The sequence below is a fragment of the Chloracidobacterium sp. genome (assembly GCA_016711345.1).
Lineage (GTDB): Bacteria > Acidobacteriota > Blastocatellia > Pyrinomonadales > Pyrinomonadaceae > OLB17.
Genome location: JADJTD010000001.1, coordinates 2,593,929 through 2,709,271, shown reverse-complemented (window position 1 = coordinate 2,709,271; position 115,343 = coordinate 2,593,929). Strand labels below are relative to the sequence as shown.

Here is a 115,343-nt window from a genome sequence, read left to right as displayed (position 1 = left end):
TTGAAAATATGCAGCAATGAAGATGAAGGAGTTTTTCATTGAAGAAATTGATCGGTGCTCTAGTTTGACTCATCTTTCAGGGTCATTAATGAGCGTCCTTATTGAATGTAAGATCGACTTCGCTAACGACACCGTAGCTCTTTATGTAGAGCGTGCTCTAGTTGAGAAACTACGCGGAAATCGTATTGAAATACGGTTGAACGAACATTCACCTCCCCATTTCCATGTGGTTGGCGCTGATTACGACGCCAGTTTTAAGATTGAAAATTGCGAACATCTCAATGGTAATATTTCGGCGCGCGATCTTCGTTACATTCGTTACTGGTTCTTTGAGATGGGTGCAAAGAAAAAACTCATCGAATTCTGGAATAGCTCGCGACCGTCAAACTGTCCGGTAGGTCCGATTGTTTAAGTTGTTAGAACAAACGATATCTTGGCCGAATTTAGAGTTGATTTATGTATTCGATAAAAGGACGGCGGGGAGCCGTCCTTTTCTTTGTTGGCGATTATGCGTCGTTATCGTCGTCTGGTGTTGGCGTCGGTGGTTTGGCTTTTTGGGGCGCGCGTTCTACGTGGCTGGCGCTGTTCCAGGCGGCGCGTTTGCCGGGGTTGTTGGCGTAGAGGTTTTGCATGACGGCGTCGCAGATGCGGAGGGCGATCATTCCTCGTCGGACGGATTCGCCGATCTCGGCGGTGGCGGCGACGCGATTATCGATTGCCGTAACGGGGGCCGTGAACGATGCTTCGAAGGCATTTGCGGCATCGCTAAGACGGTCAATGAAATCATTGGCTAAACCGTAATTGATGAAGTCGCCTTCGTGCGTGGGAAGGATGAGCAGCCAGGCGCGGGCCGTGTTGAGCATGTCCACATCGGTCTTGTTTTTGGGGAAAGAAAATAGCTCGGTGATGCCGTCAAACTCGTACTCCATCATCCGCGCCGTGCGGGCGATAGGTTCCATCTCTTCGACGAGGTTTTCGCGAGCCGTGCCTTTTGATTCAAACGCCGCTCCGGCAGCGGCGTCGCTGGCCGACTGATCGACACCGATATCGTCCAGCAAAGTCACTTCCGCGATGATCTTGTCCATGTTGATCTTTTGAATGGATAGGTTTGGAAAATCGGCCGCGTTGTCGAGAGAAAACTGCTTGACCCTCTCAAAAGCCTCTAATCGTCGTCTTTCTGAATCTTTCATAATTTTTTCTCCTTAAAATCGTAAAAAGTTAATATTATGCGGTGGAAGTTTCAGATAACTTCAAATTGTAAGGTAAAACTGTCGCGATAGCGTGATAGATGAAGCGTACACGAAATATGCGAAACTTTTTAAAGTTATCAGCTCCGTTCGCCTGTTTTTTGTGTCGGTAACGTTAAATCTGCTCCGGTAGCGTGAAATCTGCTCCGGTAACAAATTATTTACAACTTCCAGCCATTATTTGCAACTTTCACGCTTTATTTGCGGCGTCCGAAAAATATCTGGCAGTTCGAACGTAAAGGCTTTTTAATTTATATTATAGAACGGTAACAACCACTAATTTCTAAAACTGCGGCGGAATGATCGGGGTAAATATTTATGACCGAAACTGTCCAACACGATGACGGACGCGTTGAGTTAAATGCTGACGCGTTAAAAGATATCGAATCTTCGCCTTTGTATAACGAAGACCTCGCTCCGGTGCCTGTCGCCAAGCGCAATTGGACGACGTACAACTACGCGGCGCTTTGGATCTCGATGGCGCATTGCATACCGACTTATATGATGGCGTCGGGGTTGATCTCGGCGGGTATGAACTGGTGGCAGGCTTTGTTCACTATTTTGCTCGGCAACATCATTGTCCTCGCGCCCATCTTGCTCAATTCGCACCCCGGAACAAAGTACGGAATTCCCTTTCCGGTTTTCGCTCGTGCGGCTTATGGAACGATGGGCTCGAACGTGCCTGCGTTGATGAGGGCAATTGTCGCGTGCGGCTGGTTCGGTATTCAAGCCTGGATCGGCGGACAGGCTTTGCAGACTTTTTTCGCGGCGTTCATTCCCGGTTGGGCGACTTTGCTCGGCGGGCCGATCGGAGGACACACGCCGACGGAATGGCTCTCGTTCATGATCTTTTGGGGCATGAACATCGCCATTATTTACAAGGGAATGGACCTGCTGCGGATCGTCGAAAATTGGGCCGCGCCCTATGTTTTGGTGATGACAGGCATTTTGCTCGCGTGGATATTGTATCAAGCGGGCGGCGTAGGTTTCTTGCTCAATGAACCCGGCAAGTTTCAGACGTTTGGCGAATTTTGGCCGATATTTATTCCATCGTTGACGGCGATGATCGGTTTTTGGGCGACGCTTTCGCTCAACATGCCGGACTTTACGCGATTTGGTAAGAGTCAGAAGGAACAGGTCGTCGGGCAGACAGTCGCTTTGCCGACTACTATGGTAGTTTTTGCGGCGATGGGCATTTTAATAACGTCGGCGGCGTTAATAGTCTTTCCAGATATGAACAAGGCAGACGCTTGGGACCCTGTTAAACTTGTCGGACAATTCTCTCAGCCGATAGTCGTCGCTATTTCGATGTTCACGGTTGTTGTTGCAACCTTATCAGTAAATATCGCGGCAAACGTAGTCTCACCCGCAAATGATTTTGCCAACGCGTTCCCAAAACTGATCTCATTTCGCACCGGCGGCCTGATCACAGGGATCATCGGCATTTTGATGATGCCTTGGAAATTACTCGCCGATCCAAGCGGTTACATTTTTGGCTGGCTGGTTGGGTATTCTGGCGGTTTAGGATCGATAGCAGGCGTTTTGATCGCGGATTATTGGCTTGTCCGTAACAAAAACCTGAATCTTGGCGATCTTTACCGCAGCAAAGGAATTTACGGCGGCTGGAATTGGAGTGCGGTAATTGCAACGCTTCTGGGTTGCTTTTTTGCGTGGATAGGGTTGATAATTCCAATACTTCGACCGTTATACGATTATGCGTGGTTTGTTGGATTCGGTGTCGCGTTTGTCGTGCACTGGGCGTTGATGGCGGCGATCCCGCCGACAGAAAAAAATAATGAAATACGAGAGAGTTAAGAATTTTTACAACGGCGAATTTGTGGAAAGTACATCCGCAAATGATTTTGATGTCACGTCGCCGCTGGACGGCAACCTGTTGGCGACGGTTCCGATGTCAACGCCGGATGAATTGGAAAGGGCTGTAAGATCGGCGAAAAAGGCTTTTGAAAGCTGGAGCAAGCTGCCGATAAAGGAACGTGTGCAGGTATTTTTCCGCTACCGCTATTTGCTAGAGAAACACTCGGATGAGCTTGCCGCTTTGGTCTCTGAGGAAAACGGCAAGACCATTGACGAAGCTCGTGCCGAGGTCGATAAGAGCATCGAGCTTACTGAATTTGCCTGTTCGATGCCGCAGCTTATTTCCGGCGAGATCATGGAAGTCAGCCGCGGCGTCGAGTGTCGAACCGAGCATTTCCCTGTCGGCGTGGTTGCTTCGATCGTGCCGTTCAATTTCCCCTTGATGGTGCCAAATTGGACGATGCCGAACGCTCTTGTGCTCGGCAACACAATGATAATGAAGCCATCCGAACTCGTGCCGCTTTCCTGTGAGCGAATGGCCGAGCTATTAAAAGAAGCAGGTTTGCCCGACGGTGTTTTCAACATCGTCAACGGTGGCAAAGAGATCGTCGAAGGCATCTGTTCTCACAAAGATATCGAGGCGGTCAGTTTTGTCGGCTCGACGAAGGTTGCAAAGCTCGTTTATCAGCAGAGCACACATCATCTAAAACGCTGCATCGCTCTCGGTGGTGCAAAAAATCATCTCTTCGTTCTACCGGATGCAAATCCGGCGATGACTGCCTCGAATGTTACGGCTTCGATGTCAGGCTGTGCCGGACAACGCTGCATGGCCGCATCAGCGATGCTCGCTGTCGGCAATGTCGATCCGATCATCGATCAGATCGTCGCCGAAGCACGCAAGATCGTTCCCGGCAAAAATCTCGGCGCCGTGATCTCAAAAGCCGCAAAAACGCGCATCGAAGATTACATTTCCGAAGCCGAACGCAACGGAGCGAAGATCCTCGTTGACGGACGCGGTGCGGTCGTCGAAGGCAAAGAAAACGGAACCTACGTCGGGCCGACTGTCATCGACTTTGTTAAACCTGACATGTCGGTTGCGACCGAAGAGATATTTGGCCCGGTCATTTCGATCATGCGGACAGATACGCTCGACGAAGCGATCAAGATCGAGAACGAAAATCCTTACGGCAACGCTGCAGCGGTCTTCACGCAAAGCGGCGGCCTGGCGAGATACGTCATGGAACACGCCAGTGCCGGAATGGTCGGCGTCAACATCGGTGTACCAGTGCCGCGTGAACCGTTCTCTTTCGGAGGCTGGAATGAATCGCGTTTCGGTGCGAACGATATCACGGGACGCAGCTCGATCGAGTTTTGGACAAAGTTAAAGAAAACAACAACCAAATGGAACCCCGAGGCGGGTGTAAACTGGATGTCTTAAATCTATGTCAAGAATAATCAAATGTGGACTAATACAGGCGCATAACGCGGCACCGACCGATGCTCCGATAGAGGAAATAAGGAAAGCAAATATTGACCATCAAATGACGATGGTTGAGGATGCGGCTAAGCAGGGCGTTCAGATGCTTTGCTTTCAAGAGGTTTTCACGATGCCGTATTTCTGTGCTGAACAGCAGACGCGTTGGTACGAAGCTGTCGAACGCATTCCTGACGGCCCGACGGTTAAGCTGATGCAGGATGTAGCTAAGCAGTTCGGCATGGTGATCATCGTTCCGATCTATGAGGAAGAGCAGACGGGCGTTTATTACAACACCGCTGCAGTGATCGACGCCGACGGCAAATATCTCGGTAAATATCGCAAAACGCATATCCCGCACGTCAATCCCGGCTTTTGGGAAAAGTTCTATTTCAAGCCCGGCAATCTTGGCTACCCGTGTTTTGATACGGCGTTTGCGCGGATCGGCGTCTATATATGTTATGACCGACACTTTCCCGAGGGAGCTCGATGTCTTGGTTTGAATGGAGCTGAGATTATCTTTAACCCATCGGCAACTGTCGCCGGGCTTTCGGAATATCTTTGGAAGCTCGAACAGCCTGCACACGCGGTTGCGAACGGCTATTTTGTCGGAGCGATCAATCGTGTCGGCACAGAGGCACCTTGGAACATTGGCGAATTCTACGGGCAAAGCTATTTTTGTGACCCGCGCGGCCAGATAATCGCCGAGGGCTCCCGCGATCAGGACGAACTCGTCGTCGCCGACCTCGATATGGACAAGATCCGCGAGGTGCGAAATACTTGGCAGTTCTTTAGAGACCGCAGGCCGGATGCTTACGGGCCGATCGTAGCGGATTAATGAAGATTGCACCACAGAGGCACAGAGAACACAGAGATATGCTGTTTTTTGAAAAACTCTGTGCTCTCCGTGACTCTGTGGTGAATAACTCTTATGGCAAATGACTATTGCTCACCGCTCGATATAACACAGATCGAGCAAAATTTTTCGGAGATCAATCCGGCCTTGACGACGGTAGAAGCTTTGCATGAGGCGAATCGCTGTCTGTATTGCTATGACGCTCCGTGCACGCATGCTTGTCCGACGCATATTGACGTACCCTCGTTTATCAAGAAGATCGCGAGCGGCAATTTGCACGGCTCGGCTCGTGTGATCTTTGATGCAAATCCAATAGGTGCTAGTTGCGCTCGCGTCTGCCCAGTCGAGGTCCTTTGCGAAGGTGCCTGTGTCGAAAAGACTTTGCTCGATAAGCCTATTGAAATTGGACGGCTTCAGCGATACGCGACCGATCATGCGATGTCGAGCGGCCGTCAGATATATACGAAGGGTGAGTCGAACGGCAAGTCGGTTGGTATCGTCGGCTCTGGCCCTGCGGGCTTGTCGTGTGCGTCGTATCTTGCACGGTTGGGTTACTACGTGACGGTTTATGAGAAACGAGCACAGGCCGGAGGCCTCGACACCTACGGGATGGCGGAATACAAGATGCCACAGTCCGTTAGCCTAAGCGAGGTCGAACACGTCGAGAAAATGGGCGTGAAGTTTCTTCTCAATACTGAAATAACCGCGATGGATGACTTGCATTCGAAACATGATGCAATTTTTCTCGCGACCGGCCTCGGCGAAACCAATAAACTCAATATTCCCGGCGAAGAACTCGATGGCGTTTACGACGCCCTTCATTTTATTGAAAAAATAAAGAGCCGCGATTGGAAAACCGTTCCCCTCGGCAAAAACGTTTTAGTTATTGGTGCAGGCAACACCGCCATCGATGCCGTGACGCAGGCAAAGCGCCTCGGTGCCGAAAAAGTGACCATGGTCTACCGCCGCACTGAAAAAGACGCTCCGGCATACGATTACGAGATGGAACTAGCTCGCAAAGACGGCATCGAATTTTCGTGGCAGACCAAACCGATCGCGATCACAGGTGTCGGACACATAAACGCCTTGCTGTGTGCAAGACCTGACGGAACTGAGTTTGAGATCAAGTGCGACATGGTCATCAAAGCCATCGGCCAACAGAAAATGGCATCATTCTTCTCAGATGTAGCCGGAGTCGAAGTGGATGAAAAAGGTCGCGTTGTCATTAATGACCAGATGCAGACGTCGAATCCAAAGATATTCTCCGGCGGCGACTGTGCAAACGGCGGAAAGGAAGCGGTTGACGCTTCACAAATGGGAAAACTCGGTGCGATGAGTATTCATGAGTCACTGTCGGGTGAAAAGGTCGAGTTCGCGGGAGCCGTACTTCGCGATCCGCCAAAGGCGCCAGTCGACACTGTCCCACATTAATTTTATGGCTGATCTAAGTATTAATTTTGCAGGAATTAAATCACCCAATCCGTTTTGGCTCGCAAGCGCGCCGCCTACTAATATGGGTTCGATGGTAGAGCGGGCTTTTGACGCTGGTTGGGGCGGGGCGGTTTGGAAAACGCTTGGCGAGCCTATTACCAACGTCTCGTCGCGGCTGGCAGGACTCGATTCGGGCACGAATCGGCTTATCGGCCTTAACAACATCGAGTTGATCACTGACCGTTCGCTCGATGTCAATCTCAAAGAGATCGCCGCCTGTAAAAAGAAATATCCGAACCACGCCGTGATCGCTTCTTTAATGGTCGAGTCAAAAAAAGAAGCGTGGCAGGAGATAACTAAGAAAACTCAAGATACGGGCTGCGATGGTTTTGAGCTTAATTTTGGCTGTCCGCACGGAATGTCGGAGCGTGGAATGGGCGCGGCGATGGGACAGGTTCCCGAGTACACGTGCATGGTCACGGAATGGGTCAAGGAAGTTTCCAACATTCCGGTGATAGTTAAACTCACTCCAAATGTCACACATATCGTGCCGCCGGGACACGCTGCTCAACGCGGCGGAGCGGATGCGGTTTCGCTGATCAACACGATCAATTCGGTCATCGGCGTTGATATCGATACGATGATCCCTTATCCGAATGTCAACGGCATGGCTGCTCACGGTGGTTATTGCGGCACGGCGGTCAAACCGATCGCTCTGAACATGGTTTCCGAGCTTGCACGCGATGAAGAATTCAATATTCCGATCAGCGGCATCGGCGGTATCAATACTTGGCGCGACGCGGTCGAATTTATGCTGCTTGGCGCCGGAAATGTTCAGGTTTGCACTGCAGTGATGCATTACGGCTATCGTATCGTCGAGGATATGATCGACGGGCTGAATAACTATCTCGTCGACAAAGGCTTTGCTTCCGTCAATGACATTGTCGGCAAATCGGTCGGCCGCATGACCGATTGGGGAAATCTCGATCTGAACTACGATGTTAAGGCCCGCGTCAACAAAGAGAAGTGTATTCAATGTAATCTCTGCTACGTCGCTTGCGAAGACGGTGCTCACCAGAGCTTTGTCTTCGAGGAAGTTGACGGCAAAAAATATCCGCTTGTCATCGAAAAAGAATGCGTCGGATGCAATCTATGTTATCTAGTCTGCCCTTCGCCCGGAGCCATCGAAATGGTCCGCGTCGACGCCGGCGGCCCAACCCAAAGCTGGCGTGAGCGAATGGGAGAACATTAATGAAAAGTCCTAGATCAATTCTAAACTTTACGGTGCTTGTAGCGACAACGATACTTGCATTTGGATCGTTCGCATCCTTTGCACAAAAAACAAAATCAACCGGACCTAAATTCGATACAATAGACTTTGCAAAGAAATCGGAACTTGCTCAATGGCTTGTCGAATACGATGAAGTTGCGTGGAAAACTACCGACGTCCTAATGACTGAGGACAAAGCGGAAATTGCGAAGCTAGGAGGCGCATGGTTTTGTTTTCAGGATGGCAAAAAACTTTGGCACGCAGTCTATGGTAAGCTTGCGAACGATAAATATGACCTCGTCTTTCACTACTTATTCGACTCCACCGGGAAGATTACGAAGACTACTGAAAAGACAGAGCAAGATTTTCTGAATACCCATGCAAAAGCTCTGGCGACCGCTGGAGCAGCGCTGACGGCAAAAATAGGACCAAACTCCCCGACCTTCAATCAATATATTCGACTGAATGCCGATAAGACTTTTGATGTTTGGTTATTCCCCGCGTTTCAGACCAACGGTGTTGCTCTCTATGGTATGGAAGGGATTTATCACATCGACCCTACTGGTAGCAAAATTATTGCGGATAAAAGATACCTCCAAAAGGGCTTACGAGGATTCAAGACCACACCTCCACGTGAGATCTGGTTAGATTATCGTGAAATTGAGAAACCGACGTTAGGATCAGTCTTTTTTGTTTGGTATTACAAGACCTATTTCACAGATATCTATATCGATAATTCAAAAAGCACAAGTACCGTCATTAAAGCCGGGGAAAATGGGTACATGTGGGTTAATGTTGAAAAAGACGATAAGAAAGAGGCTAAACCCAAGTAGAACAGTCGAAAACATTCTCTGCCGTTCTTCAATACGCGACGCGAAATTAATGCAAATCCGCAGTGCAAAAGACGATGACGCTCTCGACATAGCGTATATCTACAATTATTACATCGCTACTTCTCATGCGACGTTTGAGATCGAGCCTATTGACGAGGCTGAGATGCTCAGGCGGATCGAAGAGTGTTGGTATTCCGGTTATCCGTTCCTTGTGTGTGAGGAGAACGATGAGATCGTCGGCTACGCTTATGGACGACGTTTTCGTGTCCGGCAGGCCTATTTACATTCCGTCGAAGTTACAGTGTATGTTCGGCCCGGACACACGGAGCGCGGCATAGGCAAGCTACTTTACGAGAAGTTGTTTGATGAAATAAGGAAAGGCGATTTTCATGCGATCATTGGCGGCATTTCCCTTCCGAACGACGCAAGCATAAAGCTCCACGAAAATTTTGGCTTCGAAAAGGTCGCCCATTTTCGCGAGGTCGGTCGCAAGTTCGACCGTTGGATAGATGTAGGCTATTGGCAGCTTATCCTCAACTAAACGTCAGGTTTTCGCTCTCATTTCCCTTCTCAATATGTCATTCTGACCGACCCTTGATTCAGTCCGTGAATGATTTTCTTTCATATTGCGTTAAACATTGCAAAAAAGTGTTGACATAGTTTGTTCATTCCTGTACTTTTGTAACTGTAGCGACCGAAAGGCCCGCGCACCCATCGCCACCAAATGCGGCAAAGTTTTCTAAAAACAATATGTTCCGATGATCACTCTGTGATCTAAACATCCGAAAAGTGCAGGTTTTGAGTACATCTCAGAAATGACCTTCACGCAAGCACATCCTCGTCTTTTCCGGTTTATCTAACGGTGGCAACCGATCCTCAAATCAAAAACCTGTAAATTCGGATGGGAACATATTAAGAAAACTTTTTCGACATAAGAAAAGCGTTCTGCAAAAAGGAGCAAAAAATAATGTTCGGTAAAAAGAAAAGCGTTGCTGGTTTAGACATCGGTTCCAGCTCGATAAAAATGGTCGAGCTTGAAGGCAAGATGAATAACCTGAACTTAGTAAGCCTCGGCTATGAAAATCTACCCGGCGATACGATCATCGACGGCCAGATCATGGAGCTTAATGTCGTTTCGGATGTTATCCGCAGCGTTTGCAGCAATCATGATGTGCACGCAGACAATGTCGTTACCGGCGTCAGCGGCCATTCGGTGATCATAAAGAACATCGTTCTGCCAGCAATGAGCAAAGAGGAATTAGAAGAATCTATCGACTGGCACGCTGAGGAACATATTCCTTATGATCTGGCAGATGTCAGCCTGGATTATCAGGTCACATCGGAAACGTCAGATTCTACTCATGTTTTGATCGCAGCCTGCAAGAGCGAGCGCATAGACAATATAAAGCAGGCGATCCAGCTCGCCGGCAAGACCGCGGTCGTGATCGATGTCGATACATTTGCTCTGCAGAATTGCTACGAAGTTAATTACAATCCGACCGAGAATGATGTCGTAACACTTCTCAACATCGGAGCCTCGACGATGAATGTCAATATTGTAAAGGGCAACCGCTCTTTGTTCACACGCGACATCACAGTTGGAGGCAGCCAGTTTACGGATGTTCTACAGCGAAGCCTTGGCCTTAACTTCCAACAGGCCGAAGCGGTCAAACGCGGTGTCACCGATGCCGTCGAAGGTATCGAGGAAAAATCGATCGAGCCGCTAATGAACAACGTGACAGAGATCGTCGCTATGGAGATCCAGAAGACCTTCGATTTCTATCGTGCAACGACCGAGGACAACGAAACCGTTGTACAAAAGATCCTTATTTCAGGCGGCGGTTCGAAGCTTGTCGGCCTTGCTCAGGAACTCTCAGAAAGGCTTGAGCTAACGGTCGAGGTGCTCGATCCTTTCCGCAACATTAATGTTGACTCAAAGAAGTTTGACCCTGATTACCTTAGCGAGATCGTGCCTGAAATGGCGGTAGCCGTCGGATTGGCAGTAAGGGGAGTGTAAGAAAGATGATTAAGATCAATCTAATAAATTCTGTTACAGAAAGACAAAGCGGCACAGTTGTAGCTGTCGATCGCAAAATATCGAGCGGTAGTTCACGCTTTCTTCTCCTCTCCGTCGTGGTGGGCTTCCTGCTCGCGGCGGTCATCGGATGGGACGTGATCAGCACCCAGATGGCAAAAACCGAAGCCGAACGTCAACTCGACGAGCAAAAGCGCATCCAGGCTGAGCTTGAGGTCGTGATGAACGAACAGCGAGAGTTGGAGCAAAAGATCGCCAACATCGACTCCCGTATTGAGGCCATTAAGAAGCTGCGAGCTTCGCAAGCCGGCCCGAGTGCGGTACTTGAAGCGATGCGTGAACGCATAGCAATGGTTCCGGGACTTTATCTGGAAAGCGTCGAGCAGGCCGGTGAAGGATTGGTTATCAAAGGCAGTTCGCCCGATGAATCACAGGTCACGCAGTTTGGACGCAGTCTTGAATTTTCAAACGGGCTGTTCTCTAACCTGAATATCGAGACCGTTCGAAACGAGATCGTTAACCAAAACGCTCCGGTCAAAGCAAATGCAACCGGTGAACCACCAAAGGTCGGGATCGTTAATTTCACGATCAAATGTGCCTACACGCCCTCTAAGGCTGCCGGCGCCGACAACGGAAATCCGACGACCGCGTCTGCACAGTCACCTGCTGCTCCCGCTCAGCCGGTCCAAGTCGCTAAGAACTGATCCTTACGAAACAGCGAATAAGAAGGAAAAACCACAATGTTTGAGAAAATCAAAAATCTACAATGGCACTATCACCTGTTGATCCTCGTCTGCATGGCAGCGCTTGTTTACGGAAGCGTCTGGTATTTTGTGACGAGCGAGACACGAGCCGAGATCGCAGCTTTGAATGAAGAGATCTCACAGCTTCTGGCAAAGAATGAGTCGGCTCGCATCGCGACTCAACGCATCAACGAATTTCGAGAGATGTACGCCAGCAAGGCTGAGGAATACGAAGAACTCAAAGTTCTACTCCCGGAACAACGTGAGATCACTAACGTTCTTCAGGGCTTGCAGGACACTGCTAACAACAGCCGCATGGTGGTAATGAGGTTTGCTCCGCGTAGTGACGATACGCAGCAGGATTCGATCATGGCCAAGCCGGTCGAGGTCGAGGTGGACAGTAATTTCACCAATCTGCGTGCATTCTATGACCGTATTGCAAAACTTCCCCGTATCGTGTCCGTTACGGATTTTAAGATCAACCAGCTCGAAAAGCAGACTGACGCCAAAACGCTGCACGCTTCATTTCTGCTAACGGCTTACTATGCCGCTCCGACAGACCTGAATGCCAAACCCGCCCAGCCCGGCGCACCAGGAGCTCCGGGAGCACCTGCAGGTGGCCAGCCCGCTGCTCCTCCGGCTCAGACTGCAGCCAAATAGATCGAACCCGATTGAATAGCCTTTCGAAAAGAGAGAAAAAAGCCATGATCAACATATCGACAATAAAACGCTTCGCAAGCCTCACGGCAGCAGCCGCCGCTCTGGTAATCATCAGCGGCAGTTATTCGCTGGTTCACGCACAGCGTGATCCGTTTCAAAAGCCGGGCTTTATGAAGCCAAAGGTACAGGCACCGGTTAAAACTGGTACAGGAGCCGCAGGTACAACCGCTGCAAATTATGGTGCTCCGGGAATTGAGTCGCGGATAGCTTATTTCAAGCAGATCCGCGAGGCCGCCGCTGCCAACGGTGCCCCGCTTCCAAAAGTGACGAGCGTCCTGACGCTTAACGAAATGGCAGTAACCGGCATTTTCAAGACACCGCGTGGTTATGCCGCGATGGTTGAAGCAACGCCTATCAAACTTTCCTACACGATATATCCAGGCGAAAAGTTCTTTGACGGCCAGCTTGTAGCGGTCGAAGAGAACCGGCTTGTATTTCGCAGGGTGACAAAGGTCGGAGCGGGCAAATTTGTCGCGACAGTAGAAAATAAGGCTCTAAAGGAATATTCGACAAAGGCGCAGATCCAAGGTACCGCCCCGACGGAATCAACTTCGAGACCCGTCGAAACGGCGAGCAATATGCCTGTCGAAAACCCGGCGGCCAAAACCGGCAAATCGAACGGCAAGGACGCAAAGCCATCGTCAAACCCTTTCCTCTCGCCGCTTGACGAGATGAACAACCAACCTGCCGCTCCTGAAACGGACAAGGCAAAGAAAAATACCAAGAAACCGGCCAAGGTCGCCAGGAATAAATAAGTTCTCACCCACACAAATTGTAAGATCGCTGTCCCCAGAGATCTATTCGAATCAGATACGGAGGAAACATGAATTCTCTTAGCAAATTAGGCGAAACGGTCAGAAAGATCGTGATCGCATTAGGATTACTTAGCACACTTACCGTTGCGATCGCCGCCCAAAAGGTCGTCGAACCACAATCGCAAGGCAAGATGTACGGCGAGCCGGGATTTCGCGGCGAAGCCATTAATCTAAATGTCGTAAACGCAGATGTTCGCGATATTCTCAGCTACATTACAGATCAATACGGCATCAACTTTGTGATCGACAAGTCGGTCAGAGATGTACCGGTAACAGTTAAGGTCAACGAAGTACCCTGGAATGTTGCCCTTGACTCGGTACTCCGATCACAAGGCTTGGCTGTTCAGGTCAACGGCAGCATCCTTAGAGTTGCTGATTCCGGCACGCTCGCAAGCGAACAAGCAGTTTTGCTCAAGGTCCGTGACGGCCAACTGGATAATTCCCCGCTCTACACCGAGTTCATTCGCTTGAATTACGCACGGGCAGAAGGAAAATTGCAGGACGTAGCCGGTACCGCAAATGAGCTTACTGCAGGAACTAACTCTAGCAGCCCTGTTGCGACTCTTTACGGTGATGTCAATTCAGTATTGAATGGATCGAAGCAGTCGGATGGGAAAGGTTTTACAAGCAGTGCTGATTCGGGCCTTTTAGGCATAATTCAGAAACGTATGTCGCGGCGCGGATCGATCGAGGTCGATCAACGCTCCAATACTCTCATCGTTACCGATGTAAGAGAAAATCTCGATGCTGTAAGGCAGCTCGTTGCATACCTCGATCAGCCTGAACCTCAGGTCGAGATTGAAGCACGCATCGTTGTTGCCTCGCGAAACTTCAGTCGTGATATCGGCGTTCAGATGTTCGCTATGTTAAACGGTGCGAACGGCAGCGGTATTCAGGGTGGAACCCTGCCCCCAAATCAGGGTACAGGTCCGGGAATACCTCCCGTCAAGACCCTCAATGGTTTGCCAGCGGGTTCTGGTCTACCATTGAACCCCGCAAACAATAGTTTGCTCTCGAGCATACCTAATACCGTAATTGGTTTGACGACCGGCATTTTTGGCACAGCCACGCTGAGTTCACTTATCACGCTTGGTGAGCAGAAAGGACAAGCAAAGATTATAGCCTCGCCAAGAATTACGACACTTAATAACCGTGCCGCAGAGATAAAGAGCGGCACAAAGATCCCAGTCACAACAATTCAGCCGGGCAGTACGGTCGGCGGCGCAATTATCGCAACAACAACCTATGTTGATGTTCCGCTGCGTCTCTCGATCACCCCACAGATTACAGATACGGGAATGATTATTCTCAGCGTAGTTGCAGAAAACAGCTCAACATCCAACATTATCGGAGGCGTGGCTCCTGCCATCAACACTCAGAGCATGAAGACCGAAGTCACCGTGCCCGACGGCGGAACGACAGTTGTCGGCGGTGTTTTGTTTGACGATGAACGAGAAAGCCAGGACCGCACACCCGGATTGGGCGGCATTCCTATCCTCGGAAATCTCTTCAAGCGTAAAGGCGTTCAGCGTAATACTAACGAGATACTATTCTTTATTACGCCACGCATTTCCCGACCGGACTATGCGACACCATCGCAGAATACCGTTCGCCCTAGTGGAACGATCATCCAGCCTGTGCCTCTCGGCAATCCGCCTTCAAATTCGAATCCGAATCCACCAGCGGACACCCAGACACAGCCGGTTATCTTCCAGTCACCTGGCCTTTCACGCCCCGAAGCAGTTCAGGCTGCACCGAGCAAGTAAGGTATAGTCAGTAAGAACTCAGTTTCTTCGTATCCAGCCCGTCACGCAATCGCCTGACGGGCTTTTTTACGTTTGCATGACGTTGGCTAAGCCAGATGCAAAAGCCCGCACGTCAGTAAGGGCGATACACTCAATATCGAATGTACCGAATCTTACAAACGTGCGGGCTTTTGCATTTTAGTATCTGAAAGCCGTCATCGTCGGCTTGTCTCCATTGGCCCCGAACTGGAATGCGATAAACGCTCCGTTCGAGCTGTTCTGCCGATACCAGTTACCTTCTGAAGGTCGGAAGACGGAGATGTCAGCCTTACCGTCGCCGTCAAAGTCGCCCGGTGCAGGTATGTCGTTAGCCAGCCCAAACACCTTGTAGTCGTAGACTGAATTCGAGCTATATTTCAAATACCAAATGCCGTCAGTCGGGCGATAGGCCGCGAGGTCGGTCTTGCCATCGCCGTCGTAGTCTGCGGGAGTGATAACGTCTGTTCCAAACCCGAACAACTCTCCGTAGATCGAGCCGTCGCCGCTGTTTATCCGATACCAAGCTCCGGTCGAAGGCCTGAACACGGCAATGTCCGATTTCCCATCACCGTCAAAGTCTCCGACTGTCGGTTTGTCTTCGGAGGCTCCGAACTGAATTCCAGTGTAAGAACCATCCGAACTATTCTGCCGATACCAAGTCCCCGTCGAAGGCCGGAACACAGAAATATCCGCCTTGCCGTCCTCATCGTAATCCGCCGGCGTCGGCAGGTCTTCCTCAAGGCCAAAGACATGATACTCGACCGTTCCACTGCCGCTGTTGAACACATACCAAATCCCCGTCGAAGGCCTGTAAACAGCAATATCAGTCTTCCCATCCCCATCATAATCCGCCGGAACGATCCTATCCGACCCAAACCCAAACAAAGTCCCATAAAGCCCCGCTTGCGTTTGATTCAGATACCACGCTCCCGTCGAAGGCCTGAATACCGAATTATCAGTCTTACCATCAGCGTCGTAATCAAAAGCCGCTCGCCCCAACGGCGTGTTGGTTGTGGTCGGCGTTGGCGTACTCGTCGCTGTTTCCGCCGGCGTATTCGTTGGCGTACTTGTCGGAGTTGCCGTCGCAGTCGGCGTTCCGCCAATCGCACCTGGTTCCGCAAGCGTCCAGTCTGTGATGGGCAAAAAGTCATTCAGACCTGTGAGTCGGTAAGAATTTGCCTGAGTGTCGATTACTCCTGCGGGCGATGTAAAACCATTCCTGTATCTTTGGATTACAAAGTTCGATTCGTTTGCGGTCTTAGGAATATCAGTCGGATCAAGATAGCTAAAAGTAATATTTGCAGAATCAATAAAGGGATGTCCGTAAACTTGCCAATGCCTCGAAAGAGCCTTGGTTGGATCATTCATATTCGGCTGAGCGGTTTCAACTGCCTTAACCGCCATGCCCAAAGGAAAATCATGGCCGGCCGTTACGTCTACCGTTATGGGTGAATAGCCGTTTGCGGTTCCTACGTCGAACGTAAATGCCTCATTCAAATTAACATCTCGCAAAAGGTAGCCGTCAATATAACCATTTACCCTAGTTACGGTACCTGGCACACGGAATTGAAACATCGGCTCTGGATTGACGATGGTAACAATACCGTTGATAAGTTTTAAATTCCAAGCGATCCACCCAGTAGTTACTGTCACTCCAACCGGATTGTCGATAGCAAGTGTATTGCCCGGAATCACAGCAACGACCCCAAAATTAGATAAGGTTTGATGAGCGGGCCCATTCAGGTTTATGGTTACTCCGGGAAAGGGAGCCTGAAACTCCAACCGGGAACCCTGCATCACCGTGATATCTCCCTTGATCGAATGACCGGGTGTTCCGGTTAGACTCGGGGCCAGTTTTCCGGCCTTAATCGTCAGGTTGTCCACCGTCCAGGCACTGGAACCGTACACAAAAATGTAGCCCGGAGAATAATTCATCTCAAAATTTGCATAGGAACGTCCAGAAAATGAAGGAACAATATCTCCCTGAAGACTAAACAGACTGCCTTCCTTAAACGCAACTACTGAGTTAGGCTCCGGAGCTCCAAACGGATCACTTCCTGAGATGCATATATAAGTGGAACCGGAGTCAAAAGTTACAGAATTCAAATTAGTAGTTCCAAATGGATTGCCTGCAAAACCTGCTTCCGCTGTAAAGACGGCCCCCTCGCCAAACGTCACCGAGCCTTCGCTAAGGGCTAATAACCTGTGATTAACCGCACCTGATGACGAAAACGTCATGGAACCACTAATAACCGCTGTAGCTCCGATAGTGAGATTTAAGGTAATCGCACTTGAGCCGTTGAAATTGAGAGCTGAGTTTTGCTCAACAGCCAAATCGAGACCGTTGGCGCCAATCATGGTCAAAACAGTCACCTTCGAAGACTGAAAATTCACAGTAGTATTGCCGGAAACAGTAAGTTGACCTATTGTCTGTGTCGGAATGTTTGTCGCCGTCGTTAATCCACTGGCATTGAACACTAGAATATCGTCGGACGCCGGATTTGTTCGTTCCGGCGTCCAACTTGAGGGTAATTGCCAATCGGCAATTGCTGTTTGATGCCAGGTATAAACTGCCGATGTTCCGCTCGTGAATACAGTCTCATTTAAACCTTCTTTACCGATACAGATACTAGAAGAAAAACAAAACGTTCCAATCCACACAATGATAAAAATCACCTGTCTACATCTTGCAAACATACTACAACAACTCCCTTTTCCGTTTATGACGTTTGCCAATCACTTAGTTTCGCACCCTTCTTCGCATGAACACTGCTCCCCGTGGCTTGGTCATGGCGCACAGCCGGTACTTGACGATGTAATGGTTATGGTGCCGAAATCGTAGTCGTGTAAATAACCACCGGCAGGAACCCATATTATGTCGTAGCTTCCTGGATTCCAGATGAAAGTGCATTTGGTTGAGCCAAACGACATAATGCCTGAAATTTTTAGATCATAGACAGAACCGTAAGGCAGAAATTCGTCTGGATTGTCACTAGAATAATAAATTGAAACGTACCCAATACCATTTGTTTTCTCTTTCCAAAAATATAGTCCGGGGGTATCAAAATTAGCGAGGGACGCAGTTGCATTTGCCAGTGGGGTAGTAGAGCCTCCTCCGCCTGGTATTTTCGCCAGAACAAATCCATGAACCCCATACGGAATGGAAGGGGGACTATTGAAAGGGCGAACCTGAACTCCGTTTGTGTGGTTGCTATTAGGACTATACGTTACAATGTCGCCACTTCCGTAGCAACTCGCTCCGCTGGAATTCAAGTAACCCACTCTGTAACCGCCGCCAGACAGAAAACCGGTTCCGTCGGAATTGTAATAGAAATTAAAGTTACCTGAGCCGTTGAGTGGCAAAGTGTAATTCAACCCGCCCTCAACTTCTGGGTAATCTTGGAGATTTGCATACGCTGGTGTTCCGCATGTCCAAGGCGTACCGGCTGGAGTCGGTGCAGTTCCGTAAATGCCGTAATTGGGAGTACTAGTTGCATTAGGACTAGGACCTATTTGAGCGTTAACGGGGGGGTAAACCATGTTAAACAGGTGATGGCTATTGCAAACAACATTTTTGAAATGTGTGCGTGTGAGTTTTTCATTTTTTTTGACACCCTTTTTGTTTAGGCTCGAGTGTGGACTCGAGGTCTGGGATAACTCGTCCGGGGGAAGAAGCTAAATAACAGCAGGTTCCGTGGGGGCGAAACAACATGTAACTACTAAAAAACACCTTCACTATATACCATCTATTTCTAATTGCAAAACGTAGTGAAAATTGAGAAATTAGCACTGATCATTTGACTAAGCAAAGCCTTCTGGCGACTTAAAGCGCCTGTGCTACACTAATTTGGAGGCAAAAAAGATGTTGCAAACAGTTGAGGCGGAAATAAAACCTGATGGATCGATCACCTTGCTCGAACCGATCGAGGTGAAGACCACGTCGAGGGCTTTGGTAACAGTGTTGGAAAACGGCAACGGGACAAAGTCAGGAAATGTCACGGCGGTGCTGGACTTTCTGCGTAGTAACCGTTTACCCGTCGAGGCGCGTCGAAGCCCAGAAGAAATGGAAGCTCAAATTGAGGAAAATCGCAACTCATGGGATTAGCGGAATCTTCGATCTTTCTGGATTCGTGTTTGGCGATCTATCTGGTTGAGGAAAACATTGCATTTGCTACCAAACTTGAAAGTGCGTTGGCAACAAGAGCGGACTCAAGGATTTGTATATCGCCGTTGACCCAGTTGGAATGTTTGGTAGTTCCCCTACGCGAGCACAATCAAGCCTTGATAGATAAGTTTGAAAATTGGTTTCGCATGGTGGATATTTTGCCGATGACTAGTGAGGTCTTTCGCAAAGCGGCTCAACTACGTGCGGATTTCACTTCTTTAAAAACTCCCGACGCTCTTCACCTGGCAACGGCTCTGCATCTCAACTGCGATGAATTCTGGACAAACGATCTCCGTTTGGACTCAGCCGCTCCGTCGCTCGTCAAAAATGTCTTGACTGGCTAGAATATTGCAGATCGTCAACGGCTGGACTCCTAGACATTTTAATTAGTACTTTAGCTGACAGCTTGTTTCTCTTCTTTGCGTCTTTGCGTCTTTGCGGGAAACTTCTTCCAATAAAGTCGCAAAAAAAATTAATACAGAGATCAACTCAAAATACTGCCGAAATTTCTGACGAAGTCAATGAAACTGATTCGGCAGAAACCTTGAGGTCAGTGGACGAAGACGATTTAGCTGAAGCGGCAAAAACAGTGAGATCCGTTGATGAGATGAGCGTTGGTGGATTCCAAAACGTCAGCGACGCTGGCGTTGCGGCTTGAAACTGGTCATTGCCAAATTGTCGCAAAATGACGCTCTCCATCGATGGCTTTTTGGCGGTCTCCGATGGCTTTTTGGGGTCTAAAGGTGGCTTTTTTGGGGGTCTCCGATGGCTTTTTGGAGCTTATTTCCCGTAAATCATTGAATAAACAGTAGTTATAAGCTTAAGATTGTAAAAAGGCCAAAAATTTCGCCCAAACCTCCCGAACCACCTGTCCCGACGCGAATATTGAGAAACATCTCAGAGACGCCCAAAACACAAGGGTTTCAAACCATACCGCTTGCATCTCCCGCCGGGAACACGCCAGAGATTGACCAAATGAGTGTTTAGGCGTAATATGTAAGTTTGCGGTTTATCGCATATCGCTTATATACGGCGAAGGAAGTGAGATTATGAAACCAGAAATACATCCGAATTATAACGAAATATCAGTCATCTGTGCCTGCGGGAGCACGTTTAAGACGCGTTCCACTATGGGCCAGGACCTGAATATAGAAATTTGCTCTGCATGTCATCCGTTTTTCACCGGCAAGCAGAAATTAGTCGATACGGCCGGACGCGTTGACCGCTTTAACAAGCGTTATGCACGCGGAGCAGCCGTCGTTGAGGCCGCAGAATAAGGTATTTGATCGATTGAGTTTACTTACTGACAGATATTAGCAAATAAAATCCGACGCCGACCCGAAAGCGCCGATCGCTAAAAGTGTGTTAATTCACGCCCGCGAAAGGTAAAATAAGGTTGGCGTCTTTTTTATTTTGGATTTTAGATTTTTGATTTTTGATTACCATCTATTTTGGCCCAAATACTATCTAATAAAGCACTATGAATAGTAGATCGACAGCACGAAAACTTAGATTTCTCCATACAATATTTGCCCTCGAACGCGACCTGATCGTCGGCGGACAGGCCGTTATGGAAGGCGTAATGATGCGCACACCGTCGGCGTACGCGATCGCTTGCCGCAAACAGGACGGCACCATCGTCTCGACCGCCGAAAAGCTGCCGAAATGGAGCGATAAATATAAGTGGCTCAACACGCCCGTACTTCGCGGCGGAGCAACGCTCATCCAATCGATGGCGCTCGGGGTCAAGGCATTGAATTTTTCGGCAAAGATATACGAAGAAGATCTAACTGCAAAAGAAGAGCTTGAAAAAGCAAAGGCCGGAGAGGTTCAGGCTGTGCTTGCCGATGGCACGACGGACGACAATTTTCTTAAAGCACCGGTAAAGGTCATCATGCCGGAAAAGGATAAGCAGCCATCAAAAGCGAAGGCCGCAGGACAATCTGCAACTGCGGTCGGTTCAATAATCTTTGCACTTGGATTTAATATTCTGCTGTTTATCGTGGCTCCGCTGATTCTGACAAATCTCCTGTTCATAAGCCTCGGATGGGCCGGAGCACCGACGTTGGCAGCGGGTGCCGGTTGGTTTGACACTGTAATGGCATATGTCTGGCGGATCAAACTCGACTCGCTGGGCACGTGGGTATTATTCAACCTGATAGACGGCATTATTCGCATGGTGTTTTTCATTATTATGATATTTTCGATGTCGTATTTGAAAGACATCCGCCGCGTGTTCGAATATCACGGTGCCGAGCACAAGACTGTATTTACTTGGGAGAAAGGCCTCGAACTGACTCCCGACAACGCAACTCTTCAAAAACGCCAGCATCCACGGTGCGGCACTTCGTTCCTGATGGTCGTGATGCTTGTCGCTATAGTTCTTTTTTCGGTGATAAATTTCGAGGCGATGTGGATGAACCTTTTGGTCCGTATCGCTCTGATGCCGCTCGTCGCGGGACTTTCGTATGAGGTCATTCGCTACGCCGCTAAAAAAGAATCGAGCGCGATCTTTAAGTTCATGACGATGCCGGGCCTTTGGTTACAAAATATCACAACCCAGGAACCCGACAAAGAGCAGCTCGAAGTCGCGATCAAAGCACTGGACGAATCGCTCAAATTGGAGCCAGTTTCGGCCTAAAGAAATTTAACCACAGAGGGCACAGAGATCACAGAGATAATAAATAGCTTTCTTTTTCCTCTGTGTTCTCTGTGGTGAAACGATTTATATGTTTGAGAAACTTGCACAAATTGAGAAAAGCTACGACGAGCTGACGGCGCAGATATCACAGCCTGAGTTTATGTCGGATATGTCGGTGTATGCGAAGTTGATGAAACAGCATCGCAGCCTTGGCGAGGTAGTCGAAAAATATCGCGAGGTCCGCAAGATGCAGGAGGCTCTAAAAGGTGCAAAAGACCTTCTTGATGCGACTGACGACGACGAAATGCGTGAGATGGCGACGCTTGAGATCATGGAGATCGAAGAAAAACTGCCCGATGCCGAGGAAGAACTGAAAGTTCTGCTTCTGCCAAAAGATCCGAACGACGAGAAGAACGTAATTCTAGAGGTTCGCGCCGGAACAGGCGGCGACGAAGCGACGCTTTTTGCTGCTGAAATCTTGCGTATGTATGCCCGTTACGCTGAGCGCCAAGGCTGGAAAATGGACATTCTCGAAATGTCCGACACCGGCGTTGGCGGCATAAAAGACGCGACCGCCGTGATCGAGGGCGACAACGTTTACTCGAAAATGCGTTTCGAATCGGGCGTTCACCGTGTCCAGCGCGTGCCGCAGACCGAATCGAGCGGGCGAATTCACACGTCGGCGATCACAGTTGCCGTTCTGCCCGAAGCCGAAGAAGTTGATATTCAAATCGATCAAAACGACCTGCGAATCGACACTTTTTGCTCTTCCGGTCCCGGCGGACAATCGGTAAATACAACATATTCTGCCGTTCGCATCACGCACTTGCCGACAAATGTGGTCGTTTCGATGCAGGACGAAAAATCGCAGATAAAGAACCGCGAAAAGGCCATGCGTGTGCTTCGAGCTCGTTTGCAGGAGCTTGAAGAACAAAAGCAGCACGATGAGCTTTCCGCCGAACGCAAATCGATGGTCGGTAGCGGCGACCGCTCGGAAAAGATACGAACCTACAATTTCAAAGAAAATCGCGTCTCGGACCACCGAATCGGCATGACCGTCCACCAACTCGACCTAGTACTCGACGGCCAGCTCGACGAATTTATAGACGCTCTACGAACCCATTTTCAAACCGAAAAACTAAAGGCTGAGGCAATTGCTGCTTAGTTATTGAAAATCGGACCTGACTCTATGCCACAACCCACACGTCTCTATCTCATACGCCACGGCCAATCTGCCGGAAATGCTGAGGGGCGTTTTGGTGGGCATGGGCCGACGCCGCTTTCTGATCTTGGGCGGGAACAAGCTGAAAAGACGGCGAAAGTGCTTGCAAAAGAGGGCATCAGCGTCATCTATTCGAGCGATCTGCTTCGGGCAATGCAGACTGCCGAACCGCTTGGAAAACTGCTCGGTCTGCCGGTCAACCCGTCTGAGGCCTTTCGCGAACGCCACGTCGGCGTGCTCGAAGGTTTAACATTTGACGAATCAAAACAAACCTTTCCAAAAGATTACTACGCACTTGTAAACCGCACAGTGCATCACGTCATCACCGGCGGAGAAAGTTATCGTCAGTTGCTTCGCAGGCTCATGGCAAAGTTTAATGAAATAGTGCGGTCAAATCCGGGCGAGAAAATCGCCATTTTTTCCCACACCGGAGCAATCTGTTTCCTTACTCTCAATCTACTTGGGGCGATAAACCGCGAGACGAAACAAACCCCTTGGATCGTCACTTCCAACTGCGGCATCAACCGCTTTGAGCTCCGTGGGCCGCGAAATATTCGCGTACTTGCGATCAACGACACTCGGCATCTGCATCGGCCCACTGGAAATGACTCCTTCGCCGCTCAATGAATTGATTTCCCTACCTGAAATTGGTATATTCATCTTTCTAGTTTGGAAATTCATAAATTTGGAGACTTGCGATACATTTAGGGCGCCATAGTGCCGCTAAATGCTTTATTTGCAACATCTACGCCGTAGCCAGAGACAGGCACAAAACTTGCCTCTAAAGGGTATAAGTTTGCAGCACCTCTACCCAGCGGCAAAATCCGATAATAATATTGGCAAAAGCCTGTTATTTTTTCGCATTTTTCCATACTGCAAGAAGAAGAAATTTTGTAGAAAGATTTTTAGGAGGATCTAATGAAAAGGGATTTACGTTTTGTATTGACTTCGCTCCTTTTCGTGGCCTTGTTCGCGATTGTTTCGTTCGGACAGGAAACTACGGGAGGTTTAGAAATTACAACCAAGGACCAGGCCGAAGCCGTGGTTCCGGGTGTTGCCATTACGGTCAGCAGCTCGGGCTCGACAACCGGTTTCAGAAGGACGGTTACGACGAACGACGAAGGTTTTGTTCGCATAATCCAGATTCCGCCAGGAACTTATACCATTACCGCTGCGGCTCAACAGGGATTTGGTGAACAAAAACTCACCAATGTAGAAATTGCCCTTGGCCGCACAACGTCAAGGACGCTGACAATGTCGGCAACCCAGAACATTGACGTAATTGTAAATAATGACGCGATAGCGATCGACACTACACGCTCAGATGTCGAATCCTCAATTTCCGCGCGTACCGCGGAACTGCTTCCAAAGGGCACGGGCTTCTCGTCCATCTTGAAGGTCACCGCGTCGACCAGGCCGGAAGCACGATCAGGACAGTTCCAAATAGACGGAGCTAGCGGATCTGAGAACACATTCATTATCGATGGTCAGGAAGTTACAAACCTTAGGACCGGCGTTCTCGATGCCAACAGCAACATCCCTTTTTCACAGGTTCAGGAAGTTAAGGTCAAGTCGAGCGGATTTGAAGCCGAGTATGGCGGAGCTACCGGAGGCGTGATCATTGTCGCAACGAAGGGTGGCGGACCAGAATTTCATGGTGAATTCGGCACTCAGTTCCGAAGCTCAAAATTGGAACCTATCGGAGCACAAATTCTCCGCACCGGCAGCAACGGCGGACCGGAGTGGTACCCAAACCGATATTCCCAATACAACGAAACCAACCCATCGGGCAGCGTTTCAGGGCCTATCTTAAAGAACAATCTCTGGTTTTTGGGGAATTATTCGCCGAGAATTTTCACCCAGAGCCGCACACTTGTATTTTTGGACGGCAACCGCGTTCCGACCGGACGAGTCGAGACTTACAACTTTAAGCAGCGAACAGAAGCAGCTTCGGGACGTCTCGATGCCAGCTTGTTCAACAAACTGGGCTTGATGGGTAAAGTTAGCTGGAATCCTGTAACTCAGACCGGCCTTCTTCCCGGCTACTCGACGGAGCTCAATAATGCTTACCAGAGTGCCGCCGCTAACAGCATCAGAGGCGGTCGTCAAAACTCGATGAGCATCACAGGATCAGGCACCTACACCGCTACCAGCAACCTGATCATTACCGGTAGGCTCGGCCATTATTTCCTTAATGAGAAACTAGGGGCGTACGGTATTGCCAGCATTGGCCCGCCGAGAATCGTCTGTACAAACATTCCGTTCAGCTCTGCTCAGTATCCTGCCGGCTTTGGGTGCGTTCGCGCCAGCCCAAACCAGGATAATGGTGTGATCGCGGTTTCAAACACGGAATTTGACGTCACGACACGCGATCAGTATGACGCTGACGCGACATACAGTTTCCAAGCAGGCGGACGTCATGAACTGAAAGGCGGCTTTGCACGCAGCAATATCGCTAACGACGTTATTCAGGGAACGACCGATCAAATTACTCTGCGTTCGGGCAGTACCGGCCTTGCAACGGTCGGCAACTACTCCGGAAGGTCAATTCCCACCACTCCCGGCGCTATTGGTTCCGCTAGGCTTTCAACCTTCAAAACCCGTGGCAATGTCGCCAGCTCAAACACAGCTATTTATCTTCAAGACGGATGGCAGGTAACCAGCAGGCTCAGATTGAATCTCGGCTTTAGAACTGAAAAGGAAGATGTCCCAAGTTATGCTCCTGGCCTTCCCGGAATGAACTTCAGCTTTAGCGACAAGATAACCCCGAGATTGGGAGCGGCTTATGCTCTTACCAGCGATGGTAAGACGAAAGTTTCGGCGTTCTACGGCCTTTTCTTTGACCGCTTCAAGTTGGAATTACCTCGCGGCTCTTTCGGTGGTGACGAATTCCACGATGTCTTTTTTGAATTATTCCCAGGGGATACTTTGGCCTCGTTAACCGCGGGTGGTAGAGATCTGATCTTTGGTGCTGGTGGCGGCCCGGTTCCGGGAGGCGCATGTCCTTTGAATACGGTAACTCCGGTGATCGGACGTGTTAGATGCGACGTGGACTTCCGCGTTTCCTCAAATAGCGGCGGCCCTCTAACCGAGGTTGGCGGTATTGATCCAAACATCAAACCATTTACTCAGCGTGAAATCACATTTACGTTTCAACGCCAGTTATTCAAACTTTACACTTTTTCTGCCCGATATACTCGAAAGCAGGTTATTCACGCGATCGAGGATGCCGGATTCCCTAATTCGGAGGGTAGCGAATACTACATCATCGGCAACCCAGGCGAAGGTCTGTATAAAGAACAGGCTGACGCATTTGGAACGCTTGCTCCGAAACCACAACGCGATTTCGACGCAGTTGAGTTCAAATTTGACAGAGCGTACTCCAATAACTTCATGTTTGAGGCAAACTACACATGGAGCCGTCTCTACGGAAACTATGGCGGCTTGGCCAGTTCTGATGAAGAAGGCCGTCTCAGCCCGAATGTTAACCGTTATTTTGACCAACCGCACGCAGGTTTCACTGCCGCTGGCGGACCAGACAACGGACTTCTCGCAACGGACCGACCGCATGTGTTCAAGTTCTCAGGCGGTTACAGTTTAGGTTGGGAGAAGCTTGGGCTGTGGAAGTCGAACACGACCGATTTCGGTGTGTTCACGACCTTACAGAGTGGAACTCTGATAACGTCGTTTGTTAATATCAACAACATAGCGCAGATCATTCTGACCAAGCGCGGTGATCTGGGACGAACCCCTACCTTTTCACAGACTGATTTTTCTGTCTCGCACAATATCAAATTTGGCAGAGACGGACGGTATGCTCTAAAATTTGATGCTGACGCGATCAACGTGTTCAATCAGTTCATTGTCACCAACAGGGGCCTCAACCCCAGCGGGCAGGGTGGTAATATCATAAATACCACTAATTTCAATCCGTTGGACGCGAGATTCAATCTTGTGAGTCCTGCCGACACGGCCGCGTGTGCGGGAAGTCAACAGTGTTTGCTGATTGCCGCTTATAAAACCTTTCAGGTGAGTGGTTCGCCGGAATTGGTGGAACTAGCGACAACAGGCCCGGGGAAAAATCCCTTTTACAACATTGATTCGGCTAATATGGCTAAACGGCAGCTCCGCTACGGAATCCGTTTCACATTCTGATCAGGCAACTGATATTAGTAAAGCCATCCGAGAAATCGGATGGCTTTTTTTATTTTGAAACCCATTAGATCAAATTACTCTTCTATTTGTTTACGGAGCTCTTAGCTTTTTCTTCAAAGTCGGCAATTAGTTTCTTGATGTTTTCTGCGTCCTTCGCATCCGGCTGTGCTTTCAAAAATAATTTCAACTCTCTCGCAGCGTCGGCATAACGCTGTAAGTTGTTACCATAAAGTGTTGCCAGCTCCCAATGAACCCGCGGAAGTTTGTCATCTGACAGATCTCTGGCCTTGATAAGTTGTTTTTCCGCATCGGCGTATTTTTGGGTTTTCTTCAGCAAAACTCCATGCAAAAACACTGTGTTGGGATTGCTGGGGCTAAGCTCAACAGCCTTTTGCACTGCGGTCAACCCGTCCGAAAAATTACCGAGCGAATAACGAGCGTATGCCATTCCGTACCAACTTCCATATCCACGCTTATTTACTTCAACAGCTGTCGCGAAAAGGATCTCGGCTGCTTTATATCCTTCGGGAAGTCCCAGATTAATATATTCTGTTCCGAGTTTTTCAAGAGCAAGATAATATTTCGGGAAGACCTCTAATGCCGATCGTAGATTCGAAAGCCCCTCCAAAGTTCGCTTATTTCCAAGATCATCCAGAGCTTTTTCGTAAAGTTTCTTTGCTTCAGGTGGAACATCCTGTGCAAATACTACAGCATTCGTCGGCGTCAAGCCCCGTCGCAACCGCAAATAGATGTCCCGCGATTCATTTGCATGGCCTCTGATCCTCGTGGCTCCGGTACTGTCGGTGGATGTAATATTATCGATCTCGACCGTCTCCTCTTTTTCTTCGTAATCGGTGCCGGCTGTCATGACCCTTAGTACAAACCGACCTTGGGCCATCCCGTCGAATCTGAAAAACCCAGACCCGCTAGTACGTTTTCGGCCAAGGGTCCGACCATAGTCATCCGTCAACTCCACATATAGATCGGCCATCGGTCGGCGATTTAAGCCAAAGACGTACCCGCTGATGCTATTTCCAATCTGGGCATACAAAGGTGTGCATAATATGACTGCCATAGCGGGAACGATAACCAACAATCGCAGCGATGTTCTTAATTTCATATTTTTTTCAGCCTCCAACTTGAAATTTGCAGCAGTAGAGTTTCACTCATTCTATCGTTCGCATACGGAAACAGCCAACTATATCAATTCCGCGAATATCGCTTTTGCCGCAGCCGATCCATTACCGACGGCGACGCTGATAGTCGGAGCAATAGGATTTGCGGCATCTCCAACGGCGTAAACGTGTGGCACGCTCGTCAAGCAATTCGCGTCGACGATTACGTATCCTGCATCGTCAAGGTCGATTTGCTCACGGAATATCTCCGTGTTCGGCTCGACGCCGATACGTATAAGTACGATATTTGTCTTGATCCGCGATCGGCTCTCAGAATTTCGATGCCGGATCTCAACGCTTTCGACGCCATTGTTCCCTCTAATTTCAGAGATCTGCGCATTAAAAATAAAGTCAATATTTCTTGAGCCCTTTGCTTTTTCAACAAATTCCCTACGCGCCGTAAATTCATTCCGACGATGCACAACTACTACTTTCCCCGCAGTTTCACTTAAGAGAAGTGCGTTTTCAAGCGCCGCATCGCCACCGCCAACGATCAAAACATCTCTTCCTTTTACATCATCTCGGGCCTTGAACCCGGACTCCAAAATTCCTTTTCCGAAAAACTCCTCTTCGCCCGGCACGTTCAATTTTCGTCGCCGAACTCCCGTCGCGATTATTATTGCCTGGCCTGAATATTTTGCACCATTCGACAAAGTCACTATCCTTTGACCAAGATCGGCCTCGATTACTTCCGCATCAGTAATCCATTGAAATTTCTGATTTTCCAGCTGACGCAAAAACGCGTCTCTCAGATGGCGTCCATTAACCCCTTCTGCCCCAAGATGGTTTCTGACGATGTTATGAATTCGAAGCAACTGGCCGCCAGTTTCGCTTTCTTTCTCGATTAAAATGGCATCCAGCCCTAAATCCTTACACCAAAGCAGCGCAGAAAGTCCCGCTGGCCCGCCGCCGGCAATTATCACTTCATATTTGGATTTGTTTTGAGTCATAACTCAGCCGCGTTGGTCGCAAAATTTTACTTCTTTTTGTCAATGAATTGTGCCGTTTTTTGTCACTTTCACGTCTTTCTAACGGCGCCCATGGAACTAACTTTTTAACTAAGCGTTTCCGCCTTTATTTTATGGGCATTCGGCCGCTTTCACAAAAGCTGAATCAGTCTCTCTTAATGGCATCAGTATTGCTTTATGAAGTATTTGAAAAGAGCGCTGAACTGTCTTCAACGCATCCACCATTCTCTTTAGGACAATAGACCGTCTTTCTTACCACCGCTTATGAGATTAGAATTTGAATCCGCCGTTGCCACAACACCACCGGTTAACATCGCACCGTTTGAAGAGAACAATTTTTCAAGCTCAACCGAATTTCAGAGATTGCTGCAAAAGGGTATTGTAGCTGCTAAGAATGGTGAACGTGAGGACGCTCGCCAATTGTTAATGGAGGCGACCGAAATAGACTCGTTTAGCGAGGATGCTTGGATGTGGCTTTCATCGATCAGCGATTATCCGGAAGAACGCATCGCATTTCTCAATAATGTACTGACCATCAATCCGGCAAACGACAGAGCTGTAAAGTGGCTAGCCGAAACTGAGTCGCTACTCGCAAACAGTTTTTCTGAGCCTGTCTCCGATCATACGGCACACGACGTACTACAATCTTCTCCTTTTCATATCACAAATGCCCAACCAATTCATGTAAAGGAATCCGATTGGACGTCGTGTCCATTCTGCGATGAAGACAATGATGCTAATGCTATTCAATGTCGATCGTGCCGCGCTGTAGTATCGCTTTCCGACATCGAAACACTTCTCTGTAATCCCGAAATTAGTAGAGCTCCTGTTCAGAATGCTGTTTCCGAAATGGAAACAGAATGGAACCTCGATGATCTCAACGATAAGGAACTTTCCGCGCTTGGCATTGGACATCTTAATCTGCGTAATTTTGATGCAGGACAAAAATATCTTCACCAACTTTTGAGACGCGACCCAAATAACGTCATTCTTGCGGCACAACTAAACACTATCGCAATAAGGCTTGACGAAATAAACAGGCAAAGCGAGATCGCTGAAAGCAAGCCCAAGGGAAAGACAATTCTGGTTGTTGATGACAGTGCGACGGTTCGTAAACTCTTGATGAGCAAACTTGAAAAATCGGGACATAATGTCGTTTGCGCCGTTGACGGTGTCGATGCCCTTTCAAAGATGGCCGAAACCTTGCCGGATATGGTCTTTCTCGATATTACTATGCCGCGTAAAGACGGTTACGAAGTTTGTAAAGAGATCCGTTCCAATCCGGCCGCCAAAAATCTGCCGGTCGTCATGATCTCAGGAAAAGACGGTTTCTTCGATAAGGTGCGAGGCAAAATGGCGGGAGCTAACGGCTACGTTACAAAGCCGTTCGGCCCTGACGCCTTGATGAAGGCTTTGGAAACTCACCTCGTCGCTGACAACACTGTCGCGGAGCTATAGACCGTTGCAACAAATCGATTCCGTACTAAAACTGCCTTCGTCGGTCGATCCCGGCACGTCACGCTCTTTTCGTACAAGTGCCGAGACGGATCTTGCGGCAATTCGAAGCGGACTATTAATATTTCTTCAGGATCGGCGTTCGACAAACGATCTTGACATGCCTGCCGACGGCCTGAGATCTCTCAAAATGAGAGCGGGTGCCGCCGGACTAGATGGCATCGCCGCGCTTTCGGCTGAATGCGAACAAATTTTAACCTCGATTCCAGATGGAGAAATCTCCTTAGCTGAACAAAGTTCTCAACGTGTACTCGACCTCATAGCAAAGATGGAGGCTGAGCTTTTGAGCTATCCGCTGGAAGATGACGATCTCAACTTTAGCATTTCAGGTTTCCTTGACGAATCCTTTGACAAGTTGATGAATAGCAGCGCCGATGAACCGCTGGTGGAACCATTGCAAACAGACGAAAACTTCGAGATCGATGAGGAAACGATGGACATCTTTCGATCTGAAGCATCCGAGCTTCTCGAAAATATCTCAATAAACCTTCAAGTCTTGAACGCTAAGCCCGACGATCTTGACGCTCTTTGGAACATTCGCAGATGTGCACATACATTCAAAGGCGCTGCGGGCGTTATCGGCCTGAAGGAAGCTTCGGAACTTGCTCATCGCGTCGAAGATCTTTTGGACCAATTAGCCGAGCGCCAGCAGTCAGCCACGGTATCCGTTATCGATCTACTTAACGCTTCGACAGGCTATCTTAACGACATGACACTTGGCTGCGGCAGGAAAGAGCATTCAAAGACGCTCGATGCTATATATGATGATTTTGATCGTGTGGTCTCAGAGAATTCGGCCGAGCCTTTAGATAGAGTCGCCGTTGAAACCTATGGTTTACCGCCGCCCGTTAATTCCGCATTTCACGAATCAACAGCCAACACGGTCAAGCCGCCGCCTGCACCGATAGTTCGTGTGGCCCTCGACAAACTTGATGAGCTGTTAAATCTAACTCGTAATCTTGCGGTAAATCGTTCTGCTCTCGCTCATACCCTAGGAGAACTTAGTAAAAATGCCGGCGAAAATTCGTTTGACAGTGCTGCACTATTATTTGAGACACAGCGTCAATTAACGAGTGAGCTTCAAGAAAAACTACTGCAGATAAGAATGGTTCGATTTGGGATGCTGACCACTCGGCTGAATCGTGCCGTGCATGTCACTTGCCAGGAAGAGGATAAAAGAGCTGCGTTGACCATAGAGAATGAAAATAGCGAAGTCGATACCCAGATACTTGATTCCTTGGTCGAACCGTTGCTGCATTTGCTTAGAAACGCAGTTGTACACGGTATCGAACCGCCAGAGCGTCGACGTCTGATCGGTAAACCGGAGAAAGGACAGATACGGATCAGTGTTGAGAGCGAACAAGACAAAGTTGTTATTTCCGTAGAAGACGATGGGCGTGGAATTTCTCTAGCAAAACTGCGTGAAAACGCCGTCTCATCAGGAGTAATTGATGCGGCGGCAGCCAATTCTTTAACCGACCCTGAGGCACTCGATCTCGTATTCTTAAGAGGTCTCACGACCGCTGACAAACTTAGTATGAATGCGGGACGAGGGGTAGGAATGAGCATCGTGCGCGAAAGCATCGGCAGCATTGGCGGATCGATCTCTATCGCAAGTGAGTCTCAGAAAGGAACAACGTTCACTATAAAAATCCCTCTTGTTCCAGAAGCTGCAAATGAAAACGAAGGCCAGTTAGTTCATCAAAGCTCATTGCCGCAACCAACCTCTCAAACAAAGGAACTGAACATACTGGTCGTAGATGACAGCTCAAGTGTGCGGCAGATGATAAAGCGCATGGTCGAAGATGAGGGCTGGAATTGCACAACTGCAATTGACGGCATTAATGCTGCCGAAATACTTGGTGTTCCGGAAAACCGGCCCGACATGATCCTCACCGATCTCGAAATGCCAAATCTTGATGGCTATGAATTGCTTGAGCTGTTAAAAAATGATGTCGAGTTATGCGAAATTCCGGTTGTGATGGTAACGTCTCGATCCGGTCAAGCACATCGTGAAAAAGCTCTTGATCTCGGCGCCGCCGATTTCATCACGAAGCCTTTTCAGGCCAAGACATTGATTAAAATTATCGAGCAGCATTGCGGATGTCCGAAAGTTTGACGCTTACTTTTTCGGCGGCCTGCTCGGACGGATCTCGATCTTGCTCGGCAATGCACGTTCGTTCATAGCGAGCAGGTCCAATACAACTTGTGCAATGTCTTCCGGTTGAAGCTGCCACGCTTTTTCGTCCGTCGGTGTGTCGCCGCCAAAATATGTATTAACGCTGCCGGGGCAAATATAGCTGACCTTAATATTGTCGTGTCGTACTTCCTGCATCAAAGCCTCCGTAAAGCCGTTGAGCCCGAATTTTGAAGCATTATAAGCCGCCATTCTTGGATGTGGATTCTGCCCCGCTAGTGACGAAATATTAAAAATATAACCGCCGCCGCGTTTTCTAATCCTTGGGATGGCATGATGACACGCATAAAAAACGCCGAAAAGATTCGTCTCAAGTGTTTGCCGGAATTCATCAGCAGACAGTTCCTCAACGGTCTTGTCAAAAAAGCCCATTCCGGCGTTATTGACCAAAATATCAACGCCGCCAAATCGCTTTTCACAACTTTCAAGAACGGCTTTAACTTGTTCTTCAGCCCGAACATCGCAGAGCTTGCCCGCAACCTCGCCAAGCTTTGATAATTCTTCAATGGCAAGCTCCAGGTCGGCACGCGTTCGCGAACAAATAAATACTTTTGCACCCTCAAGGGCAAGCCTTTCGGCAATCGCAAAACCGATGCCTTTCGTTCCGCCTGTTATTAGAACTGTTTTTCCCGCGCTACTCATAATTTTTCTTTAAGAATATCGTTCACAATTTTAGGATTTGCTTTTCCGTGCGATGCTTTCATCACCTGGCCGACAAAAAATCCAAACAGTTTATCGTTGCCGCCGCGATAGGCATCGACGTTTGCCTGATTCGCGGCGATCACTTCGTCAACCATCTTTTCGATGGCTCCCGTGTCTGAAACCTGTTCAAAGCCCTTCTCTTTGATGACATCGGGAGCAGTTTTGCCTGTCACAAACATCTCGACCAAGACCTCTTTCGCTTGATTATTATTGATCGAGCCTGATTCAACCGCCTTGATCAGTTCAGCGAGATCCTCTGCGGTCAAAAGACTTTCGCCAGCGGTTTTACCGGAATTGTTCAACTCACGGGTCAATTCGCCAAGTATCCAATTGGCTGAGAGCTTTGGATTTACCGTAATTCGGGCAGTTTTTTCAAAGTACTCGGCCAGATCGATGTCGGCGACGAGTTGCGACGCATCCGCGAAACCAAGACCGTAAGTCTCGATGAACCGGTCGCGCATAGTGTCCGGCAATTCAGGCATCTGAGATTTTACAGTTTCGATAAAATCGGCAGTTACGACAAGCGGCTGCAGATCGGGTTCAGGGAAATAGCGGTAATCGTGAGCGTCTTCTTTCGAGCGCATAAATCGCGTTCGATTATTTTTCTCATCCCACAAACGCGATTCCTGATTAACAGCCTCACCGGCTTCGTGAGCGGTGATCTGACGATCGATCTCAAATTCGATCGCCTTTTGCATAAAGCGGACGGAGTTGAGATTCTTCAACTCGACCTTGTTGTTAAATGTAGTTTCGCCGACTTTTCGGACCGAAACGTTCGCCTCGCAGCGAAGGTTGCCTTTTTCCATATCGGCGTCGCTCGCTCCGACCCATTGCAGCACGCGGCGAACGTGATTGACATAATCATATGCCTGCCACGAAGTACGAAAATCCGGCGAAGTCACGATCTCACCAAGCGGTGTCCCTGCACGATTGAGATCGACGTAGGAATATTTATCAACCTCCGGCAAACCTTCGTGAACATTCTTGCCGGCGTCTTCTTCGAGATGCATGCGCTGAATGTGTATCGTCATCGGTTTCCATTCCATCGCGTGGCCGTGATCGTCGCGCTCGGCTGTGAGGATCGTTAACTGGCCGTTTGCTGAAAACGGTTTATCGTATTGAGAGATCTGATAGCCCTTGGGCAGATCCGGATAAAAGTAATTCTTTCGTGCAAAAATTGACGTTTCTTGTATTTCCAATCCCAAAGCCAACGCCGCACGCGCACCGAGATCGACAACCCGCTTATTCAAAACCGGCAAAGCCCCAGGCAATCCAAGACACGTCGGACAAGTGTTCGAATTTGGCTCGCCGCCCGTCTCAACTGCGCAAGAGCAAAAGATCTTCGTAGCCGTTGCCAGCTGCGCATGTATCTCCATTCCAATAACTGCTTCCCAACCTGCTTTCATAAAAAATAATGTTAGTGACGTGTAGGCGCGAACATAGGACGCGACGGCGTTCTGGAACCGGTCGGCCAAAACTGTCCGCCGGCAAAATAACCCGGCTGCACGTATTGATGTCGGCGAGGCGTCCAATGATTACCTCTGTTTCGCGAATAGTAACTGTAGATCACATTGTCATTAACGCCGAAAATCAAGGGCAAATGAGTTGAAACCTTACGCGATGCAGCAGCACGTTGTAACGCGATGCGTTGGCTCTCAAGCCATTCGCTACGCAGCTTGTTCGAAAGCTCTGCCAACTCCACTGCTGACCGCTCATTGCGTCGTTCAAGTTCCTCCGGCGATGGTAAACCAAGCTGTTCGTAGTTTTCGCGATATTCTTTTTCGTTCTTCAGCCTTTCCTGCTTATAAGCTTCAAGAGAAGTATTTGTTACTGATCTGGCCTGCGCCGCAGCCGACACTGACAACGCAAAAATAAAGCCCAACAAAATGAAGATCTGATTTCTCATATTCCCACCTCGGATAGCTCGATTTTATCACGGCAGCCCTGCATATCAACGCTGGAACAAATACTACTTCTTCCTACCGCGGTAGTAAACCTTACTACTATTTCATACCATGAAACGGTTCGCGGACACGTAAACCATTGTATTCATTTCCTTTATAGCGTTTGTCCTGATCAGTGCCAAAATTTTCGTTTAATACAGCATTTTTCAAACAGAATTAACCCTAACACAATATGCCGTGAATTGCAAAAAATTTTACTTGTGAAACACATAGACTTCCTAATAATTTCATATGTTTCACAACTGTAAGAAATTAAAATCCAAAGCTCAACCCGACTCTGCCCGTTGCTCCGGCTGTGCGGAAACCGTTCTCGTAATACTCCTGATCGAAAATATTCTCGATAGTACCAAACAATCGCAGGGTCATTTTTTCTTTCTTAAATCCAAATGTGTAGCCCGCCGTCAGATCGCCTTTTCGGTTGCCTTCAAAGCGATAAATGTACGTCTGAAATGTAAAGCTGTTCGTGTCAAAGATCGGAGCCAGATAGACGCTGGTGGCAAGAAAATCAAAATTGACCCAGAAACGTTTGAACCGCTGCGTCGCTACCAACGTAAATTGATCATCTGGCACGCCGAGCGTCTTCGGGATGCCGGTTCCAGAGGCTTGCGGTATTCGCTGGACGCTGTCTGTAAAGGTGTATGACGCAAAGATGTCGGTTGAGTTTGTTGCCTTAGCTTTTATACTAAATTCGCCGCCCTTTGAGTTTCCGCCTCGCTGGTTTTCGTAACCGCCAAACGGCCTCGGTGTCGAGCCGATATCCGGCGCAATATCGGCGTAGTTAATAATGTCATTCAGTCGTGTCCAAAAGTATGTTGCCGATAACCGCACTCGATCATTTGCAAGATTCTGCTCGGCGCCTGCATCAAACGCGATGGTTTTTTCAGGTTTTAAAAACGGATCACCGATGGCGATAAAGCTTGGCGTACCGAAAGTTGTATAGAACGATCCAAATCGCTCATACAATGATGGCACACGATAGCCGTTGCCGACGTGTGTTCGCAGCTTTGTTCCTGATCGCTGAATAAAGTACGAAGCCGCTCCGTCAAACGTGTATGCTGTCGGCGGATCTTTCAGCGTCAAATTACTGTAAGGAGCATTCAGTAAACTAAATTCCGGACGGTCAAGGCTGTATCGCTGAACACGAGCACCACCCGCAAATTGTAAATTGCCATCAAGCAAACTTATCAGGTCCTGCACATAAAACGTGTTGCTTTTTTGTCCTGCACGAGTAAAGAAATTGCCCGTTCCGCTCGGAGTTCGTCCGTCATTACCAAATCGCTCGCTTTCGAATTCGTATCCGATGACAATGTTATTGATCCTGTTCGGCGTCCAATTGAGATGAACGTTACCGGTTTGGATCGTGCCGTCATAAATACTGGTCGAAGCGCTCTGAAAACCGATTCCAAGCGGCCCATTGTCGTTTGTTCGTTTTGTTTTTAATCCCTGATAATAACCGCTGATTAATAGCTGGCTATTTACGATCTGATTGACGACAAACTGTCCGCTAAAGAAATTTGAATGTTGAAGTTTGTCAGGATCATTGATATCGGGAACAAAAGAGACATTCGGAATCGCGTTTTTTATGATAGTTGTGTTCGACGCCGGCAGCGTGCCCGCTGTATCAGGATCTGAATTCAACCGCACATCCGCATCCGAAACAAAAATGCGTCCTGAAATACTTGTTTTGGAAAACGGATTGGCATCGACTCGTGTTTGGAAATTAGTGTTGTTCGCATTGTCATCACCGTCAATGCCTTTTGTGTATCCTGTTCGCGAAATGCCTGCGGTGATGCCAAATTTGTCGTTCTTTGTTCCGTGGGAAATGTTCCCTCGAAAACGCCTGAACCCAAGCCCGCCAAACGCTCCGCCGATCTGCCCATGTGTTCCTCTTCTGGCTGACGGCGTTCGAAAATCCACCGTTCCGCCTATCGCATTCGTACCGTAAAGCGAGGAACCAGAGCCGCGCAATACTTCGATCTTATCCACGCTCGTCAATGTGAGGTCGCTTAAGAACGCTGAAGCATCCCCCGTTATCGCAGTTGGATCGCGAAACCGGACACCGTCGATCAGTATCGCTGTATCCTGATTTCTTAAACCTCTCGTCTTGATCGTCGCCACACGTCCGAATCCCCCGAACTGCTGCACACGGAATCCAGGAATTGTTCTCAGGCTTTCCGTTAATGAAAAATCAGCACGATCGCGCATTTGTTGGGCATCGATCACATCGATCGTTTTTGATACTTGCTCGATAGTCTGTGTCGTTCCGGCGGCTATCTGAACTACCTCCGTCAAATTTGCGATCGAGACTTGCCCGCCCGCAACATTTACACTCGCCTGTTTATTATTGTAAACCAGTAAGTACCGACCATCGGCAATGCTGCCGAAGCTGTATCGTCCATACGCGTCTGTTTTGGTTTCAAATAACTCGGTTGTCGACACGAGTTTGATCGTTCGGTTTGCAACCGATTCCCCATCGACCATCAATACACCTGAAACTATTGAAGTCTGTGCACATATCGCGCCAACCAACAACAAAAATAGAACAATTAACCTAAAAACCTTCATCTGTCTCTCCTTTTCTGCCCATCGCAGAATGGTTCTAATCCCAGACAAACAAGCAAAGTTCCCGACTTCGCTCAGAGTTACGCCTTTAGGCGTGATCACGCCTGAATGCGTAACTCTGAACATTCACGGTTGCGTGGGCAGCGTTGGCTTATTCACCAAACTTCCTTTGCATCGCTTGTCAATAATGTAAGAATTACGCGTTCACGCGTGAAAAACTCACGCCTGAAGGCGTAACTCTTAACCTAAAAAACATTCGTCACACGAACGTTACCACTCGCCGGATTTGTATCCAGCAAAACTCTTACTGCAAAAACATTTTCAATATTTTCCGCCGTCAAAACCTGTGCAGGCGTTCCCTTTGCAGCAATGAGTCCATCCTTAAGCATAATGATCTCATCGGCAAATTCCGACGCCAGATTGAGATCGTGTGTTATGACTATCGCCGAATAATTGCTTTGTCGGCATCGCTCACGTACGAGCCTGAACATCATCGCCTGATGTGCAAGATCAAGATTCGCCGTTGGTTCGTCTAACAATAATATTCGTGCATTCGTGGCTATCGCTCTTGCCAAAACGACACGCTGACGCTCGCCGCCTGAGAGATGATTCATCAAACGAGTCTCGTAATCGGCCAGATCGCAATCGACTAGAGCCTTTCGAGCGAGATCAACATCCTCATCGCTTTCCCATCCAAACGCATTGCCGTGAACAAATCTTCCCGACAACACAAACTCCAAAACCGTGACTGGAAACCGTGTCTCATTTTCCTGCGCGACAACTGCAACGTTTGCAGCTATCTCACGCCGCGACATCTCGGCTAGCGTTCGGCTGTCAAGACTGATATCACCCGACGATATCGGCAATGTTCCGTTCAGAGAGCCTATCAGCGTCGTTTTGCCAGCGCCGTTTGAGCCGAGCAAAACGATGATCTTACCATCGCAAAGTTCAAACGAAACGTCACTCAAAACAGCGCGTTCGTCATAGCTCACAGAGATATTTCTGACCTTAAGCATTCTAAAATTCCTCAACCGTCGAAGATAAGGTAGTGGGAGCTTCGACGGCGTGGGTTCTTTAATTTCTCCTCAAAAGATAAATAAACATCGGTGCTCCGATCAGGGCTGTGACAGCTCCGACCGGCAACTCTCTCGGAGCGATCGCCGTCCGCGCAATTGTGTCGGCAAACACGACAAATATTGCGCCGGCAATTGCCGAAAATGGCACGACTAAACGGTTATCGCTGCCGACCGTTAGCCGAACAAGGTGCGGCACGATCAATCCGACATACCCGACCGAACCGCTTGCCGCGACCGCCGCTCCGACAACCAAACTCGACGCTCCAAAAACCATCATGCGCACACGCCCGACTTCGACTCCAAAATCGAAAGCATCGCGTTCGCCGACCATCATCAGGTTCAATGCCCGCGCCTGTGACATTAAAATAATCGTTCCTATAACGACCGCGCCGAGGCTCAGATAAACACCATTCCGCGTCGCCTGAGACAGATCGCCGAGCAACCAAAACGTAAAGCTCCTTAGCTTTGCCGCATCAAGCAGCGTCGTCAACATCACGATCACCGAAGAAAGAAACGTCGTCACGATCACGCCGGATAAAACAAGCCGCTCGACATTCATTCCCGTCCGGTTTTTGACCATTCGGTAAACAGCGATTGTCGCAAGCCCCGCACCGGCAAACGCCAACAAAGGACGTGTGATCTCAAGACTTTGAAAAAAAACAAACGCGACCATCGTCCCAAGAGCTGCACCATTCGACACACCAAGCAAATACGGTTCGGCAAGCGGATTTCGCAGCAATGACTGAAGCCCCGCACCGGCAACCGCAAGACTTGCACCTACACACGCCCCAAGCAAAATGCGCGGCACGCGGATGTCATAGAGTATCGACCACTGCTGTTCCGACAGATCAAGGATCGGCAGCCTCTCCGCACCAAGCATCGCGGCCCCAAGCAGTACAACGACAAGAAGCAAAAGCAGTGCCCCGCCAAGCCAAACGGCCCGGTTTCTCTGCGTCCTCTGCGATCTCTGCGTTAAAGCCACTATTTGAATTTCTCCGGATGCAGATCCTTTGCTATCTGATCCAACGCATCCACCAACCTCGGCCCCGGCCTAGACAAGAGATCGGCGTTAATCTTAAATACGCGTCCTTTTTTTACCGCGGGTGAATTATTAAATACTTCGTTCGGTTCTTTGTTATCATCCGATTCTGAGAGGATGATGACCTCTGGATCTAATGCAGAAGCCGTCTCTTTGCTTATTTTTGGATAGGCAGACTCGACATCTGCCGTCACCGAGATACCACCGGCAGTTTTTACGAGTTCGGTCACGAATGCCCCTCGACCTATAGTAAACAAAGGCTCTTTTGATATCTGAACAAAGACTCGTTGCGGCGCTCTGACCGGTATAAAACACTTGTTACTCCGATCTCGTAATTGCGTCACCAAAATGTCCGCTGCACTTTCAGTTCCGAACAGCCGCCCCAAATTCGTTAGGTTCTCAAATAAACCTTCGAGATCTTTAGGATTCGTCACATATACTGCAATCCCATTTGCCTCAAGCGTTTTAGTAAATGCCTCTATCTGCGAGGCCGTCGAGACAAATACAACATCGGGCTTTAGTGCGACGATCGACTCCATATTTGGATTCATCGTGTCGCCGATCTTTGCTATCGATTTTGCGGCTTCGGGATAATTACAAAACGTCGTTACGCCGACAAGCCGGTCGCCTGCTCCAACGGCAAAAATATTCTCAGTCAAACTCGGAGCCAGACTGACCGCACGCGTGATCTTGACCGGCACAGTTACCGTTCGTCCAAGATCGTCCGTCACCACCCGCATTGGCACCTGCGAAACGGACGAACTTGTCGCGCTGTCGTTCTTGACACCACCGCAAGCCGCAAGCAACGCCAGCAACAAGAAAATAAACCTCTTCTTTCGCCCCACTTTTTCCTTTATCCTTTCGCCTTTATCCTTTAACAAAAAACGCCTTGCTTTTCCGTCGTCGACATTCATCGACCAGAAAAACAAGGCGTTGTTGCAAAAATTACCGTGTTTGCCTGCGATGTTTTGACGCGAAACATCTATCATGGCTGTTGTTCTTGAGGCAGGCGGCCCGACTTCATCGATTTTGGATTGTGAATTTTGGATTTTGGATTTGTTCTTCAATCCAAAATCAAAATTCAAAAATCAAAAATCGCTATTACGGTGACGCGATCGTGCGGGAATCTCACCCGCTTACCCTATTTAGCCGTCTTAACATGACGACAACCTCAAACGCTTTCGTTATCAAATGATCAAACCTCATTGTCCGCCCAACTGTCGAGGAAGTCAAAAGGGATGCTTATCGACTAATGCTTCGGCCGGATGTTACTTCATTAGAATAATTTGACAGCCGATCTGAATTTGACCAATATTGAGCTATGCTGAACACTTGTAAATATAGCCTTCCCGCAAACTTAGAGACCAACTTTCGCAATGAGATCGAAAATTGGCAAACCAATAACAAGATAGAAAAATTCTGGGCAAAAGACGCAACTATTTGGACCAACGACGACGAAGCCAAATGGCTCGGCTGGCTCGATATCGTCGGTGAAGAATTGGCAAATGTCGATAAGTATCGCGATTACTATCAAGATATTTCCACCGCAGGATTTACCGATGTGCTGTTGCTCGGAATGGGCGGATCATCGCTTTGCCCTGAAGTTCTCGCAATGACCTTCGGCAAAGCGAATTTTCACATTCTGGATTCCACAGTTCCCGCTCAGGTTAAAGCGGTCGAGGACAAGATCGATCTCGAAAAAACGCTCTTCATCGTCGCCAGCAAGTCGGGCTCGACGCTTGAGCCAAATTGTTTCAAGCAATACTTCTATGAAAAGGTTGCTGAAAGTGTTGGACGTGAGAAAGCCGGACGACAGTTTGTAGCTATCACCGATCCCGGATCGAAGATGGAAGAAATCGCAAAGGGCGATGAGTTTCGCCATATCTTTTACGGCAAGCCTGAGATCGGCGGACGATTTTCGGCTCTGTCAGCATTTGGCATGACGGCTGCGGCATCGATGGGACTTGATGTAGAGCAATTTCTTCAAACAGCAAATGAAATGGTTGAGGCTTGTAAAAATGCCGACCTAAATGAAAACCCCGGAGCACTGCTCGGAGCGATACTCGGCGTCTGTCACAGCGCTCGCCGCGACAAGTTGACTATCTTCACTTCGCCCGAAATTCACGATCTCGGCGCCTGGCTCGAACAATTGATCGCCGAATCCACCGGCAAAAAAGGTGTAGCGATAATTCCGGTTGACCGCGAACCGCTTCAATCTATCGATACATATTCAAACGACCGCGTTTTTGTATTTCTGAATGTGAAACGCGGTGATAATTTTGATGCTGATTTTAATTCGGTAACGGCTGCCGGACATCCGGCAGTAAAGATCGAGCTTGAGTCGATTGACGACCTCGGACAGGAATTTTTCCGCTGGGAATTTGCAACCGCTGTTGCAGGTTCGATAATGAGAATAAATCCCTTCAACCAACCTGATGTCGAAGCGGCAAAAATCGAAGCACGAAAGATAACCGACGAATATGAAAGGGAGGGTTCGCTCCCTGACGAACATCCGTTCTTCGAGGAAAATGGCATTTCGTTATTTACAAGTGACGAGTACGCAGCAAAGCTATCCGCTTCAACAAACGAAAAATCACTAAAAGCCTATCTCGGCGCCCACATTGCAAGTATTGTCGAAACCGATTATTTCGGGTTACTCGCTTATATCCAAATGAACGACGAGAACGGGAAATTGCTTGATGCGATTCGCGAAAGTGTCCTGAAGCGCACAGATGCGGCGACCTGTCTCGGTTTTGGCCCGCGTTTCCTGCATTCAACCGGACAAGCTTACAAAGGTGGGGCAAACAATGGCGTTTTCCTACAGATCACTTCGGATGATGCTTTTGATCTGGGGGTTCCGAATCAGAAATTTACTTTCGGTGTCGTAAAATCGGCACAGGCACGGGGTGATTTTCAGGTTTTACTGGACCGCAGCCGACGTGCCCTGAGAGTGCATCTATCGTCGGATGTTCTAGGCGATCTGTCTAACCTGGCAAGTCTGATATGACGGCCTCTTCGGCTTTTTTGGATCAGTGATTGAGCCCAGCATTTTCCCGTGAAAGTGTACTGCATCACCCTCAGAATCCCCTCGTACACACTGCGTGGTCGTTAGTTTATCACCCAAAACCGCTCATTATGTTTACCTTTCAAAACTAGATATACTTAAAATGAACCGTCTGTACGGCTTTTCAGTATTGTATGCAACCTGTTATTGCAGATCCAGATTCGTCCGTTATTGAGTCTGAGGCAAAACAAAAAGGTACCTATCGGCCGATCTTTCTTCTGCTTCACATTGCCGCTTTTTTGGCTGGTTTGGCGGTCGTGATTGTATTGGTTTACAGCAATCGAGGTACTATTTCAGAAGCTCTGCTGGATGTAGGTTCAGGATTCTTACTCCTAGTGTCGCTGAATATGATCCGGCACCTTATGCGGGCGGCGAGCATGTACAGAGCGGTTGCCCCGGAGCGTCGCACTTTCAAATACCGCTCTGCTGTCGCCGCCAGATTTGGCGGAGAAGCGGTTACTCTGTTCTCAGCATTTACTGGGCCATTTTTGGGCGACGCCACAAAGGTGATGCTAATGAAAAAGCACCTGCCTGTTACGCACGGAGCTTCGGCGGTCATCCTCGACAACATTCTGTATTACACATCAGTAATCGTCCTTGTTCTTAGCGGCGTCGTGCTCCTCGTATTAAATTATGGCAGCAGCGGGACAACGATGAGCAGGATATTGCTGGCCATCGTGATCGCTATGGTAGTAACATTCACGATCTTTGCTCTAGCGATACTCTTCAAGATCACTCCGCTTACTCACACAATCGACTTTTTGTCCAAACGCAGCCTTGCCCCAAAATTTCTGGTCAAAAAGCGCGAGGGCATCCTCAACGTTGAGAACAACGTGTTTCAGTTTTACCATAACCGTCCCGCAGACTTCTTTCTTGTCTTTGGCATCTCGCTCTGTGTGCAGTTGGTAAGTATCACTGAGGTCTATTTTGCGATGACGTTTCTCGGGTATGAGCCGACTTTTACTAAAGCTTTCATCATCGAATCCCTGACCAAGATCGTCAATTTGACTTACGGATTTATTCCCGCAAACGTTGGCGTTTACGAGGGCGGCAACGAACTTATACTTAAAACCCTCGGATACGGAGCAACTCCGGGCGTCGGCGTTGCGCTTGCTCTCGTTCGCCGTGGAACGAGCCTCTGCGGAAATCTTATCGGTGTTATTATTTTGTTCTGGCGTGGTGCAGCAGGCGGTATGAACCGTCTATCAAAGAAGTCAGATTGATTATTTCCCGGTCACCTCGCGCACGACACGGCCGGGAAACTTTCGAAAGCCGAGCTCTTTAAGCTCAGATTTCGGTCGGTTCTCGTCATCGATCTTTCCCATCAAACGCAGCAGGGTAGGAGCAAAACTCATGCCGTCATATGGTTCTTCAACAGTCAGGCCTCGCGGGATACCTGTTTTTTCACCACCCGCAAACATAAGAGTAGAATTCGTCGAAACGCGGAATAATGACCCATGATTGCCGCCCGGATTGAATCCGCGAACGTCAAAATTCCAATGATTGTTGGCTAGAATAAGCATGTCCGCTTCGGTCAGGCGGCGCTGACGTTGACGAAAACGCGAGATAAGTTTCTCGTCAGCCGACAACGTACTGTCGTCGTTAGAAAGCGGATGGCGGTCAACCTGATCATTCAACCCAATGATCGCATTTGAGTAAGTAGTCTTATGAGTCGTCCGCATCCATTCGATCTCTGAATGCCAATTACTCAGCCAGGCTTTCCGGTCGGAAACCGCAAGATTCTTGTCCTCAAAGAATTTCAATGGAAACCCGTCGGCCCAATCCTTGATCTGAAATGTAACTGTTCCAAAAGCGTCCTGACGCAGACCACCTACTGGAAGATAGCGATAACTTTGTTCGCCGTCCGCATCACCACGCGAAAGGATCAGAGCCTGCTTTTCATTTTCACCAACAAGCCAGATAGGATCTTCATTCACATTCGTTCCATCAGGAAGAGAGGCGGAAACGGCATCTAGCGGCACTCGAATAGCCACAAAATCTATCGGCCGATTAGCGACTTCACGCTGCACATTGTTAATAACCTTTTGGCTGTGGAGAAGTTCGAAATAATTCACCCGAGTAAAACTCTTGTCAAGATCAAGTTGTCGTGAGGAATCAAGTGACAGACCCACAGCTGAAAGTCCTACAACATAGTTTTGTAATTGATAGATGTCGTTCGCATCGCCCATTGCTCCTGGAGCGATCAGATCTTCGATCTTGATATAGTGAGGATTGAATGTTTCGCGTTTCAGGCTTAACAGTTTGCGCAGCGAAATTAGATATTTACGATAGTCTGATTCGGCAGTGATCGCGATGGCTGTCTGGGCGGCAATCCTGCGGTTCTTTTCAGTTAGGCCTCGATCCGGCAGCATTTTGCTGGTCTTCATCACAAGCGTTGGAATGATCTTTTGCTGGGCTTCGATCCATCGGTGCAAGGCATCAAGTTCTTCATCCATCTCGTCTGCGGCTGTTCGCCAGGTCGCAGAATGTTCGCCAATGATCTTAAATATAGCCTCAGTCGCAGCAGCCCTTAATTCGGGAGAAAGCTTGTTCGACTGAAGCTGCTGCAACAGAATGTGGAGCATATTTAAGTCATTGTTACGCAAGTGTATCGACGATCGCTCGTTTCCGTCAAAATCGAGCAACGCGGTCGGATACTGCTGGCTTTGCCCTTTTAGATAATACGATTCGGCGGCAACTGTCCTGATTAGTGGAGTTAGCGGATAAAGACCCTTCACTGAATAATTCAGCATAAGTCGGCGCTTTGTAACTACATGATGGCCGCCGCCCTCAGCACTGGTCAGAAGTTTTACCAGATTGAACCCCTGACTGTTCACTTTTTCCTTCGCATTGAATCCATGGTCTGAGAGCAGGATCAATGCAGTTTCTTCACCACGCGGTGACGACTGAATAGCTAACCAGATCTTCCCTATGACACGATCCATTTCCTTGAGAACTACGAGCCGCGAGGCATCGTCATTGTTATGGTGTGAGATGTGGTCAAATGATGTGTCGTAATAGTCGAAATAGTCGATCTCCGGACGTTTGGCCAATTTTCCCGTTATGTTTCGCAAACCCTGATCGGAAAGAATGCCTCGAAAATTTAATCCCATCGACCATTCATCAATAAAATCACCCGGATCGCCGGGATACAGCTTTAAAAAACCGCCGGCAATCAATGCCCAGTCATTCCCGCGCTGATACAGCTGCGGACTGGTGTATTTCTTTTCAAAAGGAAAAGCGTCTGACAATAACGGTATCTTTAACTGATCCATCACCTCTACAGCTGGCATGTCCACTCTCTTGCTCAAACCGTAATCACGGTAATATGGAAAAAAATTGAGATAATCGTACGGATGCAAAGTGAACCGGTCGTACTCGACATTGCCTTTGATTTGCAAATGCTGTCCTGTATCGAGTTGGCCCCACGAGGGTCCCGAAAGACTCATTCCACGTGTGTAAAAATTTGCGAGACGCGTGCCGTTTTTGTAAAAGACTTCCTCGAACCACGGAAGCATCGACTTGCCAGTTTCCGGATCACGTTGATTCACATAACGATCGACGTAGTAACCGGGTAGTCCATCGACTTTTACCAAAACTACGCGCTTAACGCCCTGCGAAAACACCGATCCGGCTATGCTCGCAACAGATGCCAACACCAGCACGGATCGAAATGCTATAGATCGAAGAGACATTATAATGAGTTTGTTGTTAGTTTGCAGCGATTGCCGCGATCGTTCGTGCGTCGCGTGTCGAAATCTGCTGACCTTCTTCCAAAGCTAATTTCAAATAATGAGCACACAAACTGCGCCAGCCTTCTGTGATGTTAGAATTGCCGTAGATGGCTAGAAGCTGTTTTTTTGCCTCGGAATTATTGATGCGGTAAAGGCCGGTCACACACATGCGACGCATGTCTTCATCTTCGGTGCTCTTGAAGATTTTTGCGAGAGCACGGGTTGTTTTCGCTTTGGCGGCGGCTCCATTATCGGAAATGAATTGTAAGGAACGCTTTAATGTCTCAACATCGCTGTCAATCTCCGGTTTCGCGGAGTTGTGTGCAACCTCGCGCAAGTAACGTTCGTGCCTATCCAACTGCCGTCGCGTGTCCATTCGCGCAATCAATTCAGGAGTCGACTTTTCGCGTTTTGTGTAGAGACCAAATGAAAAGAAATTTGCTGCCGAATAAAGGAACCGTTGCTTGCCACTATGCATAAGCTTCACCATCTCTTCGCGTCGGTCCTTGTCGATCTGTTTAGGCAAACCGTCGGAACGTTTTGCATACGCCAACAGGTTCTCGTACTGGTCCCTAGCTAATTTTGCTTCGACATCTACGTCATTTTCCAACGGATTTAGTGTCGCATTTTCCAATCTGTTCGCGATTTCATCCCTAACGTCCTTACTTAACTCGGAGTCGAGTGTCAGCAGCAGCTTTAACTGCGAATACGATCTCAGGCGAGAAGTCTGATTGACGTCCATTCCGCGTTTGCCAGTAATGTAATCATAACTGAACTTTCCTAAAAAATAGGGCAAATTGCTGAACTGTCCGATTGACAGAACGTTATTGGTAATATCATTCAGAATCCGTTTGGACATCTCACGTCGCTTCACATTGTTATTATTGCGAAAATCAACTAGCAGTGTTGGTATTTTAGGAAAATCCAACCCGTAAAGAGCCAGCGGTATGAGCGTTCTGGGTTTTGCCTGTGGCGTGTCCGGTGAAACTTGCCGGCTGTTCTCATCAAACCAGCGTACTTGCGAGTAGCCTTTCCAGTTCGCAAGGTCGGTATCTTTCCATGGATTTTTAATATTCAGGAAGCGGGAATCAAATTTTTTGTCCTTGTTGCTTTCGATATCCGCCGCTGATGTCCATACCAAAGCATGTCGTACACTTCCGTCGGACATTTCCAATGGATCAAAATATAAACCCTGTTCTTCAGAATATTGACGCAGCAATTCCCAATTTTGATTTCGTATATCGCGGGTTTTGGCAAGCTCTTTGTCAAAGACCCGTGTAAGATTCTCACTCTGCATATGCCATCCAAGTGACTTGCTTGTAAGCCATAATCGAGCCTGAATATCCTTTAATTCATTCTCATCCAACAGCCGTTCACTTGCAGCCGATTGGCTTTGATACAACGACAGAACAGTCAGAGCCCGCTCGATAGCGGTGTTCCGGTAATCAGCTTTATTCTGCTTGTACTGAAGAACCGACGACTTAACGCCGACACCAAATTCATTGAGAATAACCTTCTTAAAGATAAAGCGAAAGGCCTTGCTCCAAGGACCTTTCTCCGAAGATTTCAAATCTATGATGGGCGGCGGCGGATCTGTACCCGAGCTTTTTTTGTTTGTGGTTCTGGAATAGAGAAACGGCACAAAAGCCGCAACTTTCTGATTCCGCGAAGGCCTCGTGTGGGTCAGCATCCAGACGTATCGAAGCTGGTCATTTTCCGGTTTTTGGTCGCCTAGTGAGTCGCGAAGAACACTGACTAGCGGTATTTCAGCATCTTTATTATTTGCAGAGGCTTTCGCATTTCCGGACCGGGCAAAGATGGTCAAGATCTCCGCTCCGCCATCAACCCTCACTTTCTCGACCCAAAAGGTCGAACCTTGGTCAGCAGACTCACCCTCAACTTCCTTAACCTCGTTATCAATCGTTTCGGTTCCGGCCGCGTTTGAGGTTTGAGCACTTACCTGATTCGTAACAAAGAAAAGGCAGCACAAATAAAATGTTGCCTTAGAACATAATTTCTTTTTCCTAAGAGGGTCTCTGAATAGATCCATAGGCACCAGAACGATTAAAACTCAACTATCAGAAACAAAACAGACTATTAACGTCGAAGTTAACCAGAAACAATCAAAATCAACTGTAAGCAAATATGATGCAGAACAAATCCATTGCGTTTTACAGTAATTTAGTGCATTAAGCCGTAATTCGACTGCGATACATTCCTACTGCATCCACAAAAGCTATGCCGATCGCACTTAGCAGAAAAAGATGAATAAATCCGCCTTTACTTAAGAAAACAAGCAAGAGCCAAATTCCCAACAATGTTGCTGTTAACAAACGTAATACCAAACGCCATCCCCTTACGCCTCTTTTCTTGTGGCCGAAGCACAATCATAACATTTTAAGAAAACGATTTGAATTATTTTGACATAGCATTTGGCAATCAGATACTCTTCAAAGTTAGTTCTGGAATACTTCTTAGCCGCGATTTGCTTACATTTAGCCGCTAACAATGACTCTTGGAGAATAATAAGAAATTGCCAGTCCAGATCCTTACTCCAACGACCGCCGGAATACATCCTGAAAAGTTCTCCGATCACTTGTATTTCGCACGGAATCAAATTACGGCGGTAATTATCCTGTGCGTTTTTCTACTAATCGGCTTTACCCTTCGCATACACGATCTGGGCGTTGAAAGTCTCAGCGAGGACGAATTTAACAAACTTCAAACCGTCGAAGAGTATCGGACGAACGGATTATCTGGAAAAAACGGCGAGCATCCTTTCCTGATGAAAGGCCTCCAAACAATAAGTATAGCTTCAGCAGAAAAGCTCAACAACTCAATTGCATCACCGCATCTTCATATTCCGGAGGAAGCGGCTCTGCGTTTTCCGGTTGCTCTTTTTGGAACCTTCACTGCACTTCTGCTTTTTTTGTTCGTCTCCGAATTGTTTGGACGCAGCATCGGTTTGACAACCGCAGCTCTCTGGTCCGTTGAGCCGATGGCGATAGGTTTTGACCGAATCGCAAAAGAAGACAGTCTCGTTCTGTTCTTCTTTCTTGTGACGAGTCTTTTCTTCGTAAAAAGCCAGACCAAGGCCGAACAAGGACACCCAAATTGGATTCGCTATGTTTGGGGTTCGGCTGCAGGTTTTGGGGCTCTAATGGCTTCAAAATATTATCCATTTTTCCTCTCGATCATTGGTGGCTACTATAATACTTTCTTGAGACTGCCAAATAAGAAGTGGGACATTGGGAATCTTCGCTGGATCTTATTTTTCGCCATCATGGGCGTCGTTTTCTTGCTATTAAATCCAACGATCCTGTTGCCCGACACATGGCATGAAATGCTAAAGTTCTCCAGCGAAAAACGGATAGGCCATGACAGTTATGAATTTATCGGTGTGCTCTATCCGCACAAGGTCACCGACTGGCTGAATGGTGTTCCTTGGACGTTTTATTATGTTTTCATCGCAGTAAAAACCTCATTGACTACGCTGGCACTATTTTTCATCGGCTTGCCATTGATGTTCAAACGCAACCTCGGTGACGGCCGTTTTTATCTTTTGATGTGGGCCTTTCTGTGGTTCATGCCTTTTACTTTTCTCGGCGGCAAATTTACGCGCTATTTCACATTTGCCGAGCCACTGATACTCATCTCTGCGGCTGTCGGATTCTATTTTGGAGTTAACTGGCTTTCAGGTAAATTATCGATAACATCTGCCGCAGTTTGCCAAATAATCTTGTTCGCCGCGTTGCTTGCAGGACCGCTGTTCGCCTCACTATCTGTCACGCCTCACTTTCGACTATTTACAAACCCACTCGGCGGCGGCATGGCGGCGGCGGGATCGTATTTTCCTCACGACGAATTTTACGATACAAGCACCCATGACGTCGTAACGGCTATCGCACCCCTCGCGGAAAGCGGAGCGATCATTGCCTGTGAGACGCCGACGCTGTTTGAATATTATGCGGGCAAGATCAACCGCAGAGATCTGCACTTTGTTTCCCTTTCCGAAAAAAGCGAAGTGGCCGCCCTGAGGAATGGTGACTTCATCGTTCTAACCAAAGGGCGTCGTTATTTTAGTAACACCGCTTACGAAGACTACCTCGAAAAACAAACTGCCTCGTCGGCTGATATAAAGGCCGGTGGTGTAATGTCGGCACGCATCTATCAACTGAACGAAAATTCACTGGCCGTAGTTAAGGCAATAGCAAATCAATAATTTAGTCGTAATTCAAAGCCTCGACAGCATCGAGCCTTGCAGCCTTGAGGCCGGGATACAGTGCTCCAATGATACTGCTGAATAATCCAACGATCACGATAGTCAAGATAATCTGCGGTTCGATCGCCACAGTGAGCGTAGTCCATTTTGCTAGTATGTACTTGAGGCCGACAGTCGCCAGCACACCAAAAAGAATTCCGCCCAAACTGATGAGAAGCGCTTCTTTTACGATCGTCGCGGCAATGCTCGTTTTCGACATACCGAGCGATTTCAGCACGCCGATCTGACGCGTTCGTTCGGTGACGGTCGTGTACATCGTCAGTAAAATTATCAACGCGCTGATCACGCCCGCAACACCGACGACTACATCAAGAAAGACGTTCAACGCGGGAATGCCCTGCATATAAAGCTCTTCGAGTTCGCTGGTGAGAATGATCTGGCTGTCCGGAAATTTCGCATTCAGACTATCTCCCACAACGGCCGGCGTGAAACCATCTTTGATCTTTACAAGAAACGCCGAAACTTTGTCATCAGCACCAAGCTGTGCCTGCATTGTCGCCAACGGAATTTTAATACGTGCGCCGGCACTAGGTTCATATGTGCCTACGATCTCAAAATCGCGTTCATATAGACTGAATTTATCGCCGATCTTTGCTTTTCGTCTCGCGAGCCATGCCGTGTCGGTCATGATCTCGTCGCGGCCGTCAGTAAACTTTCTTCCCTGCACGATCTGTAGTCCCGCAGTTGCAGCATACTTGTCATAAGGCACACCATCGATCAGGCGGCTGCCAGTAGCAGCATCGGTGGCCGCAACGCTGTTCTGTGCGACAGGCACGACAGCAGCAACGCCATCTATTTTTTCGATTTCACTCGCCATCGATGCCGGAAGCCGCAGAGCATCCGATCCGCTCAACCCGATGCTACCCGATGCGCGAAACATTATCTCAGCACCGACATTCGATTCACGTTGAGCGCGTTCACGCATCGTTCCATCGGCCAGGCCAATCGTGAAAACGATCAGCAAAATGCCGATACCGATGCCGACGATGCTTACAACTGTCCGGGCAGGACGGTGAAGCATATTTGAAAATACAAGGCTGTTCATAACCAATGACTGAATAAAGAATGTCGAATATTGAATAAATGCTATCCGATATTCGACATTCTTTATGCAATATTTGCTGGCAGGCTAAACGCCAACAACTTCTTCTTCCTCGACCAGATACGGCGAGACTGACGCTTTGTCTAAATCCTGTTCTAAAACCTTCGCGATCACTGGCAGCGAAAGCGAACGTGTCTTTCCAATATTCGGCACTTCGTGGCCTTTGGCATAGACATCGTGGCGGCCATGCTCTTTGTACCATTCCGAGAGCGACGCAGTTTTGTGCATTTCCTCAATGATCTGCCGCCATCCGACGCCGGTATTGTATGCGCAAAATGAAATTTCACCTTCCTGAGTGCCGTAAGGAATGACGCACATCTCGGTACGGCGGAAATCGTAGTTGAAAAGGTCCTGAAACCACATCCCTTCGACACAGAGCACACGCCAAACGTCATCAGCCGCACGCTCGACCTGCATACGGTCATTGCGGTCGCTGTTAGACGTCGTGGAACTCGGTTTGAAGAGATTGACGATCTGCGAGATCGGAAAACCTTCGGGCGCACGCGATGCGTCATAGTTACGCATGATTGCCATACCGAGTTGAGCCATCGTGAGTTTTTTGCCGCGTGCAGTGTCGGTGATCGTCGCGACGTCCTTCATAAACTGCTCGTAGTTAAAGAACTCGAAAAGCGAACGCATCTCGTTCGTCTTGTTGTTAACGACGATAAGCGTGAAAATACCGCAGTTTGGATGGCAGTTGCACGACGACCAACCCCAAGGTGCATCGGCCCCTTGCAGCATGTCCATCACGGAAGTAAATGCCGAATAAGAACTCAACGGAAACCAATCACGCAGCGGCTCAAGCGTACCGTCGAGCTGGTTTTTAAGATCGTGCGTCATTCCGGCAAGCGTGTAGCGCTGTTCTGAGCGGTCTTTGTCAGAAACATCTTCGTCGCGTCCGGTAAAACTCACAGGCTGAAACGCAATGGTCTGAACTTTGTCGATATTCTCAGCAGCGAATTTTACGATCGAGCCGATGCCGTTGTTGTTCCACGAATTAACGATCGTCGTCACGAGCGTGACCTTGATGCCGACTGAAGCGAGATTCTCGATTGCCTTGAGCTTTACATCAAAGAGATTTCCGACACCGCGATGTTTGTTATCTTCTTCGTTTGTTCCGTCAAACTGAAGGTAAACGCCATGTTGTCCGGCTTCTTTCGCTGCCTTGCAAAACTCGATGTCCTCGGCGTAACGGATACCGTTAGTCGCGGCTAAGATTCGATAAAAACCGACCTTTTTAGCGTAGGCGACCGCGTCTAAAAAGTAAGGCGAAAGCGTCGGTTCGCCGCCCGAGAACAGAATGATGATCTGACGTTTTGGTTTGAACGATACCGCCCGATCTAGGATTGCTTTTGTATCCTCAAACGTCGGCTCGTGAACGTAGCCGACCTGATTAGCATCCATAAAGCACGGATTGCACATCATGTTGCAGCGGTTTGTGAGATCGACAGTAAGAACCGCACCGCGCCCAAATTTGATGTCGCTCGTGCCGTGATGATGAACGTGCTTGTCTTCAGCAGCCTTAAAATCTCGGCCGTAAAAGAGCGATTCGATACGTTCGAGAAACGCAGGATCGGTTGCCATCACATCGACAAACTCGCCATGCGTCGGGCAGGTTTTCTTCATCACAACCTGGCCGTTTTCCTCGACGATCTGAGCCTTGATCTCGCCGGGATGCGAATTCATCAATATCTCAAGCGGAATGTCGCCTGAGATCACGCCATTGCGAACAGATTTGACGCATGCCGGACAAAGCGAGTCCGTCTCACGCGGAAACCCAAGTGGCGGAGCGGTACGCTCGTACGATTTCAGCAAAGGCTCAGCGGCCCAGCCCGGTTGTATCGACTCGCTTTCCGGAATGGCCTTATTTACCGCCTGAAAAGCCTTCCAACCGATATCAGCCATCTTAGAAACGGCCTTCGATCCGGCCATACCTTTCGTTTTTCCTTCTCCGCGTCTGAAATTATCGCTAAACATAATATCTAAATTTTAATCAAACAAGCTAGCATTTTAGCAGAATAGGCCTGTAAAACATACCTTTGCGGCCTCGAAGGGAGTTTCACCTTTTCCTTACATCCGAGTCTGTTTGCGTATCTGCTTTATCTGGCCTCTTTATCAAGCACAGCCAACTAAAGTTGAAACTCTCAACTTTGCCCAGGCCTGTCCCAAGTGTCCCAGTGTCCCACCGCTTTTTTTTCACGCAAACAACGCTTCAATCGTTCCACATCGTTCCACTTCTCTGTGGAACGATGTAAATGTTGTAAACAGTATATTTATCGTCGGTTTTTCGTCGCGTTCCACGATTTTTCGAAAAAAGTTTTTCGTTCAAATTCTCGTGATCTGCAACTTACCTGAAACCCTTAAACTCTACAAACATTGCGCTTACAAATTCCGCTCGGGCGTATGTCTAAAATTTTGCAGAAGCGCCGTTTGTCTCACAGATTATTACAAACGGCGCACTTTGTAATACGGAATGTTACAGTTTTCGCTGCCGCCTAACTGATTTTCAAATAACAAAGATCATCAAAATTACAACGATCCCGCATCAACCTATCAGAATTTGTAGCAGAATGAAATACCAATTTTCCCGATTTGACGCAACTTTCCGAATATGACGAGGGTCTCAGAACAATGTAAATATCATTTGGTCGATTTGGAATCTTTCGGTGTGTCGATATTCTTTTTCGCGTCAGCTTTGTTGTCCGGTTGCATTGTGCTCTGTGTAGCCTTCTCCGGTCCACGAGCGATTTTTACTTTTTCAATAAAGCGATCTGCCATGTAAGGTGCCCCGAGATTGCCATCCGCGATTATTCGGCTGCCGGTGGCAACAACAGTTCCTAGCCGCTGGCTATACAATTTGAAAGTATATTTCCATGTATAAAGCACATGATCGATCTCCAGGATCAAATCTGCCAATTCTCGTTCTTCAACAAATGAAAGGTTCCATTCTGCCATTTCTTTACGCGCATTGAGAGCGTTGACCATCTGATCGGGCTTGAAACTAACGGTGTTGCTTGTAACGTAAATAGTTTTTGAAAGCGCCAATATATCTGGAACGGTTTTTGGCTTTACAACAACCGATCCAGGGCCTTTGGAAGATAACGGTGTTATCCCTCTCTCAGGAACTAATACGGAACCTTGCAAAATGGGAAATGGCGTTTGCGAAGGTGCTGGGCTCTTCACAGATGTGGTCAATGTCGAATTTGATTGCACCGACCGAATAAGTCCTACGACCGATGAAAGCGGGACAGCGATTTGGCCTTTCGACCCCGGAGTAGTCGTCATCATCCCAAGCGAATATCCGCGTTCATCGAGCAGCAAAGCTCCCGCTGTATTGCCCGCGACTGTGTTACTGATCTGCAAAACGCGATATCCTTTGCCTGCTCCGTCAATATTGTCGGCCATTTGAACTGAGGAAAGCATGAGGTCGTTTTTCGATACAAACTGTCCATCAGGATTTGCAAACAAAAACACCCGCGAACCGACCTGTGTCTCTTCGGCGGTGCCGTTTGGAATGACGCGAAGCCCGACGGCGTTTATCTTCAAGATCGCAATGTTGCGTCGCTCATCTGTCGAGACTATCTCAGCCTTATCGTAAGTCTCGCCGTTTCTAAACCGCACCTGAATCTCGCGAGCGCCTTTGACCAGGCTCAACTGCGTCATAACGTAGCCGTCAGCACGAACAACAAGGCCAGATCCGACGGCATGAGCATCGCCATCACTTGCAAGCAAAATCGTCACTACGGATTCAGCCGCAGTTTCATGTCCCGCAGGCCAGCTAACGTACTGAGCTGAGACTGTGGCATAGGCCAAAGTAACAGTGAATACGGAAAAAACAAGTCTATTTAATATTTTTGCAAGCATGACCCTCCAATAAGTTTGATTAGACGCAACTTCTGCGTAAACTCCACTCCTGACGCCAAATTTTTATCAATTTATCAGAATTATGACGCCCAAGATAGAACTAAGGTTGTTTCAGTCACTCATAAAAATGCAGTTTTTGCCCCAAATAGCCCGAATTGTACGAATCACACGAATCAGAAGACTCTTATTCGTTTGATTCGTGTTATTGCTTTAAGTTCTTCGCATCGCCTCGACTGGATCGAGCCGCGACGCCTGAAGCGCAGGATAAAACCCCGCGATCAATCCCACCATCACAGATGCACCAAATCCTGCCGCGATCGCCCAAAACGGGACAGCAGCGGGAAAGCTGATGATACTTCTGACGGCAAAAGCGAGGAACAGCCCGGCCGCGATCCCGCTCAGGCCGCCTAGCCCTGTCAACGTGATCGCCTCAAGCAAAAACTGCGTCAATATCTCGCCCCTGGTCGCCCCGAGAGCCCGCCGGATACCGATCTCGGGCGTTCGCTCCTTGACCGACACGAGCATTATATTCATAACCCCGACACCACCAACAAACAAGCTTGCGAGAGCGATCGGCACGACGATAACGCCAAGTCCATTGATAACATCATCGACGAGCTGGAATATCTGTTCTGAGCGGTTCACGCCGAAGTTATTGGCGTCGGTTGATTTCAGCCCGCGTCGTTGCCGCAAGAGGAACGTTACTTCGTCGGTGACCTCGTCCACTCGACCCGCCGGAGCCCGGACGGCGATCAGCGTCTCTTCGATCTCAGGATAGAATTTTTCCGATGTCTCGAAAGGAATATACATCGACCGCTCGTCAATCTCATCGCTCCCGATCACACCTTCACCCGTCGATTTGCCGAGCACCCCTATCACGCGAAAGAGCTTGCCGTCGATCTTGATATCCTCACCAAGCGGATCGAGCTCCTCAAAAACCTGCTTTGCAATGCCGTGACCAATAACCACGACCGATGCCCTTCCGCGGCGCTCAGTTTCGGTAAAGAATCGGCCCTTCTCTATCGGCACGTTGATCACGTCGGGGTAATTCTCCCAAACGCCAAGGATCAGCGGATTAATACCCTCGCGTGAGCGGGCTGTTACCTTCGGCACATCAGCCGACGGACCATAACTTCCACGAACCTTTTGCGGCGATACGGCTTGCGGCGAACTCAGTTCGGATACGGCGATCGCATCATCAAGCGTGAAATCCTTACGTTGACGCTCCTCGGCCGTCGGCTGCTCAAGTGAAGGGCCGATCCGCGCCTGTTTGGTGAAATAAATGACGTTCGGAGCACTCTTGTCGGACACCTCCTGAACCCGCTGCGACAGTCCGGTGAGCACCGCCCCGACGAGTGCAACGACCGCCGTGCCGATAATGACGCCGGTCAACGTCAGGCCCGCACGCAGTTTATTGGTGCGTATTGAATCAATGACCGTTTGCCATGTGTCAGTTATGCCTTGAATATTCACGTCAATTTATCTAACAAGATCACTCCGACCTAAGAGCCTCGATCGGGTCCAGCGCTGCCGCCTGTCTCGCCGGAATCACGCCAAAAACTATTCCCACCGCGCAGGACACGCCGATCGCCGCCATAACAGCCCAGATCGGAAGGCTAAGCGGCAGATTTGTTGCCCACACCAGAAGCCAGATAATGCCTGCTGCAAACATTACGCCGATCACTCCGCCGATCACCGTCAACGTCGTCGTCTCGATCAAAAACTGCATCAGAATGTCACGCCGCCTCGCACCAACCGCTAATCGGATGCCTATCTCACGCGTTCGCTCGGTCACCGACGAGAGCATCATGTTCATAACAACAATGCCGCCGACAAAGAGCGATATCGCCGTCAACGGATAAACGATGGTTCCAACAATTCCGGTCAACGACGCCGAAAATGCCTGAACGCTCTTGGCAGTGACAAAGCTGAAATCGTCCTCTTTGTCAGTGCCGATGGTTTTACGTTGGATGCGAATAGCCACGCGAACACGTTCCTCGACATCTACAAGCGATACCTTTTCTGTGTCTTTGGCCTTGGCGAGTATGGCAAGCGAACGCGAACGTGCGCCAAAGACACGAGTAAAGGTTCCAAGCGGGATCTGAACAAAGCCGTCCTGCGAAGACCCAAACGAGGACCCTCGAGGTTCGGCCACGCCGATGACCTGATACCGGATCTGCCCGAGCTGAATATCTTCGCCGATCGCACCCGTCGTCGGGAATAGCTCGTCAACCAGGTCCTGGCCGATAATGCAGACATTTCGCCGATACGTGTCATCGGTCGATGTAAGACCGCGTCCGTACGCGATTTTTATATTAGATAGGTCCGTAATGTTTGGCGTAACGCCTTGAACGATCACGCCAACGAGCGTTTTGGCACCGCGCCTGGCAGGCAATGCGGCATCGGCTTGTGCTCCAAATTCGATCTCGTCGCCCAATCTCACGGTCAAATACTCGAGATCCTCGATGAAGATGTCAGGCCGTTTTGCCTTAGCCTCAACAAAAGCCTGGCCGTCGGAACCAAAATCTTGAAAAGACGCCTTTTCGATCCGCAGCACGTCCGGCGCAAATCCGGCGGTTGAATTGACAACGAAGACTTGAGCACCCTGCAATAATGCCGCTACTATCACAACGACAGCGACTCCAACGACTACTCCGAGTATCGTCAGCGTCGAGCGCGTTCGATTGGCACGAATCGAGTCCCATGCCAAGGACAGCGATTCGCGAAACAAATTTAATCTAGCGGTCAAAGACAGTTGCACAGTGAAAAACATTCACGGTAACACGACGATTAACGGCACTGTGCCAAACACAATGCGTGTCGAGCGGCGCCTACACATTGACTGAGCTTATGGGTCAAAAAGAATGCCAAAGAGTCGCTCTAGACAATATTCGATCGGTTACTTTTTAAGGACGAACTCTTTGAAGAGGTTAAACACCGAGTTGGCACCGAGCGAGATCGTGCCGCTTTTCATGCCGTCTTTCCAGTTATAACGAGGCGGATACCATGCCTCGGCCGCGATGACGTTTGCGGCGTATGTGCCGACGATTCGTGACACTCCGACCGTCCGTTTGCCGTTCGCGGTCCGGGCTGTAAATGTCGAGGCGATCGCATTCCCGGCCCGCGAACCGAAATCACGCTTCTTGCTGCGATAGAAATGGCTGTCGATCTTCAGAGCTTCGTCCATACCGTATATCGCAGTGTTTCGAATGACGTTTTTGCCAAGTGTCGACGCGAAACGCTTTCCAAAACCTTTCGCCGATTTGCCCCACTCCTCGGGCTCGTTTCGGATGGTCGAAAATCCCGAGCTTGCCGCGACTCCAACCCAGGAAAACGGTCCAACTGTGTCGTTGACAAAACGTTTGAAGCGCTTCTCGGCATTTGGACGTGCGTATGACGCCTGATTGGTTGTTGCCGTCGTTTGTGCAACTAGCGTAAGTGCGCTGACAGATGTCAGCGTCAAAATGAAGAGTATCTTTTTCATAAATAGTCTGTTCGGCTGAGCCGGCAATGCGGATTCACTTCGTGAGAATCGGCTTTAGAGCTTTGTAAACGTTGTCGGCCATTATCTTTGCGCCCTCGGCGTTTGGGTGGATGCCGTCGGCTTGGTTTAGTTCTTTCTTTAACGCAACGTTTTCGAGGAGGAACGGCAGAAACTCGACCTTGTGTTCGGTGGCGAGATCGGGAAAGGCCATCATAAAATCACGCTGATATTCGGAGCCCATCGACGGCGGAGCAAGCATTCCGCAGAGGAGTATTTTCAACTTTTTGGCCTTTGCTTTTCGGATTATTTTGTCGAGGTTATCCTTCATTTTCGCGACCGGAACGCCGCGAAGCAGGTCGTTAGCGCCGAGTTCAAGGATAAGAATTTTGGCGTTATCTTGTTCCAAAACCCAATCGCTGCGTTCGAGGCCGCCGAGGCTTGTATCACCCGACACACCGGCATTAATAACCTCAAAATCGTAACCATCCGCCTTTAACTTTTCCTGTAACAGATATGGATAAGATTCCTTTTCCGACAAGCCAAATCCGGCTGTCAGACTGTCGCCAAAGGCAATGATCTTCGGCTTATTAGTCGCAACTTGCGGCATCGCAAGCGTTTTGTTTGCGGCCTCGGGACGAGCGTTCGATCTCGCACAAGAGGAAAGAACAACAACGAGAAATATGAAACTTACAACTGTAGTTTTTCGAATACAATAACGCATAGTTCGTCGCTTTATTGTACGCTAAACCGTCGGCTAAAGATGCAAAATCATATGATCGAACTTCGCAGCGTCTCCAAAACTGTCCTTTCCGGTGTCGAGGACCTGACCATACTCGACGACGTTTCATTCGATATTCCCGAAGGCCAGTTTGTCGCTGTCACAGGCGCATCCGGCAGCGGCAAATCAACGCTTCTCGGTCTTATTGCGGGTCTCGATGCTCCTTCATCCGGGCAAATTTTTGTCGAAAGCGAAGAGATCACAAAACTCAGCGAAGACGCTCTAGCCCGCATTCGAAGCGAGAAGATCGGTTTTATCTTTCAGTCTTTCCATCTCATCCCAAGTCTCACCGCGTTTGAGAACATCATGATCCCGATGGAAATTCTTGGCTTGCCTGACGTGAACGATCGAGCAACGCAACTTCTCGAAAAAGTCGGCCTGACAAATCGCGGACATCATTACCCGCCAGAGCTTTCCGGGGGCGAACAGCAGCGCGTAGCGATCGCAAGGGCCTTTGCAAACAGTCCAAAGATCTTATTGGCAGACGAACCGACCGGCAATCTTGACTCAAAGAATGGCCAGCATATTTTTGAATTGATGAAAGACTTGCATCGACAGAATAACGTTACGCTTGTACTCGTGACACATGACGCAACGTTGGCAGAACAGGCACAAAGGCAAATTGTCCTTACCGACGGACGTATTTCGAGCGAGAGATATTTGGCCGCAGATCAACGCTGATGAAGTTTATTCTCAATCTGACACGACGCGAGATCCGCTCTTCATGGCGGCGATTGTTGTTTTTCTTTCTCTGCATCGCGTTAGGCGTCGGCTCGGTCGTCGCTCTTAGATCGCTTATTCAAAACCTCACGAAGGTAGTAGGAAATGATGCCCGCGCGCTGATGACGGCCGATGTCGAAGTAACCTCAACAAACATCTTTTCGCCGACCGACATATCGACCATCGAAGGCGTCATCGCCCGATTCCCTACCGTCGAAGCCCGTAACGAAACGATCACGGCAGCGGTGATGGGCCGTTCAACCGATCAGTCAAACGATAGTGTTGAATTTATAGAGCTAAAGGGCATTGAGCCGCCATTTCCGCTAATCGGCACGTTCACGCTTTCGTCGGGCGAGCCGTTCGACTACAAGCTGCTGGAAAACAACGGCGCCGTCATCGCCAAAGGACTACTCGAAGAACTTAACGTCAAGATCGGCGACAAACTCCGTATCGGTGAAGGCGAATTCCAGATCCGCGCGGCTATAGACGAAGAGCCGGGCGGATCGAGCGGCTTTCGACTCGGGCCAAGAGTATTTGTCGAAAAAAAGGCGTTTGAAACCGCAGGCATCACACGCAATTCGAGCCGTGTTAGACGCCGAATCCTTTATCGCACAAGCGACAATCCAACCGAGCTTGTCACACAGCTTCGCGATGCGTTAAAGGGCACTACTGTGCAGGTCAATTCGTACCGCGAACAGCAAGAAAACCTGAGCGACCAATTTTCGCGAATGGAAAATTACCTTTCGCTCACGGGTTTGCTGATCCTCGTGCTTGGCGGCGTCGGTGTTTGGAATGTCGCGCGAGCATTCATCGAGCAAAAACGAAAGACCATCGCCGTTCTAAAATGCCTCGGCGGCAGCGGAATAAAGGTCATTACGGTTTATCTACTGCAAATTCTCGTGCTCGGTTCTGTCGGAAGTTTGTTTGGTGTCTTTCTAGCGCAAGGCGGATTGTGGTTAGCTCGCTGGCGGTTTATTGACGCTTTGCCTGCGAAGATGAGTTACTCGATAAATCTCTCGACTGCGTTTCAAGGAATTGTTCTCGGCGTCTTGATCTCGTTGTTGTTCTCAGCATTGCCGCTCATGCAGATCAGATCGATCAAACCGCGACTGCTGCTCCGCGATGAGAATAATGCAAGCTTGTCGAAACTCGACTGGACACGCTGGGCGATCGGCGCAGTGTCTGTCGCTGTGTTGCTGGCACTTGCGGTTTGGCAGGCAGGCTCGGTCAAGGTCGGAGTTTTGTTCCTCGGCGCACTTGCTGCAACGGGAATTGTCCTTTATCTCTCCGCAACGGTGCTGATGTGGTTTCTGAAAAAAGTGAAAGGCCTGGGCACGTTTTCCATTCGTCAGGCTGTGAACTCGATGTATCGGCCGGGAAATCAAACTCGGATCATTTTGCTTGCAGTCGGTTTAGGAGCGTTTGTTGTTTTGTCCGTTCAAGCGATCGAGACAAACCTGCTGCGGGAGTTTGATCTTACGAGAAACGGACGACTGCCGAGCCTCATCTTTGTTGACATTCAGAAAAGCCAGATCGATGACGTTGTTAAGATCATCGCAGAAAAGCTAGGCGAAAAACCTGAGGTTGTGCCGACCGTGCGCGGCCGCATTGCATTTGTCAACGGCGAAGCCATCGATTATCAGCAGCGCGAAATACGCCAACAGCAAGGCCAGATCGGACGTGAATTTGCGCTTACATATCGCGACAACTTGGACGACAATGAATCAGTTATTTCGGGCGATTGGTGGACGACAACAAAGCCGTCGGACATTCCGGAAGTTTCGGTTGACGAAAACATGGCTGACACGTTGAAGGTCAGTGCGGGCGATTCGATAACGTTTGATGTGTCCGGACGAAAGATAACTGCCCGCGTCGCAAACATCCGCAAGATCGACGTCAGAAATGCTCGCACGGCATTCGTTTTTGTATTTCGCCCCGGCACGCTCGACAAAGCGCCGCAAACCTACGCGGCAACGATCATAAAACATGTGCCGACAACCTTGCGGCAAAAGCTTCAACGCGACGTGCTCGACAACTTTCCAAACGTGCAGATCTTTGACGTGGCGGACATCGTCGCGGCAGTTGAGCGGCTTATTAGTAACTTTGTTCTTGCGATCTCGTTTGTCGGCAGCTTTGTGCTGCTGACCGGAATTCTGATCTTGATCGGCTCGGTTGCTCTGACAAAATCTCAGCGTATTTATGAGAACGCGGTGTTAAAAACTCTAGGTGCGAATCGAAGAACGCTGACCACAATTCTGTTTGCGGAATATGGAATTTTAGGATTGCTGGCCGGAATTATCGCGACTACATTTGCGGTCAGTCTTTCGTATGTCGTCAGCCGTTTTCTGATGGAGGTCGAATGGCAATTCGATCCGATGCTTGCCGTCGGAGGCGTCGTGATAACGACTCTGCTCGTAACGATTGTCGGAGCCGCAGCAAGCTTTGATGTGCTATTCAAAAAACCGTTAGCTACTCTGCGCTCACAATAAGAATTTTCACCACAGAGACACAGAGAGCACAGGGCATTTTAATATCTCTGTGCTCTCTGTGTCTCCGTGGTGAATTAATTCTGGGACTCGAACGGATGCTTTTCGAGTACCGCTCGCATGCTGACCTGACCGAATAGAGTTTCGAGGTACGCTCCGAAGCGATGCAGCAGCGGCACGAGGTCTTTCTTCTGCTTTGTGACCAAGATCTCCTCGACAAAACGCTCGAAGGTCTCCGTATCTTTATAAAACAAGAAACGAATACTTCCATTCGTAAATTCGCGGAGCGACCTGTTCAAAGAATCGACTTCGTTTTTTCCCGGCTCCTGTTCAGCGGTCTGCGTTAGGCGGACTAGTTTCCATAGATCGCTGCGAAGAGTGAGCGACCTTTCAAAATTGATGCGGTAGCTTGGGAACAGCGCAACGACATCAACTGAAGGATCAATGAGATGTGCAAGTCCGGCAAGTGTCTGTTGAAAGCTGCCGTTCAGCATCGCATACGCCGTTTCCATTCCGGCACAGATCGATGGCGGCGGACGCAGATCGGCGAGTCCGGTCAACTCCTGAGCGTAAACTTTTTTCAGCTCTATCGAAGCCGTGTATGACGCCGCATCGAGTGAGGCAAACAGTTCGGCCTCTTCGTTCGGGAAACGTGTGAGGCGATTATTTATGTAACTAATAAGATCGGGAATTTGCTCATTCAACCGCGAAAAGATCAGCAGCGCCGGTTTCAATGGCTCGTCTGCCTGGAGCATCTTACCGACGACGCTCAGCCACTTTAGTATCTTGGCAAACTTCGGCAAGATGAGCGCGAGTTCGGCATTTTCCAGCGTCTTCGGTTTTTCGTTTGAGGCAAAACTCTTTAACGGCTCAGGCAAAAATTGCTCGCCTTGCGCTTCGGCGTATCGAATCAGTTTATGGAACGCTTCGAGCCTGCCAAATTTCTCAGCAAGCAGATTGCACCACGCTTTCCATTCACCAACGCCGAGCGGCTCGGCACGAACAATGCACTGGCCAACCTGTATCGAATCACGCAGCGCCGCAGCGAGATCGGTCAGTTCATCAACCGTCAGGCCGTGTGATCGCCGAGTGCTCTCGGTTTGATTTTGCTCGACGAGCAGCCGTGCATTCAGTTTCATGCACCGCATCAGCGTCGATTGAGTAAGGCGGGATTCTATTGTGTAATCGACCGTCGGCTTTGCGGTGTCGCGCACACGAAAAGTGTAGTTACCGACACTCAAAAAACTCTCAAGCCCCGAAAACCATATTCCCAATTCAATGGCTGTCTCTGTATCGGCACTCATCGGCAAATCTGTGTTGTCGCGGCGCACTTCGGTAATGACCGCATTGTCATTAAGCACATTGGTAGGATTATCGATCACTGCTGCCAATTTGGGGTTTCCTCAGGTAGAAGGTAAGCGTCGGTGGTGAGGCGGTTTTCACCGCAAATCAATTATACCTGTCTCTGAGAGGTCTTGGCAATAAAAATGTCACAACATGCAAAAGCCCGCACGTTAGTAAGGGCGAAACACTCAAGCATGAATGTATCGCCCTGACTAACGTGCGGGCTTTCGCATTAGAGTCTTACGCGGCCATTGATCGCAGACACTCGTGGCTGGCCGTCGTTGAACATTATCCGCTGCCACGTCAATGGCGTAAATGCTCCAGGTTCGCCGACCGCCTTAAATCTGAGATTCAGAAGTAATCCATTGCTGTCGATGGGCATCGCACCATACAATGCGACTCGTAAAATGCCCGGTTCGTTGGCGTTTGCGGCAAACGAAAGGCCTCGGCTGGCTGTTCCTGCTATATCAATAACATCCTCTAAAGGCTGTATCACCGAAGCATCATACCTTAGCTCGAACTCATACGAGACAATGCCTTTGTTAGCCGCATTATCGACCCGAACCGGCACGACGATCTCTTTTCCAACTGCGACAGCCATATCCGGCAGTTCAACCGAAATACTTCTCTCCGGCCCGCTGGCTACTGCCGGCTGCTTACCGCCAACTCCTCTCGCACCGGTGTTGTTCCAATTGCCCGACACGTCGCCCAGCAATATCGCGGTGTAATCTTCGCCTGCGAGGTTGCTGGTCAGCGTCGGATAGGTCCTGCTCGTCGGCGTAGAGCCTGTTGGAAACGGAATGTTCGGAACGGTGAAAAACTTCCAAGTTCCCGTCAAGGCATACGGAGTTAGCGCAGTGACATAACGTGCGATCTGCGCCGCGTCAAACGACTGGATCGCATTGTTGCCGCTGACATCCGCCGCGACAAACTGGTTGCCGGTCAGAAAGTTGTTACCGGTAACGTGCGCAGCGATCCTTGCCGCGTCAAATGAATTGATCGCATTGTTCACGCCGCCCACCTTCGAAGGCGTAACCGTATAGGGCCCCGCACCCAACAGATCAAGCTTGTAAGTTCCCTCACCCGCGCCCGGCGCTAATGTTGTCGCAGAAGCCGAAGGCGTTCCCGCAGCATTCACCTGCACATTAGAAACATACCGCGTACTCGGACTTCCAATCGCATTGCCGTAAGTAACAGTTCCGCTTAACGTACAATCACGAAGCAGAACGGATAGATTGTTTGAGAAAATGTTCGCGGTAACAAGATCTTGCTTGCCATCACCATTGAAATCACCTACCGCTATTGAATAAGGAAAATCGCCAGTCCCCACAGACCCAGCTAAACTAAATCCACCCACCCCATCTCCCAACAGGATTGACGCACTGTCCGAGTTAGGTATATCAACTGCAATGTCTAACTTGCCATCACCATTGAAATCACCTAGAGCTACCGATACAGAAACTCCGCCAACGCCAATGTTTGTCGCGGCACTGAAATTGCCCAGTCCCAATCCCAGAATAATAGTTACGGTTCCCGGTTCACGATTAGCTGTCACTAAATCTTGCTTGCCATCACCATTGAAATCACCTACTGCTATTGAGTATGGATTAGAATCAACTGGTAAATTGATCGCCCCTCCGAAGCTTCCATTACCAACACCCAACAGGATTGAGACATTGTTTGATGCCCAGTTGGAAATGGCAAGATCCTGATTGCCATCTTCATTGAAATCACCCAAGGCGACCGAATGAGGAACAGTGCCAGCTACATAGTTTGTTGGAGCGGTAAAATTGCCGTCACCGTTACCTAACATTATCGACACGTTGTTTGTGCCGTCATTAACAACTACAAGGTCTTGCTTGTTATCTCCATTGAAATCCCCCACAGCAACTGCTTCAGGGCCGCCTGCAGGTAACATTAAAAAGTTAGAGAAACTACCAAAACCATCACCTAATAAAATCGATACATTGCTCGAACCCAGATTAACAACTGCGAGGTCCTGATTGCCATCGCCGTTAAAATCTCCCACTGCTAATGATTTAGGATTATTACCCACTCCGAAGTTCGTCGCGCTTCCGAAACTACCAGATCCATTGCCTAACAAAATCGACACATTGTGCGAGCTTTCGTTTGCCACCGCAAGATCCTGTTTGGCGTCTCCGTTAAAATCTCCAACGACAACTGCTTCCGAACCAGTCCCCGTGCCGTTATGAACCGCCGGCGCAAAACTGACCGGATTACAAACAGGAGGCGTGTTAACCGTAAGCGTAAACGTCCTTGTATTGGTCACGCCCATAAAACCGAATGCTGTGACGGTGATGAGGTGTATTCCTGCCGGATGAGCATTTGTAACGGTGACGATGCCGGTTGTGGGATCGGCTTCGAGCTTGCCTTTGAAGTTTGTTGAGGTTGAAACGTTCATGCTCGCCGCTAGGAGCGGGGCGGCGTCGGGCGTGACGGTCGTATTTGTGCTGAGCGGTATCACGGCGTTTGTGTAGTTGCCGAGTATCGGCGTCGGCACAACGGTCGGCGTAAATGTCGGCGTGAATGTCGCCGTACTCGTCGCCGTTGGTGTAAAGGTTGATGTAGCCGTAAATGTCGGAGTAAATGTCGATGTTGATGTCGCCGTAGGAGTGAACGTCGAGGTGCTCGTTGCCGTTGGCGTAAATGTCGATGTTGATGTCGCCGTCGGCGTGAACGTCGAAGTTGAGGTTGCCGTCGGTGTGAATGTGGATGTTGCCGTCGCGGTCGCCGTGTTCGTCGCCGTCGGTGTAGCCGTCGCGATAGTGAGCACTCCGTTCGACGTTACATCAGGAGGCGAGCCGCCGTTGAAAACAAAACCGGGATGAAATTGGCTTCCCGGGCTCGTGTAGTCCTCAAAGATCAAATCCGTCGATTGTCCTGACGAGCCTATAACATTAAATCTCAGATTGAGCAGCGTTCCCGATCCGGTCAGTGGAGAGACATCAAACGCCGAGATGATAAGGTGTCCCGGATTAGCAGCATTTGGCGTAACGAACATATTGCTGCTGACCGTTCCCGTTTTATCAAAAGCGGGCGATGCAGGCGTGATGATCGCCGGGTTAAATGTCACCTGCAGGTCATAAGAAAATATGTTCAAACCGGTCGTATTACCGACCGTTATCGGTACCAAAACAACCGTGGCAGGCGACGCGGTCATTATCGGCAGAGCCACCGCCACCGCCGGTGTACCCGTCGCGGTTGCCGTCGCCGTATTTGTCGGTGTGAATGTCGGCGTAGTCGCAGGTGTATTGGTCGGCGTGTTTGTCGCAGTATTTGTCGCCGTCGCAGTTGCAGCGACCACCGTGAAGCTTCCGTTCGTGATCGTCACTGTCGGATCGCCTTCGTTAAACCGAAAGCCCGGATGAAAGGCCGATCCCGGATCAGTGTAATCCGCAAACGTCAACGCCGTCGATTGGCCGGTCGTTCCGATAACCGTAAATCTTAAGTTGATCAGCGTTCCGGCTCCTGCCATAGCCACTCCTTGAAATCCCTCGATGATCAAATGGCCGGAATTGCTCGTGTCCGGTGTTATCGTCATCGCACTGCTCAGCGTTCCAGCCGTATCAAAAGCAGGTGAAGCAGGCGTCAGGATCGCCGGATCGTATGTCACTTGAAGTTCATACACATAAACCCCAAGGCCGGTAAGATCGCCTGTCGTTATAGGCACAGAAATAGTTGCGCCGGTAGGAGCGTTCACAGCAGGCAGTGAAACCGGCACCGGTACGAAAGATGTAGAAGGATCTATTTGCGGTAACCCGAAAAATTCGCTGATCCGAGTCGCAAAAAGACTATTCCCCGCGGCCTTAGCGGCTGGAATAAAATTAAATCCGCTAAAAATAGCGATGCCAGCCAGAACAATGACCATAGAATAATGTCGTTTCTTCATTACCTTCTTTCTCTCCCAAATACCGGTATATTTCCCGTAAGCATATCGCTGAATCGCGATTTATACAAGGTTTGTTTGTGAGGGCATCGTTCGTAGCAACGTTTCCTTTTGTTTCATCGCGTAGCGATGTTTTGAATGTAGCCGTGGGTTTTAACCCACGGCAGGCCGTAATAAATGTTTCCGTCGCGTCAGCGACGATTGAATTATTGCAACGGTTTTGTTCAATCGTCGCTACGCGACGCGAATCCTCGGTTCACATTCCCGTGGGTTAAAACCCACGGCTACATTCACCTTGCCGCTACGCGGCAGAGAACCATTTTTACGCGATAGATGAATGTAACAGGTTGCCACCCTTTCCACTGTTTCCAGGTTTCCAGACTTTCCAGATTTATAATCTATAAGGGTCTTACTTTTCATTTATATATATATTTACTTAGTGATAACTCAATATAGATAAATAGCTCTGGAAACTTGGAAACTTGGAAAGCTGGAAAGGGTGGCAACTCATCTCTACGCTTTCAAGTACTTACCAACTGTCGTGTGAGAAATCCCGACTTCCTCAGCTATCTCACGATTGGTCTTTCCATCCGCTGACATCTCTTTTACCCTCGCGATCAACTCTTCCTTCTCTTTATCATTCGAGGCTTTCCGATGCTGAGTTTTTTGCGGCCTTAACTCAATATGGCATACTCGAAATATGGCAAGAAAGCTGCTCGTTGCAACAAATAATCGGGGCAAACTTGGGGAGTTGAACGGCCTTTTAGCTGGGCTGCCGATCGATCTGCTAAGCCTCAGTGATATTGGCTGCACGGTCGAGATCGAGGAAACAGGCTCGACGTTTGCGGAAAACGCTGCGCTAAAAGCCATCGGCTACGCTTCGCTCTCCGGTTTAATGACGATCGCCGACGATTCCGGACTAGAGATCGAGGCACTCGACAACAGGCCGGGCGTTCTCTCGGCGAGATACGGAGGAGCGGAATTGGGGTTTTATAAGAAGATGTCAATGCTGCTCGGCGAGCTAGACAAGACAGGCGACACGCGGCGAAAGGCACGCTTTGTCTCGTCCATCGCAATAGCCGATGCGGCAGGCGAGATCGTCCATTCTGCCGAGGGCATTTGCAGCGGTACGATTGCACCATTTCCTCGCGGAACAAATGGTTTTGGCTACGATCCGCTGTTCATTCCGGATGGTTTCGATCAGACCTTTGGCGAGCTGTCGGACACCGTTAAACAGAAAATCAGTCACCGCGCGCACGCTTTTTGCCAAATAATCCCGTTTTTACGGCTTTTTTACGCGGTTTGACTTGACGTTGGCGCTTCTTGCGCATAGAATTCGACTCTTGGAATCGTTAATCGTTTCTTTGATCTGACATAACGGGGCGTAGCACAGCCTGGTAGTGCGCACGGTTTGGGACCGTGAGGCCGCAAGTTCGAATCTTGCCGCCCCGACCAGTCATTTTATTAACGGCTGGAAGTTTTCCCCCTTTGCCCAAGCGATTTTTGCCGGCAAATTATTAACTATATAAACAACCAACTTGGAGGTTAGATAAATTATGGCTCGTATGACACAAACGGAAATTATCGGAGCGCTGGCAGATTCGTGCGGTCTCAAAAAGACTGAGGTCAAAACAATGTTTGACGCTCTTGCTGAAATGGCGACAAGCGAAGTTAAAAAGAATGGCGAATTCACCGTTCCCGGATTTGGCAAACTGAAAAAGACCCATCGCAAGGCCCGTGACGGACGCAACCCAGCAACCGGTGCGACCATCAAGATCCCGGCGAAGACCACAGTTAAGTTCAGCATCGGCAAAGCGATGAAAGACGCTGTAGCCTAAGCTACGCTTGATTTAGCGATAGTTTTTAGATCAACCGGCAAATCTTGTGGTTTGCCGGTTTTTCTTTGTTTAACGCCATTTTGAGAAAAAAATCACAAGGCCGAAAAAAAAGTCGTGACAAGGTCATTTTTTTTTGTTAACATCTTGTTACAGTTAAGGCGATAGCACATATTATCTTTCAGCGAAATTGTGGCTGGAACCATAGCTTGTTTTTAATGAAACGCATTTTGTTTCGTGCGAATCTTGGATCATTCCTGCCCGGACAGGGCGGAAAATTTTGAAACAAGGAGAAGAAAAAGTGGCAGCAGCTAGACCTATGACTCTGCAAGATCGAGTCTTGCAGATCGACCATATTCAGGCACGCCGTTTCTCAAAACTGTCAGGAGACGCAGTGGAGATCGCAGCGGAGGGCATTATCAGACATCTCAGGGCCTGTGCCCGCATGGATGTTAATCCAGATGCCTCGGCAGTCAGAGAGATAATCGACGACGCTCTTAACGGCAGACGTGTATTTGCCGAAACCTCAAACGACCTTTTGGCCGCTTAAATTAGCTTTAATATTTTAATAGTAATACAAACTCGGCCGTCCTTCTGGACGGTCTTTTTTTATCGCAGTTTAAGCCTGTAAAAAACGTACTTTCCAAACGTCTCCCCCTCGTCACGGCTGTACCATTTGTCAATGTTATCGAAAATTGGCTGCGGTTCAGAGGGAGCAACCAAATAATCGAGCCGCACAACGTCAGGCCTAGAACCATCGAAATTTTGACAATACTCATCGAACACACGCATTTCTTCGTCGATCTCGCCGAATGTGAGCGGCTTGTAGGCTGAGTTCAACCTGTCAGTGTGCCTTCCCCAACCGAACAACGCGATCATCGAGACGAAATCCTCTCCGCGCTTCATCGCCTGTCCGATCTGATGTCCATTGATGCCCTGATAATATAGGAGCTGATAGTAGCGTTCTTTATTTTCCTGCCACGACGTCAGGCCGGAAAATACATGCTGATGCCGTGCCCACAGGACCGATTGCGGAGCGACCGTCGGCAGATCGTCTGCCTCAGCCATCCCCAGATGGAGAACCACCTTCGTATGCCGGTCAGGATCCTCTTTACCGATCTCCGTCAATCGCCGCGCGACCGGAAGAGCTTCGTCGCGTGCTACATTAACGTCATCAAGTATCCGCACCGTGTAATGGCACTCAACAAATCCCCAAGCCGCTGCTATTACCGCAACTGATGCAAATACAAACTTAGGAAAGGTGCTGTCTCGCTTATCGAAGTTGCTCCATATCAGCCCAAACGTCACAACGACCGCCAATCCCGCGACATAATTACCGATAAAAACCTGATAATGTATCGGCTGAAGCTCCTGGCCGGTAATTACCTGCTGATTGAACACTGCGACCTGCGTAAGTGCCAATGAGATCGCAAAAAGTGTCGAACGATCTTTTAACGCAAGTATTCTAAGCAAAATACCGACAGCAATAACCGCCAAGACACCAAAGCTGATAAGTTCCGGCACTCGCAGCAAGTCGGGCATGCGCGTTTGGACAAGTATCTGCACTTCGTCCATCGAACGCGAGCGGTTTACCAGCAAATAAGCATATGGAGCAAGAAAAACTATGCAGCCAAAGGCTAACCCTGCAAGCAGTTTGATATCTCGCGCAAAACCGGCTGGCCGCACCACAAGCCAGCACAACCCCAAACAAGTAAGCCACGCAACCGCCGTCGTCCACACATAAAAATACGAAAATACCGTATAACCAAAACACAGCGCCGAAAATAAGACAAGAAGAACGTGAGATGTTGAGATCTTTGATCTATGGCCTAATTCGCGACTTTCATGTCTTTCGTGGGCAAATATCTTCCACACCAACGCGACCAGCACAAAGAAAGCCGGAAATGCCATCGCCGGAACATATCGTCTAAAGCCCGGAAAATACGGATACGAATAACTCGTGCCAAGTATCTCGCCGATCGCTCCTTCACCGGCAAAAAGAGCACCGCCGCATAACACGACAAGGCTGCCCGCCATCGCATACAGCGAATCGCCCGTTATCATCCCGATCAGCCAAAAGATCGCCAGAGCTGTCAAAAATGCCGCCAAAGCACCCGCGATCGTAATCGCCCACGGCGTTCCAATGCCCAAAATGCGTGCTGGAATTGCGATGGAATAGGGAGCGACAAATTGTATCGAAAAAAGCGATTCCTGCTGCGGAGTTTCGGGCGAATCGTCACGGCCCGTATAAGGGTCATTCTTACGCGGCCGCCCGTCGATCAAGGCCTTCAAATACGAAGCGTACGCGACCTCGTCGATGTCATTGTAGGCATAATGCCCGTTCCAGTCGCCGCCGCGGTTATAAACCAGCTTCAACTGCGGATACAGCGAAAACACCGCCAAAAACAGCCCCGCAACAATGCCAAATCGCCAGCGTAGTTTCATAAGAAAAAAAGTGGACACTAATGCAAAATAGGCTTCTTGATCAGGCCGCCTTCAACGTCATTAAGTGAATGTGTTGTCACAAAAGCGTTCGGATCAATGTCCTTGACCGCTGATTTTATTGCTCCGATCTCAAGACGAGTTACGACACAGTACAGTATCGACTGGCTGGTGTCGTTCATACCGGTGCTGCCCATTCCGCCTTGTCCATGATAGACAGTCACGCCGCGTCCGAGCTTTCCGGTGATGACCTCCTTTATTTCCTGATTCTTGGGCGACACGATATTGATCGCGGTATATTCTTCGACGCCGTGCAACAGAAAGTCTATCGTCTTTGATGCCGTAGCATATGTCAGGATCGAATACATCGCCGATTCTACGCTCAGAAAAAATGCGGCAGCGAGGAATATAAATATGTTAAGGATCAGTATCACATCCCCGACACGCAGCAGATGGCTGTTGCGGCTGACGAGCAACGCGGCGATCTCAGTGCCGTCGAGTACTGCTCCTCCGCGAATCGCAAGTCCGATACCGGCTCCAATAAACAGACCTCCAAAGACAGCGGTCAAAAGCTTATCAGGCGTAACATCCGGAAAGGTCACCACAACCAGACAAAGCGCAAGTCCCGTGATCGCTAATGCGCTTTTGATCGCGAAGTTTATTCCAATATGTCGATAGCCAACTGCGATAAACGGCAGATTTATCAGCAAGATCAATATCCCCAACGGAATTCCGAGAACATTTGAAACCAGCATCGAAATACCCATAACTCCGCCGTCAATAAAATTGCTCGAAAGAAGAAAGCCGTTCACACCAAAGGCGGCGGAAAAAATCCCGAGGACTATCAGTAGGATATTTTTCGCTTTTGTGAGATCTGCCGACATATCTTAATAGGATAAACGGCGTGAGGCCCTAAACCAAAAGGCCTGTTTCATAACGGCAACTTGAGACTTGTCAAGAAGGACATTAGACTCAAATATTATGAGCTTGAAAGACACGATAATCGCCGACTTGACGGCGGCAATGAAGGCGAAGGACGCAGACAAACTCTCTGTTCTGCGAATGGTGAAGGCCAATCTGATGAACCGCCAGATCGACAAAGGCAGTGATCTCACCGACGAAGAGATAACAAAGGCTCTGCAAACGCTTGTTAAGCAGCGACGCGATTCGGTCGAGCAATACGAAAAGGGCGGACGTGCCGACCTTGCCGCCAAAGAACAAACCGAGATCGCCGTGATCGAAGCCTACCTGCCCCAAGGCGCGACTCAGGCTGAGGTCGATGCCGCAGTCGCAGCAGCGATCGCCGAAACCGGAGCTTCGACAATAAAGGAAATGGGCACGGTGATGAAAGCAACGATGGCAAACCTCGCAGGAAAATCTGCCGACGGCAAGATGGTCAGCGAAGCGGTTAAAGCAAAGCTTTCCTAATGCACAGTTCACAATGCAAAATGCACAATGAAGTATTTTCTTCATTGTGCATTTTGTATTGCAAACTGTGCATTAACCAAATATGTTGCGGACCTTATCGATCAGTGACTCGTCTGAAAAATCGACATCTTCGATCTCGGCAAGCTGTTCGAGCAGTTTACGTTGCTCTTTGGTGAGTGTTTTTGGCGTGACGAGTGTGACTGCGACAAAAAGATCTCCTTTTCCGCGTCCGCCGAGGTTCGGCATTCCGTGCCCTTTTATTCTGAAGATCGTTCCCGTCTGTGTACCTGCCGGAACTTTCAATTCTTCTTCGCCATCGAGCGTTCTTACTTTGATTTCCGCACCTAAGGCAGCCTGAGCAAACGTAATCGGAACAGCCGAATAAAGATCGGCTCCCTGACGTTCAAAATTATCGTTTGCGGCAACGTGCAAAACAATAAACAGATCGCCCGAAGGCCCGCCGTTCACGCCCGCTTCGCCTTCGCCCGTAACACGCAACCGCGAACCTGTCTCGACGCCTGCCGGTATCTTGATCTCGATCGTTTTTTCTTTTTCGACTCTGCCTTGCCCGCGGCATTTTTTGCAGGGCGATTTAATGACCCTGCCCTGACCCTGACAATTTGCGCAGGTGCGCATCACACTGAAAAAGCCCTGGCTGTAACGCGTCTGCCCGCTGCCTGCACAAGTGACACACGTCTCGGCCGTAGTCCCTTTTTCGGCTCCGCTGCCATCGCATTCGTCGCATTTTTCGAGACGCGGGATGCGGAGCTTCTCGTCCTTGCCCGTCGCAGCATCTTCGAGTGATATTTCAAGGTCGTAGCGAAGGTCCGAGCCGCGTTGAACCGTCGTTCGCCTTCGTCCCTGCTGGCCGAACATATCGCCGAATCCAAAAATATCGAAAATGTCCTCGATATTCGAAAATCCCGGATCAAAACCTGCACTTCCCGCTCCTACGCCTTGATGGCCGAAACGGTCATAAGCCGCGCGCTTCTGCGAGTCCGAAAGCACCGCATACGCCTCAGCAGCTTCCTTAAATTTATCTTCCGCTTGCGGATCGTCAGGATTTTTGTCGGGATGGTATTGCACCGCCAGCGACCTGTAAGCGCGCTTGATCTCGACCTCAGTAGCCGTCCGCGACACGCTTAAAACTTCGTAATAATCTCGTTTACTCATGCAAAAAGTCCAATGTACAAAATCTAAAGTCCAAAGTTATGGTTGCCTTTAACTTTGGACTTTAGACTTTGAACTTCTATTGTGCGACATTCGCCGAATTTTCTCAAGTGATTTGTTAGCTAACGGCTTAAAAGCCCACACATGCAAAAGCCCGCACGTAAATAAGGGCGATATACTCAACATCGAATGTATCGCCCCTACACATTTGCGACTCCACGAACTCTAAAACAGTTCGATCTTTCCGTCAGTTAGGAAGACACCCGACGCGCCTTCGTTGAACATTATCCGCTCAAACGATATCGGCGACACGGAACCAGATGCGCCAACTGTAGTAAATCTCAGATTCAGCAGAAGGCCGTTTTCTTCTATCGGATACGCTCCGTAAACAACAACCCTCAAAAGCCCCGGTTCCGTTGCATTTGTCACGACCGAAAGCCTGCGGCTGACTGTTCCATTCACATCAACCCCATCACCAACCGGCTGTATCACCGAAGGATCATACCTGAGATCAAATTCATAAGAGATCACGCCTTTGTTAGCAATACCTTCGACTGTCACGGGAACAACGATCTCTTTATCAACAGATCCAACAACCGAAGGTAATTCAACCGCAATACCCCTTTCCGGCCCGCTGCCTTCTACTTCTGCCAACTGCCTACCGTTAAAAGGCCTCGCCGCCGTCGGATTCCAGTTACCTGTGACCTCGCCGACAAGAATGCCGATGTAGTCCTGGCCCGTCTGAACACCTATCGGGTCGGCGTAACTTCGAGTCGTCGGTGATGCTCCGATCGGGAACGTCGGCTCTGTTAAGCTCGGAACGAAGAATCTCCACTGGCCTGCCAAACCTATTGGCGGCCCAAGCCCTGAAACAAACCTTGCGATCTGTGCCGCATCGGTTGAAGAGAGTGCTCCGTTGTTCGTCACGTCCGCCGCGATCCTCTGCCGGTCGTTGGTGATAAGCGAAACACCCGAAACATGCTGAGCGATCCTCGCCGCATCGGCTGACGAGACGCCGTTCTGCCCCGTTGTCTTAGTTACACCAATCGTATAGTTTCCTGTACCAAAACCTGTAAGCGTGTATTGCCCCGCAGTTCCGCCCGGCGCGTCAGTCACCGTCGTAACAAGGGGTGAACCAACCGTACTCGCTACCGTCGCATTAGAGATGAACTTCGTAGTCGGCGACGCCGGATTGCCGTACGTGACCGTTCCGCTGATCGAAGGCGTTTCACTTGGCGTTGGAGTGTTTGTCGGAGTGTCAGTCGGTGTATTTGTTGGAGTATCCGTCGGAGTCGATGTACTGGTCGCCGTAGGTGTCGCCGTGTCTGTCGGAGTACTTGTTGGTGTATCAGTTGGTGTTGATGTACTTGTAGCTGTATTCGTTGGTGTGTTCGTTGGTGTGTTCGTTGGTGTTGCTCCACCTAACGGTACGCCGTCAAACTCATCCGCGCCAAGGTCCGGAGCAGTCGCACCGCCGTTTGTTGAACCTGCCGGTCCTGGACGGCTTTGTCCGTCAAAGTCGGTCGCAAATCCAGATATAACCACTCCACCTGATTCGAGAGCGGTCGGAGTTAAGCCCATATTGAGATGCAGATCGGTCGCGCTGTTGACAAAATTGACCGCGATGCCCGAATAGCTTGCCGCATCGCCGCCCGAAGCCGTTTTCCAACCCGCAAATGTTTGATCGGTCGTCCAATAACCGATGGTCGCAGGATTACCGTTGAGCACGTTGTTATTGACCGGTCCCCAACCTGTGGCAACCGAACCGCCTGACGCGTTAATGTGATTGGCGATAGCATAATGCTTGCCGGTTCCACCTGTACGGTTATTGATAAATATATTATTTCGAACATCGACGACAGGTATTTTTGGACTGCCCGCCGAAAGGTCGCCTCGGTGAAATGCCGCGCTCGGAGCCGCTCCGGATGCCACAGTGCCTTCGATATCGACGCTATTAAAGTAGATATTGTCAGCCGGATCAGGAGTCGATCCATGGTTGGCCCAAATGCCGTAGATAGACGAATCTGTCGTCTGTCCCGTACCGAGCGAGATCATATTGTTGGCCACGGTCACTGTACCGTTGCCGTTGCGGATCAAGACGCCGGAGATAACGTTTGGAAGCGTAAGTGACGTCGTCGTACTTGCATTACTCAATCCCAAGATCCTATTGTTCGAGATCACATTGTTCGAGGCGGGAGAGCTAGATACTCCTGCATGCACGATTCCGGCGACTACGGTCCCGACAGTGCCAGCGTTCGTATTCGATATATTCGAGATCGTGTTGCCCGAGATGGTCGAGTTGATACCGGATAAAAACTGAATGCCTTGTGCGGACGAATTTGCGCTCGTTTGGCCTGAGAGGGCACTGCCTGTCGATAGGTTGGTTATCGTGTTGTTATTGATGGTCGCAACCTGCGCAGTCGGTGCCACGGTTCCGGTTTGAATACCGCGAACCCAGCCCGCTCCGGCTCCATATGTGGAAATATTACGAATAATGTTATTCGAATAGTTATAAACACTGGGAGGCACCGACTGGGCGATGCCGCCGCCAAAGGAACTGCCGGTTGTAACTCCCGGTGTGCCGGAACGAATATTGTCCGGCGTTGTATTTCCGATAGTGTTGCCCGTGATCGTCAGCAAAGCCGCTGCGCCCGAAACATTTATGCCAACTACACCGCCCGGAAATGTAGGACCGCTTGGATGCGCCGAAGTTAAGCTGCCAAAGGTATTGTTGCTGATCACCACCGTTCCGGTAGTTGCGCTGTTGATGCCCACAAGGCCTGCTGCAGTAGTGCCGGTTGGAATTGCCGTGAGTGAACCGGTGCCTGTGGTCGAACCAAAAGTATTGGGCGTGACATTTCCGATATTTACGTTGCCCGACGTGATATTAACGCCGCATAACGAGCCGAAGCCCGAGTTGACGCCCGGCGTTGTTAATGAAATAGAAGCAAAAGTGTTGCCCTGCACCGAGGCATCGGCCGCGAGATTGATCCCCACAAACCGTGTTGTGACTCCAACGCCACTCGACATCGTATAAACGCCCGTTCCGTTGGCGGCGGCAAAACCGATGACATTTCCCGTGATCGTGTATCCCGAACCGGACGTCACCGAGATCGCATTGTGAGTGCTGCCTGTCAGGTAAGTTCGGCTCGCGGTCTGGAAGAACCTGTTGTTATTTATCGTCCATCCTGAGGTGTTCGAGTTGGCATTGATGCCGTTCGAGGCACCGTTGGTGTTGAAATAGTCTGAAATGTTGTTTCCGCTGATCGTGTTGGAGTCGTTTTCAAAAGACGCGCTTCCCAGAGAGTAAATACAGTTGATAGGCAGATTGCCGCCGGCTGCGCCTATGTTGTTATTGCTGATCGTATTATTGTCATTTCCCGTCGTCGTCGCTGTCGCAAAGTAGATGACGCCAAATCCGGAGCTTAATGCCGCTCCCGTCGAGCCTGTGATAGTTGAATTCGTTATCGTATTGCCGGTCGCATCATTAACAAGGCGGATCGTGCTTGCGGAGACCTGTTGGGAAGTATTGGAGATAGTAAGGCTGTTACCGCTTGAGTTCAATCCGTTGATCGTGACATTGTCCGCTCCGTTAAGATCGATCAGATGTCCGGCAATGTCACCTGATATTAATATTGCTCCGCTAGGCTGGATCAAGATCGATGTGTAGGACGAGGCGCCGGCACCGCTGGCATTCAAGACAGCTGACGCTGTCTCACTGCTGTTAGTTGTGGCGGTAATCGTAATGACACCCTGATGCGTTCCAAGATTGATCGCGTCGAACGTTTCTTTTAGCGTAGAGTAAACTGCAGACAGCGTACCTGCAGTCGCAGTTACCAAGAATCCGCTACCAAATGCGCGAGGCTCTGTTTCGGCTGCCGTCATTTTCGAACTATAGAAGCCCGCTGTTTCATTTGAGGTAAATCCTCCACTCCATGGAGAGGCATTGCCTAAGACTGAAATTGCCAGAATGGCGAAAAGTGTAGTGATAGTACGAAGCGGTTGATTGCGGTTCAACATGATGAAGACGTCTCCCTTGGTTTGTAGGTATCCCTCTATTTCTTACCTGCGCTGGAATTTTACCTGCACGAAGCGGAACAATTGGTGAAAAAGTTAAATCTTGCGGAATATATCATTCTTTGCTGTTTGTAGCAAGAACTTCAAGGTTCCCTCGCAAGCACAGCAACACTTTTGTCGCCTTGTTTGGTAGACTTTTCGGACGAATTTAGAGCTGCGTTGATGAGAATTGAGGACAGAAAAAGCAAACCCGGCCAGAACCGTAAATGGAACTGACCGGGTAGGACTTTGCTAAAGGCCGCCTAGAAGGCGGAACTCTAAACTATGCCATCGCGAGCATCGCTGCCGTGATGCGGTTGGCAGCGCTTTCGACTTGGCTTAGTTGGATCTTGATCTCGTCGACGCTCTCGGATGATAGCTTTTCTTCAGCGTCGTTTAGAATGCCGTTGATCGCTTGCTGTTCTTCGAGGTCGAAAGATTTACCGACTTCGACCATTGCGCGTCGGGCATTTCTTATGAGCGTGTCGAGGCGGTTGCGTTCCACGATCAACTCCTTAACGCCTCTGTCTTTTTCGATCGAGGTTTCGGCGTCGATAATGAGACGTTCGATCTCGTCCGGGGCAAGTCCCGACGAAGGCGTAATTTGCAGCGCCTGTTCGAGGCCGGTCATCTTGTCCTTGGCGGAAACGCTGACGATGCCGTTAGCATCGATCTCGAACGAAACATCGACCTGCGGTACGCCTCGCGGTGCCGGCGGAATACCAACGAGCTCAAATTTTGCAAGCGAGCGATTGGCGGAAGCTATCTCGCGTTCGCCCTGGAGAATGTGGATCTCAACCGACTGCTGATTATCGACAACCGTCGTAAATGTCATCGTATTTTTCAGCGGGATCGTTGAGTTACGTGAAATCAATTTAACGAAAAGTCCGCCGCGAGTTTCCAGACCAAGGCTGAGCGGCAGCACGTCGAGAAGTACGATGTCCTTAACATCGCCGGTTAACACACCGCCCTGGATCGCAGCACCCATCGCCACAACTTCATCAGGATTGATCTCAGCAGACGGTTCTTTGCCAAAGACTTCGGTAACGGTACGTGCAATGATCGGCGAACGAGTCTGCCCGCCGACGAGGATGACCTTATCAACATCCGACGGCTGTAGCTTGGCATCCCAAAGCGCCTTTTGACACGGCTCGACCGATGATTCGACAAGGTCTTGTACCAACTGTTCGAATTTCTCACGGCTTAATGTCGAATTAATGTGCTTTGGACCGGACGCATCAGCCGCGATGAACGGTAGGCTAATATTGGTCTCGGGAACGCTCGAAAGTTCGCACTTTGCACGCTCGGCAGCTTCTTTAAGGCGCTGCAGCGCGAGGCGGTCTCCGCGAAGGTCGATGTTATTTTCAGCTTTGAAAGTCTCAACCAGCCAATCGATGATTCGGTGGTCAAAATCTTCTCCGCCAAGAAACGTGTTACCCGACGTCGACAGCACTTCAAAAACGCCGTCGTTTATCTCAAGTATCGAGATATCGAACGTACCACCGCCAAGATCGTAAACCGCAACTTTTTCGGTCTTGCTTTTACCAAAGCCATACGCGAGAGCCGCTGCTGTAGGCTCGTTGATGATGCGTTCGACCTCGAGGCCGGCGATCTTGCCCGCGTCACGGGTAGCCTGACGCTGCATATCATCAAAGTATGCCGGAACAGTGATAATGGCTTCAGAAATTTTGTCACCGAGAAATTCTTCGGCGGCGAGTTTCAGGCGTTGGAGCACGATCGCGGAAATTTCAGGCGGACTGTAAATGCGGTCCAGCACGCGGATATGAGCGTCGCCGTTTGGAGCCTTGACGATGTCGAACGGCACAGTCTCGCGCATCTTTTCGACCTCAGGCGAATCGAATTTACGACCGATCAGACGCTTTACGGCATAGAGCGTATTCGCAGCATTCGTGACGGCTTGACGCTTTGCGATCTGGCCGACGAGCCGCTCATCCTTATCAGTAAAACCGACAACGGACGGCGTCGTCCGGCCGCCTTCTTTGTTTGAGATGATCTGCACGGTTCCGCCTTCCAAAACGGAGACGCAGCAGTTTGTAGTGCCTAAGTCGATTCCAATTACTTTGCTCATATTGTTGAGTTCCTTTTAAGTACTAGCGGAGGGGTCTAAGATGATGCATCTTCGGCATCGGCGGGTGATTCTGCGGGAAGGATGTCGAACTGTTTGGGTTCGGGGTCGGCAACGGTACTTTCCTGCACTTCTTCTGTGGCTTTGCTTTTGCTTGTGACGGGCATCGGTGTGGCAGTTACTCTAACCATCGAATGGCGGATAACCAGATTTCCGATGCGGTAACCGCGCAGCATCTCGGCAGAGATGGTGTTCGGCGGCAGGTCGCTGTCGTTATCGGTTGCTACAGCTTCGTGAAAATTCGGATCGAAAGTTTCTCCAACGGTTGTGATCGGCTGCACGCCCATTCCCGAAAGGACATCATTTATCTGCTGATTGACTAATGCTATTCCATCAAAAAACTGGTTGAAATCGCCTCGTTTCTCGTCTGGCACGTCCTTGATCGAATCGAGCGCTCGATCGAGATTATCCAAAACGGGAAGTAATTGAGTAGCAAGGTTGCCGATCTGATTTATAACGGATCCGCGCCGTTCGCGGTCCATACGGTATTTATAGCTTTCAAAATCCTTCAGTCGGCGGTCGCTCTTTTCCTGGACGTCGTTACGCTCCATGCGAAGAGCAGTAAGCTTGTTATTTAAAGATGCGATCTCTTTTTCAAGTTCGAAGACGCGGGTTTTCATGCCCGCTGATTGAGCGCTGGCAATAGGCTCGCCCGAATTTCCCGTCACCGTCAGTTCCTGCTGCACAAATTCAGGAACGCTCGCCTCGTCAAAATCAGAGTCGGCGATCTCGATCTGGTAATCGGCCGTGATATGCAGATCCTTTTCCTTGGCTTCGAGTTCCATTAGAAACTCATCAACCGAAGGCGAAGAATCTCCATCGATCTCTTCGATTCCATCTTCCGGTTCCATTATTTCCGGGTCTTGTATTTCGCTTTCAGGATTCATTGGGTATGGGGAGAATGGGGCATTTTTAATTTGGCGAGATGTCTTTCGACATCATTTTTTCAAGCGTGCGGGCGACATAGCTGACTATCGAGATCATCCTTGCGTATTCGATCCGTGTCGGGCCGAGAACGCTTAAAGTGCCGACCGCCGTGCTGTTGCCGATCCTGTATGGAGCTGAGATCAGCGTGCAGTTTTGAAATGACGGCGTGCGGTTTTCGGTGCCGATGACGACCTGGACGTCGCCTTTGGCAGCCACATCGCGTTCAATGCATTCGGTGAGGATCTGCATCAACCGTGACTTTTCGCCTATCGTGTGCAGGAGTTCACGGAGGCGTTCGAGGTCGGCAAAGTCTCTCTTGGTGAGAATGTTCGCCGTGCCGTCCACGAAGACTTCGCCGTGCCGGTCATCTTCGTCCTCGATACTCTGAGAGCAAAGAATTACGGCCGTTTGAAGCAATTTGTCAAATAAGGCCTTTTCCTCGTGCATCAATCCCATGATTTCCGCACGTATCTCGGCCAAACTCTTTCCGGCAAATTCCGTGTTCAGGTAATTTGCTGTTCGTTCGAGTTCCTCCTTCGCAAAGGTCACGCTTGTCCGAATTATCTTGTTGTGAACAATATTCGGCGCCGAGACCAGAACGACGAGGATTCGATTGTCACTCAAGCTGACAAACTCGATATGCTGCAGGCGATCACTCGCTAGTGATGGCGATACCACGATGCCTACATTATTAGAAAGAGCTGATAACAAGTGAGAGGTACGTTCCATTAACCGGTCGGGTGTTTCCTGAGAATTCAAACCGTATTCTTCGCCGATGCGGAAAAGATCGTCGTTCGAGATACTCAAAACACCAAGCAGATTGTCAACGTAAAACCTATAGCCTTTATCAGTGGGAACTCGTCCGGCGGAAGTGTGAGGCTGCTCGAGCATCCCCAGTTCTTCCAGTTCACCCATCACGTTGCGGATCGTCGCCGAGCTCAAACCGGAAGCGTTGGCAAACTTGTCTGCAAGCACTTTCGAACCTACAGGCTCGCCCGTGACAAAGTGTTCGTTGATAATGGCCGTTAGGATTATCTGGCCGCGAGAATCGGGAAAGCCGGTTTTCTTCTCGCCGTCGCGGACAGATGTTGGGGTGATTTGATGCATACAGGCCTCTCGGCGTATGCTTTCCCATATAAAGAGATAGCATTTTGACCGATGTGGTGTCAATAAAAATCGTTTAAACTTGTTGTAAAAACATTTAGTTACTATTATTTGTGGGTCATCTGAGACCTAAAAGTCCTATATGGCCCAATCCGAAAAACTGACCGATCAGATCGCCGAACTTTATATCGAGGCCTTTCGGTGGTATCAACCAAGAACCAAACCCGCGCCGGTCCATGTTACATTTTACCCGTATATCGGCATAAATCATACAATTCGCTTGCGGAACGGCGAAATTTTTGTCCGCATTTGTGAGATATGCCGTGAAATGCCTCTTCCCTGCCAAAAAGGCCTAGCATATATTTTGGTCGGCAAGCTTTTGCGAAGAAAGATACCGGACGGTGCAAACGAGGTCTATAATGCGTACGTCAAATCGGACTTCATCAGCAACAAGGCCTCCGAAAACAAAAAGGAACATGGCCGAAAGGTCGTCACGACGTCGAAAGGCTCCGTCTATGATCTCGAGGAAATATTTGCAGCGGTGAATGCACGCTATTTCGGCAATGCACTTCCCAAACCGATGCTAACCTGGTCAGCCAAGAAGACATACCGCATCCTGGGTCATCATGACGCTACACACAATCACATAACGATCAGCGCGTCGCTCGATTCGCGTGAAACGCCACAATTCGTGGTCGAATACGTCGTCTTTCACGAAATGCTCCACATGGCACATCCGACAAAACACATAAACGGCCGCCGATATCACCACACGCCCGAATTCCGCCGCGACGAACAAAAATTTGCCCACTACGAAAAAGCCGAACGCTGGATCGAAGGAAATGTGCGCCGACTAAAGCGGAATGCCAAAAAGAGATGACCTATTGCCAACGTCGATAAATCAATCTTGAGCTAGCTGAGCAATGATCGAGCCGATCAAGCCAAAGGCAGAGACAGTTTTTCGTTCAATGCCGGTTTTTGTGAAACGAGTCTCGGTTGTATAGATTGTAAGGCCTTTTGCTTCGATGTTCTGATTTGCTTCAACACTCTGAGCTGTCGATAACACGGCCGCAATCTCGCTAGCCGAATCATTGTCCTTCCCAACGGTGGTCGCAGTCGCTGCACTCATCGTAAAATGATTTGGGAAGACAACACTAAATAATGTCTTAGGCGACGGATTCTTTTTCTCCGCTAAACATGTGAATACGCTTTCGTGGTCGCCAATCATAATTTTATTATCGAGAAATACGGCTGCCAGATTATCGTCGGCAGACAAGAATATATCCGTACCGCTTGGATCGGTTGTTTTTTGGTTTGGATTTATCGTTGATAGTAAATGGTCTTGAATCGTTGATAGCAGATGGTCTTGAAACGGATTTACTGCGGCTATAAGTACCCGATTTTCGTCAGCACCGCGAAACCTCACTGACGTGACGGTTCCTGTTATTGAATCCAGAAAACCCTCTGGGTCTTTTATGCCGTATGGCTCCAAAAAAACGCCTGAAAACTCAGAGATTATCTTTTGACCAATCGGATCAACCTGTTTTTGAGCGGTAAGTAGGAGGCTTCGCCATGCAACTCTCGCATTTTCCAAATTGTAAATAGTTACGCTTTCCGCTACATCTGGAACAAATATCAGGCCCGAATTAAAGATATCTACTGTACTTTTGCTGGCTATTGTCTCATTGAGTAAACCCGCAATATCTGGCGGCATCGAAACAATGTATCTGTCTACAACTCCAATTCCCTGTTCTTGCTTTGTCGCTGTCCAACTAATTTCAGTGATCGAGTTTCGCAAAAGCTTCGGCAGGATTCCGGCGATGGCGCTTTGGACTTCGGAGTCTTCGCTCGTCTCAGAGGCGAATTTGAGGCCGATTATATTTGCGATCTGTGCGATGCCGTCGGGTGAAACGTAGCCGGAAGCGAGTGTCTGTTGATCGGCGGGTTTGATCTTGCCTGTTTTGATAATGCTGTCGGTTTCGCCTCGTTTTACGGCGAGGCATTTTTCGATTGCTGATTTGTCGTTGCCGAAATAGATTAGGCTGTCGATGACTAGTGCATAGGCTTTGCGTTTATCAGTTGCCGTCCACGTGAAATATTTGCCGCCGTTTTTTTCTGACTTTTCGAGGGCTGGTTCGCTGTCGTAGAGCTTGGCAACAAAGGATCCGAGTTTTTGCTCGGCAAAGCCGACGGCTTGAAAATTGAATGCGTGCGTGTCGGCGATGGCGACAAAACGCGGTTGGACGCGGCCTATGGATTGTTCGTCATTGACTTTCTCTTCGGAAGTTTCAAAACCGCTGACGGCGATTGCAAGTTGAACGCCTTTTAATGCTGAGAAATCTGGTTTGCTTTTTGCGACTTCGCTGAAAGGCCTGCTGTCGATTATCGGCTGAAGCGCATGGGCGAGATCGTTCGCTTCTAGATAGACAAGCGAGTCAGCCGGAACAAGCGTACGCATATCCGTTGGCTTGGTCGAGCAAGAAAGCGATAAGAGAATTAACGCAAAGACGCAAAATTGCAAAGCAAAGATGCGGGGAAAGAAAATTAACCGCAGATAGACGCAGATAAACGCAGATAATATTCTAAAGTTCTGACCGAAATAGATTTGCGTCGATCTGCGTTTATCTGCGGTAAAATTTTTCCTTTGCGGCCTTTGCTCCTTGGCGTCTTTGCGTTGAAGTTTTTGTGCTACCATTTTCTCAATATGAACCAAGTATTCAACAAGGACATTTTACAGGGTAGGGTTGCATTTGTAACAGGCGGCGGTACGGGTATAACTGGCGGCGTGGCGAGAGCGTTTGCCGAGCACGGTGCAAAGCTTGCGATTGTAAGCCGCAACGAAGAGAACTTGATCGCGATGAAACAGTTCATCGAGGAGAACGGCGGCGAGTGTTTTGCGGTGGCGGCTGATGTTCGCGATTACGAAGCGGTTGAGAATGCTATTGCAAAAACGGTCGAGCATTTCGGCAAGATCGACATTGTTGTAAACGGTGCAGCGGGCAATTTTCTTTGTGCTGCAGACCAGCTTTCGGCGAATGGTTTTGGAACGGTCGTCGATATTGATACAAAAGGTACGTTTAATGTTTGCCGAGCGGCGTTTGAAGAACTGAAAAAATCGAAAGGGCAAATATTAAACATCTCCGCAACGCTGCATTATCTTGCAACGCCGATGCAGATACATGTTTCGGCGGCTAAGGCGGGCGTTGATGCGATCACAAGAAACCTGTCAGTCGAATGGGGCCGCTACGGCATTCGTGTCAACGGCATCGCTCCGGGACCGATCGAGGACACCGAAGGAATGAAACGTTTGCTAATACCGGAATTAAAAGACAAGTTGATGCGCAAAATACCTATTGGACGGTTTGGCAGGATCGCAGACATTGAGAATGCCGCGTTATTTTTGTCATCCGACGCAGCGAGTTATGTCAATGGCGTCACGTTAGTCGTTGATGGCGGCTCTTGGCTGTTGGGTACTAGTCTGGCTTAATCGACACCCTCAATCATCAACATTTTTTCTGCATCGGCATCTTTTGCCTTCGTTTTTTTGTCAAGGACGACGCGCAGTACCATCATCTTTGCGAGAACACGCGTTTCGGTTCGGTCAAAAGTGTTTGTGAGGGCACGAGTTTTTGTAAAATCGGCGTTTACCAGAGTGCGGATCGTACCACTCGCCATTCCCAATTCGCTAGTCATGCTGCGGATCATCTCGCCGCCAAACATGCCGACCTGCACTTCGCCATCGTCGATCATTTCCTGCTGAACGTCGATAAATTCGGCAACTTTCACAAATGCCGAGATCGTATCATTTGCCCTTTGTATCGTGCTTTCGAGAAGCATAAATGCTTTATCGGGATCGGCCTCGGCATAGCCGCCGGCGAGCATCCATGTGAAAAGATAATCCTGATAGTTTTTTGGCATTGGATTAACGAGACGTTCCGCGTCGAGCATGATCTCGTTCGCCAGGTCCTTGTCGCCCATTTTCTTGACCTGAGCAGCAAGCAGGCTGAGCGCGGCGATCTTCTTGTCCTTGCCTTTGGTATCGGTAATGATTTTACGAGCCTGAGCGATAGCAGCGTCTCGTTGGTCCTTTGGTAAATTTGTCGAACCGAGCTTCTTCAGATCTTCGATCTGTTTTTTGTAAGCATTTTCTTGATCTTCGCGTTGCTTTTGAGCACGCTCGTATTCGTTCATGGCGGAACTGGTGTTGTCTGCTATGACTCGCGGCGCCGTAACATTAGTCGCCATATTACCAGAGGCATAAGAACTGCTAGCGGGTTTTACCGTTTTAAATTTCACTCGTAGTTGTGCACCTCGTGCAGGAGCGTATTTTTCGATAACTGAAATGAAAGATCCGATGTTATACCTTACTATGGCGTCTTTTGTCTCCATTATTGCCTGGTAGAAAATCTCTGCAACGTCGCGAAGGTCATTTCGGTCATACACAGGCGGCTTTGATCCGGCAGTTTTCGATCCTGTAACATTCTCTTCGCCAAAAGTTAACAATGCAGAATAAAACCCCAGATCATCCACTTTTTTTGGATCGCTTTTAACGGCACTCAGCAGCGACTGGCCAAATTCAATTCCCTTGTCAGCGTCCTTTTTATAGATCTTTCGCAAAAGCTCGATGTGCGTCGAGCTAATCCCGCGTTTTATCGAGTCTTTGCCGTAGGCCAGGCCTTTAGCGGCGTCGCTTTCGGCGATCTGCTGCAGCAGGCGTGACTCGAAATAGCGGTCGGAACGATCGGCGTCTTTCCTGAGTTCGGGATTGGAGATCAAATTGATGCTGTCAACATAAAAATTGTAGGCAAGGTCAGGAGCGTGTTCGGCGAGGCTCATTGCGATCTGCTGCCTTACCGCCATAGCGATGCGAAATTTCCGCTGCACTCGCGACTGTCCGCGTCCGCCAAAGAGAAACCCGCCTTCCATATCGTCATCGTCGGACGGCATCGAGGCGGCGTTCATTTCCGAATCAAACTGGGTCAGAAGCTGTTTGAAATCACTGACCACGCCGCCGTACATTGCCTTGGCTTCTTTTTCATCGTGAAACCACATCAACGATGCGAGTTCAGAATCGAAGCTGATGCGATTTTCCAACGAGCGCAGACGTGAGACCTCATTCGCTGTTTCGCGAAGAAATTCGACGGCTTGAGTTTTGAGTTTAGCTGCATCTTCTCCGGAATCGGTCGGTGTCGGAGTTTGTGCAGGTGCGAATCCTGTCAGCACGAGTAAGAGTGTAAAAGCCAGCAGTTTATATGACATATATTCAGCCTCTGGGCAACTCGTTTATGATAGAGTTATCGGGCGAAATAGTAAATGCTGTTGGTGATCGACAATTACGATTCGTTTACATACAACCTCGTGCAGTATCTGGGCGAGCTTGGTGTTGAGTTGCGAGTCGTAATGAATGACGAGTTGACGGTTGATGAGATCGAAAGCGATCTCAAACCAGAGCGGATCTTGATCTCTCCTGGACCGGGGACGCCTGATTCAGCAGGTATTTCGTTGGCGGCCGTCGAACACTTTGCAGATAAAGTACCGATATTAGGAGTGTGTCTCGGTCATCAGGTGATCGGGCAATTCTTTGGCGGCAAAGTCGTTAGATCACCGGTGCCGGTCCACGGCAAGCCTGTGATCATTGATCACGACGGGAAAACGATCTTTCGCAATCTGCCGAACGGCTTTGCTGCGGGACGCTACCATTCGCTGATCGTAGATCGAGAAACATTGCCGGATTGCATCGAAATATCCGCAACCTCGCCCGATGGATTGATAATGGGCCTGCGGCACAAAACTAAAAAGATCGAGGGCGTGCAGTTTCACCCCGAATCTATTTTGACCGAGCACGGCAAAAAGTTATTGCATAACTTTGTCCTTCTTTGAGATAGTATAAGTGGGAAAAGTGTATTTTTTAACACCCTTCATCCATTTCTCTCGCAAGTCCTGCGATCCGCAATATGTCTGAAAATAAATCAAACTGGCTGCATTCGGCGCCGATCTCTGCAACCAATCCGAAAGCCGAAACACCTTTATTCCCTTTTCTGGCGCGCCTTATGCGCGGCGACGATCTGTCGATGCTCGACGCGGCGAAGTTTTTCCGCTCAATGACAGATACGGGAATTGGGTCGATCCAGATCGCCGCCGCGCTGACCGCATTGACCGCAAAAGGCGAGACATTCGAAGAACTTGCCGGAATGGCGGGCGTGGTCAGCTCACTGGCGATCAAAGTCAGGTCTCAGAAAAAAGCCGTTGATATAGCCGGTACAGGATCTTCATCCGCAAAGACATTTAACATTTCGACAGCTGCTGCATTTGTCGCCGCCGGAGCAGGACTAACGATCGCAAAACAGAGCAACCGCGGTGTAAGCAGCAAATCCGGCAGTGCTGATGTTTTAACAGAGCTTGGTGTAAAGGCCGCTGCCGAATCTGACGCTGCACAAGCGAGCCTTAGCGGTGTCGGGCTGTGCTTTCTATTGGCTCCAAAATTTCATCCCGAGCTGCGACGGATCGCTGATGTTCGTGGGCGTCTCGGAATTCGCACGTGTTTAAATGTGCTTGGCCTTTTGGCAAATCCTGCGGCGGTTTCGCATCACGTTATCGGCGTTTGGCACAAGTCGCTGGTCGAGCCGGTTGCAAAAGCCCTCGCGTTGATGAAAGCCGAAAACGCTTGGGTTGTTCATGGCGAAGATGGCCTCGACGAGATCACTCTTAATGGAGAAACATCCGTTGCTGTTGTTAAAAACGGACAGGTCCGAGCGTTTTCACTTTCGCCGTCGGATTTTGGCCTTAAACGCAGTAGGATTGGCCATCTGAAAACCGATTCTCCAAAAGAAAGTGCGAGCATTATCACTGATGTGCTCGCAAGCCGGAACCGCGATGAAGCCCGTTCACTGGTCGTCATAAACGCCGCCGCCGCTCTCGTAGTCGGCGGCATTGCCAAAGATCCTATGCAAGGAGCCCGTCTCGCCGAACAAAGCATCGACAGCGGAATGGCCCAGAATAAACTCGACCGATTGATACAACTTACAAATAAGAAATAGTTCGCCGTTCGCGGTTGGTTGTTCGTTATCGATAATTGATAATTAACGACGATGTTGTCGTTATTAGGATCGATCTACGGAAAAGTCATTGACGTGCGAGATCGTCTTTACGATCTCGGCATCTTTGAATCGTTCGACCTCGGAGCAAAGACGATCAGTATCGGCAATATTTCTGCCGGCGGCACTGGAAAAACACCCCTGACGCTGTATGTTGCTGAGATTTTAGCTGATCGCGGTGAACGTGTCTGCATTTTGACGCGCGGATACGGCCGCAAGGATCCACAACAGCGTGTGCTGGTTTGCGACGGCGAGACCGTTCTTGCCGATTCGCATGAAGCTGGTGACGAACCCTTTGAACTAGCCCAGCGACTGATTGGAAAAGCGATCGTGATCGCCGACGCTGACCGAGTTGCGGCTGCGGAATGGGCGAAGCGAAAATTTGGCATTACGGCATTTGTACTCGACGATGGCTTTCAGCATCGCAAAGTTAAACGCGATGTCGATATCGTTTGTATCGATGCAACTGATCCTTTTGGCGGCGGAAATATGCTTCCCGCCGGACGTTTGCGCGAGCCGGTCGCAAATCTCAAACGTGCAGACATTGTAATTATAACGAGAGCAGATCTGATCTCTGAGATTTCAAATTTGAGATCTGAAATTTCAGATTTGGCTCTGGATGCGGCGATTTTTGAGGCTAGAACCGAGATTCTAGGTGTTGATAGTTTAGAAAGTTTTCACGCAAAGGCGCAAAGAACGCAAAGCGAAGAACATGTGCCGGCTGAAGATCTTCAAACGATCAAAAACATCGCCGCATTTGTGTTTTGCGGAATTGGAAATCCAGAGAATTTTTTCAAGCAGTTAAAGTTGAACAACTTTTCGATCAAGGCAAGTCATCCTTTTCGTGATCATCACGTCTATACACAAAAGAACATAGACGACATCACGATGCAGGCCCGCGCAAACAATGCCAAATTGCTCTTGACCACTGCAAAAGATGCTGTGAAATTAATGGGTGTGAAATTTGAAATTCCCTGTTATGTTGTTGAGATAATGATCACGGTCGACGACGCTCCCGCGTTTGCGGCAATGCTCTAGCCTTTTTTCGATGGTGGTTGTTTTTTGTCGCCCCAGTAAAAGAATCGAACCACGAGCACATAAACGGCGATGCTCAAAAACAACAGGACAAAAAAGAAGATTATAAGCCAGGCTAGTGGTGACATTTTAGACGGTCTCCTCTTTTTGAGTTTCGTTTGATTCTATCCAGCCTGAGACGAGGCTGTAGTGTCCACGATGCTCGAGTATGTGCCGGTAGATGACGGTCGCGACCGCCACGATAGGTATAGCGATGAAAACACCTGGAATGCCTGCAACTTGTTCGCCGGCGAGGACAGCAAGAATGATTGCCAAAGGATGCAGATGTATACCGCCACGGACAATGCGCGGATATGTCACATAGTCGTGGACGAGCCTCAGAACTATGAGAAATATCGCAACATAGAGAGCCTTCCACGGGTCGTCAGACGCAGCTGCCGTTAAGGTCACAATTATGCCGATCGTCAAAGGGCCAAGTAGCGGAACAAACTCAAATATGCCGGCCAAGATTCCCAATAAAAGCGCGTATTTCAGGCCTATAGAATAAAACCCCAGCGTGCAAAGTATAGCGATCAGAAAACACGAAATAAGCTGTGCCCGTGTGTATGCGGCAAGCGTTTTATTTACATCTTCCAGAATAGATTCAGCTCGGACACGCAGGCGGCCTGTGGGAAACATCCTAAGCACTGCAAGCCGAAATAGATTTACATCCTTCAAGAAAAAGAACGAAAGTATCGGTACAAGAAAAAACCAAGGTAGATATGTCACGGACAGCAAAACAAAATTTCCCACCGAGGTAGTAATATCACTTCCAAGGTCAGTGACCTTTTTGTTTAACTCTGCCTGGACCTCGTCAGGCACTCTTAACCGGTCAAAACGGCGATTGATGTCATTTGAACGCTCTTTGATCGCCTGAGCATATGTCGGCAAATTTGTACCAAACTCTTTGGCCTGATCGACTACACGTGGAGCGAGATAAGAGATCGCTCCGCCCAATACCAAAAACACAACGATATATGCGATCACGATTGCCAAAGAACGCGGCATTAACTTTTCAAAATTACGGACTTTGAAAGGCAGTCGGATAACTCGAACCAGCGGATCGACCAGATATGCCGTAAAGACTGAGAGAATGATCAAAAATATGAGCGGCGTGATGGAAGTAACGATGCTCTGGACCGAACCGGCGATAAAGAGAATCACCAACGTTATGATCACGACCCGAACGATCGAACGAACAGTCGGCGATGAAGGGTCTAGGTGGACACGATGTTGTGTAGGTTCGTTCTCTATGTACTCTGTATTGGCGAGGTTGATATCCGGCGATTGTTGGTCAGCCATAATTTATTCACTATAGCTTATTTGTTTGAATTTAAGTTGGTATTTGCGTCGTTAACTGGCGGTGCAGAACGATCTTCCACCAAAAACCGGGCATTTAGTTCAGACAAACTCTCTTTTGGCATTTCGAAATTTGATCCGATCAACACGGCCTTGTCGCTGTCACTTTTAACGCGCCGATTTGTATCAACAGTCAGTTCCTTTATCACACGCACATCTTCCGCATCGATGGTCTTCCCGTCACGTCGTCGTAGAACATAAATAGAAGTAAACCCGGCCGTATGCATTGCGTTTAGGTCTTTTTCAAATGACGGTTTATCTTCGACAACCTGTATTGGCGTTTCGTTTCCCGAACGCAAAACACCCTCGTTTGCCCCGCAACCCGCCGAAAATACAGCGGGCAATACGACAAAGCAGATCGTACACAGTCTAATTCGCTTCATCTTCCTCATCGAGATTTGCATCTAAATTTTCCGCGTTGCCATCTTCTGTATCAAGAATTATTTTCTCCTCTGTTGTTTCCGGCTCACTGTCAGACGAGTCATCAGGTGGTTCGCCTTTGGTTTCGCGGATCATCAATAGACGAGCTTCATCGTCTTCGTAAATCGTTTCTACCCAACCACTTTCGAGCGCTTTTGCGATCATGTCTACGTTTTCTTTGGCGTCGGCAAAAATATAATTTGCTCCAAAACGGTCGCGTATTTTCGGTGCCGGATCGTCCGTTTTGCCTTCGGTCAGGTCTTTGAGCAGTTTGTAAAGCTCGGGGTCGGCCGAGTAAAGATAATTCGGGTCGAGGCCGTAAACGTAGGTATGTTTTGTGTCAAAAAAGAACAGCTTTGGAAAATCGTCCCAGGTGCAATTGAATATCCTCTCGCCTTTCGGGATATTTTCAGCGCCGGTCTCATCAAGGCCGGTCGCCCATTCCATAGCGCGGCGATATTTGTCGGCTGGTTCGTTGGTGGAGATGTTGTCGATCATTCCCGGCACGTCGAATCCAAACGAATGCAGCCCGGTCAGGTTATACATCCAAAAGACGCAAAGTGCGATGCCCAAAACCCACACGGACGCCTGTTTAGCTGCAACCAACCATTCGTTAGGCTGTTTTGGAGGCTCGGAATTCTCGTCCTCGGATGGGCTTTCTGAAAGAAATTCCCAGGACTTTATCTCGTTAAAGGCGAGCCAACTGAAGGCGAAAAAAAGGATCGCGAATGGCGGAAAGTACTCGGCGAAACGTTTTGAACGAAATTGTGACGTGAGCAAAAGGGTCGTGAAAGCGAGGAAAAAGGCCGCTTTCTCGGGCAGTTTGCCGCCTCGCGGTACAAAGAAGATATAGCCCAGCAGCATCGCCAGCAAGGCGACCGGAAAACTTAACAGCAATTCCTGTCCTGTGTACGCGTACCATTCGCCGCCGACAGCGACTTCAAAATCACCGCCGATCTTGAACTTCTGTGTAAAATGCTCAACAAAAAGATAGATATTCTGCGGAAAATACGGGTTGATGATGTTGCCAAGGATCATTCCGCCGGTCGTATAACCGAGGGGCTGCCATTCGAATTTACGCTCGTTCCAGGCAATTATGATCGTCCAGATGATGGCAGCAAGCCACAACAGCGGAAACAGGCTGTAAGTCCATACAAACGCGAACATTAGCGGCAGCAGCCAGACGTATTTACGCTGAAACAGCAGGTGGATGCCGAGCACCGAAATGATAATGGTCAGAGGCGGAGCCTTTGCCATATTCATCCGATAGAAAAAGGCGTTTGAGCACGTCATTATGGCGGCGAGCCATAGCAATTGGTGCTTGACGCCGTAGCGAAACAGCATCCAATAGACGGAAAAGATCGCGAGTGTCGAAAAGAAAACCGCCGCGACTTTTGCCGCCGTAACGGGCTCAAAAAACCACAAAAACGGTATCTGCAATAGATGAAACAGGAAGTGATGGTCGGCGTAATCCTTTGGATTTAGCACCGTCAAAGGCAGCCATTCAAAAGTCGGTAACCACTTGCCCTGCTTGAAGTTATCCCAAAGCAGCGACGACCATTTGATGTGATAATAGCCGTCCCAATCGCCGCAGCAAATGGCGTCGGTGCGCGTCTGCAGAAACGTCATCACCATCGCGATCGCACAGAAGCCAAAAATGAGATATATAACGCGGACGGCTTGTTCCGTTTCGAGGAATTCGCTCCAACTTTGCTTGGGTTGGGCGAGATCTTCGGCTGGTGTTTCCGGCGTTTCGTTTACGATTTCTTCCATGAAAAAAGACCTGAGCTGCGCGGTCAGAGAAAAGGTAGATCAAATGAAAAAGTATCACGAAACGGCGCTAAGTGGAAAATGGCAACTTCACCTAAAAAAACACGCTTTTGACAATGGAAATGAAGCTGATAATGCCGAATGTAACTGACGAGAGTTTAGATAACAGACGAGAGCGTCGATCAGATCGCGAAAACCACTATTTTAGTTTGTATATTTTTGCATGTCACAGAAACGAAAGGAGTTATCGACAATCCCAGATCCCGAACGCAAAAAAAGCCATCGAACAACCCCCAAAAAGCCATCGGAGAGGGTCAAAAAGCCATCGGAGACCCCCCAAAAAGCCATCGTTACGACACGCGTTTTTTGGCAAAATCGAGAGCGGCCTTCGTCCTATATCCACACGCACGTCGGTTATATCTTCTCGTCGTAGTCGCCGTTCGAGGCTTACACATCGAACTCGTCATTTCCGCGTTTCGTCGACTCGCGGCACGGCACACGCCAGCACAATTTTTTAGTAAACGGAATGATGGATGGACAGCTATTTTGCGCTATTCTAAGGTTGAGGCGAACTATGCATATACGAATCACCGAAGCTCGACGCGGCACTACACATGAGGTCCTTTGCGATGTCTGCGGAGAGGCTATCGGCCTCGACGAAGACTGCGATTACCTTACTACGAGAGGTCCCGTTCGCGGTGAAGCAAAAATTGCACACAGCCCATGCGCACGAATCCCCGGCCGCTTCACTAACCACTGGAGCCAGATGATGAAACCCCGCTACATCATCCAACAAATCGCCGACCAAAACCGCAACCCCGTCATCACCGACTTACTCCACAAACTAAAACAAGACCAAAAAGAGCGCCTCAACCGCCCATGACTCCGCCAAGGTTTTTCTCATTCAGTAATCCGAACTCCGAATTGAGAACGCCCTCCGCCGAAAAGCACATAATAAATGGTGACGTCTAGTTTTGACTTTGACCTATGTCGTGATAAACTACATTGATATCAAAAAATTGCTAAGACTCCTTTTCAGTGACAACTACTGTTTTTCAGCCATGGTCGAATCCCATTCTCCGATGGGCAGGAAGTAAGCGAAAGATTCTCGCGGATCTTGTCATGCATGCGCCTGTTGATTATCTAAGGTACATTGAGCCATTTGCCGGATCTGCATGTCTGTTCTGTGCATTGAATCCGCCGAAGGCGGTCTTAGGCGACATAAACCCTGAGTTGCTTCACTGCTATCAGGTTATTAAGGAGCATCCACGATTGTTAGCCCGAAAAGCTCGCAGTATACCAAATGATGAACCAACGTATTACCATCAGCGTCAGCTCAATCCTAATGATTTGGAACCAATAGACCGTGCCGCAAGATTTATCTACCTCAACAGATATTGTTTCAACGGGATCTATCGAACAAATAGGCACGGTTATTTCAATGTTCCCCGTGGAGTAAAAACCGGAAGTATACAAGAAGAGAGTATCTTCTACAGGTTGTCAGTCGCACTTCGGAATGCAGAACTTCGTTGTGGAGATTTTTCGGTCTGTCTCAGCGATATCACTGCGGGAGATTTTGTTTATCTGGATCCTCCCTATGCGGTACCTGGGAAACGGGATTCCGGTGAATATGGTGTAGGTTCATTTCAGGTTGCCGACATAACTAGATTGGTTGAGGCTCTGCACGAAATTGAAAATAAGGGAGCACACTTTCTATTGTCATATGTGGAATGTCCGACTTTAGTCGATTTACTTCCGAAAGCATGGAATCAAACTCGATTAAGAGTGCGGCGCCACATCGCTGGATTTTCACAACATAGAACATCGGTCATAGAAGTACTCGTATCGAATTTTTTTGTTGGGGGGCTTCATCGTGGCTGAAAGTCTGACAATTGCAGTTGTAAGTGATCTGCACGCATATGATTACCCCATCGACAAGGAGCCTCCGCCTTCCACTCTTTGCACACTTGATTCGGAAACACCGCACAATCGACATCCAATCGCCGCTCTTTCACATTTAATCCATACAGAGCCCGCATTAAGGTCAAACATCCTCATGTGTTGTGGTGACATGGGGGACAAAGCTCGTCCGGCGGGTATAAATTATACTTGGCAAAAGCTACAGGCTCTTAAGAGTGAACTTGGCGCGTCAGAGTTATTCGTTACTCCTGGAAATCATGATGTTGATTCCAGACATAAGCACAATGATTTCGATGCGAAGGGGTATCTTCAAGGTTTGACGCCCCGATTTCCTTTCGAAGATGAACATATTTGGGATCGATTCTGGTCACGAAATTATGTTGTAATGACGATGCCACATTACCGCGTTGTTGTCTTAAACACGAGTGCGTACCATGGTGGGCAGCCAGAAGAATACGAACACGGTCGGATTAGCACAAGGACCGTTGACCAGTTAAAAAATGAACTTGTGGAACTCGAAACTAGGGAACCAAGGACAATCAATATTCTGCTCTGTCATCATCATCCACATAACTATGGTGACCTTGAAGAAAATGATCAAAGTCTCATGAGCGGAGGTAACCGACTTCTACAGACACTCGATCAACTAGATAGTGATTGGATTGTAATTCATGGCCACAAGCACCACCCCCGAATCGCATATGCCGCCGGCGATTCGTCGGCATTAGTGTTCTCTGCCGGAAGTCTTTGTGCTCCAAATGGTCCGTCTACGGGAATTAGAAATCAGTTTTACCTCCTAACATTTCCTCTAGAATCGGATACGCTAATTGGCAAATTTCAGGCATGGGATTGGATTCCGAACATTGGGTGGCAATTGGCTCAACGCACATCTGGGCTACCGTCTTCCGGCGGATTCGGAAATCGACAAAAACCTAACGCGATAGCAAAGGAAATTAATGAGATATTTTTGGCCAGGAGCCAGCCTTACCTAAGTTGGAGTGAAATCACCGGGGCTCTGCCCTTAGTAGAGTATGTTTTGCCGGACAGTCTTGAAAAGGTTATTAAGCGTCTACGCGAAACTCATGGGATTCAAACCTCTCGAAATACGGATGGAACCAGCCCTTTACAAATTGGGAAATCAATGTGATGAGACCAGTCAATTCTATATTCGAGTCTTTTAACGCACGGGATCTTGAACCTGAGGAAGTTGCGCGGACGTTTGTTCCCCCTGATTTTTTTGATGATACTTCGAAACGCGTTAACACACTAATTATAGGTCCACGCGGAAGTGGAAAGACCACAGTGCTCAAAATGTTGCAGCCGGCCGCCCTTGAAGCCTGGAGTGGACGGCAAGCGGATTATTATCGAGAGAGTATCGATTTCGTTGGGGTTTTCGTTCCCGCAGATCGAAGTTGGAAGGAACAACTTGACGCACTCATGGGCCACAAACTCGCGATCGCCGCGTTCACAACACATGTGCTTCACTCGCTTATTAGAACGATGCACTACCGTGTTCACCCTCCAATAAACGATGCCCTCGTTCATTTTCATCGCGTCTCGATGTCCAGGAAAGAGGAAGCTGTCTTGGTCAAGTCTTTGGCAAAACTATGGCATCTTGATGTCGCGATACCGAGTCTTATTGATGTAAAACACGCCCTTACGGCGCGAATGAACGAAATTGGTGAACTCGGAACTGAAACTTCAGAAAACCCACAGAAGCAACTCAGACTTCCGCGATATGTTAATCTTCATTTTCTTCGCGCGACACTTGGAGCAATTGAATTATTTAATGATTTAACGCAGCAAAGTACTCAGAAATGGGCACTCCTTTTTGATGAACTTGAATTAGCACCCGAGTGGCTAGTTTCAACCCTATTAGGATCGCTTCGGGGACTCGATAACAGAATAATTTTGAAATTGTCAATGTGTCCGTACGCTCGAGAAATTGCTAAAGAGGATGATTCGAATCAAATCGCGACACTCGGAAACGATTATAATCAGGTTGCCCTATGGTATAGCCATAAGGAAGATGGGTATAAATTCTGTAATGCTTTATTTCATTCACTTATTAAGGAGCACAGCCTTCCTGTATCAAACCCATCCGAATTATTAGGCTTTTCAAATTTTGAAACTTTATCTAGTGAATATTCACCTCGAATAGGAAGGTCTGCCTACGAGGATCAATCTCGACTTCAGCAGGTTTTCGTTGAGGCGGCCAAAAAGGATCGCTCGTTTAAGGATTTTATTAGCGCAAAGCAACTTGACTTGAAGAACCTAGATAGCCTCAATGAGGATCAGAGGGCCGCAGGCATTAGAAAGGTACGAACGCTAGTGGCAGTTCGCGAGGCATTTCGGAAAGGCAAGGGAGAAGGATTGGAAAAATCGGGACGGAGGTCACCTAAGAATCTACATTACTACGCCGGAGCAACATCGTTATTCTCAATCGTCGAAGGCAATCCCAGGCTATTTATCGGAATAATTGGCCAGTTAATTCAGGATTATAAACGACAATCTGATCTCACAAAATCTACTAAGCGACGGCCTCGAAAGATTTCGGCTCATAAGCAGGGGCTGGAGGTAGAAAAAGCCGTTAATAAATATCGTGCATATCTTCAAACTATTCCTTGTCCACCTTTATCACCTAGTGACGAGCCTCGAGGTGTTTTGACTTTGCTTGACCGAGTCGGAAAATTTTTTAATAAGAGGGTGATTTTGGATGATTTCGTTGCGGATCCTCCCCTTACGTTTATTATTGATGACAATGCGCCCAACGAAATGGTTGAAAGTCTTGGGAAAGCATTAAATGCGGGTGCTATAGTTTTTGTAAACGAGAAGGGGGAAGAGGTGTTGCTAAAATCCCTGAGGGGAAAGCGATTTCGGTTGTCGTATCTTCTCGCGCCATCTCATCGATTGCCGCTCATTCTGGGAAAGGCGCGAAGTCTTAGTTTAATTCTTAAACAATCTGCAAAATGGGTGAGTGGCCAAGCTGAATTATTTCATGACGACGACTAAGCTAAAAATGAAATCGATCGAACGGCTCACTGAGGAAGAGGTTCTTAGCTCTACCTATACTTCTTTTGTAGGGGCGTTGGGATACGAAGAGCGTTCGAAATTCGTAGCAAGCCAGATTTGGCAAAATTGTACCCATCGCCACGTAGCCAGTTTCAGCGATCGCCATGTGTTTGCATTTGATCAGAATTTGAAATGGTATAAGCGCAAAGATTTTCTAATCGGTGATATTGAGGATTTTCAGTTTGAGGAGTGGTGGACTTCGATTCTTCACGAAGCGGTGACGAGTGCTACGCGAGGACAAGCTAGAGTCTGTGTGGATATTTCTAGTATGAATCGTTTTCGTATCGCCATCCTTATATCAACGCTTCTGAGGTCAACGATTAGGAAGCCAATAATGGTTGATTTTGTATATGCGCGGGCCAAATACGTTGATCCTCCGAGGGAAATTGACCCGATTGTGTTTTCGAAACCTGTTATACCTTTTTTCGCAGGTTGGTCAAACAATTTGAACGCCTCTCCGACCGTCATTTTTGGTCTTGGATATGACAAAGAAAAGGCAGTGGGTGTTACCGAATATTTGGAGCCAGGAGCGATATGGGCGTTTGTGCCAACGGAACAGGATGCTAGATATGAAAGAGCCATTAAGCGCGCGAATAAATACTTTTGGGATACAATTCCTGCGGATCATCTAATCCGTTATGATATCTCCAAACCGTATGATTGTTTGGTGCAGTTGGAATCTTTAGTGTATGCAGTCCTGAAAGAGCGAAGAGTTGTCTTGGTTCCTTTTGGGCCAAAAATCTTCACCGTATGTTGTTGTTTAGTGGCCGGTCTTCATCTTCCGAACGTTTCTGTTTGGAGAGTTAGCTCCGGAGCGTTTGCAACACCTATCAATCGGATAGCTGATGGTAGCTGTACGGGGATCTCAGTGCGCTTCGATGGCAGATGAGATTGGTAAAAACACTGTGTTACCAAAAAAGCTGCCGGGGATGCAGCTTTTTTATTAGGGATTTTCACCGATGTTATTCCGTCATTGTTTTTCTCTGTGTCAGCCTAGTTGTTTACAGAATCGGCAATGTCATCAAGAGCGTCATGGACCTTGTGTTTGACCTTGCCCCAGGTTTCTTGGGTTTCGCCTTCGGCGCGTTGGACTTCGCCTTCGGCTTCGAGGTCTTTGTTGCCCGTTACTTCGCCGGTTTTGTCTTTGACGTAGCCTTTTGCCTGTTCCCATTTGCCTTTTACTTCGTCTTTGTTTGGTGTTACTGACATAATAATTGCCTCCTTACTTACAACTCCATCGTAACCCGGCCTCCCGAACCAGTCTGTGCGCTGGAAGACAGAGGGAAAGTGAGAAGTGAGAAGTGAGAAGTGAAAAGTGGTGGACAGTGAACTGCTTGTGTATGCAACCACACATATCTGCGGCGCTCATATATATAGAATTGTCTCAAGGAGAAAAATATGAACAACGAAATCAATTCACCGGTTGGGGCGCCAACAGATCCGGTTTCACACCCGGAAGTGCCCGATAACCGGAACTCAACCCAACCCGAACCAGCTCCCGATCCGCCGCCAGAGCCAAATGATGAGCCGAATCCCTATCCGGTCACCGATCCGCCGATCGACCCGGGCACCGAACCGGTTCCAGATCCGGAACCCGTGCCGCCCTTTCCTGAACCTCTGCCCGGGACCCCGACGGATGTGAATATTAAATAGTGGCGGAATTTGCCGTGCATTGAGAGAAAAACAAAAGCCTCGCCGATCGCTCGACGAGGCTTTTTATATTTATGAAAGCCCTTACTTATGTGCGGGCTAGGTACAGGAGGCATGGGGCAAACGGGGGGAGACATATTTGAGTTGGCGGAGTATGATTTAAAATAGTTGATGGCTGATGGTGAAGGAGTTTTGAGTTGACGTGTTGAGTGCTGCCGGGATATTGGGATTGGTGCTTTTGCTGACGCTGCTGGGGAGCGCGACGCTTGGTATCGTGACGTTCAAGTATTATTGGGGCGCTCGCGGCAAGCCTCCGTTGACGGGCGAAGAGCGGCGGATGGAAAAGGAAGCCGAACTCGCAATGAGGGCGAAGCAGATCGAGTACGCGAAAAAAAATCCCGTCAAACCGCGGAACCCAGACTTCTGGAACAACAGAAAAGTACACTAACATCAAACGGCGTGATGCTGCTCGACCTGAAATCGACCATCAGAGTTGGAAAGATCTGACGCATGATGCACAGTGCTCAATGCACAATGCACAATGCACAGTGCATAATAGTTTTCATTGTAGATTTATTGTGTATTTTGCGTTGTGCACTCTGCGTTGAATTATGTATCCAAAAGGCAATCTTTTTATTCCGGCTTCGCATGGGCAGCTTGAGGCGATATTGAAAGAAGCGACGGGCGAACGGCGTGGTGTTGCTCTTGTGTGTCATCCGCATCCGCTGGGCGGTGGGACGATGCATAATAAGGTCGTGTTTCGTGTAGCGGCGGGTTTGAACGATGCGGGGTTGACGACGCTGAGGTTTAATTTTCGCGGTGTTGGGGCTTCGACAGGTGTGCATAACGAGATCGAAGGCGGTGTTGAAGACGTCCGCGATGCGTTGAACTATTTGAAGGTGACTTATCCCGGGGAAGAGATCACGCTCGCCGGTTTTTCGTTTGGTTCGCGGACTGCTTTAGAGGTCGGGTACGATGACGAACGTGTCGCCAGGCTGATAAGCATCGGCACACCGGTTGATAAATACGGCGATTACGATTTTTTGACAAAGGTGCGAAAGCCGATACTTTTTGTCCACGGCGACAGAGACGAATTCGGTGCGATCGACAATGTGCGTCGGCTTGTCGAAGAAGTTGCAAAGAACACCGATGCTGAACTCGTAGTGTTTGAAAACTGCGGGCATTTTTTTGATGAGCATTTGAGTGAACTGCGAGAGGCGGTTCGTGATTGGACGGAAAGAAAAATTTAACGCCAAAAGAGAATAAAGAATATTCACCGCAGATGGACGCAGATAAACACAGATAAGATATAAAAATTAATAACCCACACAGATCTGCGTCGATTTGCGTTTATCTGCGGTATGATTTTTCCTTGGCGACTTTGCGTTGAGAAATTATGGAAAACGAAACGATACGAGATGCGGCGATACGGTTGACGATGATGCCGCGGGATACTAATGCTCACGGGACGGTTTTTGGCGGTGTTATTTTGAGCTACATCGACGTTGCGGGCGGCGTTGAGGCGGTGCGGCATACGCGGCACAACCGATTTGTTACTGTTGCAATGAAAGAGGTTATCTTTCATGAACCGGTGTTTATCGGCGATCTGGTCAGTTTTTATGCAAAGACGTTAAAGGTTGGCAACACTTCGATCACCATTCACGTCGATGTCGAGGCGGAACGTTTCGGCACGCCCGGTGTGATGGTTAAAGTAACCGAGGCCGAGGTCATATTCGTTGCCATAGATGAAAAAGGCAAGAAAGTGCGGATTGACGGATAGTTATTTGCTCTCGGAGTACTTCTTTTTCGAAGCCCTTCGAATTTTTTCAAGAACATTACAGTGAATCTCTGCGGCCATAAATTCGATTTGCCCATACCGCGTTTCTCCATTATGCGTATATCGATGTAACCAAAGTACCCTCTCCCCTAAAAAAGAGGATTCGTCTGGTTCTTTGTCGACCTCTAGAACATAACTAAATTCGACCGTTTTCCCACCTTCTAACTCGCCCTTGAAACTCTCAATTACTTTTGCAGTAAAGGTATATGGACGGTAACCTCTTTCATTACTATCTGGTCTTACCATCAACACTTCTGCATGAACCACAACATCCGACTCTGTTAGATTGTTTCGAATAGACTTCAAAGAGTAGTTTTCATCTTCTTCAAACTCATTGCATTGAGTCGCATAATCAACCGGTGGAGTCCAGCGTGTAACCGGTTGGTCGTAAATAGTCGGGTTTTCATTATTAGAAACGAGTTCATAGTTTCGACTTTGGCTGTTCGAAAGTGTGCAAGATAGAATAAGTACGTTGGAGCTGCTGATTAACAGCCACCTATGTCGGAAGAGAAAACTCATAACAGTCATACTTGCGATTCTCACTCTATTTATGCAAAAGTCAAGGTATATTCATTGGAATTATACTGATTAACGGAGATATTCATTAATGCCACATATAACTGCCGAAACGGCAACTGGAACGGTTGAATTTGATGCGGAAGCGGGAACGAAACTCGTGCTTGCGATAGAGGACAACGGTGTTGATATTCTGCATCGCTGCGGTGGAAATGCTCGATGCACGACATGCCGCGTTGAGATCTTGTCGGACAATGTCGGCGAGCGAACAGATGACGAGGCGGCGATACTTTCAACTAAAGAAGGCATCAGCGATACTACGCGGCTTTCGTGCCAGATCAGGCTTGCTGATGATATTCACGTCCGTGTTATCAGTCAGGCAAGCGTGATGGGCATCGATCCGGGAACACGGCCGCAAGACTAATTTGACGCAGAGACGGCAAGAAATTTATTTTTTGAGGAGAATTTTCAATGGGAACAACGACTACTTACACTGCAAAGACATTTGACCTGAGCGATCTGACCGGCATCTCGAACGAGACGCTGGCGATGCACTTTAAGCTGTACGAAGGCTATGTAACGAATACCAATACCTACAACCAACGCATTGCCGACATGATCGGCTCGGGCACGCTTGATGCTACACAGGTTGCTGCTTTTAGTGAGATCAAACGCCGTTTTGGATTTGAATATAACGGCATGGTGCTGCACGAATATTACTTCGAGAACATGATGAAAAACGGCACGGGCGACCCGACGGACGGCGATTTTCGCGCGGCGGCCGAAGCGAGCTTTGGCAGCTACGATGTGTGGAAAGCCGATTTTGTGAACACCGGCAAAATGCGCGGCGTCGGTTGGGCAGCTTGTTATCAAGACCCTTCGAACGGCGCGATCTCGAACCACTGGATCAACCTGCACGAAACAGGCAACGTCGCCGGCTACAAGCCGATCTTGATAATGGACGTCTGGGAGCATGCGTTCATCAAAGATTACGCACCGGTGGACAGACCGAAATATATCGAGGCCTTTTTCTCGAACATCAACTGGGGCGCCGTCAATTCGCGGCTCGGATAGATGTGAAAATAGCCGCAAAAATGCGCAAAACACGCAAAAATGAGATAATTCTTTTTTGCGTGTTTTGCGCATTTTTGCGGCAATAAGTTTTATGATCGAAGAAAAGGTTTTAGTTCAGAATTTTCTCAACCGCAAACAGCGTGAGCGGTTGAAAAAGCCTGAATGGCTCAAGATCAAGCTTGGCGACCCGCGTAATCAGAACGCCGTACTCGATCTGATCTCGGGCCTAAATCTGCACACCGTCTGTCAGGAAGCAAAATGCCCGAATATTTTTGAATGCTGGACGGACAAAACAGCAACATTCATGCTCGGCGGCGACACTTGCACGCGGCATTGTGGATTTTGTGCGGTCAATAAGGGCAAGCCTATGGATCTCGATCCGCAAGAACCTGTCCACGTCGCCGAAGCAGTAAAACATCTCGATCTCAAACATGCAGTTATAACTTCGGTCAATCGCGACGATCTGCCCGACGGCGGTTCGAAGCATTGGGCTGAGACGATCTTCCGCGTGCGCGAGATGAATCCAGAATGCAAGGTGGAAGTGCTCATTCCCGATTTTAACGGAAACGAAGAAGCTCTGAACAACGTCCTTCGAGCACGGCCCGATGTTCTCAACCACAACACCGAAACCATCGCTCGCCTCTATCGCCGCGTTCGCCCCGATGCGATCTACGAGCAATCGATGGAACTGCTCACCCGGGCAGCTCACTGGCGTGACACGAATCAACCAGCGATGCTGACCAAGAGCGGGATCATGGCAGGACTTGGTGAAACTTTCGAAGAGGTCGTTGACCTGATGCGTGACCTTCGCAAGGCTTCGTGTGACATCATGACCATCGGTCAATACCTGCAGCCTTACGAAAAACGCCTCCCTGTCGAGCGTTACGTCACGCCCGAGGAGTTTGCCGAGTGGAAAAAGATCGGCGAGGCGATGGGCTTCAAGCACGTTGAATCGTCGCCGCTGACACGTTCGTCGTATCATGCAAGGCAACAAACAGAAAATGGTCAAACTGGCACGTAAGTGCGCTATCATCTAGATGCGATGAAAAAACATACCAAGTTTGTTGTGCTTTCAGTATTCTTTCTTGTCGGAATCGCGTTTTTTTATGCCGACGACAGGATATTGGTTAAGGCGACTGATCCGATACTGGAAGAAATCTCGAGCTACCGAACCTGGAACAAGGTAACAAAAGAGCCAATCAAAGTTAATTTCGTATCGGTGCTTAAAGTTCCGCCGAATGAAGCCCCTTTCACGATCGACGGAGCTTCCGGTGGCGGTTGAACTTTTATAATTGATGGTATGGAGCCTTCCAGTTCGGAAGGCCAGAACAAAGATCTTTTATATTTTTTTTCGAAGGCCGGTCGTAAGATTGGATCAATATTCAAGCGTAAAGATTCACTTAAAGTCGAAAATCCAGTTAAACAATCTCCGACGGCCTCCGTAGTAACCTCCGAAAATGGCTCGCAAAGTGAGGGAATTGTATATGCAAATGCCCTGGCCCTTTCTGAGATAAAAAAGCAAATCCCTAACTTTCCGGTTGGCTCTATTCTTGTTCGAGAGAGACATGACACTGGCACCGACAAAACACCCGAAGCGATCATAGCTATGGTAAAACGTGCGAATGGCTTTAGCGACAAAACTAACGACTGGGAGTTCTTTGTTTTAAGTAAGGACAATCTAAAGCTGCAATCGCGCGAAACAACGGGTTCTTGTGCAACCTGTCACATCCGAGCACAAAAAACTGATTGGGTTTTTCTCGAGTATTTGAAATAACATTGCATAATTCGCACTAAATTTAGCAACTTTCTGGTACAATGGTTTGATATGAAAATCACCCGCGATATCCAAAGTCTGAGTGTATTCAAACGTGACACTTCGAAGTTCATGCGGCAGTTGAAAAAAACTAGAGAGCCGATCGTGTTAACTGTCAACGGGAAGGCTGAGATGGTCGTTTTGGATCCAGAAAGCTACGAAGATTATTTGAGAGAAAAAGATCGGCGGGAAGCGATTGAGGGGATTAGACGAGGCTTGGCGGATTTTGAGGCGGGACTGCATAGACCTGCGGAACAATTCTTCGACGAGTTTTTCGCAAAGCACAATATCTCTGACGATGAATGAAAAGATTTGCGGTCATTATTTCGCCCACTGCTGAAGCCGATATCGTAGACTCGTTTCTATGGGGATGCGAAGAGTGGGGTGTTGATGTTGCGGAAAGTTGGGCACTTCGGCTTCGGGACGAAATACTAAATCAGTTACGGCTCTTTCCATTGCGCTTTCCAATTGCGCCTGAAACCGCAGAAGTTGGAATTGAATTTCGACAAATGATAAGTGGCCGGTATCGAGTTTTGTTTTATATTATTGGAAACGAGGTGCGGGTGACCCACGTGCGAGGAGCCTTTTTAGGCGGAGGAGTTGAAGAATGAACGAAAATGAAAAACAACAAGCGATAGACGTCTTAAACAAGATCCTTGAGTTGGAATTGTCTGGTGTGGTGCGTTATACGCATTATGCTTTGATGGTTTTTGGGTATAACCGGATACCGATCGTGTCTTGGCTGCAGGGCAACGGTGATGAAAGCTTGATGCATGCACGAAAGGCGGGCGAATTTGTCACGATGCTTGGCGGACATCCGTCTTTGAAGATCGGCCCGTTGCTTGAAACCGAAAAGCATGACATCGGCGACATTTTGCGCGAAAGTCTGGAACAGGAAACATCGACGCTCGCGGCTTATCGCGAACTGCTTGAGCTTGCCGATGGCAAATCTGTTTCGCTAGAAGAATATGCGCGCGAGATGATCCTGCTCGAGGAATTACATCTCGACGAGGTCAACAAGATGCTCCGCAAGCCGGGCGAGATGGAACCATTTAAAGAATAGACTCGTGAAGATACTCGAAACCGAAAGGCTCATTTTGCGCGAAATAAACTCCGCTATCGATGCGGAGTTTATTTTTGAATTGCTCAATACGCCCAAATTTCTCAAATACATAGGCGACCGCAAAGTGAGGTCTGTTGAACAAGCGCGTGAGTTTATTGAGAAACGATATCGGCAAAGCTATTGCGATCACGGTTACGGGCTTTATACGGTTGAACTAAAAAGCGACAACACACCAGCTGGCGTTTGCGGTTTTGTTAAGCGCGACCATTTCGAGTTCGGCGATGTTGGCTTTGCTTTTTTGCCTGCATTTGAAGGTAAAGGCTATGGATTTGAGTCTGCAAATGCTGTCTTGGATTTTGGACGTGACACGCTCGGCTTTACCAAGGTCTTGGCGATCACTTCACAGGACAATGACGTTTCGGATAAACTCCTCGAGAAACTCGGGTTTCATTTTGATCGGATATTCAGTTCTCCCGACGGCGAAGACCTGAACCTCTTCGAAAAGCAATTATGAGATACGGCCTAATTGCAGGTAACGGACAGTTCCCTTTTCTCGTCGCCGAAGGAGCGAGAAAAGCTGGGGCTTCGCTCGCCGTTGTAGCGATCAGGGAAGAGACCGATCCGAACATCGATAAAGTCGCTGAAAACGTAACTTGGGTCGGTATCGGACAGCTTGGAAAAATGATCTCGTTTTTTAAGAACCAAGACGTAACTCACGCGATCATGGCCGGGCAGGTCAAGCACGTTCAAATTTTTTCCGGCTCGATACCTGATCTGCGAATGGTCAAGATGCTTTGGAATCTGCCGCGTCGTAATACCGACGCACTGATCGGCGGCATCGCGAACGAACTCGCGAAGGAAGGTATCGAGCTGATCGATTCCACAAACTTTATCAAAGACATGCTCGCCCCTGATGGCGTTCTGACAAAACGAAAACCAACTGACACCGAAAATGAAAATATCGAATACGGTCTGCACATCGCTGATGAGATCGCCCGGCTCGACCTCGGCCAAACGATCGTTGTCAGGGCAAAGGCATGTGTCGCGATCGAAGCGATGGAAGGAACCGACGCAACGATCAAACGTGCCGGCGAACTTGCCAACGGAAAACTCACGGTTGTTAAGGTCGCCAAACCCGATCAGGATATGCGTTTTGACGTTCCGGTGGTTGGTGTTCCAACGATCAAAACGATGATCGACGCCGGTGCTACTTGCCTTTCAATAACCTCCAATAAAACTCTAATTTTTGACAGGGGTGAAATGCTCAGTCTCGCAAACACTAACAAAATTTGTATCGTCGGTTCGGGCCGTGAAACAATTCAGGACAAACTTGCGTAGTTAGGAAGGGAATTTCACCACGAAGGCGCAGAGACGTTTGTATCCTTCATGGCTTTGTGGCGGAAACTATAAAAGATGAAAAAAAATATACTTGCATTTCTATTATTAGCGACATTTCTGTTCCAGTCCGCGTTTGCTCAAACAGCGATCAAGGTCACTCCAGAAGAAAAGAAGATTGCCGAGGGCGTGACGGCAAAACAACTGAGCGATTATCTTTATTTTGTTGCATCCGACGAGATGGAGGGCCGCGATACGCCGTCGCGTGGGCTCGACATCGTAGCAAAATTCATGGGGATGAACCTATCAAAATGGGGCTTCAAACCGGCAGGTGATAACGGCACTTTCTATCAAAAGATCGCGCTGAAGTCAGAATCCGTTGACCCGGCTAAGAATACGATCCAGATCGGCGGCCAGAATTTTGCGCTGCTTGAAGACTTCTATCGATTATCGGGAAACACTTCGGTTAATGCAGCACTCGTATTTGTTCGCGACGGATGGATGGTGAAAGCGAAGGGTGTCGATGCATACAAGGGCGTTGATGTTAAAGACAAGATCATCGTCGTCTACGGTCAAGGCTTTCCACGCGGTCCTAGAGCGACCACTCTGCCGTCCGGAGTTACGGAAGATGATCTAAAAGGAACAAAAGGAACGGATTGGGCAGACCCGCTGACCTACGCTAAAAGCAGCGGGGCAAAGGGCATGATCCTTGTCGCATCGCCGCAAACGCAAGAAGTCTGGCCGCAACTGAAAAACTTTATTGGACGCAGCACTTCTTATCCGGAAAAATTGCGCGATGTTCCTGCGGAGCAGAACGATTTTCCGGTAGTTCTGGTTTCGAGCAAAGTAGGCGACGCTATCTTTGCCGGCGAATCGGCAAATAAGGATTCGGCGGCCGCATTTGCATTGAACAAATCTGGCTCAATGACCGTAGCCAGCAACGTTGAAATAAAATGGACGCAAAACGTGGTTGCGGTATGGGAAGGCAGTGACCCTGTTTTGAAGAACGAGATGGTCGCGATCGGCGCACACTATGACCATGTCGGCACAAACCCAAATGCCAGCGGGCCGGATAAGATCTGGAACGGTGCCGATGACGATGGTTCGGGCACAGTGGCTGTGTTATCGATAGCTGAGGCACTTGCAAAGACTCCGAAACGGCCAAAACGCTCGGTGCTATTTGTCTGGCACGCGGGTGAAGAAAAGGGTTTGTGGGGCGCTGAATATTTTAATAAGTTCCCGACCGTCGATATCAAAAATGTCATCGCCCAGCTCAATATTGACATGATCGGCCGCAGCCGAAAAGCCGGAGATACCAATCCAAAAAACAAAGCGCTGACGGATGAGAATTCGACCTATGTTATCGGTTCTGAAATGATGAGCTCGACTCTCGGCTCAGTTATAAAAGGTGCAAATTCCGGTTACCTGAATATGGGTTACGATTACAAATACGACGACCCGAACGATACAGAAAAGTTCTTTTTCCGTTCAGATCATTTTCACTACGCCGTCAAAGGCATTCCGGTCGCGTTCTGGTTCAGCGGAGTTCACGAAGATTACCACCAGCCGGGTGATCACGCAGACAAAATCGACTACAACAAAATGGAAAAGATCACGCGGACAATATTTGTTACGCTCTTGAAATTGGCCGATCTCAAAGAACGTCCAAAGGTCGATAAGCAACTTCCACCGGAATTAACTCAACGCTAACAATAAAAAGGGGAGCTTATCGCTCCTCTTTTTTATTCGATTCACTAATGAGGGCTTCGGGGTTGGTCAACACCTCATCTGCTCTGAGCAGGAATTTATTAATCATCTTCGTCCGATACTCATTGAAAGTCATAGGTCGTCTTTTCGCAATTTCCTCTGTGTCTGTCTGATCAGCAGGTTCAGCTTTTGTGTCAGCAGAACCAGCAGTTAAACCAGCAGCAGGCTTTTCAGTATCAACCGCTTCTTCAACGTCATCAGCTTCCTCCACATCTTCGATGTCTGATTCGTCGACTTCATCATCACCTTTTTGGTACATATGATCCCGATAACTATCTAACATTTCCTTGAGTTCATCGTCCTTGAGAATAGAGGCAATGCTATCCATCAGGTCTGCAATTTCCCCCGGTGAATAAGTTCCGCCGCGAAGCCGGTTCATAAACACCAAGGCGATTCGATCATCAGCCCAGCGGGAAACAAGCTGTATGAGTTCGCTGTCGCCACGAACAAAGCCGTCTTGCCCTGGACGTTTTGGCGCTGATTGGAACTCATTGTTGAGTAAAAGATTGGCAAGGGTCTGCTTATGATATTCATTGGCAGCTTCTGCATACTCGGCCTTAGCCTGAGAGTAATAAAACCGAAATTCAGTTTTGAGGTCTTCACCTTTTTCAAACTTTGCCTTTTGTTCTGCTTCGCGTTTCAGCTTATTTTCGAGTTCCCGAAAGCTGTTCTCTAGTTCGGATGTTCCTTCCCAACGGGTTGCAGGATCTTCTGCACAGCGTACCAGCCAGTCCACGATCTTTTCCGGATCAGGCTCCTCTGCAGCCAATATCGGTGCAAGCTCCTTTATCCTCGCCTCATAGACAGCCAGATCAGAAGGCGACAGTTTTTTCATGGCGTCGTGCCAGTCTGTAAGCTCAAGACGCTTAGTTTCGTCATCGTTGCGCAAGAAAAGCAGTACGGTATCGCCGGCTTTTAACGTGCGTGATGCTAGTTCGACATCTTCTCCATCATCGATAGTGATCTCTGGAACGACTTGTGCCGCATCGACCTCCTCAAGGGTTTCAAATCCCTCGTTACGAGTGACGTATTCGGTGTAAGTGTCAAGGAGAGTAACTCCCTTCACTGCCTTGCCTTTCAATGTCGATGAGATGTCAAAATGTTTCTTGATCTCAATAAGGGTTTGTTCGTCGTCTTCATGAGTTACCTTTCGTTCCTCAGAACCGCGATAGAGCCCTGCGTATATCGCATCGCTATTGCGATAAAGCGAAAGAGTGTTTCAGGCATCTTGACCGGACAAGCTGTCACCGATGCGGGACGTAAGATCAACAGCACAGGAGCAAACATGGAGAGTACAAGTAGCGCGGAGAGGATGATCTTTTTCATAATGCGAATACCTCAGGTCAGATTTTTCTTTCGTCTGCTACAGAGACACACGAAGAGTCCAAATGGTTGCTTTGGCCAAAAATAAATTCTAGTTATTAGACACCGTGAAAGATGAAATGTTCCGCTATTTTTTTGCGGATTCGAGAATGCGGTAAGCTTCGGATTTGGCAAGGCCAAATTCTTTTGCGGCTTTTTTAAGTGCGGTTTTACGGTCGCTTCCCTCATTTTCAAGTTCAAGAACGCGCTCACTAAGCGAAGTGGGTTTGGCAGTAATTGCTTCGGTTTTTCCGGCACGATCTATGACAAGAACGATCTCGCCGCGAACACTTGCAGAGGAATATTTTTCGGCGAGGTCTGTCAGTGAGCCGCGAGCGATCTCTTCGTGGAGTTTGGTTAGTTCACGTGCAATACATGCCTGCCGGTCGCCAAGAATCGCACAACAATCCGCCAAGGACTTAGCAAGACGATGTGGAGCTTCGTAGAAAACAAGCGTCGCGGGAATGTCACGCACTTCTTCCAGCCGCTTTCGCCGCTCGCCTTTTTTTGCAGGTAAGAAGCCGCCAAAGAACAGCGAGTCTGTTGCAATGCCGGATGCGACAGCGGCGTTGATAAATGCGACGGCTCCAGGAATCGAAATGACCGTCGCTCCAACCTCGATCGCACGCTGAACGATACGAAATGCTGGATCGCAGATGCCCGGCGTTCCGGCGTCAGACACGATAGCTATCGATTCGCCTTGTATCAGACGGTCGGCAAGCTCCTCTGCACGTTCATGCTCATTGTGTTCGTGATAGCTGATCGTTCGATTGGAAATATCAAAATGATTGAGCAGATTGCGAGTGTGGCGTGTATCTTCGCATGCGATGAGATCTACAGTACGGAGCGTTTCGAGAGCGCGAAAAGTTATGTCCTGCAGATTTCCGATCGGTGTTGCAACTAAGTAGAGCGTTCCGGGCATATGTTCTGGTACCGACTTTAGTTGGCTAATTTTAACCCAAAAGACCGCCTAAAGGCGGAACTCTAAACGAAAAAGCCTGCATCGTTTGGACGCAGGCTTTTTATGAGTCTTAATTCAATCCATTAAAAAGGCCACCAAGTCGGCTTGTTGTACTGGCCATTATTACCGCGTCCATTTCCGTATCCGCCGCTGTTCGAGCCACCGCGTCGATTATTGTAACCGAGCGCCTGAAGGTCGTTGCGAATTCCCGACCAAATGTTGCGGCTGTTCGAACTAATATTCGAGCGAGAGATCGTGCGGTCGATCTGATTAGCGAGGTCGAAAACACGTCTTAATTCGGTGTTGTTTCGATTGTTGCCATTGCGGTCGTTATTATAACCATTGTTGTTGAGATCGTTGACGGCATCTTTGAACCGTTCGGCGATCTCATTCATTTGATCTTCGCGACGTGTGCCGTTGTAGCGGCTGTTGTCGAGGTCGCGGTCAAGCTGCCGCTGAAAATCCTTGGCGTGACGCTTGAGGTCGCGGATCGCCGAACGCGAGTTGCCGTAGTTGCCGTTGTTATAACCGCCATTGTTATAGCCGCCGTAATTGCCATAACGATTGTCGTCATCGTCATAATCACGATCTCTCGACTGAGCTGAAGCAAGCGCCGGTATGCCCAAAATCAAAAGCGAAAATATACTTACTGCCAATAAATTTTTTATCCTGTTCATTGTTTTCTCCCTTTTCATAAAGTCAGGCAATGATTTGGCCATTGCTGAATTTACTAATCGCAAAGGGTGTGCCAGAGATGTTTCGGCTACACAAGCGAAAACAATAAACCGTTTATTTACAGATAGTTGTGGCGGAACTATTTTGTGATTTCAATGTCAAATATCTTTAAGTGTTGGCTGTTCTGCTCCAAATCGTCAACCTAATGTTGCAGATGGTTGAGGACGCGACCGGCAAGAGCATTTGCGGCGCAAACGCGGCCGCCGGTTGCGACTTTGCCGTCGAGCGAGTCGAGTTTGTCGGC

101 protein-coding genes, 1 tRNA gene and 2 riboswitches (1 of these 104 only partly in view) are annotated in these 115,343 nt (G+C 48.9%); of the genes, 58 read left to right on the top strand and 44 right to left on the bottom strand.

Annotated features, from left to right (window positions below; translation table 11 throughout):
• The first annotated feature begins 88 nt into the window (after positions 1-88).
• On the top strand, positions 89-412 hold the full coding sequence (locus tag IPL32_11270; protein MBK8466401.1) for a DUF4160 domain-containing protein: 324 nt from the start codon (positions 89-91) through the stop codon (positions 410-412).
• Positions 413-506: 94 nt separating this feature from the next.
• Here IPL32_11270 and IPL32_11265 read toward each other — a convergent pair whose 3' ends face one another.
• A complete protein-coding gene (locus IPL32_11265; protein MBK8466400.1) occupies positions 507-1,190 on the bottom strand; it encodes a hypothetical protein in 684 nt (227 codons plus the stop codon).
• Positions 1,191-1,565: 375 nt separating this feature from the next.
• Here IPL32_11265 and IPL32_11260 point away from each other — a divergent pair, with 375 nt between their 5' ends.
• The 12 genes from IPL32_11260 (at position 1,566) to pilQ (ending at position 15,005) form a co-directional block, all read left to right on the top strand.
• A complete protein-coding gene (locus IPL32_11260) occupies positions 1,566-3,062 on the top strand; it encodes an NCS1 family nucleobase:cation symporter-1 (protein ID MBK8466399.1) in 1,497 nt (498 codons plus the stop codon).
• Positions 3,043-4,500: a CoA-acylating methylmalonate-semialdehyde dehydrogenase gene (locus IPL32_11255; protein ID MBK8466398.1), complete on the top strand. Its 1,458-nt coding sequence runs from the start codon at positions 3,043-3,045 to the stop codon at positions 4,498-4,500. Before IPL32_11260 ends, IPL32_11255 begins: the two co-directional genes overlap by 20 nt.
• A 4-nt stretch (positions 4,501-4,504) precedes the next feature.
• Entirely contained in the window at positions 4,505-5,374 is an 870-nt protein-coding gene (locus IPL32_11250) for an acyltransferase (GenBank protein ID MBK8466397.1), read from the top strand.
• A 93-nt stretch (positions 5,375-5,467) separates the two neighbouring features.
• Positions 5,468-6,823 (top strand): NAD(P)-dependent oxidoreductase, encoded by a 1,356-nt coding sequence (locus IPL32_11245; protein ID MBK8466396.1) that lies wholly within the window; start codon positions 5,468-5,470, stop codon positions 6,821-6,823.
• 4 nt (positions 6,824-6,827) lie between these two features.
• On the top strand, positions 6,828-8,075 hold the full coding sequence (gene preA / locus IPL32_11240) for an NAD-dependent dihydropyrimidine dehydrogenase subunit PreA (GenBank protein MBK8466395.1): 1,248 nt from the start codon (positions 6,828-6,830) through the stop codon (positions 8,073-8,075).
• Positions 8,075-8,926, top strand: a complete 852-nt coding sequence (locus IPL32_11235) for a hypothetical protein (GenBank protein MBK8466394.1) — start codon at positions 8,075-8,077, stop codon at positions 8,924-8,926. Before preA ends, IPL32_11235 begins: the two co-directional genes overlap by 1 nt.
• A gap of 49 nt (positions 8,927-8,975) precedes the next feature.
• Complete coding sequence (locus IPL32_11230; protein ID MBK8466393.1) at positions 8,976-9,467, top strand: N-acetyltransferase; 492 nt, start codon at positions 8,976-8,978, stop codon at positions 9,465-9,467.
• A 426-nt stretch (positions 9,468-9,893) separates the two neighbouring features.
• Positions 9,894-10,943: a type IV pilus assembly protein PilM gene (gene pilM, locus IPL32_11225; protein ID MBK8466392.1), complete on the top strand. Its 1,050-nt coding sequence runs from the start codon at positions 9,894-9,896 to the stop codon at positions 10,941-10,943.
• Between the two features lie 5 nt (positions 10,944-10,948).
• Positions 10,949-11,665 carry a PilN domain-containing protein gene (locus IPL32_11220; protein MBK8466391.1) on the top strand — a complete coding sequence of 239 codons (717 nt, stop codon included), beginning with the start codon at positions 10,949-10,951 and terminating at the stop codon, positions 11,663-11,665.
• A 36-nt stretch (positions 11,666-11,701) separates the two neighbouring features.
• Complete coding sequence (gene pilO / locus IPL32_11215; GenBank protein MBK8466390.1) at positions 11,702-12,364, top strand: type 4a pilus biogenesis protein PilO; 663 nt, start codon at positions 11,702-11,704, stop codon at positions 12,362-12,364.
• A 44-nt stretch (positions 12,365-12,408) separates the two neighbouring features.
• Complete coding sequence (locus IPL32_11210; protein ID MBK8466389.1) at positions 12,409-13,179, top strand: hypothetical protein; 771 nt, start codon at positions 12,409-12,411, stop codon at positions 13,177-13,179.
• Between the two features lie 68 nt (positions 13,180-13,247).
• Positions 13,248-15,005 carry a type IV pilus secretin PilQ gene (gene pilQ, locus IPL32_11205; protein MBK8466388.1) on the top strand — a complete coding sequence of 586 codons (1,758 nt, stop codon included), beginning with the start codon at positions 13,248-13,250 and terminating at the stop codon, positions 15,003-15,005.
• Positions 15,006-15,182: 177 nt separating this feature from the next.
• Here pilQ and IPL32_11200 read toward each other — a convergent pair whose 3' ends face one another.
• Entirely contained in the window at positions 15,183-17,720 is a 2,538-nt protein-coding gene (locus IPL32_11200) for a VCBS repeat-containing protein (GenBank protein MBK8466387.1), read from the bottom strand.
• Positions 17,721-17,810: 90 nt separating this feature from the next.
• Positions 17,811-18,563, bottom strand: a complete 753-nt coding sequence (locus tag IPL32_11195; protein MBK8466386.1) for a hypothetical protein — start codon at positions 18,561-18,563, stop codon at positions 17,811-17,813.
• Positions 18,564-18,885: 322 nt separating this feature from the next.
• On the opposite strand from IPL32_11195, the gene IPL32_11190 reads away from it, so the two are divergent.
• Positions 18,886-19,128, top strand: a complete 243-nt coding sequence (locus IPL32_11190) for a hypothetical protein (protein MBK8466385.1) — start codon at positions 18,886-18,888, stop codon at positions 19,126-19,128.
• Positions 19,119-19,532 (top strand): type II toxin-antitoxin system VapC family toxin, encoded by a 414-nt coding sequence (locus IPL32_11185; GenBank protein ID MBK8466384.1) that lies wholly within the window; start codon positions 19,119-19,121, stop codon positions 19,530-19,532. Before IPL32_11190 ends, IPL32_11185 begins: the two co-directional genes overlap by 10 nt.
• Positions 19,533-19,677: 145 nt before the next feature.
• Here the strand turns inward: IPL32_11185 and IPL32_11180 are convergent, their stop codons facing one another.
• Positions 19,678-19,887, bottom strand: a complete 210-nt coding sequence (locus IPL32_11180; GenBank protein ID MBK8466383.1) for a hypothetical protein — start codon at positions 19,885-19,887, stop codon at positions 19,678-19,680.
• A gap of 350 nt (positions 19,888-20,237) precedes the next feature.
• Between IPL32_11180 and rpmE the strand changes: the two genes are divergently transcribed.
• The 4 genes from rpmE to IPL32_11160 all read left to right on the top strand — a co-directional run bounded on the left by rpmE (position 20,238) and on the right by IPL32_11160 (position 23,678).
• Entirely contained in the window at positions 20,238-20,465 is a 228-nt protein-coding gene (rpmE, locus tag IPL32_11175; GenBank protein ID MBK8466382.1) for a 50S ribosomal protein L31, read from the top strand.
• Between the two features lie 203 nt (positions 20,466-20,668).
• Complete coding sequence (locus IPL32_11170) at positions 20,669-21,829, top strand: DUF1385 domain-containing protein (GenBank protein ID MBK8466381.1); 1,161 nt, start codon at positions 20,669-20,671, stop codon at positions 21,827-21,829.
• An 88-nt stretch (positions 21,830-21,917) separates the two neighbouring features.
• A complete protein-coding gene (prfA, locus tag IPL32_11165; protein ID MBK8466380.1) occupies positions 21,918-22,994 on the top strand; it encodes a peptide chain release factor 1 in 1,077 nt (358 codons plus the stop codon).
• A gap of 24 nt (positions 22,995-23,018) precedes the next feature.
• A complete protein-coding gene (locus tag IPL32_11160; protein ID MBK8466379.1) occupies positions 23,019-23,678 on the top strand; it encodes a histidine phosphatase family protein in 660 nt (219 codons plus the stop codon).
• 77 nt (positions 23,679-23,755) lie between these two features.
• Here the strand turns inward: IPL32_11160 and IPL32_11155 are convergent, their stop codons facing one another.
• The gene (locus tag IPL32_11155) at positions 23,756-23,923 is read right to left on the bottom strand and encodes a hypothetical protein (GenBank protein MBK8466378.1); all 168 of its coding nucleotides are present in this window, start codon (positions 23,921-23,923) and stop codon (positions 23,756-23,758) included.
• Between the two features lie 46 nt (positions 23,924-23,969).
• Between IPL32_11155 and IPL32_11150 the strand changes: the two genes are divergently transcribed.
• Positions 23,970-27,206, top strand: a complete 3,237-nt coding sequence (locus tag IPL32_11150; GenBank protein ID MBK8466377.1) for a TonB-dependent receptor — start codon at positions 23,970-23,972, stop codon at positions 27,204-27,206.
• A gap of 82 nt (positions 27,207-27,288) precedes the next feature.
• Here IPL32_11150 and IPL32_11145 read toward each other — a convergent pair whose 3' ends face one another.
• Complete coding sequence (locus IPL32_11145) at positions 27,289-28,326, bottom strand: hypothetical protein (protein MBK8466376.1); 1,038 nt, start codon at positions 28,324-28,326, stop codon at positions 27,289-27,291.
• Positions 28,327-28,404: 78 nt separating this feature from the next.
• Positions 28,405-29,331 carry an FAD-dependent oxidoreductase gene (locus IPL32_11140; GenBank protein ID MBK8466375.1) on the bottom strand — a complete coding sequence of 309 codons (927 nt, stop codon included), beginning with the start codon at positions 29,329-29,331 and terminating at the stop codon, positions 28,405-28,407.
• 867 nt (positions 29,332-30,198) lie between these two features.
• On the opposite strand from IPL32_11140, the gene IPL32_11135 reads away from it, so the two are divergent.
• Together IPL32_11135 and IPL32_11130 are read left to right on the top strand one after the other, a co-directional pair.
• Positions 30,199-30,807: a response regulator gene (locus IPL32_11135; GenBank protein MBK8466374.1), complete on the top strand. Its 609-nt coding sequence runs from the start codon at positions 30,199-30,201 to the stop codon at positions 30,805-30,807.
• Between the two features lie 4 nt (positions 30,808-30,811).
• Entirely contained in the window at positions 30,812-32,983 is a 2,172-nt protein-coding gene (locus IPL32_11130) for a response regulator (protein MBK8466373.1), read from the top strand.
• A gap of 3 nt (positions 32,984-32,986) precedes the next feature.
• Here IPL32_11130 and IPL32_11125 read toward each other — a convergent pair whose 3' ends face one another.
• The 7 genes from IPL32_11125 to IPL32_11095 all read right to left on the bottom strand — a co-directional run bounded on the left by IPL32_11125 (position 32,987) and on the right by IPL32_11095 (position 41,393).
• A complete protein-coding gene (locus IPL32_11125) occupies positions 32,987-33,703 on the bottom strand; it encodes an SDR family oxidoreductase (protein MBK8466372.1) in 717 nt (238 codons plus the stop codon).
• Positions 33,700-35,169 carry an Asp-tRNA(Asn)/Glu-tRNA(Gln) amidotransferase subunit GatB gene (gene gatB, locus IPL32_11120; GenBank protein ID MBK8466371.1) on the bottom strand — a complete coding sequence of 490 codons (1,470 nt, stop codon included), beginning with the start codon at positions 35,167-35,169 and terminating at the stop codon, positions 33,700-33,702. The genes IPL32_11125 and gatB overlap by 4 nt, the downstream gene beginning before the upstream one ends.
• An 11-nt stretch (positions 35,170-35,180) precedes the next feature.
• A complete protein-coding gene (locus IPL32_11115; protein MBK8466370.1) occupies positions 35,181-35,669 on the bottom strand; it encodes a hypothetical protein in 489 nt (162 codons plus the stop codon).
• 310 nt (positions 35,670-35,979) lie between these two features.
• Complete coding sequence (locus IPL32_11110; GenBank protein MBK8466369.1) at positions 35,980-38,292, bottom strand: TonB-dependent receptor; 2,313 nt, start codon at positions 38,290-38,292, stop codon at positions 35,980-35,982.
• Between the two features lie 33 nt (positions 38,293-38,325).
• Positions 38,326-38,486, bottom strand: a riboswitch (cobalamin riboswitch).
• A 48-nt stretch (positions 38,487-38,534) separates the two neighbouring features.
• Positions 38,535-39,305 (bottom strand): ABC transporter ATP-binding protein, encoded by a 771-nt coding sequence (locus IPL32_11105; GenBank protein MBK8466368.1) that lies wholly within the window; start codon positions 39,303-39,305, stop codon positions 38,535-38,537.
• Between the two features lie 58 nt (positions 39,306-39,363).
• A complete protein-coding gene (locus IPL32_11100) occupies positions 39,364-40,347 on the bottom strand; it encodes an iron ABC transporter permease (GenBank protein ID MBK8466367.1) in 984 nt (327 codons plus the stop codon).
• Positions 40,347-41,393, bottom strand: coding sequence for a cobalamin-binding protein (locus IPL32_11095; protein MBK8466366.1), 1,047 nt, complete (start codon positions 41,391-41,393; stop codon positions 40,347-40,349). Before IPL32_11095 ends, IPL32_11100 begins: the two co-directional genes overlap by 1 nt.
• A riboswitch (cobalamin riboswitch) is annotated at positions 41,391-41,593 on the bottom strand. Its footprint overlaps the gene before it by 3 nt.
• Before the next feature lie 132 nt (positions 41,594-41,725).
• Here IPL32_11095 and IPL32_11090 point away from each other — a divergent pair.
• Complete coding sequence (locus tag IPL32_11090; GenBank protein MBK8466365.1) at positions 41,726-43,411, top strand: bifunctional transaldolase/phosoglucose isomerase; 1,686 nt, start codon at positions 41,726-41,728, stop codon at positions 43,409-43,411.
• A gap of 191 nt (positions 43,412-43,602) precedes the next feature.
• The gene (locus IPL32_11085; GenBank protein ID MBK8466364.1) at positions 43,603-44,691 is read left to right on the top strand and encodes a flippase-like domain-containing protein; all 1,089 of its coding nucleotides are present in this window, start codon (positions 43,603-43,605) and stop codon (positions 44,689-44,691) included.
• Here IPL32_11085 and IPL32_11080 read toward each other — a convergent pair whose 3' ends face one another.
• The gene (locus tag IPL32_11080) at positions 44,692-47,163 is read right to left on the bottom strand and encodes an alkaline phosphatase family protein (protein ID MBK8466363.1); all 2,472 of its coding nucleotides are present in this window, start codon (positions 47,161-47,163) and stop codon (positions 44,692-44,694) included.
• Positions 47,164-47,179: 16 nt separating this feature from the next.
• Positions 47,180-49,192: a hypothetical protein gene (locus IPL32_11075; protein ID MBK8466362.1), complete on the bottom strand. Its 2,013-nt coding sequence runs from the start codon at positions 49,190-49,192 to the stop codon at positions 47,180-47,182.
• Positions 49,193-49,735: 543 nt separating this feature from the next.
• Between IPL32_11075 and IPL32_11070 the strand changes: the two genes are divergently transcribed.
• Entirely contained in the window at positions 49,736-51,424 is a 1,689-nt protein-coding gene (locus tag IPL32_11070; protein MBK8466361.1) for a glycosyltransferase family 39 protein, read from the top strand.
• A gap of 1 nt (position 51,425) precedes the next feature.
• On the opposite strand, the gene IPL32_11065 is transcribed toward IPL32_11070, so the two are convergent.
• The 7 genes from IPL32_11065 to IPL32_11035 all read right to left on the bottom strand — a co-directional run bounded on the left by IPL32_11065 (position 51,426) and on the right by IPL32_11035 (position 60,655).
• The gene (locus IPL32_11065) at positions 51,426-52,529 is read right to left on the bottom strand and encodes an ABC transporter permease (GenBank protein ID MBK8466360.1); all 1,104 of its coding nucleotides are present in this window, start codon (positions 52,527-52,529) and stop codon (positions 51,426-51,428) included.
• 84 nt (positions 52,530-52,613) lie between these two features.
• Positions 52,614-54,563, bottom strand: coding sequence for a radical SAM protein (locus IPL32_11060; GenBank protein MBK8466359.1), 1,950 nt, complete (start codon positions 54,561-54,563; stop codon positions 52,614-52,616).
• Between the two features lie 663 nt (positions 54,564-55,226).
• The gene (locus IPL32_11055) at positions 55,227-56,399 is read right to left on the bottom strand and encodes a trypsin-like peptidase domain-containing protein (GenBank protein ID MBK8466358.1); all 1,173 of its coding nucleotides are present in this window, start codon (positions 56,397-56,399) and stop codon (positions 55,227-55,229) included.
• 261 nt (positions 56,400-56,660) lie between these two features.
• Positions 56,661-57,923 (bottom strand): ABC transporter permease, encoded by a 1,263-nt coding sequence (locus tag IPL32_11050; GenBank protein ID MBK8466357.1) that lies wholly within the window; start codon positions 57,921-57,923, stop codon positions 56,661-56,663.
• 19 nt (positions 57,924-57,942) lie between these two features.
• Positions 57,943-59,199 carry an ABC transporter permease gene (locus tag IPL32_11045; protein ID MBK8466356.1) on the bottom strand — a complete coding sequence of 419 codons (1,257 nt, stop codon included), beginning with the start codon at positions 59,197-59,199 and terminating at the stop codon, positions 57,943-57,945.
• Between the two features lie 150 nt (positions 59,200-59,349).
• Positions 59,350-59,934 (bottom strand): hypothetical protein, encoded by a 585-nt coding sequence (locus tag IPL32_11040; GenBank protein ID MBK8466355.1) that lies wholly within the window; start codon positions 59,932-59,934, stop codon positions 59,350-59,352.
• A gap of 34 nt (positions 59,935-59,968) precedes the next feature.
• A complete protein-coding gene (locus tag IPL32_11035; GenBank protein ID MBK8466354.1) occupies positions 59,969-60,655 on the bottom strand; it encodes an arylesterase in 687 nt (228 codons plus the stop codon).
• Positions 60,656-60,706: 51 nt separating this feature from the next.
• Between IPL32_11035 and IPL32_11030 the strand changes: the two genes are divergently transcribed.
• Both IPL32_11030 and IPL32_11025 read left to right on the top strand, forming a co-directional pair.
• Entirely contained in the window at positions 60,707-61,393 is a 687-nt protein-coding gene (locus IPL32_11030) for an ABC transporter ATP-binding protein (GenBank protein ID MBK8466353.1), read from the top strand.
• The gene (locus tag IPL32_11025) at positions 61,393-63,921 is read left to right on the top strand and encodes an ABC transporter permease (protein MBK8466352.1); all 2,529 of its coding nucleotides are present in this window, start codon (positions 61,393-61,395) and stop codon (positions 63,919-63,921) included. The genes IPL32_11030 and IPL32_11025 overlap by 1 nt, the downstream gene beginning before the upstream one ends.
• Positions 63,922-63,995: 74 nt before the next feature.
• On the opposite strand, the gene IPL32_11020 is transcribed toward IPL32_11025, so the two are convergent.
• The 3 genes from IPL32_11020 to IPL32_11010 all read right to left on the bottom strand — a co-directional run bounded on the left by IPL32_11020 (position 63,996) and on the right by IPL32_11010 (position 69,790).
• Positions 63,996-65,309, bottom strand: coding sequence for a hypothetical protein (locus IPL32_11020; GenBank protein ID MBK8466351.1), 1,314 nt, complete (start codon positions 65,307-65,309; stop codon positions 63,996-63,998).
• 185 nt (positions 65,310-65,494) lie between these two features.
• Positions 65,495-69,172: a VCBS repeat-containing protein gene (locus IPL32_11015; GenBank protein MBK8466350.1), complete on the bottom strand. Its 3,678-nt coding sequence runs from the start codon at positions 69,170-69,172 to the stop codon at positions 65,495-65,497.
• A 510-nt stretch (positions 69,173-69,682) separates the two neighbouring features.
• A complete protein-coding gene (locus IPL32_11010) occupies positions 69,683-69,790 on the bottom strand; it encodes a helix-turn-helix domain-containing protein (protein ID MBK8466349.1) in 108 nt (35 codons plus the stop codon).
• A gap of 79 nt (positions 69,791-69,869) precedes the next feature.
• Here IPL32_11010 and rdgB point away from each other — a divergent pair, with 79 nt between their 5' ends.
• The 4 genes from rdgB to IPL32_10990 all read left to right on the top strand — a co-directional run bounded on the left by rdgB (position 69,870) and on the right by IPL32_10990 (position 71,554).
• Positions 69,870-70,475 (top strand): RdgB/HAM1 family non-canonical purine NTP pyrophosphatase, encoded by a 606-nt coding sequence (rdgB, locus tag IPL32_11005; protein MBK8466348.1) that lies wholly within the window; start codon positions 69,870-69,872, stop codon positions 70,473-70,475.
• Between the two features lie 72 nt (positions 70,476-70,547).
• A tRNA-Pro gene (locus IPL32_11000) sits at positions 70,548-70,624 on the top strand.
• A 101-nt stretch (positions 70,625-70,725) separates the two neighbouring features.
• Positions 70,726-71,007: an HU family DNA-binding protein gene (locus IPL32_10995; GenBank protein MBK8466347.1), complete on the top strand. Its 282-nt coding sequence runs from the start codon at positions 70,726-70,728 to the stop codon at positions 71,005-71,007.
• A gap of 298 nt (positions 71,008-71,305) precedes the next feature.
• On the top strand, positions 71,306-71,554 hold the full coding sequence (locus IPL32_10990; GenBank protein ID MBK8466346.1) for a hypothetical protein: 249 nt from the start codon (positions 71,306-71,308) through the stop codon (positions 71,552-71,554).
• A gap of 59 nt (positions 71,555-71,613) precedes the next feature.
• Here IPL32_10990 and IPL32_10985 read toward each other — a convergent pair whose 3' ends face one another.
• On the bottom strand, positions 71,614-73,449 hold the full coding sequence (locus IPL32_10985; protein ID MBK8466345.1) for a hypothetical protein: 1,836 nt from the start codon (positions 73,447-73,449) through the stop codon (positions 71,614-71,616).
• A gap of 17 nt (positions 73,450-73,466) precedes the next feature.
• A complete protein-coding gene (locus IPL32_10980; GenBank protein MBK8466344.1) occupies positions 73,467-74,330 on the bottom strand; it encodes a YitT family protein in 864 nt (287 codons plus the stop codon).
• Between the two features lie 97 nt (positions 74,331-74,427).
• On the opposite strand from IPL32_10980, the gene IPL32_10975 reads away from it, so the two are divergent.
• Complete coding sequence (locus IPL32_10975; GenBank protein MBK8466343.1) at positions 74,428-74,874, top strand: GatB/YqeY domain-containing protein; 447 nt, start codon at positions 74,428-74,430, stop codon at positions 74,872-74,874.
• A gap of 72 nt (positions 74,875-74,946) precedes the next feature.
• Here IPL32_10975 and dnaJ read toward each other — a convergent pair whose 3' ends face one another.
• The 5 genes from dnaJ to hrcA all read right to left on the bottom strand — a co-directional run bounded on the left by dnaJ (position 74,947) and on the right by hrcA (position 84,280).
• On the bottom strand, positions 74,947-76,047 hold the full coding sequence (dnaJ, locus tag IPL32_10970) for a molecular chaperone DnaJ (GenBank protein MBK8466342.1): 1,101 nt from the start codon (positions 76,045-76,047) through the stop codon (positions 74,947-74,949).
• A gap of 222 nt (positions 76,048-76,269) precedes the next feature.
• On the bottom strand, positions 76,270-80,064 hold the full coding sequence (locus tag IPL32_10965; GenBank protein ID MBK8466341.1) for a hypothetical protein: 3,795 nt from the start codon (positions 80,062-80,064) through the stop codon (positions 76,270-76,272).
• 319 nt (positions 80,065-80,383) lie between these two features.
• Positions 80,384-82,189, bottom strand: a complete 1,806-nt coding sequence (dnaK, locus tag IPL32_10960; protein MBK8466340.1) for a molecular chaperone DnaK — start codon at positions 82,187-82,189, stop codon at positions 80,384-80,386.
• 35 nt (positions 82,190-82,224) lie between these two features.
• A complete protein-coding gene (locus IPL32_10955) occupies positions 82,225-83,133 on the bottom strand; it encodes a nucleotide exchange factor GrpE (protein ID MBK8466339.1) in 909 nt (302 codons plus the stop codon).
• A 25-nt stretch (positions 83,134-83,158) separates the two neighbouring features.
• The gene (gene hrcA, locus IPL32_10950) at positions 83,159-84,280 is read right to left on the bottom strand and encodes a heat-inducible transcription repressor HrcA (GenBank protein MBK8466338.1); all 1,122 of its coding nucleotides are present in this window, start codon (positions 84,278-84,280) and stop codon (positions 83,159-83,161) included.
• Positions 84,281-84,419: 139 nt separating this feature from the next.
• Here hrcA and IPL32_10945 point away from each other — a divergent pair, with 139 nt between their 5' ends.
• A complete protein-coding gene (locus IPL32_10945) occupies positions 84,420-85,157 on the top strand; it encodes a SprT-like domain-containing protein (GenBank protein ID MBK8466337.1) in 738 nt (245 codons plus the stop codon).
• A gap of 21 nt (positions 85,158-85,178) precedes the next feature.
• On the opposite strand, the gene IPL32_10940 is transcribed toward IPL32_10945, so the two are convergent.
• Positions 85,179-86,972 carry a hypothetical protein gene (locus tag IPL32_10940; protein ID MBK8466336.1) on the bottom strand — a complete coding sequence of 598 codons (1,794 nt, stop codon included), beginning with the start codon at positions 86,970-86,972 and terminating at the stop codon, positions 85,179-85,181.
• A gap of 9 nt (positions 86,973-86,981) precedes the next feature.
• Here IPL32_10940 and IPL32_10935 point away from each other — a divergent pair, with 9 nt between their 5' ends.
• The gene (locus IPL32_10935; GenBank protein ID MBK8466335.1) at positions 86,982-87,764 is read left to right on the top strand and encodes an SDR family oxidoreductase; all 783 of its coding nucleotides are present in this window, start codon (positions 86,982-86,984) and stop codon (positions 87,762-87,764) included.
• On the opposite strand, the gene IPL32_10930 is transcribed toward IPL32_10935, so the two are convergent.
• A complete protein-coding gene (locus IPL32_10930) occupies positions 87,761-89,536 on the bottom strand; it encodes a hypothetical protein (GenBank protein ID MBK8466334.1) in 1,776 nt (591 codons plus the stop codon). The genes IPL32_10935 and IPL32_10930 overlap by 4 nt on opposite strands.
• 54 nt (positions 89,537-89,590) lie before the next feature.
• Here IPL32_10930 and IPL32_10925 point away from each other — a divergent pair, with 54 nt between their 5' ends.
• The 3 genes from IPL32_10925 to lpxK all read left to right on the top strand — a co-directional run bounded on the left by IPL32_10925 (position 89,591) and on the right by lpxK (position 92,409).
• Positions 89,591-90,157 (top strand): aminodeoxychorismate/anthranilate synthase component II, encoded by a 567-nt coding sequence (locus IPL32_10925; GenBank protein ID MBK8466333.1) that lies wholly within the window; start codon positions 89,591-89,593, stop codon positions 90,155-90,157.
• A gap of 74 nt (positions 90,158-90,231) precedes the next feature.
• The gene (gene trpD / locus IPL32_10920; GenBank protein MBK8466332.1) at positions 90,232-91,314 is read left to right on the top strand and encodes an anthranilate phosphoribosyltransferase; all 1,083 of its coding nucleotides are present in this window, start codon (positions 90,232-90,234) and stop codon (positions 91,312-91,314) included.
• 51 nt (positions 91,315-91,365) lie between these two features.
• Complete coding sequence (gene lpxK / locus IPL32_10915; GenBank protein MBK8466331.1) at positions 91,366-92,409, top strand: tetraacyldisaccharide 4'-kinase; 1,044 nt, start codon at positions 91,366-91,368, stop codon at positions 92,407-92,409.
• A 126-nt stretch (positions 92,410-92,535) separates the two neighbouring features.
• Here lpxK and IPL32_10910 read toward each other — a convergent pair whose 3' ends face one another.
• From IPL32_10910 to IPL32_10900, 3 genes are read right to left on the bottom strand one after another with little or no spacing between them, the layout of a single operon-like run.
• On the bottom strand, positions 92,536-93,747 hold the full coding sequence (locus tag IPL32_10910; GenBank protein ID MBK8466330.1) for an AI-2E family transporter: 1,212 nt from the start codon (positions 93,745-93,747) through the stop codon (positions 92,536-92,538).
• A gap of 17 nt (positions 93,748-93,764) precedes the next feature.
• Positions 93,765-94,187, bottom strand: coding sequence for a hypothetical protein (locus tag IPL32_10905; GenBank protein ID MBK8466329.1), 423 nt, complete (start codon positions 94,185-94,187; stop codon positions 93,765-93,767).
• A complete protein-coding gene (locus tag IPL32_10900; GenBank protein ID MBK8466328.1) occupies positions 94,174-95,997 on the bottom strand; it encodes a hypothetical protein in 1,824 nt (607 codons plus the stop codon). Before IPL32_10900 ends, IPL32_10905 begins: the two co-directional genes overlap by 14 nt.
• A gap of 571 nt (positions 95,998-96,568) precedes the next feature.
• Here IPL32_10900 and IPL32_10895 point away from each other — a divergent pair.
• From IPL32_10895 to IPL32_10875, 5 genes are all read left to right on the top strand, one after another.
• Positions 96,569-96,877 (top strand): hypothetical protein, encoded by a 309-nt coding sequence (locus IPL32_10895; protein MBK8466327.1) that lies wholly within the window; start codon positions 96,569-96,571, stop codon positions 96,875-96,877.
• Between the two features lie 155 nt (positions 96,878-97,032).
• The gene (locus tag IPL32_10890) at positions 97,033-97,875 is read left to right on the top strand and encodes a Dam family site-specific DNA-(adenine-N6)-methyltransferase (GenBank protein MBK8466326.1); all 843 of its coding nucleotides are present in this window, start codon (positions 97,033-97,035) and stop codon (positions 97,873-97,875) included.
• On the top strand, positions 97,868-99,061 hold the full coding sequence (locus IPL32_10885) for a metallophosphoesterase (GenBank protein ID MBK8466325.1): 1,194 nt from the start codon (positions 97,868-97,870) through the stop codon (positions 99,059-99,061). Before IPL32_10890 ends, IPL32_10885 begins: the two co-directional genes overlap by 8 nt.
• On the top strand, positions 99,061-100,926 hold the full coding sequence (locus IPL32_10880; GenBank protein ID MBK8466324.1) for a hypothetical protein: 1,866 nt from the start codon (positions 99,061-99,063) through the stop codon (positions 100,924-100,926). The genes IPL32_10885 and IPL32_10880 overlap by 1 nt, the downstream gene beginning before the upstream one ends.
• Positions 100,927-100,933: 7 nt before the next feature.
• The gene (locus tag IPL32_10875) at positions 100,934-101,875 is read left to right on the top strand and encodes a hypothetical protein (protein ID MBK8466323.1); all 942 of its coding nucleotides are present in this window, start codon (positions 100,934-100,936) and stop codon (positions 101,873-101,875) included.
• Positions 101,876-101,979: 104 nt separating this feature from the next.
• Here the strand turns inward: IPL32_10875 and IPL32_10870 are convergent, their stop codons facing one another.
• Positions 101,980-102,195 carry a CsbD family protein gene (locus tag IPL32_10870; GenBank protein MBK8466322.1) on the bottom strand — a complete coding sequence of 72 codons (216 nt, stop codon included), beginning with the start codon at positions 102,193-102,195 and terminating at the stop codon, positions 101,980-101,982.
• Positions 102,196-102,384: 189 nt separating this feature from the next.
• Here IPL32_10870 and IPL32_10865 point away from each other — a divergent pair, with 189 nt between their 5' ends.
• The 4 genes from IPL32_10865 (at position 102,385) to IPL32_10850 (ending at position 104,416) form a co-directional block, all read left to right on the top strand.
• A complete protein-coding gene (locus IPL32_10865; GenBank protein MBK8466321.1) occupies positions 102,385-102,639 on the top strand; it encodes a hypothetical protein in 255 nt (84 codons plus the stop codon).
• Between the two features lie 199 nt (positions 102,640-102,838).
• Positions 102,839-103,084 (top strand): hypothetical protein, encoded by a 246-nt coding sequence (locus IPL32_10860; GenBank protein ID MBK8466320.1) that lies wholly within the window; start codon positions 102,839-102,841, stop codon positions 103,082-103,084.
• 163 nt (positions 103,085-103,247) lie between these two features.
• A complete protein-coding gene (locus IPL32_10855; protein ID MBK8466319.1) occupies positions 103,248-103,886 on the top strand; it encodes an alpha/beta fold hydrolase in 639 nt (212 codons plus the stop codon).
• Between the two features lie 191 nt (positions 103,887-104,077).
• A complete protein-coding gene (locus IPL32_10850) occupies positions 104,078-104,416 on the top strand; it encodes an acyl-CoA thioesterase (GenBank protein MBK8466318.1) in 339 nt (112 codons plus the stop codon).
• On the opposite strand, the gene IPL32_10845 is transcribed toward IPL32_10850, so the two are convergent.
• Entirely contained in the window at positions 104,417-105,001 is a 585-nt protein-coding gene (locus IPL32_10845) for a hypothetical protein (protein ID MBK8466317.1), read from the bottom strand. It abuts the gene before it with no gap.
• Between the two features lie 79 nt (positions 105,002-105,080).
• Here IPL32_10845 and IPL32_10840 point away from each other — a divergent pair, with 79 nt between their 5' ends.
• From IPL32_10840 to IPL32_10790, 11 genes are all read left to right on the top strand, one after another.
• Complete coding sequence (locus IPL32_10840; protein MBK8466316.1) at positions 105,081-105,413, top strand: (2Fe-2S)-binding protein; 333 nt, start codon at positions 105,081-105,083, stop codon at positions 105,411-105,413.
• 47 nt (positions 105,414-105,460) lie between these two features.
• Complete coding sequence (locus tag IPL32_10835) at positions 105,461-106,063, top strand: superoxide dismutase (protein MBK8466315.1); 603 nt, start codon at positions 105,461-105,463, stop codon at positions 106,061-106,063.
• 91 nt (positions 106,064-106,154) lie between these two features.
• Positions 106,155-107,084 (top strand): lipoyl synthase, encoded by a 930-nt coding sequence (gene lipA, locus IPL32_10830; GenBank protein MBK8466314.1) that lies wholly within the window; start codon positions 106,155-106,157, stop codon positions 107,082-107,084.
• A 21-nt stretch (positions 107,085-107,105) separates the two neighbouring features.
• On the top strand, positions 107,106-107,345 hold the full coding sequence (locus tag IPL32_10825) for a hypothetical protein (GenBank protein ID MBK8466313.1): 240 nt from the start codon (positions 107,106-107,108) through the stop codon (positions 107,343-107,345).
• 18 nt (positions 107,346-107,363) lie between these two features.
• Positions 107,364-107,837 carry a cytochrome P460 family protein gene (locus IPL32_10820; protein ID MBK8466312.1) on the top strand — a complete coding sequence of 158 codons (474 nt, stop codon included), beginning with the start codon at positions 107,364-107,366 and terminating at the stop codon, positions 107,835-107,837.
• A 51-nt stretch (positions 107,838-107,888) separates the two neighbouring features.
• Complete coding sequence (locus tag IPL32_10815) at positions 107,889-108,182, top strand: type II toxin-antitoxin system Phd/YefM family antitoxin (protein ID MBK8466311.1); 294 nt, start codon at positions 107,889-107,891, stop codon at positions 108,180-108,182.
• Positions 108,179-108,487 (top strand): type II toxin-antitoxin system RelE/ParE family toxin, encoded by a 309-nt coding sequence (locus IPL32_10810; protein MBK8466310.1) that lies wholly within the window; start codon positions 108,179-108,181, stop codon positions 108,485-108,487. The genes IPL32_10815 and IPL32_10810 overlap by 4 nt, the downstream gene beginning before the upstream one ends.
• Positions 108,484-108,939: a bacterioferritin gene (locus IPL32_10805; protein ID MBK8466309.1), complete on the top strand. Its 456-nt coding sequence runs from the start codon at positions 108,484-108,486 to the stop codon at positions 108,937-108,939. Before IPL32_10810 ends, IPL32_10805 begins: the two co-directional genes overlap by 4 nt.
• A 4-nt stretch (positions 108,940-108,943) precedes the next feature.
• Positions 108,944-109,453 carry a GNAT family N-acetyltransferase gene (locus IPL32_10800; protein ID MBK8466308.1) on the top strand — a complete coding sequence of 170 codons (510 nt, stop codon included), beginning with the start codon at positions 108,944-108,946 and terminating at the stop codon, positions 109,451-109,453.
• Positions 109,450-110,277, top strand: a complete 828-nt coding sequence (gene lpxI, locus IPL32_10795) for a UDP-2,3-diacylglucosamine diphosphatase LpxI (GenBank protein ID MBK8466307.1) — start codon at positions 109,450-109,452, stop codon at positions 110,275-110,277. Before IPL32_10800 ends, lpxI begins: the two co-directional genes overlap by 4 nt.
• Before the next feature lie 75 nt (positions 110,278-110,352).
• Positions 110,353-111,984: a M20/M25/M40 family metallo-hydrolase gene (locus IPL32_10790; GenBank protein MBK8466306.1), complete on the top strand. Its 1,632-nt coding sequence runs from the start codon at positions 110,353-110,355 to the stop codon at positions 111,982-111,984.
• A 16-nt stretch (positions 111,985-112,000) separates the two neighbouring features.
• Here IPL32_10790 and IPL32_10785 read toward each other — a convergent pair whose 3' ends face one another.
• On the bottom strand, positions 112,001-113,122 hold the full coding sequence (locus tag IPL32_10785) for a hypothetical protein (protein ID MBK8466305.1): 1,122 nt from the start codon (positions 113,120-113,122) through the stop codon (positions 112,001-112,003).
• 18 nt (positions 113,123-113,140) lie between these two features.
• Here IPL32_10785 and IPL32_10780 point away from each other — a divergent pair, with 18 nt between their 5' ends.
• Complete coding sequence (locus tag IPL32_10780) at positions 113,141-113,452, top strand: hypothetical protein (GenBank protein MBK8466304.1); 312 nt, start codon at positions 113,141-113,143, stop codon at positions 113,450-113,452.
• A gap of 39 nt (positions 113,453-113,491) precedes the next feature.
• Here IPL32_10780 and rsmI read toward each other — a convergent pair whose 3' ends face one another.
• The 3 genes from rsmI to IPL32_10765 all read right to left on the bottom strand — a co-directional run.
• A complete protein-coding gene (gene rsmI, locus IPL32_10775) occupies positions 113,492-114,325 on the bottom strand; it encodes a 16S rRNA (cytidine(1402)-2'-O)-methyltransferase (protein ID MBK8466303.1) in 834 nt (277 codons plus the stop codon).
• A 122-nt stretch (positions 114,326-114,447) separates the two neighbouring features.
• Entirely contained in the window at positions 114,448-115,041 is a 594-nt protein-coding gene (locus IPL32_10770) for a hypothetical protein (protein ID MBK8466302.1), read from the bottom strand.
• A gap of 200 nt (positions 115,042-115,241) precedes the next feature.
• On the bottom strand, positions 115,242-115,343 hold the final stretch of the coding sequence (locus IPL32_10765; GenBank protein ID MBK8466301.1) for a S8 family serine peptidase. It continues 1,356 nt past the right edge of the window; the window shows 102 of its 1,458 coding nt (coding positions 1,357-1,458); its start codon lies off the right edge, out of view — the gene reads right to left on this strand; it ends in the stop codon at positions 115,242-115,244.

What these genes read in the sequence shown, in the direction of transcription:
- IPL32_10910 (MBK8466330.1), bottom strand. Translation starts at nt 93,747, where the DNA reads ATGGCTGACCAACAATCGCCGGATATCAACCTCGCCAATACAGAGTAC.
- IPL32_10905 (MBK8466329.1), bottom strand. Translation starts at nt 94,187, where the DNA reads ATGAAGCGAATTAGACTGTGTACGATCTGCTTTGTCGTATTGCCCGCT.
- IPL32_10945 (MBK8466337.1), top strand. Translation starts at nt 84,420, where the DNA reads ATGGCCCAATCCGAAAAACTGACCGATCAGATCGCCGAACTTTATATC.
- IPL32_10770 (MBK8466302.1), bottom strand. Translation starts at nt 115,041, where the DNA reads ATGAACAGGATAAAAAATTTATTGGCAGTAAGTATATTTTCGCTTTTG.
- IPL32_11235 (MBK8466394.1), top strand. Translation starts at nt 8,075, where the DNA reads ATGAAAAGTCCTAGATCAATTCTAAACTTTACGGTGCTTGTAGCGACA.
- pilQ (MBK8466388.1), top strand. Translation starts at nt 13,248, where the DNA reads ATGAATTCTCTTAGCAAATTAGGCGAAACGGTCAGAAAGATCGTGATC.
- pilM (MBK8466392.1), top strand. Translation starts at nt 9,894, where the DNA reads ATGTTCGGTAAAAAGAAAAGCGTTGCTGGTTTAGACATCGGTTCCAGC.
- IPL32_10815 (MBK8466311.1), top strand. Translation starts at nt 107,889, where the DNA reads ATGAAAATCACCCGCGATATCCAAAGTCTGAGTGTATTCAAACGTGAC.
- IPL32_11060 (MBK8466359.1), bottom strand. Translation starts at nt 54,563, where the DNA reads ATGTTTAGCGATAATTTCAGACGCGGAGAAGGAAAAACGAAAGGTATG.
- IPL32_10790 (MBK8466306.1), top strand. Translation starts at nt 110,353, where the DNA reads ATGAAAAAAAATATACTTGCATTTCTATTATTAGCGACATTTCTGTTC.
- IPL32_10855 (MBK8466319.1), top strand. Translation starts at nt 103,248, where the DNA reads ATGTATCCAAAAGGCAATCTTTTTATTCCGGCTTCGCATGGGCAGCTT.
- IPL32_10925 (MBK8466333.1), top strand. Translation starts at nt 89,591, where the DNA reads ATGCTGTTGGTGATCGACAATTACGATTCGTTTACATACAACCTCGTG.
- IPL32_11035 (MBK8466354.1), bottom strand. Translation starts at nt 60,655, where the DNA reads ATGCGTTATTGTATTCGAAAAACTACAGTTGTAAGTTTCATATTTCTC.
- hrcA (MBK8466338.1), bottom strand. Translation starts at nt 84,280, where the DNA reads ATGCATCAAATCACCCCAACATCTGTCCGCGACGGCGAGAAGAAAACC.
- IPL32_10935 (MBK8466335.1), top strand. Translation starts at nt 86,982, where the DNA reads ATGAACCAAGTATTCAACAAGGACATTTTACAGGGTAGGGTTGCATTT.
- IPL32_11190 (MBK8466385.1), top strand. Translation starts at nt 18,886, where the DNA reads ATGTTGCAAACAGTTGAGGCGGAAATAAAACCTGATGGATCGATCACC.
- rpmE (MBK8466382.1), top strand. Translation starts at nt 20,238, where the DNA reads ATGAAACCAGAAATACATCCGAATTATAACGAAATATCAGTCATCTGT.
- IPL32_10805 (MBK8466309.1), top strand. Translation starts at nt 108,484, where the DNA reads ATGAACGAAAATGAAAAACAACAAGCGATAGACGTCTTAAACAAGATC.
- IPL32_11255 (MBK8466398.1), top strand. Translation starts at nt 3,043, where the DNA reads ATGAAATACGAGAGAGTTAAGAATTTTTACAACGGCGAATTTGTGGAA.
- gatB (MBK8466371.1), bottom strand. Translation starts at nt 35,169, where the DNA reads ATGAAAGCAGGTTGGGAAGCAGTTATTGGAATGGAGATACATGCGCAG.
- IPL32_10875 (MBK8466323.1), top strand. Translation starts at nt 100,934, where the DNA reads ATGAAATCGATCGAACGGCTCACTGAGGAAGAGGTTCTTAGCTCTACC.
- IPL32_11270 (MBK8466401.1), top strand. Translation starts at nt 89, where the DNA reads ATGAGCGTCCTTATTGAATGTAAGATCGACTTCGCTAACGACACCGTA.
- prfA (MBK8466380.1), top strand. Translation starts at nt 21,918, where the DNA reads ATGTTTGAGAAACTTGCACAAATTGAGAAAAGCTACGACGAGCTGACG.
- IPL32_10825 (MBK8466313.1), top strand. Translation starts at nt 107,106, where the DNA reads ATGAAAAAACATACCAAGTTTGTTGTGCTTTCAGTATTCTTTCTTGTC.
- IPL32_10780 (MBK8466304.1), top strand. Translation starts at nt 113,141, where the DNA reads ATGTTTCTTGATCTCAATAAGGGTTTGTTCGTCGTCTTCATGAGTTAC.
- IPL32_10850 (MBK8466318.1), top strand. Translation starts at nt 104,078, where the DNA reads ATGCCGCGGGATACTAATGCTCACGGGACGGTTTTTGGCGGTGTTATT.
- IPL32_11185 (MBK8466384.1), top strand. Translation starts at nt 19,119, where the DNA reads ATGGGATTAGCGGAATCTTCGATCTTTCTGGATTCGTGTTTGGCGATC.
- IPL32_11160 (MBK8466379.1), top strand. Translation starts at nt 23,019, where the DNA reads ATGCCACAACCCACACGTCTCTATCTCATACGCCACGGCCAATCTGCC.
- IPL32_10870 (MBK8466322.1), bottom strand. Translation starts at nt 102,195, where the DNA reads ATGTCAGTAACACCAAACAAAGACGAAGTAAAAGGCAAATGGGAACAG.
- IPL32_11260 (MBK8466399.1), top strand. Translation starts at nt 1,566, where the DNA reads ATGACCGAAACTGTCCAACACGATGACGGACGCGTTGAGTTAAATGCT.
- IPL32_10975 (MBK8466343.1), top strand. Translation starts at nt 74,428, where the DNA reads ATGAGCTTGAAAGACACGATAATCGCCGACTTGACGGCGGCAATGAAG.
- IPL32_10895 (MBK8466327.1), top strand. Translation starts at nt 96,569, where the DNA reads ATGCATATACGAATCACCGAAGCTCGACGCGGCACTACACATGAGGTC.
- IPL32_11085 (MBK8466364.1), top strand. Translation starts at nt 43,603, where the DNA reads ATGCAACCTGTTATTGCAGATCCAGATTCGTCCGTTATTGAGTCTGAG.
- IPL32_10880 (MBK8466324.1), top strand. Translation starts at nt 99,061, where the DNA reads ATGAGACCAGTCAATTCTATATTCGAGTCTTTTAACGCACGGGATCTT.
- IPL32_10865 (MBK8466321.1), top strand. Translation starts at nt 102,385, where the DNA reads ATGAACAACGAAATCAATTCACCGGTTGGGGCGCCAACAGATCCGGTT.
- dnaJ (MBK8466342.1), bottom strand. Translation starts at nt 76,047, where the DNA reads ATGAGTAAACGAGATTATTACGAAGTTTTAAGCGTGTCGCGGACGGCT.
- preA (MBK8466395.1), top strand. Translation starts at nt 6,828, where the DNA reads ATGGCTGATCTAAGTATTAATTTTGCAGGAATTAAATCACCCAATCCG.
- IPL32_11015 (MBK8466350.1), bottom strand. Translation starts at nt 69,172, where the DNA reads ATGAAGAAACGACATTATTCTATGGTCATTGTTCTGGCTGGCATCGCT.
- IPL32_10965 (MBK8466341.1), bottom strand. Translation starts at nt 80,064, where the DNA reads ATGTTGAACCGCAATCAACCGCTTCGTACTATCACTACACTTTTCGCC.
- IPL32_11110 (MBK8466369.1), bottom strand. Translation starts at nt 38,292, where the DNA reads ATGAAGGTTTTTAGGTTAATTGTTCTATTTTTGTTGTTGGTTGGCGCG.
- lpxI (MBK8466307.1), top strand. Translation starts at nt 109,450, where the DNA reads ATGAGATACGGCCTAATTGCAGGTAACGGACAGTTCCCTTTTCTCGTC.
- IPL32_11125 (MBK8466372.1), bottom strand. Translation starts at nt 33,703, where the DNA reads ATGAGTAGCGCGGGAAAAACAGTTCTAATAACAGGCGGAACGAAAGGC.
- IPL32_11200 (MBK8466387.1), bottom strand. Translation starts at nt 17,720, where the DNA reads ATGTTTGCAAGATGTAGACAGGTGATTTTTATCATTGTGTGGATTGGA.
- IPL32_11080 (MBK8466363.1), bottom strand. Translation starts at nt 47,163, where the DNA reads ATGTCTCTTCGATCTATAGCATTTCGATCCGTGCTGGTGTTGGCATCT.
- IPL32_11245 (MBK8466396.1), top strand. Translation starts at nt 5,468, where the DNA reads ATGGCAAATGACTATTGCTCACCGCTCGATATAACACAGATCGAGCAA.
- IPL32_10995 (MBK8466347.1), top strand. Translation starts at nt 70,726, where the DNA reads ATGGCTCGTATGACACAAACGGAAATTATCGGAGCGCTGGCAGATTCG.
- IPL32_10940 (MBK8466336.1), bottom strand. Translation starts at nt 86,972, where the DNA reads ATGGTAGCACAAAAACTTCAACGCAAAGACGCCAAGGAGCAAAGGCCG.
- IPL32_11265 (MBK8466400.1), bottom strand. Translation starts at nt 1,190, where the DNA reads ATGAAAGATTCAGAAAGACGACGATTAGAGGCTTTTGAGAGGGTCAAG.
- IPL32_11095 (MBK8466366.1), bottom strand. Translation starts at nt 41,393, where the DNA reads ATGATAGATGTTTCGCGTCAAAACATCGCAGGCAAACACGGTAATTTT.
- IPL32_11145 (MBK8466376.1), bottom strand. Translation starts at nt 28,326, where the DNA reads ATGAAATTAAGAACATCGCTGCGATTGTTGGTTATCGTTCCCGCTATG.
- IPL32_11195 (MBK8466386.1), bottom strand. Translation starts at nt 18,563, where the DNA reads ATGGTTTACCCCCCCGTTAACGCTCAAATAGGTCCTAGTCCTAATGCA.
- IPL32_11180 (MBK8466383.1), bottom strand. Translation starts at nt 19,887, where the DNA reads ATGGAGAGCGTCATTTTGCGACAATTTGGCAATGACCAGTTTCAAGCC.
- IPL32_11105 (MBK8466368.1), bottom strand. Translation starts at nt 39,305, where the DNA reads ATGCTTAAGGTCAGAAATATCTCTGTGAGCTATGACGAACGCGCTGTT.
- dnaK (MBK8466340.1), bottom strand. Translation starts at nt 82,189, where the DNA reads ATGAGCAAAGTAATTGGAATCGACTTAGGCACTACAAACTGCTGCGTC.
- IPL32_10955 (MBK8466339.1), bottom strand. Translation starts at nt 83,133, where the DNA reads ATGAATCCTGAAAGCGAAATACAAGACCCGGAAATAATGGAACCGGAA.
- rsmI (MBK8466303.1), bottom strand. Translation starts at nt 114,325, where the DNA reads ATGCCCGGAACGCTCTACTTAGTTGCAACACCGATCGGAAATCTGCAG.
- IPL32_11065 (MBK8466360.1), bottom strand. Translation starts at nt 52,529, where the DNA reads ATGAACAGCCTTGTATTTTCAAATATGCTTCACCGTCCTGCCCGGACA.
- IPL32_11040 (MBK8466355.1), bottom strand. Translation starts at nt 59,934, where the DNA reads ATGAAAAAGATACTCTTCATTTTGACGCTGACATCTGTCAGCGCACTT.
- IPL32_10820 (MBK8466312.1), top strand. Translation starts at nt 107,364, where the DNA reads ATGGAGCCTTCCAGTTCGGAAGGCCAGAACAAAGATCTTTTATATTTT.
- IPL32_11250 (MBK8466397.1), top strand. Translation starts at nt 4,505, where the DNA reads ATGTCAAGAATAATCAAATGTGGACTAATACAGGCGCATAACGCGGCA.
- IPL32_11155 (MBK8466378.1), bottom strand. Translation starts at nt 23,923, where the DNA reads ATGGAAAAATGCGAAAAAATAACAGGCTTTTGCCAATATTATTATCGG.
- IPL32_10985 (MBK8466345.1), bottom strand. Translation starts at nt 73,449, where the DNA reads ATGAAACTACGCTGGCGATTTGGCATTGTTGCGGGGCTGTTTTTGGCG.
- IPL32_11090 (MBK8466365.1), top strand. Translation starts at nt 41,726, where the DNA reads ATGCTGAACACTTGTAAATATAGCCTTCCCGCAAACTTAGAGACCAAC.
- lpxK (MBK8466331.1), top strand. Translation starts at nt 91,366, where the DNA reads ATGTTGTCGTTATTAGGATCGATCTACGGAAAAGTCATTGACGTGCGA.
- IPL32_10810 (MBK8466310.1), top strand. Translation starts at nt 108,179, where the DNA reads ATGAAAAGATTTGCGGTCATTATTTCGCCCACTGCTGAAGCCGATATC.
- IPL32_11140 (MBK8466375.1), bottom strand. Translation starts at nt 29,331, where the DNA reads ATGACTCAAAACAAATCCAAATATGAAGTGATAATTGCCGGCGGCGGG.
- IPL32_11030 (MBK8466353.1), top strand. Translation starts at nt 60,707, where the DNA reads ATGATCGAACTTCGCAGCGTCTCCAAAACTGTCCTTTCCGGTGTCGAG.
- IPL32_10900 (MBK8466328.1), bottom strand. Translation starts at nt 95,997, where the DNA reads ATGGAAGAAATCGTAAACGAAACGCCGGAAACACCAGCCGAAGATCTC.
- IPL32_10980 (MBK8466344.1), bottom strand. Translation starts at nt 74,330, where the DNA reads ATGTCGGCAGATCTCACAAAAGCGAAAAATATCCTACTGATAGTCCTC.
- IPL32_11135 (MBK8466374.1), top strand. Translation starts at nt 30,199, where the DNA reads ATGGAAACAGAATGGAACCTCGATGATCTCAACGATAAGGAACTTTCC.
- IPL32_10840 (MBK8466316.1), top strand. Translation starts at nt 105,081, where the DNA reads ATGCCACATATAACTGCCGAAACGGCAACTGGAACGGTTGAATTTGAT.
- IPL32_11025 (MBK8466352.1), top strand. Translation starts at nt 61,393, where the DNA reads ATGAAGTTTATTCTCAATCTGACACGACGCGAGATCCGCTCTTCATGG.
- IPL32_11115 (MBK8466370.1), bottom strand. Translation starts at nt 35,669, where the DNA reads ATGAGAAATCAGATCTTCATTTTGTTGGGCTTTATTTTTGCGTTGTCA.
- rdgB (MBK8466348.1), top strand. Translation starts at nt 69,870, where the DNA reads ATGGCAAGAAAGCTGCTCGTTGCAACAAATAATCGGGGCAAACTTGGG.
- IPL32_10930 (MBK8466334.1), bottom strand. Translation starts at nt 89,536, where the DNA reads ATGTCATATAAACTGCTGGCTTTTACACTCTTACTCGTGCTGACAGGA.
- IPL32_11220 (MBK8466391.1), top strand. Translation starts at nt 10,949, where the DNA reads ATGATTAAGATCAATCTAATAAATTCTGTTACAGAAAGACAAAGCGGC.
- IPL32_11210 (MBK8466389.1), top strand. Translation starts at nt 12,409, where the DNA reads ATGATCAACATATCGACAATAAAACGCTTCGCAAGCCTCACGGCAGCA.
- IPL32_11150 (MBK8466377.1), top strand. Translation starts at nt 23,970, where the DNA reads ATGAAAAGGGATTTACGTTTTGTATTGACTTCGCTCCTTTTCGTGGCC.
- IPL32_10835 (MBK8466315.1), top strand. Translation starts at nt 105,461, where the DNA reads ATGGGAACAACGACTACTTACACTGCAAAGACATTTGACCTGAGCGAT.
- trpD (MBK8466332.1), top strand. Translation starts at nt 90,232, where the DNA reads ATGTCTGAAAATAAATCAAACTGGCTGCATTCGGCGCCGATCTCTGCA.
- IPL32_11230 (MBK8466393.1), top strand. Translation starts at nt 8,976, where the DNA reads ATGCAAATCCGCAGTGCAAAAGACGATGACGCTCTCGACATAGCGTAT.
- lipA (MBK8466314.1), top strand. Translation starts at nt 106,155, where the DNA reads ATGATCGAAGAAAAGGTTTTAGTTCAGAATTTTCTCAACCGCAAACAG.
- IPL32_11170 (MBK8466381.1), top strand. Translation starts at nt 20,669, where the DNA reads ATGAATAGTAGATCGACAGCACGAAAACTTAGATTTCTCCATACAATA.
- IPL32_10845 (MBK8466317.1), bottom strand. Translation starts at nt 105,001, where the DNA reads ATGACTGTTATGAGTTTTCTCTTCCGACATAGGTGGCTGTTAATCAGC.
- pilO (MBK8466390.1), top strand. Translation starts at nt 11,702, where the DNA reads ATGTTTGAGAAAATCAAAAATCTACAATGGCACTATCACCTGTTGATC.